The following is a 115,343-nucleotide window of genomic DNA, read 5'->3' as shown; positions in this document are numbered from 1 at the left end:
TCGGTGCATCCCGATTTTACGGCCTGGTTTCTGGAACAATTTCGCAATTCGAATCTAAAAAAAGGAGATACGATTGCGGTAGGAATGTCCGGCTCTTTTCCCGCTCTCAATATTTCGTTTTGGATCGCGGCCGATACGATGGGACTGAAGGTCGTTTCGATTGCAAGCGTCTCTTCCTCCCAGTACGGCTCAAATCGAATCGGATTTCTCTGGCCCGATCTGGAAAACGAACTCTATCAGAAAAACAGTATATTCCAAAAATCGATTTATATGTCGACGGGAGGAATTTCCGATTCGGGAATCGGAATCGGAAAAGAAGGGCGAGACTCGATTCTTTTTTCGATCCGCAAAAACGGATATTCGTATTTGTCCTCCGATTCCTTCCAGGATTCTCTCGACAAACGCATGAAAATCTACGGAAAATCGAACCCGGTATTGTATGTGAATATCGGAGGAGGGACCGTTTCCTCCGGAACCAGTCTCGGCAAAAAGAAAATTCCGAAAGGAATCGTGGTGAATGAAGAAGAAGTTTCGGAACTTCCCGATTCCGTTTTGAAACTTTTTTTGGAACGAAAGATTCCGGTGCTGCACGTCGGCGGGATTGAAAAGATTGCGAGTCAATCCAAGATGAAATACGAGCGCGGATCGATTCCGAAACCGGGAACTTCCGATCTTATCTTTCCGAAAAAATACGATCGGATCCGGGCGGGTTTTCTTTTGCTTTTTTTGTCGGCTTTGATCTGGAAAACTTCGACGTGGATTTCGCTTCCCGGCTCCAAAGAAGAGAATCAAATCTTTTTATAACGCTCCGTTCTCGATTTCGATCGGGAAATTTAGCCTCTGAAAGTGCAAAAAAACCAGGCGATGGTTTCGTCCCGTTTGAGATCGGGAGTAAGGATGGCTTCGTAATGATTTTTGTCCGGAAGGGTCAGAAAGACGGAGCATTTGAATTCTTTTTGAAAGACGGCGATCGCCGTATCCGGAAGGAGTTCGTCTCCTTTTTTGAAATTCGGTTTGCCCGCGCGAATCACGAGCACGGGAGAAACGATTTGAGAGTAGGGAAGCACTTTCGCTTTTTTGAATGTTCGAAAACTTGCGATCGGATTCTTGAATAAACGAATCGGAATTTCCCAGGGATTCATCGCGCCTCCCATACTGGAAAGTTCGGAATCGATCACATACTTCGGTATGCTGCATTGAAAACCGGATTGTCCGTTTCCGCTTCCGTTCACATCTTCCAATTCGTAGTTCAAAAAGGTTTCCACGTCCTCGTTCCAAGATCCCAAAATCGGAGATTTTTTTGCGAGTTGTAGATACGTTTCCCGTGACGGAAAGATTCTTCCGAGACGTTTTAGAGATTCCTGAATCATCAGAAGATTGGAAAGTTTTCGTTTTAAGGAAAGTTGTCCTCCTCCGTCGATCAGACAAAGTTTTCCGGTTCGATTCGGAAACTTCTTTCCGAAGGCAAGAGAAATCCAACAACCGAGCGAATGCGCGAGAAGATTGGCTTTTTCGATTTTTAAAAAATCCAACATCGACTTTAGATCGTCCGCATGCGATTCGTGAGAATATTGCGAACGAGGTTTGGAGGATTTTCCTCTTCCTTTCAAATCGTATGCGATTACGGTTAACCCTTGTTTGACGAGATCGCGTGCGAGAGGCGCGAAGTTTTTGAGATTTCCGGTCAACCCGTGAATGCAGATCACCGGTGCGGGAGAATTTTTGGGAAGAGGGAATTTGCCGTAAATTTCGGCTGCCAAGTGTTCTCCGTTTCCGATCGGGATTTGTAACGCTTTTGAAATCGATCGCTGATGGGAAGCGAATACGGAATTCTTCATTCGTCCGTTATTTCCGCTCCGAATCTTTCCATCAAGCTTCTTAACTCCGATTCGATTCCGGAACGAAACGCGATATGAGTGAACGCGATCTTCTCTTTGAGTTTGACCGCTTCGTAACCGGTTTGTGATTTTCGAACGGAATACCAGATCCGCGATTCTCCCAAACCCGCAAAACGGATCGTAAGTTTTTCCTCTTCGAGTTGAAAACTGACGATCTTACCGAGTTCCTTTCCACTGAGCGCCTTCTGAACTTTTTTCAAAAAGTGTTCGGGAGAATCTTCCGTCAATCGAATCGATTTCATATTCGTATCAGGAAATGTAGAGCATGTAAAGCCCTTGGATCAAACCGACCACTGCGCCTAACACCGATCCGATGAGGATAAGAACGTATTCGTCTTCTTGAAACGCGGAACGGAGAATCGGTTCGAATTCTTCCGGAGGAAGATCCTTCATTCGTTTGAACATATTGTTCTCGATGGACATCGCTCTTCCCATATACGTTTCGAGCTTGTTCGAACTATTCGCGAGAGTTTCGGAAATCTTCGCGATGACTTCCTTCTTTGTGGTTTCGAATTCGGAGTTCTCGTTGCTCGTTTCGGAATCCAATCCTCCGTTGAGATGAAGACGTTTTGCGGCTTCTTCCGTTTCGGTTTGGATGGTTTCGACGAGCGAACGCGCCGCACGTTTGTAAAGAATCTCTTCGAGGACGTTTCTCGCGGTCAACACTTGCGTCGCAAACACGTTCGAATATTTTTTGGAAACGTCTTCTTGTCGCTTTAAAAAGAGTCCTTGATACCGGATCGGTCCCATCTTCTTTTCATAGAGGGGGCGAAAGATCATCGTAAGAGCGACCCAGTTCGTGATGTAACCGACCACGACTCCCTGGATCGGCAAGGTCCACCAATACGGGAACAGATTCCAAGCGAGAGCCTGGAGAATTCCCATCGCACCTCCTAAATACCAGCCGCATTGTTCGATGAATTTGAATTCTTTCGAGCCGACTTCCTGAAAAATATCCACGATTCGTTTTACGTTCGGTCCGGTCAGTTTGCGCAGAACCAGGGAGCGGAAGTTGAAAACGCTCGAGACGTTCTCCTTTACCTGTATCATAATATTCTTAACCGTATGTTCGCTCTTTTTCTGAACACCGGAGATGATTCTCGCTTCTTCGTCCCCTTCCAATCGGGAACGCAGGGAAGGATTGATATGATGAACGATTTCGCGGGTCGCTTCGGGAACGAGCCCGTCGAGAACGGGTTGAAATTCCTTTTCCAACTGATCCGGATCGACCTTGGAAAAGAAGTCCTCGACCTTGATCAAACGTTCGGTCATGATATTGACCGATTTTAAGGCGAGTTTTTGGGACTTTTTAGGAACGATTCCCTGCCAACCCAAATACGGAGGAATGCCTACAAACTCCAACGGGTAAAAGGTCATTTTCAAAGCGACCACGTTCGTAAACCAGCCGACAAACCCGTAGGTAACGGGCATCATGAGAATCCCGATCAATTCCTTGTTTTCCGCTAAAAATTCCATAAAATTTCCTGTAGCAATCGCTATAATTTTTCAACTTCTTGCAAGTTCGGACCCGGCTTTCGGGAGAGCAAATCATTTTTTTTGAACGATTCAAATAAAATCCGAAAATAAGAACCTCATTCTAAAAGGGAATCTTGCGGTGAAATTTTTTGACAAAGCCGGATTCCTCCTTTCAAACACCGTAAATTTCATTTACAGTTTTGTAGATTTCGGCAATCCTATGGGTTCTGTTCATATGAATCCGCCAAACGCAAATTCTTCGCCGGAAGATTCCGATCCCCAAGTTACACAAAGATTGGAGGAACAATTCTTTCAGATCTTTCATAAGAATCTGGCGATCAAACTCATCATCGATGTGGAGACGGGAAGACTCGTGAACGTGAGCGATTCGGCTCTCGAATTTTACGGATATTCCCGCGAGGAATTTCTCAATCTAAAAATCAGCGACGTGAATATTCTCGGTCCGGAAGAAGTGAAAACGGAAATGCTCAAAGCCAGCTCCGAAAATCGATTGTATTTCAATTTCATTCATCGTTTAAAATCGGGGGAACTTCGCGACGTGGAAGTGTTTTCCGGACCGATTTCGATCAACGGAAGAATTCACTTGTATTCGATCATACACGACGTGACCGAAAGAAATCTCACTCAGAAACGCATGCAGGAATCCTTGAAGGAAAAGGAACTGATGCTGCAGGAGATTCATCATCGAGTCAAAAACAATCTTCAGATCGTTTCGAGTCTTCTGAGTCTTCATTCCGAATTTAAGGAGGACCCGTATCTGCAAAAGGTGCTCCGCGAATGCGAACTTCGAGTCAAGTCCATGGCCTTGGTTCACGAGGAACTTTACCGTTCGGATAATCTCGCAAAGGTGGATCTGAAGAGTTATTGTTTTTCTCTTTCCTCCAATCTTCTTTCCGTGTATGGGCAGGCCGGAAAAATCCGCTTCCACAACTTGGAAAATTCTTTCTATATCTCCATCGACCGTGCGATTCCGATCGGACTGATTCTCAACGAACTTCTTACCAATTCCTTAAAATACGCCTTCGGCGATCAGGAACGCGGAGAAATTTTTCTGGATCTGAAAAACTCGGACGGCTGCGTGGAATTGGAATACCGGGACACGGGAACCGGATTCAATCTGAATCAGGCGCAAAATAAACAAAGCGGGTTAGGACTCAAGCTCATCGACATGCTTTCCATGCAGCTTCACGCAAAACTTTTCTTTCAAGCGGAGAACGGATTTTTTCTCCGAATGCATTTTACAGGATGGAAGGACTAAGACATTTTTGAGAAGCGGATCATCCGATTTCGGAACCTGCTTGCATTATTTAAACTGAGATTTACACTCGCATTTCGGGAAATATTATGCAACATACAAAAGAAGAAATTTTAAAAGAGATCTATCTTTTTTCCAATTTTACGGAAGACGAATTAGCGGCGATCGCCGAAAAGACCGAATACAAAGTATACGAACAGGGAGACGCCATCTTCCACGAAGGCAACGAAGCGAAAGCCTTTTTCGTCGTCATTTACGGAACCTTAAAAGTGCTGACCTCCACCGAAAAGGGGGACGACGTCAACGTTACCACGATCGCAACCGGGGATCATTTCGGTGAACTTCCGTTTTTGGACCCGGGAAAACGTTCCGCGTCGGTCGAAGCGATGGAGCGTTCCGAGCTTTTGAGAATTCCATACGATCATCTCAAAGCGGTTTTTGAAAAAGATTCGAAAGCATCCTTGAAATTCTATCAGGCAATTTCCCATTTCTTGGCAAAACGCTTACGAATGCTGACTCACGATTTGACATACGCGAGAGAACTTAGAAAACGATTCACGATCTAAGTTCGATGCGGCCGGATCGAAAGGTCCGGCGTTTTCCCAATTCTCCCTAAGGAATTTGAAAATGAAATCGAAATTATCTTCTTTCTCTTTCTTGTTTTCCTTCCGATCCGCTCCTTCGTTTTTCGTACTTCTTTTTCTTCTTTCCTCTTGCACCAAACTCCTCGTAGGCGGCGGACTCTTTTACGAAAGAAATCAATCCGACGTTGAGAGAAAGGAAATTCAAGCCGCCGGTTATCACTGGACGTATTTGGAGGGAGGTCGAGGAGAAACGATCGTGCTCGTTCACGGATTCGGCGGGGATAAGGACAATTGGACTCGGTTTGTGAGAACCCTTACTCCTTCGTATCACGTGATTATCCCCGATCTTCCGGGTTTCGGAGAGAACGAAAGAAAACCCGAGGATGAGTATTCGATCCTAACTCAGGTTTCCCGTTTGAACGAATTCACGAAAGCGATCGGATTGGAAAAGTTTCATATCATCGGAAACTCGATGGGCGGTTCCATAAGCGGCGTGTTTTCCGCGACGTATCCGGAGCGTGTTCTTACTTTGGCGTTGGTCGATTCGGCCGGAGTCAAATCTCCGATCAGCAGCGAACTGGGAACGTATCTTGCGCAAGGGAAGAATCCTCTCGTTGCGAAAAACGAAGAAGATTTCGATTTTCTAATGAAGTTTATCTTCGTGAAACCGCCCTATATCCCCGGCTTTTTAAAAAGTTATTTTTCGGACAAGGCGATCGCCAACCGGGATTTTAATGCGAAAATTTATTCCGAAATCAAATCGCAGCCGAACGTTCTCGAAGAAAAGCTCGGGAGTATTCGAACGAGAACCTGGATCGTCTGGGGGGATACGGATCGTGTGATTCATATCAGCGCTTCCGACGTGATGCTCAAGGGAATCAAAAATGCGAAACGAACGATACTCAAAGACTGCGGTCATAGTCCTCAATTGGAACGCCCGACCGAAGTGGCGGAACTATATCAGAAATTTCTAAAGGAAGAATGATACTTTTTTAGGACTGAAAGAGTAGAACGATCGTGGATTCTATGTCTTGGATCTGGATCGGTTTCGGGATATAGGCGTCCATTCCGGCGCGGAGACATTTTTCCTTGTCTCCTTCCATCGCGTTAGCCGTCATTGCAACGATCACCGGTTTCGTTTCGGCAAAGTCCTTTCGGATATGGAGCGTAGCCTCGTAGCCGTCCATCTCCGGCATTTGAATATCCATAAAGATCAGATCGTAGTTTCGGTTTTTGAGGTTGTCGATCGCCTCGATGCCGTTTAACGCAGTGTCGACTTTGTATCCCAGTTTTCCCAAGAGACGAAGAGCGATCTTCTGATTGATAACGTTATCTTCCACCAAAAGGATTTTGAGAGGAATCCGTTCCGAAAGAGGTTTTTTATTTTCTCCCTGCGCTTCTTCCCTGCGGATCAAGGTTGGAAACGCTTTTTCGAAATTTTTGCCGAGCTCATCCAACAGGATGGGTTTGAACATCATAAAAATCTTAAAACCGGGCCGGTTGAACAGACGTTCCGTAACGAGATGATACGAATCCTTCAGTTCTTTTTCCATAAAAAGAATGATCGTAAGTTTGAGGGAAGGATTCTTATTTTTAAGTTCGTCCAAAACTTCCGGCAAGGTCATGTCCGGAAAATTCAAATCGGTGAGAAAGATTCCGATTCGTTCCTCTTCACCGATCGTCTTGATCGTTTCCTTGGCGGTCCTTGTGAGCCGAACGGAAAAGCCGTTTCTTTCGCAGAACTTTTTGATTTGTTCCCGAAGCGCGAAGTCCTGAATGGAAAGAATCGCGGTCGTCGCGAGGTTTTTGGAATGCAGCTCTTGAACTCCCATCGGAATTTTATAATCGAGTCTTTCCGTAATCAGCGAAAGGGAGAATTCGGAACCGCGTCCCACCTGACTCTTAACGATGATTTCGCCTTTCATCAACTCCGCTAATTTTTTACTGATGGTCAGGCCGAGACCGGAACCGCCGTATCTTCGAGTGGTGGAAGAATCCACTTGGCTGAAGGCTTTGAAAAGAAGTTCTAGTTTTTCTTCTTCGATCCCGATGCCCGTGTCCTGCACCCGGAAGATCAATCTGAGTTTGTCGTTCGGAAATTTTTCGGCTTCGACGTTCAGTTGGATTTTTCCTTTTTCGGTGAACTTGACGGAGTTGCCGAGCAGGTTCATCAAAATCTGTCTGAGTCGGTACGGATCGGAGATGATCCAGCTCGGAACCTGGGAAGAGATCCTCGATTCGATCACGAGGCCTTTTTCCTCCGCCATGGAACGGAATAGATTGCAAACGTCCGTGCTCAGTTTCTCGGGGGAAACCGGCTGCATCTCCAGTTTGAGCTGACCGGACTCGATGCGGGAAAGATCCAAAATGTCGTTTAACAAAATGAGAAGATTTTGGCCGCTGGATTTGATGATATCCAGATATTCCTTCTGTTCCGTGTTGAGGGAAGTGCCTTCCAATAGACTCACGGTTCCGATCACGCCGTTGAGAGGGGTCCGTATTTCGTGACTCATCATCGCCAAAAAGTCGGTCTTCGCTTTGGACGCGGCTTCGGCGATTTCTTTTGCGCGTTTTAGAGAATCCTCATATACTTTTCTTTCCGTAATTTCGTGCCAAACTGCGAGGAATACGCGCTTATGATTGATCATCATCGGAGTCAAAGTCACTTCGGCGGAAAATTCCTCCCCGTTGAAGCGTTTGTACACGCGTTCAAACGTATAAGAGCCCCGCTTTAAAGCGAGTGATTCGAATTCGTTCAGACGTTCCTTTTTGGATTCTCCCTGAACCTCTGCGGAAAAAAAGGCGGGATACTTTCCTAAGATGAGTTTTTTATCCGGACAACGCAGCATATTGAGCGTCGCGGGATTGCATTCGAAGATGCCCGAATCGTTGTAAAGAACGTGCGGTTCGCTGGAACGTTCAAATAGGAGTCTGAACTTTTCTTCCGCGAGTTTTTTGTCGGTGATATCGATTGAAATCGCGCTGACGCCCGTGATTTCGTCGTTTTGATTTCTGATCGGATAAAACGAAAGCTCGCTGAAAACGAAAGTTCCGTCCTGATTCGGTCTGGATCTTGTGACGCTGAAACGTTCTCCCGAAAGCGCTCGATCGTAAAAATTTTTCCAGTAGAGGACGATATCGGGCGGAACTTCCTCTTGAAAGATATTGAGCCCCGCCTCGATTTTCCCATGATAATAATCGCGCATCGACGTTTCGAATTGGGAATTGAATATTAGCAATTGATAATTCTTGTCGATGGACCATATCATCGCTTCCGAATTCTCTATGATCGCATTCAGATTCGCTTCGTGTTCCGAGATGATTCTGGACTGTTCCGCCAGCGATCTCCTCGCTTGGATTTTTTCCGTAATATCTTTGATCTGTACGAGAATGATTTCGTTCTGGTCCGAGGTCAAAATCCGAAACGAGGCGTTTCCCCAGAATTTGCGGTTTTGAAACGTTTTGAATTCCACTTCCCAAGAGGAAGGTTCGCCCGATAGGATCTTTCTTTTTCTGACCTCGTATTCTTCGGGAGAAAATCCTTCGTTCAGTAAATCGGAAAACAGAGAACCTACGATTTGGGACGCCGTTTTGATTTCGAAATACTGGAGCGCCGTTTGATTGACCTCCAGGATCGTGTCGTTCTGAGGGGCGACGAGAAGAATTGCATTGGCCGATTTTTGGAAAATCATCGATCTCAGTTCGGCGTCTTTTAAAAATAGGCTGGGCGGTTCGAGAGAAGAAGATGCAGAATCCGTAAAAAATAATATTAGAATGTGATTTTGTCCCGACGGAAGGATCCGAACCTCGATTTCGAAAGTTTCCTTTGCTGAATTTCCGTATACGATCTTGTAAAACGGCGCTTTTTCTTTGGAGGAGCGGGCTTCTTTCCAGAGTTTTTCCCAAGAACCGCTTTCCTTCCAGTTCCAAAGGGATGGGTGAATCTGATTTTCTAAATTCTGGGAGAAATCCTGAAACGGAGGATAAAAGCTCCAAGTTACAACTTTCCCCTCTGCATTCAAAATTAGAAAATTAGAATCAGATCTTAATGCGGTCATTTCTTCCTATAATCAAGACGAAGGGTTTTATAATTTCCTGTATTCAATTCTCAAACAAGCAAAATAAAAATCGAAAATAGCTTTGGAACGCAAAACTTTTGTAACAATCTCGTTCCCGCGAAGTAAACGATTTCGGGAAAAAAGGAGAGAGATCGGTTCTTTTTGATAAAACGCTAATTTGTCTTGAACCGGGTTTGATTGACTTTCCGATCCTACTCTTTAGGATGCCTTTATCAACGTATTGTTAAACGAATGGAACCGCTTCCCATTACAGAAGAACGTTATCGCCTGCTTTTCGATCTTTCGAGAGACGGAGTCGCCGTCCATTCGGAAGGGAAAATTCTCCGAGCCAACGATGCTTTGGTAAAGATGCTCGGCTATGATTCTTTGGAAGAGGTTCTCGGTAAACCCGTTCTTCAGTTCGTCCATCACCGTTCTCAAAATGTCGTAAAACAAAGAATCCAAAAGATGAATCAGGAGGGTGTGGGCGTCGGAGTTCTCGAAGAGGAGTTCATCCGAAAAGACGGCTCCACCTTGTTTGTCGAAGTCGTTGCGAGCGCGTTTTTCGAAGGAGAGCGTCAGTTCGTACAGGTCATCGTGCGAGACATCAATTCGCGTAAACGCGCCGAACTCGAATTGGAAAGACTTCGCTCCAAGCTGCAGATGACTCGGGAGCGTTTGCTCGGAGTCATCGAAGGAACCAAAGATTCGATCTGCGCGGTCGACATCAACTTTCGGGTAATCGCGTTTAATTCTTCCTTTGAGCTGAATTTCTGGAGACTTTATGGAAAAAAAATCGAGCCCGGAAATCTTCTACCGGATATGATTCAGGATCCGCTGGAACGGGCGGTCGTGATCGAGAACTGGAGCCGCGCTCTTCGCGGAGAAGTCTATACGATCGAAAGAACGATGCGCGGTTTTGTTCAGGATGTGGCGACGTTGGAGATCAGCTTTAGTTCGATTCGGGATTCTTCGCACAATCTAATCGGCGCGACGCAGATCATCCGAGACATCACCGAACGAAAACGGGCGGAAGAAAAACTCAAAAAAACTTTGGAAGAAAAGGAAGTGATGCTGAAGGAGATTCATCATCGCGTAAAAAACAATCTTCAGGTAGTCGCGAGCCTTTTGGGTTTGCAGGCGGAACATTCCGAGAACGATCAGATCTCTCAGATCCTCAAGGAATGCGAGCGAAGAATCCAATCGATGGCTCTCATTCACAAGGAACTCTATCAATCCGAGAATATTACAAAAATCGATTTTTATGATTATCTAAACACTCTTCTCGTGAGTCTTCTTCATTCTTTCGGTAAGGAAAAGAAAATCGAATTTCGGATTTCGTCCAAGCCGAATTTCGTTTCGATCGAAACCGCGATTCCTTTGGGATTGATCGTAAACGAACTCGTGACCAATTCCCTCAAATACGCGTTCCCGAACGAAGAGAAAGGCCTGATCTGCGTTAAACTCAGAAGCGACGTGGAAGAGTCCGTTCTGGAAGTAGGCGACAACGGAATCGGTATGCCGAACGGGTTCGATCTCGGCAAATCGGAATCCTTGGGACTGAGACTTGTCGAAATTCTTTCCAGACAATTGAGAGGGAAGTCTTCGTTCGTTCCGGCGGACGAGGGCAAAGGAACCAAATTCCAAGTTCGATTTAAAATTTAAAACACTTGTCCCCAGTCCTTTCGCTCGCGACCCTGCAACTGTCCTATGAATTTAATCTCCGTAGATAAGATCTCGAAAGAGATCGGCGCCAAAGTCCTATTGGGTCAAATCAGTTTCGGAATCAACGAAGGGGAAAAGATCGGAATTCTCGGAATCAACGGTTCCGGTAAAACGACCCTTTTGAAACTACTTGCGGGTTTGGACGTTCCAGACAGCGGACAAATTCTTAAAAATAAAATTCTTCAGATCGCCGTCTTATCGCAATCGCCTTCCTTCAATCCGGATCATACGATTCTCGAACATATCTTTTCCAGTCCGAGCCCGATTCTGAAAACGGTGCGCGCCTATGAGGCGGTTTGCGGCCGCCTCGATTCGGGGGACGCGAACGTCGAGGAAGAATACAATCGGCTTATGCAGGAGATGGATCGTCTCGGTGCATGGGAACTGGAATCCTGGTTTCGTTCCGTTTTAAAAGAATTGGAAATTCCCGATCTATCCTTAAAGATGAGTTCCCTTTCGGGCGGAATGCTCAAGAAAGTCGCCCTGGTTCAAACCCTCATCGAAGAATCCAATCTTCTGATTTTGGACGAACCCACCAACCATTTGGACGTGGATACGATCTTGTGGCTTCAGGATTATCTGATCGAAACGAAAAAAGCGGTCATCCTCGTAACGCATGATCGTTACTTTTTGGAAGAAGTCACGGATCGGATCATCGAATTGGAAAACGGAAATCTTTCCTCCTTTCCGGGAAACTTCGGATTTTATCTGGAAAAAAAAGCGGAACTGGAAGCCAATCGCGAACGGGCCGAACACAAGGAAAAACAATTTCTAAAGAAGGAATTGGAATGGCTGCGCAGACAACCGAAGGCCAGAGGAACCAAACAGAAGGGAAGAACCGATCGCGCACTCGAAGTGTTGAATCGAAAAAAAGCGGGAAAGGAAATCGTTTTGGATTTTTCCGTTTCGGGAAGAAAGCTCGGAAAGAAAATTCTGGAATTAAAAAATCTCACGAAGTCGTTTGGCAAACCGATTCTATCAGGTTTTTCTTATACGTTTAAGAACGGAGAACGAATCGGGATCGTAGGACCGAACGGCGCCGGGAAATCCACTCTGCTCAATTTGATCAGCGGCCGCGAAAAACCCGATTCGGGAGACGTGAGCGTCGGAATGAACACAAGTTTCGGTTACTTCGATCAAATCTCCAAGGAACTTCCGGGAGAAATGAGAGTGATCGATTATATCAAGAAAGAATGCGGAGTTTCCGTAAAGATGAGCGACGATCGCGTATTGAGCGCGGCGGATATGCTGGAACTCTTTTTGTTCGACGGACGTTTGCAAGCGGGCACTATCAAGAATTTATCGGGAGGAGAAAGAAGAAGACTCTATCTCGTCGCCATTCTGATGACCAATCCGAACTTTCTGATTTTGGACGAACCTACCAACGATCTCGACATCAAAACCCTTTCCGTTTTAGAGGAATTTCTCGCCGAATTCGGCGGATGTATTCTGGTCGTTTCCCACGATCGTTACTTTATGGATCGAACCGTGGATTATCTGTTCGTTTTCGAAGGGGACGGTGCGGTCGAAAAATTTCCGGGAAACTATTCCGAATATTTGGAATATAAGAATTATCTAAATAAACAGAAGGATAAAAAGCAGCCCGAAGTCAGACAAAAGGAAACCGACTCTTCTAAAAACAAGAAAGGACTGAACTTCAACCAGAAGAAGGAACTCGAAGCCTTGGAAGCGGAGATTTCCGAATTGGAGGACGAGGAACGCAAACTCACCGAACTTCTCCAGTCGGGAAGCGGAAAACCGGAGGAACTCGCGGTTTCGGGAAAACGTCTGACAGAAATTCATTCCCTTCTTCCCTTAAAAATGGAACGCTGGGAAGAACTGCAGAGTCTGCTTTAGAATAACAGAATTTTCTTATGGAACGCAGGACCCGTTGTGTTCCTTAACTCCGATCGAATATCCGAAGGAACCGGCCGGAACGGGAGCGGGGGCCACATCCGACGTTCTAGGATTTCCCAGAAAGTCGTTTTGATACAGGGTGATAAACCCTCCATAAGCCGGATCGACTCCTCCGTAGACCGTGCCGCATTTCGAAGTCGCTCCGATGAGATAATACGTGAGCGGACCCGTCGGCGGTAAGAATCCTGGATTGTGGCTGAAGTTCTGATTGTTGACCGTTGCAAGGTTCGTTAAACAAAGAACGTTGTTTCGTAGCGGTCCGGGGTTGCCCGCACAAAGTCCGAAACCGAAGACCGGTGTTTGTGCGAGGGTGGAACAGTTGAACAGATTGTTTCCTTTCACTTCCAGGTTTGCTCCGGGAGCGACCCCGAAGTTCAAACAGATCCGGCTCGCAGCCGTTCCGTTCGTAAATATCTGATTGTTCGCGATCTTACTTTCCACGCCGGAACCGACGGAATGAACTCCGAAGGATTCGGACGTTCCCACTCCGCCGAAGATCGTATTGTGGAGAAGATGAATGTTTGTGGAGTTCACGCTTTGGAAGCGCATTCCCGAAGTGTTCGCAGCGGTTACGACCGGGCTTCCGATTTGCTGATACGAGTTGACTACGTTATTCGATACGATGAGGTTTTGCGCCCCGGTTAGGTTTCGAACCAGAAGCGCCGTTGAAAAATCAGCCGCGGAAGAACCGACGTGAGAAGCTCCGTTCAACCAGTTGCTATAGATTACTCCCCAGCTTCCATTGTTATAAATCCCCGCGGAGATGCTGTTTCCGCTGCCCCCGACGATGTAATTGTAGGATATGTTTAGGTTCGGAGTGATTCCATACGCGGCCACTCCCGAGCGAATCGTTCCGGCCGTGTAGGCGCTGGCCGAATCCAATCCTTGAATGACGTTACCCGCAACGATCAACTGGGAAGCACCGGTTGCGATTCCGTTTAAAAACACACCCGTGGCCCAAGGGTTGTTCGGGTTGGTTTTGATCGTAAACATCGTGATTACCAAATTGCTCGTCATCGTTGCAAACGGAGGACCGGCAAAAATCGGAGCGCAGGTAACTCCTTCCGTCGCGCCGCAGTTTCCGGGAGGAGAAATATCTTCAATGATGGCGGGATGTGTCGTGGAATTTCTTTGCGTGAACGTGGAATCGAAACCGCCTAACAGATTCACTCCGTCCTTCAGATCGATTCTCTGAGTCGCGTTATCCGAAATCGAATAGGTTCCCTCGGAAACCAATACGAAACAAGGAACAGATGCACAAAGACTCACTGCGTATCGGATCGAAGCGCACGCGTTTGCGACGGTGTCACAGTTTCCAGCTCCCAAACCGCCGGGCCTTGTGTATTTCACTTCGTTCGCGATCGTATATGTGAATGTGAGCGGTAAACCGTTGTTATACGCTTTCCCCGTTCCCGGATCGGTGCATCCCGTTAAACGGACATACTGATTGACTCCCGTCGTCCAAGTGCCGCCCGAGTTGATTCTCACCGTATTTGCTGTCGGAAACGAAAGCGCGGAAGCCGGGTGACTCGACTTGAGGTTTCCCGCGGGAGTATTGACTGCGTCCAATACGCACGCCGTTACGTTTTTCGAAAACGTAAGAATGATATCCGATGCTGGAAGTAAAACGGTTTGATTCGGAGGATTGGCGTTCGTAACGCTCAAACAGTTGATCAAAATCGTGTTGGCGGAAGTCATCACACCCGTCGCGTTAGCCGGAACTTCGAATTGGCAGACGTGATCCTGAGGACTTGCAATAATTTGAATGGAATAATTCGATTGGTCCGGAATGGGAGAATTGAAAGCGTACGTTCCATCGGCGCCGATGTTGAGCAGATCGACTCCGCCGCTGCGTACTTGCAGGCTGCCGCTGACGCTGGAAGAAATTCCGAAGGCTTGTACGGAGAGAGGGTAGGATCTTGTGGAACAGGTCACTTCTACGTATGCGAAAAACGGAGATAGAATTCCGCTGGGATTGGAAATCGAACAATCGATGGCAGGGGTGGTCGAAGGCTGACTGTTTACCTTTACCTCGTAGGAAGAATACCGCGCTTTCTTTTCCGAAAAAGCGTAATCTCCGTTTGTGGAGATGGAAAGCGTTTCGTTGTCCTGATTGGCAAGGACGAGAACCCCGCCGGTCAATCCGGATACTTTCACGTTGAGCGGAATAGGGGTTTGGGAAAGGGAAACGAAATTTGCAAACGTAAAGGTGTCTAAAAAGGAAGTCCCGGAGGGCTTTGGGATACAATTAGAGAAGGAGATTCCTGCAAAAAACAGAATCAGGTACAAACGGAGGCTGGCTGACGGTCGCGTCGCTTTTTTCACGGAATGAATCCTTAACTATAAAGAACAACATAGTTTTATAGGAAAATTTTCATCCCAAATTCAAAAGAATTCGGAAAAAATTGACTGGAACTGCGACCTCCTTGCCCTGCATCGATTGTGCTTGTTTTGAAATAAGGAACATAGTTACGGTCCGATTCGGAAACCGTCGTTTTTGTCGTGGACGGACCGACAAATGCCGCATCTGACACATTTAACAAATAGAGAAGGGCGACAATCCCTAAAGAAATGTTGAACTGATTGTAATGCGAAACCGCGTTCGAGTAATCCGATTGAACCTGCATGTAATTGAAGGTTGCAAAAGGGAGTAACGCAGGGTTATCCATGAGCAAAAGACTCTGATTCAAGTTCTTGCTTTGATCGAGAGTCGCCAAACTCGAGTTATATTCTCCATATTGCTGCGCGGAATAGGCGACCGCACCCGCGATCAAAATCGGAAAAATCCAGCTTCGATATTTTTTGTCCTGGTTGGATTGTCCCCAGCCCGGTAAAACAGCGGATTGCATCGCCGGTCCCCATTGGATTCCCGGACTGGCGACTCTTTCTTCCTGTTCCCCTCGTTTCACGATTTCCGCAAGTTCTTGTTCGGTATCGGCCAAAACCAAAAATCCTTTTTTGGCGGTCTTTTTGTTTCTCGGGTTTTCCAAGGAAAGAGTATAACTTCCGTTTTTGAGATTCAAACCGTCGATCTTGATTTTGATTTCTTTCGAGTTGACGTATTCGAATTCGGGTTTGATCGTTTCTCCGGAAGGAAGAAGCAACGTAACGTTCATAGCTTCGGTGAAATTATCTCCTTTTACCGTGAGAACGGGCCCGAGTTTTTCTTTTACAAGTTTGACGTTCGAGTCCGGGTCCACAAAGGGCGCGCGGGAAAGAATCACCTCAAAGGCGATCCATTCCGAAAATACGGAAACTCTTCCGAATTTATTGAGAACTCCGATCCTATGATCGTAAACTCCCGGTGGAAGATTGACTTCGAAACGGGTGGACTTGGTTTTTTCTCTCGTGATTCTTCCGCTCGAATCCTTGATCTCTACGAGATAACCGCCCGCTTCGGGCACGGGCTTCCATTCCAAATACTGATTTTCTTCCTCGCCGAAAACGGGGAGTAGAAAAAGGAACGAAAGAATGAATATACTATGAATTCTATTCCACATAAATTTCCTTCGGCGAAAGAATTTCCGGAGGTCGGACCGTTTTACTCAGCTTGATCTCGAAATTTCTGGAAACCGGAATGGTGAACTTAGTCGCGCCGGTTTTATCCTTGTATTTCGCGGAGATTCTCCACTGAAACTTACCTTCTTCTAAGATTGCAAAATCCTTAAACGAATAAGAATCTCCTTTGAGTTCTCTTTTCCAGATCGACTTATTTCCTTTCGCTCTTAGCTCGAAAATTTCAAGAGTAACGGATTCCGTGTTTCCTTCGATTTCCCAACGGAAGTCGATGCTGTCCCGATTGGAAATATCGATCGTCTCTTCGGTAGCCGGGCTGTTCTGACTTAGGAAGGGCGCATTGTCCGAAGTCTTGAACGACTGAGTTTTACTCGTCAATAAATTCTCCCCGTTCGATCCGAGCAGAGAAACCTTCCAGAAGTATTCACCGACGGATGGAAGTTGGACGGTTCCGGAAGAAGCACGGAAATTCTCCCGAATCACGTTTCCGCTGAATTCGGAATTTTTGGCTACCTCTAACTTATATACACCTGCAGGCTCGGGTCTTTGCCAACGGAAAGTCAATTTTTGATTGGCCGGATGCCCCAATTCCTGTTCGTTTGAAGGGAAAAGTAAGTCGAGCGTTTCGAGCGCCTGGATCTTAAACTGACGACTCGGCGATAGGACCGGATCTCCCTCTTTTGCGGCGGCTCTGACTCTCCAGAAATAGGTTCCCGCGTTTGCGATCGGACTCGAGGTTAGGGAGAATGAGTTCGTTTTTTTGCTGAAAAGAAGATTCTTAAAGTCGCTGTCGTTTGCGATTTCGAGCGTGTATTCGCTCAGATCGGAGGAACCGGACCAAACGAAAAGGCTTCCTTCTTTGGAAAACTTGCGGAGGGAAATCTCCTCCTGATCGGAAGGTTTTTTCAAAATCGGAGGTTCGGCCTTTTCCAGTTTACGGATATGAAACGAAATCGCTTCGGAGGTCGACGTTTTCAAATCTTGCATCGAAGGTTTCGGGGTTACGCGCGCGTAATAGGTTCCTTCCTTCGTTTTTTCCCAGCGATACAACGTTCCCTGGATTTCCTGGGTAAGAATCGATTCCTTAAAATTCTTGTCCTTGGCGAGTTCGAGAATATAACTTTTACTCAGATCCACGGGCGTCCATTGAATGACGACGCTCGGGGGAGAAGAAGTGAACTTGAAATCTTCCGCTTTTGCCGGTGCAAAGACCGACGGTTGTAGATTTCCGAGAACGGTCAAGGAACGGGTCTCGCTGTATTCCGGTTTACCGGTTCCGGGATGGAGCGCGGTGACGCGCCAATAATGTGTTCCTTTTTCCAAAGACTTGTTTAGCGAAATGGAATTCGATTTCGAGCGGGAAACGTTTTTCGTAAAGCTTGGATGATTCGAAATTTCTAACGTATAATCCTTTACGCCTTCTACCTTGTTCCAACCGAATGCGATCGCCGCGGTATTCGACGGAGTTTGCACGAATTTTCGTTCCGTTGGAGTTGTGAGAGAGATCGACAAGGAGCGGATTTCCGATTTTCCGTTTTTCAGTTCGATGGCTTGGTTGTTCGTAACGTTCGATTCCTGATTTCCGGATTTGACCTTCGCGTTTCCTTTGGAAACTTCGAGATTCAACGCCTGGTCCTCGGACTTGGAAAGTTTCAGGTCGCCTTGGTTGACTTCGACGGTAGTTTCGCCGCTTTTGATTTTGAGTTCGGTGCCGCTGTCTTTGTTTGCGGAAACCGATCCGTAAGCGAAGTCGATGGATAAGTTCTTATCGGAGAAGTCGAGAAAGATCATGCTTTTTTGATCGAGTTTGATTTCGGTTCCGTCGTTCAAAACTAAAACCGCTTCGGCTCCGTCTTCCGTGCGGACCGTATCCCGGTTGCGGACTTTCATTTCGGTTTCGATTTCTTCCCACATGACTTCCGAATCGAACTTTCTCTGCGCTTTCCGGTTTTTGAATATGATTTTACCGATCTCCGGGTTGGTCCCTTTTTTGTGGCCCGAAGTGATATGAAGGTATAATAATATACTGAAAAGGATTACGAGTCCCGTAAGAAAGGTGACGACGTATTTTCCCTCAGTCAAGTATCTCATACTTAACTTCTTCTCCGGGCTCTCCGCCTTCCGATTTTTCCTTTTTAGGAGGTTCCCAGACGATACCGATTCGGTTTCTGAGTTCTTCTATGTTTTTAGGGCAGTTCGGATCGTCCTTTCGACCGAGAACCGCATAGATCACCTGAGGTTCGGATTTCCCCTTTACTTTGATGGACTGCATCTTTTCGACGTTGAACAGACCGGGAACATGATCCAAAAGATCCTGCGTGATGAGAATGTCCGTTCCGAACGGTTTATTCAGAGCTTCCACGCGGGACGCCAAGTTCACCGCGTCTCCGATCACGGTGTATTCCAGACGTTGTTCGGAGCCGATTTGACCCGCAATGACGGGGCCGTAGTTTAAACCGCAGCCGATTTTGATGATCGGTTTTTTATCGCCGCCTCTACCTTGGTTAAAACGAAGAAGCGCCTCTCTCATCATAAGCGCGCCGTTGACCGCGTTGACCGCGTCTTGATCCGAAGTTTTCGCAGCTCCCCAGGTCGCCATGATCGCATCTCCGATAAACTTGTCCACGATCCCGTGTGTTTCGTTCACACAATGAACCATCTCGGTCATGTACTCGTTTAAGAATTCGACGACTTCTTCCGGTTGAAGTTTTTCGGAAATCGCCGTAAAACTGCGTATATCGGAGAAGAAAATGGCGCACATCTTCCTTTCTCCGCCGAGGGTAAGTTCCTGTTTCAGAACCATTTCGGCGATTTCTTTATTTACGAAACGTCCGAGAGCGTCCTTTACCTTTTCCCGTTCTTCCAAACCCTTGCCCATGTCCACGAAGTAATCGGTGAGAAGGCCGACCTCGTCGCGGGTCGTGGAACTGATTCCGATCTTGAAGTTTCCGCGCGCGATTTCGGTTGTTGCGTGCAAAAGGTTTAACAGAGGTTTGGTGATCGTCTTCGCAAAGAAGAAAACGATGATCAGCGCCAAACAAAGGGCGATCCCCATGATGAGAAGATTGGTTCTTTGGATCCGATAAACCGCTTCAAACGCTTTTTCTTCGGCGACGATGGAAACGACAGCACCGCCTCCGAAACCCAGTTTTTGAAACGAACCGAACCAGGACTTTCCTTCCTTGTCCTTGTATTCGGATTGTTTCGTGTTTTCGGCGCTGTTGACCATGGATTCCACGATCGGAAGATTCATAAAGTTCGTGTTGGACTGGAGAAGTTTCGGATCGGAGTGTGCGATCAAATCTCCTTCTCCGTTCACGAGAAATACTTCGGAAATATCCTGTTTTTGGAATGCGTTTAGGAATTTTTCCAAACGTAGAATCAGGACGAGAACTTTCGGATTGGAACTGGAGGATGGGATCGCGATCGCGAAGATCGGCTCCTTGAATTCAGCGCTGAGATTCTCCATTCTGCCGCCGGTCAAAACGGACTTGGTGATCAATCCCGGACGGCCCGCGATCAGATCGGAAATTTCTTTCGGAGAAACCTTGACCTCGCTTAGATACGGTTCGTTGAAGAATTCGTTGATCGAAGAGGGCACGTTGTTCTCGATTTGAAACAAACCCGCATAAATAAAGTCCGGATCGTTTTGAAAGAAAATATCCGCGAACGAGAGCCCTGCTTTTCCCTGCGAGAGCGCGCCGACGATCTGTTTTCCGTTGGAAAGAATCTCGTTGATGTCGGTTTTGATCTTTAACCCGAGAATATTCACTAAATTTAAATTGTTTTGAAGAACCCGAACTTCCGAATCTCCCCGAAACGCGGAAGACGCGAAGAAAATGATCGTGGAAACCGTGATCGTCATCAAAAGAGAAATCACCGCCATCAACTTGATCTGAAGCGGAAGTTTCGTTTTAGTCGAACTTCCCGAAGTTTGTTTGTCGCTATCTTCGGTCGGACTTTTTGCAACGGGAGAATTTTGATTTTCCGAAGAAGCGGATTTCTTTTTTACGGAATCCGTTTCTTCGGCCGACCGTTGTGATGCGGCTTTGTTCTCTTTTGCGCTCGCCTCTTTAGAAGTTTCCGAAGGAACGATCGATTCTGCGGAAGCCGCGGAACCGTTCGCGGATTCGATTCCATTCGTTGTTGGCGCGGCGGAAACGGTTGCCGAAACGGTTTCGGTTTCCGTTGCCGGATTGGAATTCGAAACGGGAGGAGGCGAAATTTCCGTAGCTACGGAAGAAGAATGCGGGGGCGGATCGACGGGAATCTCTTTTAATTTTTGATCCTCATCCAGATCATCGATTTCGATCGCGTGGATCGGAGAAGATTGGAAACCGACCTTCTGAATTTTACGATCCTCTTCCGTAAGAGGAACCGCTTTGATCTTTGTAAGATTTTCAACGCCCGGCTCGTACTGAATCTTATACTTTAACGCGGACGGACGTCTTCCTTCTCGAACGAGATGGGAAGAAACAGAAAATTCTCCCGGAGGGATTTCATGAAAGGAATGCGGGTCCTTGTGTCTGGAAAGAAATTTCCGAAAAACCGCTTGGTCTCCGTCCGGAGCCGAATAACCGAAACGGGAAAGCCGACTTTCGAGTTCTGAATCGGAGAGGGAAGGATCGCTCGCGAGTAAAAGTTTGGATAGAAAAAGAGGAAATCTGGATTCGCAATCCGATTCGATCAGGAAAAGAAGGTTTCCTCTCTTCAAGAATTTTTGAATTTTCAAAAAGGTGCCGAACACCGAGTCGTTGGTTTCGGGGCCCGGAGGAATCTGAATCGAAAGAACCGTGACGAGCGGATCAATGGAGTCTAACGTTTCCGCATCGATCGAATGATCGTTTGAAATGACGCAGATCGTGCCGATTTCTTTCTTTGCGATTTCTTCGGAAAGAAGGGAAAGATCGGTCCGGGATTTGGAATTTGCCCCCGAAATAAATAGGAGAGCGCCCGAAGTTCCGAATGGAAGATAACGATGATTGATTTCTAACATGTACGAAGACTCTCTGATCCAGGAAAAAATAATTCCACCGTAAGGAATATTCTATTTTCTCCGGTCATTCACCTCTTTATAATATAATTAGTTGATTCGGCGTTTTTGTTTGTTTTTCGCAAGAAATCGCTTTCTGCTATACTCTAGTTTCGGAAAATGGGAACGAATTCTTAAAATAGAGGAAAACTCTCATGGCAACTGCGGTATTTAAGACAAATTATGGAAATTTTTCGGTCTATCTGGACGAGGAAAGGGCTCCAATCACTGCGGGAAATTTTATCAAATTAGCAAAAGACGGATTTTACAACGGCCTTACATTTCATAGGGTTATCAAAAATTTTATGATTCAGGGCGGTTGTCCGACAGGAAACGGAACCGGAGGTCCGGGGTACAAAATTCAGGACGAGTTTCACAAGGATCTAAAGAACGCGAAATACACTCTATCTATGGCAAACGCCGGGCCGAACACGGGTGGATCGCAATTTTTTATCAACGTAAGAGATAATTTCTATTTGGACAACCGTCATGCGGTGTTCGGCAAGGTAACCGAAGGAATGGACATCGTAGAAACGATTTCGGAAACCGAAACCGGTTTTCAAGATAAGCCCACCAAGTCGGTTGTGATCGAGTCGATCACCGTTTCGGAATAACAACCTGGCCCGGTCAACCGGGCCAGAAACTTGTCGCTCATTTTTTTAAAATAAGAAAAACTGAATCTTTCAAAAGCTATAACTTATTTCCCTCCTCACCCGGCCTCGGGAGCGTTCTGATTATAATCTGGCTCCTTTTGTGCACGAATCTATACTCCTTTTTTAGAATACTAATCATCGATGCGACCGCTATAAGTGATTGAATCTTTTTCGTTTTTTCGCTTCTTTTTGAAAGAAATTGATCGAAAATCCTTTTCTCTCGTTTTTGTCTTCAATGCTTTTCCCACGGGAACAAACCGAGTTTTGTCAATTCATTTTGTCATAAACTATACAATTAGGCAGTTTGGATTACTTCCAATGATTTAGAGGAAGGTAAATTCGAAAAAAAGAATATTCTGAAATTCGTAAAAAAGAAAGAAAACAAAAAACCAGGATTGACATTTTTATCGAAATATCTACTTTTTAACGTCAATAAAGATCGTGTTGGGAATTTTTTTGAATCGTAGTTTCCAAACATTGGAATTACACCGAGGGTTTGGCTTTTGAATGTGGGCGGAGTCTTTTTTAGGCGAAGAATTTCAGGAGTCCTTCTAAGTGACTGATTCTGAATATCAGTGGGTCGATCTTCTGCAAACGCCGATCGGTGTTTTGGATGAAGGGTTGCGAATTATAAAGTGCAATTCTTCTTTTGCAAATCGATGTTTGGGAATTTTTTCAGAAGTTGGGAAGAATCAAACTCTGGATCGAGTTTTGCAGTTTCAAAATCCTTCTCTTTTGGAAGAATTCAAAAATTCTAAATTAGAAAAACCGATATTTTTCCGGGAACAATTCCTGAATTCTTCGCAGGAAGAATTATACGTAAGGGGTTCTTTGACTCGGGTTCGATCCGGAAACGAAGACGTTTTATTCTTAGAGATTTCCGAATTTACGGAATCGACAAAATCGAATCTAAAGGAAAAGGAAATCGCCGCCTTGGTTTCCCGATTGTATCACGATCTACAAGAACCGATTCGAAATCACAATGCCTTTCTAAAATTGCTTTCCGATCGCTTTGTAAACGAATTGAATCCGAAAGGAAAGGAGTTTCTTCGGATCGCAAGAGAAGCCGGAGAGCGTCTCTGGAATCGGATCCAATCTCTTCTTTCGTTTTTACGAATCGAAAAAGAAAAGAACGTCTTTCGAACTCTTTCGTTGGAAGAAGTCTGGAGGGATTCTCTCGATCCCGTCAAAGACGATCTCAAAACGGCGAACGCGAACATATCCGTGGAAGGAATCTTTCCTCGGATCGTTGGCAACGGTTTTCTTTTACGGGAGCTTTTTACGCAGCTTCTTTCCAATTCGATTCGATTCAAACGACCGAAAGAGGCTTTGATTCTTTCCGTTTCTTGTTCTATGGACAACGGATGGAACAAGGTTCGCGTTCGAGACAACGGAATCGGGCTCGAACAAAAGTTGCAAAAAGCTTCCATCGACTTATTCAAAACATTTCATGAATCGAATGAGTCGGCCGGACAAGGAACCGGTTTGTTTTTTTGTAAAAGGATCGCGGAACTTCACGGAGGAAGTTTGGAAATCGAAACCGGTTTAGCGGAAGGTTTCGGAGTTTTGATTCGTTTTCCTAAAGAGTTTCAGTTAGAACAAATATAGATAGAGAGTTTCCTTTGTATGTTTAAAGATTCTTTTTCAGTTCTTTTGATCGAAGACTCGAATGCGGACTATCGCCTGATTCAGGAATATTTGGGCGAGTCTCAAAGTCCTTCGTTTCAAATCAGCCGTAGTGCGGATTTTTCCGGCGGTCTTTCCAGCATTTCCAAAGAAAGTCCCGATTTGGTTCTACTCGATCTTTCTCTTCCCGATCGAGCCGGTTTGGAGGCGTTATCCGAAATCAAACGAAAGTTTCCGCAGATTCCTGTCATCATCTGCAGCGGAGCGGAAGACAAAGAAATCACAGTCAACGCATTGCAGATAGGAGCGCAGGATTACGTTTACAAAGGAAAATTCGATTCTTACTCGTTGAGCCGTTCCTTGGTTTTTGCATACGAAAGAAATCGTCTCGCATTGGAACTCGAAAGGAAGAACGTCTTCGAACAGGAAAGCGAAGAACGATATCGTTTGTTTTTTCAATACAATCCGCATCCGGCTTTTTTATTCGAACACGATACGTTCGAGATTTTGGAAGTGAATCAGGCGGTTCTGGAAAAATACGGTTACGAAGAAAGGGATCTGATCGGAAGGAACGTGCTTCATATCTTCGATGAAAAAAACTTCGAAGCGGTAAGACGGGAAATTCTTTCCTTCCAATTCGGGGTCAACCGTGCCGCTTCGATAACCCATAAAAAGAAGAACGGGGAAGAATTGATCGCGGATACGACCGTGTATAAATTTCGTTATCGAAATCAGATTCTGGATCTGGCGGTGATTACCGACGTGACCGAGATGGTTCGCAATCGCGAATCGATTCTCGCGTCTTTGGCCGAAAAAGATACTCTGATTCAGGAGATTCATCACCGAGTCAAAAACAACATGCAAATCATGGTTTCTCTTTTGAATCTACAGGCGGACAACGCGATGTCGCGCGATCTTACTTCGAAAGAACTATACGGTTTGTTAAAGGACACGGAGAGTCGCGTATTTTCGATGTCCTTGGTCCACAACGAACTCTATAAATCCAGGGATCTTTCCCACGTCGATTTTGAGAGTTATCTGAATATGCTTCTGCAAAATTTATGGAATCTCTACGGTGTCGATCCCAAGATCAAACACTCCATCGACGCGAGAGGATTGATCCTCGGAATGGACGTAGCGATTTCCCTCGGTTTGATCGTATGCGAACTTGTGACGAACGCCATCAAACACGCGTTCTCCGAGAACCAGGAAGGCTCGTTGAAACTTACCGCTCGGTTGGAGGATGGAATGATTACCGTTGCGATCGAAGATAACGGAAAAGGAATTCCGGAAGAATTCTTGAATCCGGATCATGAAACCTTAGGATTGCAGCTCGTGACGATTCTTACAAAACAGATTCAGGGAAAACTCGAATTGGAAAAACTGCATCCGGGTACCCGATTTCAAATCCGTTTTCCGGAACACGAGCACAAGTAGAGAATCGGTTGCGGAGATTTCCGCAACCGATCAGTCGTTTAGATTTTTTTTCCGCAGCTCTTCATGGAAGGATCGTACGGGTTTTGTATCTTGTCTCCGGAAGCGATCCATTTCTTTTTGACCATGGGGCAATAAAAAACGTGCATTCCGGTGGATTCATCTTTTTGAATATACTCTTTTAACGCTTCCGAAAGTTCGGAATACGCTTCCAGTTTCGCTTTTTCTTCGGTCGCGCTTTTTAGTTTTTCAGCGGCTTTGAGCGCGGGGGTTAGGGAAGAATCGCGAGCCGCTTCTTGTTGCAGGACCGCGATCAGTTTATCCGCGACAACTTCCTTGCCGTTCAGAAAAGACTGATGGATCTGATTCAACTCGGCGAGAACGGTCGGTCTCGTGGGTAAAATCGACTTCGCATCCAAAAGAGCGACATTGAACAACAGGATCAGGGAGAAGAGGATTGTTTTCCGTTTCATTTAATTTCTTTCCTTACGCGACTTTTTTCAGTTCGGCGATACATTCTTTGCAGCTATCCGCACAGTTTTTGCAGATTTCATGATGGGATTCGTGGACCCTGCATTCTTTCTCGCAGGCTTCGCAAGCTTTGATACAGATCGCCGCGACTTCTTTCGTAAGCGCAGAATTGGAAGCCCCGAGACTTACGAATGCTTTGCAGAGAGCCAACGTGTCTTTTACGGTTTTGAGACAATCCGCGAGCATCGTATCGCCGGTGGAAAGATTCTCCTCGCAATGAGCGAGACAGATCTCCGCGTTTAAGATGCACTTGTTCGCGGCCTCCAAGGTCTTTCGATCGACCTTTTTAGAAGTCGGTTTGTCGTTCTTCTTTGCCGGAGCTTCGTGGTGTTTGTGACTGGATTCTTTCGCTAAAAGAGATCCGGCGGATGCGAACGCGAGAAGCGCCGCGGATTGTGTGATGAGTTCTTTTCTAGTTAACATATTGAATATTCCTTTTTTCTAAAATTTGAGTCGATTGTAAAACGAAGTCGGAAAGGGAAAAGAAGGATCAGATCAGAAGTCGTACCGAGGAAATCGAGATGAGAACGGATTTTTGGGAGTCGTATTTCGAGCTTCTCGAATCGGCCGTACGGAAAACGAGAAATTTTCCGAACGAAGGAGGGAACACGTTCCGGATCGAAGAAAGAACCGAGAAATAATTTCTATCCAATTCCGGGGATGGGAGATGGACGGATTCCTGCGAAACGACCAAGTCGCAGGAAGAGCAGGCAGGAACCGGATCTTTTGCCTTTTCCGCTTGATGACAAGGAGGAAGATCGTTTTGAACCGCCGGATTTGCGGACGCCCACGCAGGGCAGCGATTTCCGGAAAGCATCACGGTAAAACAAACCAACGCGACTGTCAAACCGGTCGCGCCGAAAAAAGCAGCCAAACGTTTCGCTTTTCGGTTCATTCCTCCCCTTAGACTTCTCCAACGGAAGCTTCCGGCAAGAAGTTTTTAAAAAATTCGTTTGATTTCATTGCGAATTCGACGGAGCTTTGATCCTTCCAGGCTCGGCTGATTTCGAAAAACCGAGGAGAAAAATCCGTGATGAATTCGATTCTGATTTTAGACGATGCTCAAGAGAATTGTATGCTGATGCAGGGAATTCTCCGCAAGTCCGGCTACAAGGATACGCAGACGAGTCAGTCTCCCGATGAAGTGATCGATTGGCTCAGTTTGAAAACCGATGATCCTCCTAAAAAAGAATTTTCCCTGATACTTTTGGACATCCTACTTCCCGGGATTACGGGGCTTGAAATTCTCAAGATGATCCGAGAAAAGGACGAACTCAAAGACATTCCCGTCATCATGATTACCGCTCTCAAAGAGGCGAACGTTCTTCAGGAAGCGTTCGATTCGGGCGCGATTGATTACGTGGTCAAGCCGTTTGACGGAACCGAACTTTTGGCTCGGGTTCGTTCCGCTCTTCGTTTGTTCGAAGAGATGACTCGCAGAAAGGAACGGGAGAAGGAGTTGGAAAAACTCACCGATCAGCTTCAGGAAGTGAACGCGTATCTCGTCGCGATTTCGAGAACGGATGCGTTGACCGGACTTTACAATCGAAGATACTTCGACGAGGTTCTCGCGACGGAATGGAAACGCTGTTGGAGAACGGGAACGAGCGTCGCGCTTTTGATGTTGGACATCGATCATTTCAAACTCTACAACGATACGTACGGTCACCAAGGCGGGGATCAGTGTTTGAAGCAGGTCGCAGCCGCGATCCGGGATTGTGCAAGAAGAGCGGGCGATGTCGCGGCCCGTTACGGGGGGGAAGAGTTTGCGATCATTCTTCCCGAAACGAGCGAATCCAACGCGGTCGTCGTCAGCCGGAACATCTTAGAAAAGGTGGAAAAACTCGCGATTCCGCACTCCGCTTCCAAAACCGATTCGATCGTAACGCTGAGCATCGGAATGGCGACGCTCAGCCCTAGCCCCGAAAACTCGATCGCGGAATTGATCGAGCGCGCGGACAAGGCCTTGTATCTCGCAAAGGAAGAGGGAAGAAATTGTCTTCGGTTTTATCCGCAAGGCGACTAACGTTTCTCGTTCGGAGTAATCCACAAAAATTGTATGTCGTTTACGTTGGTTCCCGTCGGGCCGGTAAACACCAAGGCTCCGGCCGACCGGAGCGCTTCATACGAATTATGATTTGGTAAAGCGGAATTCGGATCGTTCGTTTGTGAGATCCCGTTCCAAGTCGTTCCATCCACGATCGCACCGGCAGCATCGGTCGGTCCGTCGCTTCCGTCGGTCGCCAAGGAGAAGAGGGTGATTCCGGATTCTCCTGCGATTTGTTTGGCGAACGCGAGCGCGAGTTCCTGGTTTCTTCCGCCTTTACCTTTGCCGTCGTGTGTTACCGTCGTTTCCCCTCCGCAGAGAATCAAGAGCGGAGTTTTCGAATTGGAGACGGCTTCCTTCGCGATCGATCCCAAAAAGAATCCGGCTTCCTTCGCTTCGCAATCCAAGCAGGAAGTGAGAAATAAAATCGGAATATTCCGTTTTTTGCATTCGGTTTGTACCGATTCGAGCGCAAGTCGAATGTTTCCGATACAATGGACTGAATTACGTTTCGATTGCGATTCGGAGTCTTCGCTTGAAAAGGAAAAATCGCGGGGAGATGGATCGGGTTTCGGAGAATCTCTATCGGATTCAAAGGAGGAGATCGCCTTTGATTGCTGGATTTTTTTTTCAAGAAGCGATTTGATTTTCGAATCCGAAGGTAAATGATAGTGTTCGAATATTCTGAAAATGGAATTCGGATCGATTTTAGAAGGAATCGTGGGTCCGGACGCGACCTTGGATAAATCGTCTCCGAGTACGTCGGAAAGAATCAGAGTGATCGATTTTGCAGGAAGAATTTTGGAAAGAAGTCCGCCGCCTTTGATTTCCGAAAGAAGAATTCGAATCGAATTGATTTCGCGGATATCCGCACCGCTCTCCAGAAGGCGTTCGTTCCAAACGATTAGATCTTCCAAACTAAGTCCCGCAGCGGGGACTTCCAACAAGGCCGAACCTCCTCCGGATAAAAGAACGAGCGCCGTGTCCTCCGGTTGTAAGGATGCGCAGAGTTCTAAAATTCTTTTTCCGCCGGCGATGCTGTTTGCATCCGGGACGGGATGTCCCGCTTCGAGAATCTCCAGTTTAGGAAATTGATTTCCGGATAAATGTCCGTATTTGGTGAGAATCAATCCTCCGGAAATCTGAGATTCCAGAAGTTCGTAAGCGGCCGCCGCCATCGGTTCGGCGGCCTTGCCGATCGAAAAAAGAACGATTCTTCCCGAAGGCCGGTTGGATTCCAGAAAACGCCTCACCGCGGGACCGGGTAAAGAACTGCGGATCGCAATTCTTCCCAAATGAAACAAAACGGAACGGGGAGAATTCAAATCCAAGTTCGAAGTTTCGTTCCAAGAAAGAGCGGGCATACGATTTTCCAAGTTGAACCGATTTCCGAAAAAAGAAACATTTTTCCGATTCGGATGCGCCGACCGATTGAAGAAGCCGGTTCAACCTCGATACGCGGAATGCTCGTTCCCGAGCGGACAAAAACCGCAAAACGATTTCCGTTGACATCTGCTTTCAAAACCCGAATGTAGTCCCTCACGGAAACGTTAGACGCCGCGGTTCACAGCGCGAAACATCGAGGAATTTCATGTCGGAAATCGAAACATCTTCCCTAAAAAACGGAGAAAGAGAATACAAATATTTGAGTTTGGGGAAGGGAAAAAATCTGATCTTTTTCTTTCACGGATTTCCGGACGACGCCGGTTCCATGAAGGAACTGATGGAATTCTTTTCCAAAAAGGATTTTACCTGCGTCGCTCCGTATATGCGCGGTTATTCTCCCGGTTCCAGCGTTCCGTTTTCGACGACCGTAAGCATCGCGGAACTCGCGGGAGATTTGAAGTTCATCGTCGAATCGCTCAAGGCAAAACACAAACCCGGACAAACGATCGTGGTCGGTCACGATTGGGGCGCGATCGCTTCGTATGCGTTCGCCAATCTTTCTCCGGGATCGATCGACGCGTTAGTCGCTCTTTCTGTTCCTCCGCTTCCCACATATCTTAAAAATCTGGCGTCGTATCCTTCTCAGATCGTACGAAGCTGGTATATTCTGTTCTTCCAACTTCGCGCCGGTATTCCGGAATCCGCATTGTTGAAAAACGATCTCTTGCGCCGACTTTGGGAGGATTGGAGTCCGGGTTGGAAAATTCCGGAGGATCGGTTTCGGGAAGTTTCCGCGAATTTAAAGATTCCGGAACACCTGACGACCGCTCTCGGATATTACCGGGGACTTTTGACCCCGGGGAATTTCGGTCTTTGGAATTCGAGTCGAGAATTGGTGTTTCATAAAATTTCCGTTCCGACCTTGGTTCTCGCGGGAGAAAAAGACGAATGTATTTCTCCTTCGGTTTATAAAGGATTGGAATCGGAATTTTTTTCCCGTGTTTTATTTAAGACGATTCCGAAGGCGGGACATTTTCTTCCTTTGGAAGCGGCCGGAACGGTGGCTAACGAAATCGCCTCTTTTCTAAAATTATAAAAAACGAATATTCTAGAAACGGGAAACCGTCAGCGCTAGAAAACCCGTTCCGAAAAAGCGGATGAATTCTTCCGAAGCGGAAGTATATTTTATCGTAAATCGGCGATTTGTTCGGATCGTAAACGTAAAAAAGCCGCGCCTTTGCGGGTCGCGGCAAGATGTGTTTCGTAAGTTTGAGTCGGTTGAATGCGGTTTGTTTAACCTTCCGCCGGAGTTTCCGACCACTGAATCTTCGGATTGGACGTCGTTCCTTTTTCGGAACGTTTGTCCGCGAGCGATTCGAAGTAATCTTCGTAATACGGAAAGTTCGTTCCCATCACACGATCCCAAAAGTTGAAGTAAAGGCTGTAGTTTCCGTGAAACTTTTGGTGGTGGAGGTTGTGATGTGTGGAAGTGTTGATCCACTTTAAGATCGGATGTCTCGTCCAGTTTTTCGGAAAAAACTCGTATCCCAGATGCCACCAGATGTTTAGAATCATCGCGTAGAATGTGTGAAAGAGAAGGACGTGAAAGTGGATCGGAATGAAAAGAACAAAAAACACGATGTAAATTCCTTCCAAGAAAGCTTCCAGAAAATGAAAGTGATACGCTGCGATGGGAGAAGGGTTCACCGATTGGTGATGCACCGAATGAACCTTGGAATACACTTTTTTATGGTGCATAAACCGGTGCGCCCAGTAAAACCAGGTTTCGTGCCAGATCGTAATCAATACAAAGGAAAGAATCATATACGGAATTCCGCCGTGAGCCGAGTAGTCGCCGAAATACACGTTGTTCGGAATCAAACCCATTCTCGCGCTTACGATGTTCGTAGTCGCGATGATCGTGAAAACGAAAAGGGTAACCGCGGATTGTTTGAATTCGTTTTTGATCTTATCCATTTTCGGATAAACCGATTGGATTCGGAAACGGTGAAAGAAATCCTTCTTCCAAACGTAAAGGATCAAAAAGGCCAAACCCGCGATCGGGTAATAACGCACGACGTTCATTGAAAATTGAAAGAGTCCGATTTTTTGGACGCAATCTAAAACTAACTCACACTGAACTGGATTCATGAAAGAATCTCCTCGATTGACTTAGGATTAGTTTACGGTTTTTTTCGAATCAAATCGTCCGACTTGGTCGAAACGGTCGGAAAAAAACGACCTGACTTATCAATCAGGTCTTAGAATTTCCTTTTTTTCGAAATTCGGTCGGACTCAAACCGGATTCTTTGCGAAACGCGTCGTTGAACGAGGATTTGGACTGAAATCCGACCTGATACGCGATCGAAAGAACCGTATCTTTCGGGGAATGTAGGAGAAGGTGTTTCGCCTCCGCGATTCGATATCCGTTGACGAGTTGGAAAAAACTTCGTTTTAAGTGAAGATTCAAGTATTCCGAAAGCTGGTGGGAAGAAATTCCCAGTTCTTCGGCGAGCCTCGCGAGTCCGAGATTCTCTTCTTTGTAAATTTTTTTCTCCTCCATAAGAATGTTCAGATTCCGTTCCAAAGATTCCAGATCCACCGATCCGAGCTGCGTGGTTTTGTATTTCCGTTCTTCCTCGACGATCTTTTTAACCGCACTGAAAATTTCGGGATGGCTCTGGCGCATGATGTAGATTCCGCACAAAAGAATTCCGATCAAAATGGAGGAAATTTCCAAACGAACGACTCCGGTTTGCTGGATGCTCGTGGATAAACCCAATGCGGAGGAAGAAACCGCGACAGCGAGAATGAAAAGAATCAAACGGATTTCGGGACGAGTATAAAGAGTGGTCCAACGGATTCTTTGAATCAGATTCCAACTGATGTTCAAAAGATAACCGAGAAGGGTAATCGACATGATCGCGATTCCAAGGCGGATATCCCAGGAAAAATGGCCTTCCACGGATTGCCGCAAACACTCGAGTTTGTATTCTTCCGAAGAAAGATAAAACGGAGTCAAAAGAACGAGAATTCCTAAAAACGGAATCAGATCCATCCAACGAAAGAGGGGAATCGTATTCTCTTCTTCCCAAAGATTGGAAATGTAAGAACGCAAAAGCGGACCGAACAAAACCGCCAGAGGCAGATGAACCGCGTACAGATGCGGGACGAATCGGATGTTTTTGCTGATCAAAAGATACGCGTGCACTTGAAAGATGAACACGGCGCCGAATAAAATCAAAAGAATCCGGTTTCTTCTTCCTTTGAGAGCGAGAGGAATTTCACCCAACACGAACAGAAGAGAAAGCGCCGACGTAAAACCGACAAAGCCGGAAAGAACGGAATTGGTGTCTGGATCTCCGGGTAAAATAGCAAGCATGGATCTTTTTCGTAGGATAACTCAGGTATTTCCGATGGAAAGCAAAACTAATCGTTTCGGGCTATAAAAAGAGCGGTCGATTCGACCGACAATGGAACCGAACCGGTTTGGAACCGGATCGAAAGAAGTGTTCTACTTTGTTGGTTTTGGGTTCAAATCGATTAAGTTTAAAAAGAAGCGAAAGAATGAAAAAAAGAAAGAATTCAGTTGTTTTTGAAAGAATGGATCCGTTGGGAAATGCAATCGTTGGACAAACTTTATTTTATTGTTGCATCGCACAACGTCTAATAGGAAAAGATAATGGGACAAAATAATGTTCTCTTCTCCTTAGAAGGGAGGCGTCAAATGCTCGAAAAAATGATCGAAGATTTCAAGGATTCCGTAAAGGAATCGGTTAAATCCGTTCGCATCCCCTTGGAAGTTCATAGTAAAACCGGTAATTATTCCGCGGAAATCGGCGGCTGGGAAGGCACGTCCATGAGCCTCAATCTCGGACGTTTCAATCCCGACAGTGTCGGGGAATCCGCAACCTTAGAAGTAAGAATTCCTTTTTGGAAAGATCCGATTTTATTGCACGGGACGATTACCGAAAAGAAAATCGTCCGTTCCAAGTCTCAAGAAAGAATTACGGATAATGTGCTTTTGTTCGAATCGGATGCGATCGGACTGGTTAAAAAATTCTTACCGAAATTTCCCGTGGATCTCAAAGATTGGAAGATCGAGATCCCCGAGTTTCCCAAAAAAGCGGGATAAGCAAACGAGTCGAAAAAGGACGCAATCGGGCGTCCTTTTTTTTTCGATCGGCGACGAATCGGAAAAGGATTCAATTTTTTGAATTTTCGATGATCGTTATTAGATCGTCCTCGACTTGTTTTGCGGTTTCCGAAAGTTTCCGCGAATCCGAAAAAAGACCTAACAAAGAAGTCGGTTTGATCATTCCGATTTTTGTTTTTCCCCTTTCGGAATAAACGGAGATTCGACACGGAAGCACAAGATTCATTTCCATATCCTCGCTTAGAACCTGGTTCGCTTTGTGAGGATTGCAGACTTCCAAAATCCTGCATTCTTCCGCGAAATCCACTCCCTTCTTTTTCATCGTCTCCTTTAGATTGTGGATGTGGAGAACTCCGTATTTTCGTTCGATGACCTCTTTTTCCAAATCCCGAACGCATTCTTCTACGGACTTTTTTGATTCTACGATGTATTTCATTTTTTCCTCCGTTTCTTAGGATTCGAATATCAGAATTGCTGCATATCATTCTTCCGACTTGATTTTTTAGAGTTCGTTTCCTTGATAAATGTCAATTCGAGCCGAAGGGGTTTTGGCGATTTCGACATTGACATTCTTTCTTTTTCAAGGCATATTTAGGTTCCGTGCTTCCTCTCCGATCCTCCTTCTCACGACGTAACTCGTGAATCCATCTCGCGATTCGGAAACGTTTTGGGACGGACCGGAGGGGCGGGTGCGGGCTTCTTCCGGTTTTTCAATCCAACCTTTTTATCAGGAGAATCCTATGAAACGTTTTTTGATTTTGTGTTCGTTGCTTGTTGCGGTTTGGGGTCTTTCGGCCCAACGATCCGGGGGCGGCGGTCCGGGAATGGGTCAAAAAGGAAGTCCTTGTTTCGAGGATCGTGAAAAATTCTGTAAGGACGTCGATCGAAGAAGAGGGGCGGTGCGTGATTGTCTTCTCAAAAATGAAGCCCAACTTTCCGCCGGATGCAAAGATCATTTGAACCGCACGAAGGACCGTCCTCGTAGAAATAGATAGTGGAAGATCCGATCCGTTTTAAAAACCGGAGGGTGAGCTTTGTCGTACTGCTTCGATTTGTAGGAGTTCCCACGGCGTGCTTTCGTTCCGGGCATTTCCGAAATTTTCGGTTGTTGTGGTAGTTCCTACATTTCTGCGGACGGATCCGTTTTTTTTTCGTTTCGTATGAGTTCCCACGGCATTTTCAGTTTCGAATACTTCGGAAATTTTCGAATCTTGTGGTAGTTCCTACATTTTCCCAAATCGTTCGGATGATCCGCATGATTCAAAGGTTCCGACAAAATCCGCGGATTTCCCTTGACGACGCTCCAATCCTTTCCGTTAAAGCTGAATTTCGAATTCAAGAGGAGCGTGATCGGAAAGAGGTTTGTCCCTGTAGATGGAATGACTTTTGACGTTCTTTTTCAATTCTTCCGTAACAAAGAAATAGTCGATTCTCCATCCCTTGTTTTTGGCGCGGGCTCCGGCGCGAAACGTCCACCACGAATATTCCTGTTTGTCCGGATTCAAATAACGAAACGTATCCACCCAGCCTTGCTTTAAAAATCCGCTCAGCCATTCTCTTTCTTCGGGTAAGAACCCGCTGCTCTTCGCGTTGCCTTTCGGATCGTGAATGTCCTGCGGAGTATGGGCGATGTTCACGTCTCCGCAAACGATGATGTTCGGTTGTTTTTTTCTGCGTTTGGCGGCTTCTTTTTGAAAGAGGTCCAAGAATTTCATCTTCGCGTTTTGACGCACGTCACCCGTCGTTCCGGAAGGGAAGTATAAGTTCCACAAAGCGAAGTCCGGATATTCGAGATAGATGCTTCTTCCTTCTTTATCGAAAAAAGAATCCCCGATTCCGAGAGTGATCTTTTGCGGAGGTTTTTTAAAAAGAATCGCGACTCCGCTGTAACCTTTCTTTTCCGCGCTGTTAAAGACCGGAGTATAACCCAATTCTTCCCAAAAAGGGGAAACCTGTTCCTGCATGGCCTTCGTTTCTTGAAACGAGATGAAGTCGGGTTTTGTAGCTTGAATGTAATCGGCCAATCCTTTTTCCAAGGAAGAACGGATTCCGTTGCAATTGAGGGAGATGAGTTTCATAGGCAAATCGTAAACTGAACGAATTCTTCTGACGGGCAATTGTTTTTTCCAGAAATTTCAGATGCAGGAACAGTTCTTTCGGAAATCCTGGTTTTTGAGAGATGTCGATTCCAATTCTACAAGTCAGTTTAAAGGATCGTACGATTTTGGACCCGGTATTAAAACGGGCCCGAGAAGATCTGAGTTCCACGTTGAACCTCGTAAAACCGATCATCGAGGACGTCCAAAAACGAGGGGACGCGGCTCTTCGAGATTATACGCGTAAGTTCGACGGAACGGTTCCCGATTCTTTCGTTTTGGAACTCTCTTCCCTTCATCCTAAGATCGATTCCGATCTGGAGAATGCCCTTCAAAAGGCCGCTGAAAACATCCAGGCCTTTCATAAGATTCAAATTCCGGAAGACAAAGAAATCACGGTTCACGGCAATCGATTGGGAATTCGTCATACTCCCGTGGAATCGGTTTCCGTTTACGCTCCCGGCGGAAAGGCTTTGTATCCTTCCACGATTTTGATGGGAGTGATTCCCGCAAAACTCGCCGGCGTAAAAAACATTCAGATCGTTACTCCTCCGCAACAAGGCGGATTACCGGACGGACTGATCGCCGCGGCCAAGATCGCCGGCGCGGATCGAATCATCTTAGCGGGGGGCGCGCAAGGAATCGCGGCCGTCGCATACGGAACCGAAACGATTCCCGCTTCCGAGTTCGTCATCGGACCGGGAAGTAAGTTCGTGACTGCGGCGAAAGTTTTTTTAAGCGGACAAGGAGTGATCGGAATCGATTCTCCCGCAGGTCCGAGCGAAGTTTTAGTCATCGCGGACGATTCCGCAAATCCTACCTGGGTCGCCGCCGATCTTTTATCGCAAGCCGAACACGGAGAAGATTCTGTCGCGATTCTTTGCACCGATTCTTTATCTTTGGCGCAAAAAGTCGCCGAAGAAGTGGAGAAGGCCCTGCACGAACGTCCGAAACGCGGCGAAATGAAACGGAAGTCCATCGAAGACAACGGAAGAATATTCGTGTTTCCTAATTTAGAAGAATGTTTTTCGTTTTCCGATCTTTTTGCGCCCGAACACCTCGAAATCCAAACCAAGAATTACCGGGAGGATCTGAAAAAAATCCGTCACGCCGGTTCCGTCTTTTTGGGCAATTATTCTCCGGTGGCGATGGGGGATTATATCAGCGGAACCAATCACATCCTTCCGACCGCGGGTGCCGCGAGAATTTATTCCTCTCTCGGAGTTGCGACGTTTTTGAAACGCGTGACCTGGCAGGAAGTGTCGCGGGATTCTTTGAAGGATTTGTATCCGCACGTGAAGGTTCTTTCCGAGTTCGAAGGTTTGGACGAAGAACACGGAACCTCCGTAAAAATTAGAACTTGATTGTATTCAAAATTTATGATTCTCTGTAAAACCCCAGAAGAAGTTTCCGCACAAGTCCTCCGATGGAAGGCAGAAGGATTGACGGTCGGTTTCGTTCCCACGATGGGATTTCTCCACGAAGGACACGCGACCTTGTTCGACGAATCGGTTTCCAAAGCCGATAAAACCGTCGTTTCGATTTTCGTAAATCCCGCTCAGTTCAACGATCCCGAGGATTACGCGAAATATCCGATCAATACGGAAGGAGATCTCAAACTCTGCGAATCGAAAAAAGTGGATCTCGTGTTTTTGCCCGATCAGGAAACGATGTATCCCGGAGGAATTCCGGACGTACTCTTGCAGATTCCTCATTTGATGAAAAACTTATGCGCGGTTTCGAGGCCCGGCCATTTCGAAGGAGTTCTTCTCGTGATTTCGAGACTCTTTCATTTCGTGCAGCCGAACCTCGCGTTTTTCGGCAAAAAGGATTATCAGCAATATCTGCTCATCCGCGAGTTCTGCAAAACGCTCGCGTTCCCCGTCGAAGTGATCGGTTGCGACACAATCCGCTCGGACAAAGGTCTTGCGCTCAGTTCCCGAAACGCGCGGCTCAGCGAGGGAGAAAAGGAAGAATCCCTCTTGATTTCAAGGGCGTTGAAACTCGGTGAAACCCAGATTCTTTCCGGAATGAAAGATCCCGTTCTGGTGCGGGACATCATGAAGGACGTTTTGGATTCTTCCTCCAAGATCCGTTTGGATTATTTGGAAGTTTTGAATGCGGATACTCTGGAACCTTTGGAAACCTTGGAAGGAAATATTCTGCTCGCGGTTGCCGTGTTTCTCGGTCCCGTACGTTTGATCGACAACGTAACTCTGAGTGTCGCGTCCGCATGAAAGATCTTTTACGGATCATCGGGAAGGAATTATTTTCTCAGTTCGAACCTTCCGCGGGTTCGAAAACGAAAGTCGCGTCGAAGACGAAAGCAGGTTCTAAAAAGGAATCCGAAATTTCGGGAGTCGACGGTTCGGCTTCGGCAAAAAGCGCCTCCGTAAAAGCCCGATCTTCCGATACGGCGGAGAATTCTTCCGTGGATCTTTCGGTTGCGGGTAACGTGTATTCGGTCGTTGCGGGAAGTCATTCCATACTAGCTTCTTCCTTATTTCAAAAAATCCATCGTACGATCGTGGTCGTTTCCGAAAACAATACCGCCGCCGAGTTTTTATACAGGGAATCCTTGAGTTTTCTTCCCGCATCCGATCTGATTTATCTTCCGGGTCAGGAAGTCCTTCCGTACGAATATCTTCGTTATCCCGCCGAGATGAAACGAGAACGTATCAAAGCGATCGCCAAAATTTTGAGCGGAGAACCGGCGCTCATCTTTACTTCCGTAGCCGGTTTTTTAAAAACGCTTCCTCCCGTGCAAACGATGCAGGGAAGAGCGATTACTCTTGAGAAGGGAAAAGAGATCGATCTCGAAACTCTTCTCATCGGGCTTATCGATCTCGGTTATAAACGCGCGGACGTTTGTGAAACCTTCGGCGAGTTCAGTCTCAAAGGCGGTATTTTGGATATTTATTCTTCGTATTCGCAGGAACCCGTGCGAATCGATTTGTTCGGAGAGGAGATCGAATCGATTCGAACCTTCGATCCGGACACGCAGAGATCCGTCGCGGATCTGAACAAAGCGATCCTCCTTCCCGCGGACGAATATATTCTTTCGGACGGACAAAAAAAAGAATATCAGAATCTTCTAAAGTCCGCCGATCCGTCCCTGCATCTTCCCGAAATTCCGGAAGCCAACTACGGAATCTATTACGAAGAACTCGTCCCATTGGTACGGGAGAATCACGGAATTCTTTCCTACTTTCCCCAACCTCCTGTGATCCTCTTTCCGTCGCCGAACTCCGTGAAGGAAAGATTGCTTCACCTCGAACGGGAATACGTTTCCTTGTTCGAAAAACGTTCTAAGGAAATTCTTTGCGCGCCTCCCGAAAATCTTTTGTCCTTTGGAGAAGAACGCCGCGTTCTTTCGGAATCGATCGGTTTATCGTTCATCGGCCTTCCTCCTCGAAACGGAAACGATCTCGTTTCTCCTTTGAAGGAAGCTCCCGCGTTCAAAGGCAAGATCCGGGAAGTCCGCGAAAAGATCGCGGAACTCCGTAACGAAGGCGGTTGGAAGATCGTTTTGACCTCTTCCTTCGAAGCGCAGACAAAACGTCTTCAGGGTCTTTTCGAAAAGGAAGGGATCGTTTTGTTAAACGAAGACTCGACCGAACCAGTTCCGTTTCATCTGGAAAAACACAAGTCGGACGCGTTTCTCGTGTTGTCCGAACTCAGAAACGGGTTTCTATTCGAACATCAGAAAATTCTAATTCTTTCCGAAAACGACATTTTCGGCCGGGAATACAAACGTAAAACCCGTTTTAAAAAACAGAACAGCAAGGCTCTTCAGAGTTTTATCGACTTAAAGGAAGGGGATTACGTTGTTCATATCAACCACGGGGTCGGGAAGTTCTTAAAAATCGAGCGGACCAACGCGGGCGGTAAGGAAAGGGACTTTCTCAAACTGGAATACGCGGGCGGAGATTCTCTCTTCGTTCCCTTGGATCAGATTTCTTTGGTGCAACGTTATATCGGCGGAACGGAATCCCCGCGTCTCGACAGTCTCGGTAAAAGCACTTGGAAAAAAACCAAGGACCGGGTTCAAAAGGCTGTCGAGGCTCTTGCGGAAGATCTCGTGCAGATGTATTCCAATCGTTTGAAACTTCAGGGGTACGCATTTCCGCCCGACACGATTTATCAGGAAGAATTCGAAGCGGAGTTCGAATACGAGGAAACTCCCGATCAGATCGACGCGATCGAAGCGGTCAAACGGGATCTGGAATCTCCGAGGCCGATGGATCGTCTCGTATGCGGCGACGTTGGTTACGGAAAAACCGAGGTCGCGATCCGCGCGGCGTTCAAGGTCGCGATGGCGGGCCGTCAGATCATGATGCTCGCGCCCACCACGATTTTAGCATTACAACATTATAATACGTTCAAAAGCCGTTTCGAAAACTATCCCCTTCGCGTGGAACTCGTTTCCCGATTCAAAACCGCCGCCGAAACACGGGACATTCTTTCCGACTTCAGCCTCGGAAAAATCGATATGGTCATCGGAACACACGCCATTCTTTCCTCCAAACTCAAACCGAAAAATCTGGGTTTGCTCATCATCGACGAGGAACAAAGATTCGGGGTCAATCACAAGGAAGCGATCAAGAAGTTCAAAAACCTCGTCGACGTTTTGACTTTGACCGCGACTCCGATTCCCAGAACCCTCCACATGGCTTTGACGGGAATCCGCGAACTTTCCATCATCGCGACTCCGCCTAAGAACCGTCAGTCGGTCGAAACCTACGTTCTTGAAGAGGACGAGGATCTGATTGCGGACGCGATCCGAAACGAGATCCAAAGGGACGGTCAGGTTTTTTATCTCTACAACCGCGTCGAAACGATCGAACAGGAAACCAAATATCTGAACGAAATCGTTCCCGAGGTTTCGATCGGAGTTCTGCATGGACAAATGACGGAGGATGAAATCGAAGAAACCCTTCTCGATTTTTACAACCGCAAATACGACATTTTGGTTACGACGACGATCATCGAATCGGGAATCGATATGCCGAACGTGAATACTCTGTTCGTAAAACGCGCGGATCTCTTCGGTTTATCGCAGCTCTATCAGATTCGGGGAAGAGTGGGACGAAGCGACCGCAAAGCCTTCGCGTATATGCTTCTTCCCAAGGATCGAATCGTAACCGAACAAGCCGAAAAACGTCTGAACACGATCTACGAATATCAGGAGTTAGGTTCCGGCTTTAAGGTCGCTATGCGGGATCTCGAGATCCGAGGTGCGGGAAATCTTCTCGGAAAGGAACAATCCGGCGACATTATGGAAGTAGGATTCGATCTTTACGTTCGTATGCTCGAAGATGCGATCGCGAGAATCAAAGGAGAAGAAGTCGCCGTGGAAGTGCGGACGTCCGTGACGCTCAACACGAACTTCTTTCTTCCGGAAACATACATCGGCGATACAAGACAGAAGATCGAATTCTATAAAAAGTTCGAAGGCGCAAGGGACCTCGAAGAGATCGACGAAGTAACCGAAGAGATGACGGATCGTTTCGGCGAACCTCCCGAAGATGCAAAAACCTTTATCCTTTTGGAAAAGATCCGAACCCTCGCATCCAATTTGGGTTTCGAGTCCGTTACGGAGATGAAGGACGAAATTAAGATGAAGTCCGGTTCTTATTTCCGTGGAGATAACGTGAAAATCATCCAGTTGATTTCCGCGAGAACCGGTCTGACTCTGAATCCGAGAGAGCCGAACGTGCTGATTTTTCAGACTGGAAAAAAATCCGAAAAGGAAAAACTCGATACTTTGATCTTTCTCCTTTCGTCAATGCTTCCTTCCAAAAAAGTATAGACGATCCGACCCCGAATCCTATCCTTTGCACAGGAACCGAAAGTCCGATGAAAAAAAACATACTTCTTATTTTTATTACTCTTTTGACGGCCGCTTTTGCGGGCTGCGGAGACAACTCCGAAGTGATTGAAACACTCGACGGAAACAAAATCACCGTAAACAGTTTTGAAGATACTTACAACGTTGCCATCGACGCAATGAGCCGCGTGCAAAACATCGAGAAAGAAAATCTTCTCGAGTTCATCTCCAAGGACATCAACGAAGTTCCGGAGCAGATGAGGGCCCTGAACTATCAGTTCCAAAAAAAGAATTTTTACGATCAGTATAGAGATATGATGATCACAACGATCGCGGCCGAAAAAGACGGTTTTACCAAACGCGACGACATCAAAAAGATTCTCAAGTTTCAAGAGATGCAGATCGTTTCTCAATTGTATGTGATGCACCTCGTGGAAAGCAAAATCAAGATCTCCGAAGAAGAAGCGATGGAAGAATGTCAAAAACTCCGCGCGAAAGAACCGCAAATCGGTTCTCTTCCGATCGATCGTTGTATTCTTTTCGCAAGAGCGAAGTTGAAAAAAGACAAGTCTCAGGAAATTCTTCCTAAGGTTCTCGAAAGAATCAAAGAACAAGTTTCGATCAAACACAATGACAAGTTCGATCTGGAAGCGTTCTTAAAAAGAAAAATCGGAGCGAGCGCGACCGATAAGAAAGAAGAAGCTCCTGCTACCGGGACTGAAGCTCCGAAAACGGAAACTCCGAAAACGACCGGACAGTAAACTCCCTTGAATCATTATCTGAACGCCTTTCTGAGAAGCATCATTGAGGCGATCACCGAATTTCTACCGGTGTCCTCCACGGGACACCTGTTCTTATTCAGTTCCTTCTTTCCGTTTAGCGGAGAGCATTTCGGAATCGAGTTCGACGACCTTTTCGATATTTTCATCCAAAGCGGTGCGATTCTTTCGGTTCTGTTTTTGTATCGCGCCCGATTTTCCTCCCATATCGTTTCTTCGTTTCGTTATATTACGAAACAAGATTCCGATTCGGAAGGATTTCATTTCGTACTTCAGATTTTGATCGGTGCGTTTCCGATCATGGTCGCCGGTTTTGCCGCAAAGAAATTTCTGGATACGATCAAAGCGAGACCGGATCTTTTATCGATTCTCGCGGGAGCTTGGATCTTCGGAGGAATTTTGATTCTCGTGGCCGAATGGTTCTTTCACAAAAGACAAGGAAGCAGTGAGCGCAAACCGGTCGGTTTTAAGGATGCGATCCTGATCGGAATCTTTCAATGTATGGCTCTTGTTCCCGGGATGTCCCGTTCCGCGGCGACGATCATCACAGCGCGCTTTTTAGGAAAAGATACGAAGAGCAGCGCGGAGTTCTCCTTTTTTCTTGCGGTTCCCGTTTTGCTTGCCGCGGGAATTTATAAACTGTATAAGTACCGTTCCATCTTAAACGGAGATACGATTCCCGTTTTGGCGTTCGGTTTTCTAATTTCCTTTCTTCTTTGCACCTTGGTGATCCGTTGGTTTTTGCGTTATCTGCAAAAACATTCGTTTAGCGCTTTCGGGGTTTACAGAATTCTATTGGGGGTCGGCGTTCTCGTTTTCACTCAATTTATGAGATGAAAATTGAATTCACGAGAATAATCTGACACCGGTACTCGGAATGCGCCTCCGTATAACTCTAATTCTGTTTTTGATGTTGCTCGGGGCGCCGATCTTTGCGCAGACGGAAGAACAGATGCTCCGGTTTATCACGGGCGGGGCGGGAACTCCGGAACAAGGCCCTTCTTCTTCTCTCGGAGACGATAAGAAACTCGCGATCCTGAGAGCCAAGAACCGACTTCTCGGTAAGTCCATCGATACGCTTCCGGACAGGGAAGTGGACGATCTTTTATTATCCCTCGGTTTAACAAGAGACGGTTCGCTGTTCAGCAGAAGAAAACGTCTTCGCGCTGCTTTGGAAGAATCCCTTCCCGTTGCCGCGGATCCGTTGTCGGCGTTGCCTCAACAGAAAAAAGCGCTTCCGATTTCGATCGAAAACGCGTCCGAAGGGGAACTTCTCCAGGTGGATAAGAATAAGTCGGGCGTTCTTGTTTTACGAGGCCGAGTTCGTCTGAAACTCCGTTCCGGCTCGATCGAAGCCGAAACGATCACCGTGGACAGCGAACGTCAGGAGATCTACGCGGAAGGCGGAATTATCTACAAAGACGGTCGTGCGATCGTGGAAGGGGATAAGTTCATCTATGATTTCCGTTTGGAAAAAGGGGTCGTGTATAAAACGAAGGGAACGTTTGCGCCGGCTCACTTTATCGGAGAAAAACTGAAGAAGCTGGACGACAAACGTTACGCTTTGGAGATGGGATACTTTACGATTTGTAACGCGGAAAAACCCCATTATTCCTTTAAGGTAAACCGTCTTTATATCTACGACGACAAAACCGTAATGGCGACGAACGTGCGTTATCAGGTCGGAGGTACGACCGTTCTCTGGCTTCCTTTTCTTTACAACAGCAACTTAGGAAACGGATGGATCACCCAAGCCGGTAAGAACAATACGCAAGGTTTGTTCCTGCAGAACTCCTATCAGTGGTCCGTTATGCCTTCCTTTGCATTCGCACCGATGGGCTACAAGGTCCGGGCCGATTTTTACGAAAAGACCGGACAAGCGTTTCACTTGGAAATGTGGAAACAAAGTCCGGCGTTGAATTATTTGATCGATGTCGCTTATGCGAATCATAGAAATTATCAGATCTCCGGCGCGTACGAGGATCGGTTTCACAACTTCGGAATCGGAACGACGGCTGTCACCAATCAAGTGGACAAGGGGGCGTTGTTTCCTTACGATCCGAATAATCCTGCGCGTAAGACGGGCCAGGACGTTGAACCTTGGTGGAAAGGAAGAATCATGTTGAATTCCAAATTCCACAACACGGAAAAAGACGTTACGCGAAACCTCAGTTTTCAATACGAGAATTACTCCAACAGACTTTTTGAATACGAATACGGAAACCGATACGAACCCGCGAACACTCTTCAGTCGCTTTATACCGCGAGAAACGTTCGCCTCGGTTTTATCCGAAACACTCTCGAATGGAAGTTCGATTACACCGAAAACCGGGGCGATCTTTCCATTAACGTGGGAATGAAGCGGAACCTTCTGTATTACATTCTCAATCCGGCGGATAAGTCCGGATATTTTCCGACCGTGGACGTATTGCCTACGACTACGATCCGAAACTCTTCCGAAATCGGAAGGATTCCGTATTTCAACTCGGCCGTGTATTGGGACGTATATTTGAATAACATGATTCTCAGATATTACGGCGTTCCCACGCGCGAGAATCTGCAGATCCCGACTTTAGACGGTTCGTATCAGGATCCTTGGGGAAATTACAGGGAGAACGTTTTACGGACTCAATATTTCACGCAGGGTGAATCTGGTTTACGAACCACTCTCAACCTTGGAAGTTATCTTACCTTTACTCCGAACGCGTTTATCGGAGCGAAAAAACAATCCGCGACGAGCCGAAACAACGCGGCCGTCACGGGAGTTACGGATAATTCGTTCACTTCTCTCGAACGTTATCTCGCTCGCGAATCGTACGAATACGTACGAACTTCCTCCAACCTGCGGTTCGGGATTCCATTGATCTTTTTTAATGCGACGTACCGAAAACTCGAAGCGTATAAACCGGAACTGCAGGACCCGATTCTTGCCAAAACAAGGCAACACGAACTCGAACTTTCCTTGGAAAGTTACGCTCTGGAGAATTTCGAAATCTCGATCCGCACGATCCGCGACCTTCGGAACTTTTCTCCGGAATACAAACCGCAGCCTACGGACGCGGAACGCTGGTATTTTACGGTGGCGCGTTTTTCCGGTTACTTCGACTTCTTGGACGGGTTTCGACCGAAACGAGCCTCTCTCTTGGAAAAGAAAAGAAGCTTTTACTCGGGACTTTTCATCAACAACGACTACGTTCACCACAATCCGAAAGCGAAACCTCTTTCCAACAGCTTTACCGCTTCGTACAAGATGGGGGGATTTACGCTTCCGTTCATTCGTTTGATCCGGGAATTGGAACTCGGGGGAACCTGGTATCACGTGTACAACAGTCCCATTTTGGACGGTTATCGCGTGTTCGTTAAGGCGAATGTGGATTTTACCAGACATTTGGGAATCGAGGCGGAACTCGATTCGAGGGTCAGTCAGCCTTGGAGATATACGAATCAGGTTGGAAATACGTATGATACGTTCTATTATGGAAACGATCCGACTACTTCGGTCGCATCGATCAACTTGGATCGGACCAATTTGCAAAGGGATTTGATCGACGGAACCGGGGTCAACGGAAACGGAGCGAGACAGAACACGGCGCTCAATATCAACCGTTTTATGGGGACGATCAAATACAATCTTCATACGGCGAACTTCCGTCTCGGTTACAGCATGGATTTGCGTGCGGTTCCTGGAGGAAGAACGGACGGACTTGTTTCCTTTTACGATCAGTCCGTATTCTTTTCGATTTCGATCACCGACTTCTCTTTGGGTCAACAGGATTCTTCGGAGCTGACAAGAGTCCGTCTGTTCCGTTTCAGAAAACGTCCGTTCCAAGCCGGGGACCGCGCTGGAATCACATCGGAGAACCCTTGATATGTTGAAGGAAAGAAGCCAAACGTTCAAGCTGATCTTTACCGTATTAGATTTCGTGAATGCTCTTTTCAGTGGCGCGCTCGCGTTTTTGTTCCGGTTCTACTTTTTGGACGAACACGGACTGGATCGTCGATACGTGGACTTGGAAAGTTATATCTTTCTCTTCTTTTTATTGGCCTTCTTCCAGGTGATCGTGTTTATCGCGATCGATCTTTATCATCCTAGAAGAGGACTTTCGTTCGTCGACGAGTTTCTCACCATCGTTAGCGGAGTGTTTCTCAACCTCGTGCTCGTTCTGGCGGTGTTGTTCTTTTTTCGGGGAGATCTGGGGAGCGAACGTTTTTCACGTTATGTGATCCTTGCGTTCGCCACGATCAACACGTTGACGACGGGAGTTCTTCATTATTCGGCGAGAATTCTTCTTCAGAATCTCCGTAAACGGGGATATAATCTTAGAAGCGTTTTGGTCGTGGGAGTTTCCGAAACTTCCAAACGTTTCAACGACGCGGTCATCAAACACGGAATTTACGGTTATAAGATTTTAGGATTCGTTCAGACCAAAGGAGTCAAACCCGTTCGTAAGGACATGAAGGTGATCGGCAAGATCGAAAAGTTCGCGCAGGTTTTGGAAAAGGAAAGACCCGATCTCGTCGTTTATACGCTCGAACCTTCCGAGGGAGATTATCTGAAAGAGGTCCTCGACGCCTGCGATCACGAAGGAATCGATCTCAAGATCGTTCCCGGTTTTCAGGAATTCATCAAAGCCCGCGGAAGAGTGGAGGAGATGGAAGGTCTTCCCGTCATCTCGATCCGAAACATTCCGATCCGGCTCGGATACAACAAGTTCATCAAAAGAACGTTCGATCTCGCGTTTTCGATTTTATTCATTTTGTTTTTCTCTCCGTTCTATCTCATCATGGCCTTGCTCGTGAAACTGACTTCTTCCGGTCCCGTGTTTTACTATCAGGAACGCGTGGGTTTGGATAATAAGAAGTTCAACATGATCAAGTTTCGCACCATGGTGGTTCAGGCGAGGAGCCAATCCGAAACCACGTGGACGGTTCAGAACGACCCGAGGGTTACGAGCGTGGGGAGAATTCTCCGCAAACTTTCCTTGGACGAAACCCCTCAGTTCTTCAACGTGCTTTTCGGGGATATGTCCGTGGTCGGACCGAGACCGGAGCGTCCTCACTTTGTAGAGAAGTTCAAAAACGATCACAGACATTATATGAGAAGACACGCGGTTAAAGCGGGAATCACCGGACTCGCCCAGGTGAAAGGGCTACGCGGAGACACTTCGATCGACGATCGGATCGCCGCGGATATTTACTACATCGAAAATTGGTCTCTTTGGCTCGACCTCAAGATTATTCTACTGACTCCGTTTAAAGGAATCATGGACAAAAACGCCTACTAAAACACTCTGACCCTAAGGGGAGAATCATGAACCTGAACGAAGATTCTTTGCAGAAAATCGCGGACCTTTCCCGTTTGAAAATCCGTCCCGAGGAAAAACAATCCGCTCTTACGGATTTTAACAAGATCCTCGAATACGTCGACCAAGTCAAAGGCCTGGACGTAAGTTCGATCGGAGACGACGAAATTTATTTTCAGCACGAGAACGCGATCCGTCCAGACTTGATGGGAAAACATCTTTCCCGCGAAGAGATCGAAAAGTTCGCCCCGTCCTTTCAAAACGGATATTTCGTCGTTCCTAAGGTGATCGAAACATGAACGAAATATTAAAGAATTCTTATACGGATCTCAAAGCCTCCCTGAACTCGGGAAAAATCACCGCGACGGAACTCGCAAAAGCCTGCATCGATCGGATCAAAGAAGTGGACGGTTCCGTAAAGGCCTTTCTTTCCCTCGACGAAAAAAGAATTTTGGACGCCGCCGCGGAAAGCGACGCTCGTAGAAAAGCGGGAAAACCCCTTTCGGAATTCGACGGAATGCCGGTCGCGATCAAGGACAATATCTGTATTCAGGATACGATCACTTCTTGTTCCTCTAAAATATTAGAAAATTATAAATCACCGTTTCATGCGAACGCAGTGGAAAAACTTCTCGCGAAAGGATTCGTTCTGTTTCCAAGGACGAACATGGACGAGTTCGCGATGGGATCTTCCACGGAGAATTCGGCGTTTCAGACGACCCGCAATCCGTTCGACTTGGAAAGAATTCCCGGCGGTTCGAGCGGCGGTTCGGCTGCCGCAGTTGCGGCCTCCATGGTTCCGCTCGCATTGGGTTCGGACACGGGAGGATCGGTTCGTCAACCGGCTTCTCTTTGCGGTCTTTACGGACTCAAACCCACGTACGGAACCGTTTCGCGCTACGGGCTTGTCGCGTATGCATCCAGTCTGGATCAGATCGGACCTTTTTCTAAGGACGTGCAAGGTTGTATCGATTTGTATTCGGTGATTTCCGGAAAGGATGAAAGGGATTCGACTTCCATCAATCGTCCCGCGTTTTCCGCGAACGACGTTTCCGTTCCCGATCTGAAAGGATTGAAAGTCGGAGTCATCAAAATGACTCCCGAGATTCAACCGGAAGTCGCACAAGCTTACGAAAAACTTCTCTCTCAATTGAAGGAGAAGGGCGCGACGCTTGTGGAACTGGATTTTTCCAAATTCTCCTTTGCGATCCCGATCTATTATATCATCGCCACCGCGGAATGTTCTTCCAATCTTTCGCGTTTTGACGGGATTCGTTTCGGTTCCAGAAAGGACAATACCGGTAAGCTCGAAGATCTGTATGTCGATTCCAGAACGGAAGGCTTCGGACCCGAAGTGAAACGAAGAATTCTGCTCGGTACATTCTCCCTTTCCGCTGGATATTACGACGCGTATTACGGGACCGCGCAAAAGGCGAGAGTTCTGATCCGTAAAGAATACGAATCCTTCTTTCAGAAAGTGGATTTGATTCTGCAACCGACATCTCCTACGACCGCGTTTAAGGTCGGTGAAAAGACGAAGGATCCGGTGCAAATGTATAAAGCCGATATCTGGACGACGAGCGTGAATCTTGCGGGAGTTCCCGCGATCAGCGTTCCGATGGGAACCGACGCGAAAGGTCTTCCGATCGGATTGCAGATCACTGCTCCTCATTTTCAGGAAGGAAAATTGTTCGGAGCCGCTCAAGCGATTTCTAAATTAGAAGGTCTGAATATTCAATTTCCGGAAACGATCGGATGAGTAATTTAACGGCAAGGGTCATTCCCTGTCTGGACATCAAGGACGGACGAGTAGTCAAGGGAGTGAACTTTGTCAATCTTGTGGACGCGGGCGATCCGGTGGAATCCGCGGCGATCTACGAAGAGAACTTGGCGGACGAACTCTGCTTTTTGGACATCACGGCTTCCTCCGATCGAAGGGAAATCCTACTGCATCTCGTGGAAAGGATTGCTGAAAAAATTTTCATTCCTTTTACCGTAGGCGGCGGAATCAGAACCGTCACGGACGTCCGTGCCGTTTTGGAAAAGGGAGCCGATAAGGTTTCGATCAACACGGCTGCGTTTCAAAATCCCGAATTACTCCGAGAATCTTCCGAGATCTACGGATCGCAGTGTATCGTATGTGCGATCGACGTAAAGTTCCACAAAGAACGAGATCGTTACGAAATTTTCCTTCACGGCGGAAGAACGGAAACGGGAAGAGAGGCGCTTGACTGGGCGCAAGAAGCGGCAGCCAAAGGGGCGGGGGAAATTCTTCTTACCTCCATGGATCGGGACGGAACACGAAACGGATTCGATATCAATCTTTTAAAAACGTTTTCTTCCGCGTTGGAAATTCCGATCATCGCATCGGGCGGCGCCGGAAATCCGGAGCACATGGTGGAAGCGATTCTCCGCGGAAAAGCGGACGCGGTTCTTGCGGCTTCCATCTTTCATTTCGGAGAATATTCCATCCGCGAAACAAAAAGTGCAATGCAAGAAATGGGAATCGCCGTTCGGTTGGAATAAATCGATCCGGATCGTCAGCCGAATATCGGAATCGACTTCCGACCTTTTTTTAAAAAACGCCGATTGAAATTCTTTCAAATATTAAAATATAAAAAAACTCTTATATTCTCACGCAAAGAATCTTTTTTCGCTCGTTGCAATTCTCGGCAGTTTCGTGAAAGTTCGAATTCATGGAAAGTCCTATGTCGTCCCCATCGGAGGAAGTCCATCCGTTGCAGGTGCTTCCGCTGCTAAAAGTGGATTCGAACCCGGTCCAAAACACGGCCGGATTCGGGAGAATCTGCGGCGGTACGCTTGAAACCGAAGGAAGACCGAAGATTCCGCCGTTGTCTCCCACTCTGCTTTCAACTGCGGTCTGAAAGAAAAGCTGATAACGATTTACATCGTTGCTGTGAAAGTAATATCTTCGATTTTTTACGACCGGCCAATCGGCGCTTGCCGCGACCATATTTCCCGATTTTCGCTGCGGGGCGGCCATGGAAAACAATACCGCTTTGTATTCGGACGAACTTCCCGGTAGAAATTCGCTTTTCGAGGAAGCGCAAGTCTGATCGGCTCCGGCGATTCCGCCGAGATTTCCGGTAAAATCGTTTCCCCCGTTGTTCGCGAAAAAAAGACATTTGTCGATTTCGCGGATCGCAAGGTTTAACCTCCGGATCGTTCTCTTCTGCGAGTTTCGAATCAGAATGGATCGCTCCTCCTCCTCGCAGTTATCATCGGTATGAACGCTAATCGTAAATCGGATTTTGGACGAACTTTCGTCGACTTGACTCGGAAAGGAAGCGAATGGAGTCCCTGCATTCTCCGAAGTTAAATACAATGGTTCTCCCGGACTTACGGAAGTTACTTCGATTTCTAAATTCCTATTTTCTCCTTCGAGCACCTCTAACTGAGTCGTTGGGACCGATTCCGCAAGAATCCTGCCGTTTTCGGAAATCATAAGATTGAAGAAAAGACCGTTTTGGGAGGCGTCGAGCGAAAACGGTTTCGCTTCGGCGCATCGGAAGAGGAACGAAAAAACGAACCGTGGAAGGAGATAAAAAAGTTTTTGAAATTTTTGGAAACCAAATTCGAATCCGGACATAGATCCGAATATAAAAGATTTCCGTTCGAATTTCCTGTTACTCTATAATTTGGACGCGAAAACCTTATAAGATCACAAAGCGTTGATAACGGTTATTACTTGGTTGAAAAACGTATTTCTTGAAGTGTTATCCACGTGATTGCGGAAGGAAAGCTGCGCGTGATCGAAGTCTTTGGAAATCTGCTTTCCAGCGGCGATTTTATTGGACATCTTTGCGCTCGTCGAGGTCACGATCCCGTCGCTTTTGTTCGCAAAGCTCGGACTTCCGCCGGACAGAATGCTGCAAGCGATCGTGTAAACTGCTTCGGAACCCGGATGCCCGTTGCAAACGCTCATTTCACCGTAAAACGCGGTCACTCTTCCGTCCTTGGACGATTCTGCAAGTAACCGTTCTAAATACGCGTTTTGCGCGCCGCTGATCGCTTCACTCGGAGAAGGGACTTGATACGAAGTTCCTAATGCGTTCGTATAAGCGAGATCCTTTCCTCCATCCGTTCCGGTCATAAAGCCGATGAGCTCGCCGATTGCGCCGAAGTTTCCCTGATAACTGGACGAAGCGAAAGGAGAACCCATATAAGGAGTGCCTAACGTAACGATAAAATCGATTACGTCGTTCGTATTGTTCGCATGATAAAGCGCGGAACGGCTCACCAAACCTCCCATGGAATGAGCGAGAAGAATCACCTTGTCTTCCGAAGTGAAAACCGTGTTGAGCCGATCGATCAGTCTTTTTCCGTTGTTTTCCACATAATCGGATGTGCGATATGTGAACGTATACAATTCGTAAGACGATTGAACTCCGGAACGATTTTGGGAATACATTTCCAGAGCGTCGTCCCAAGTGCTTCTAAGATTGCTCACCTTCGTAAACTTATCGGTGGGCGGGTTGAAACTTTTTTCCTTAAAGTCCCAGCCGTGAATCAGAATGATTTTCGGTTTTCCCTCCTTGAGTTCGGGAGTCGCGACCGCGAACTGATCCGCTGTGATCTGCCCTTTGGTGACGATCAAAGAAACGGGAACGAATTTATAAAGTTCATGATTGAATTCTCCCCAGAATGCGAGCGTGAGTCCTTCGAGGATTTCCTCGGCCATACTTTTTTTTTTGGAGAGGTTCAGTTTCTCCTTCAACTTTTCCCAAGAGAGATTGGAACAGGAGGAAAGGATTGCGAAACAGAGAGAAAATGCGAGAAGTTTGAAGCTAGATTCGTATGATTTCATCATCTTCAAGTGAAAATAAAAAAGAGGAAATTGCAAGAGATAAATCGTAAAATCGGGGAGAGTCTTCGTATCGTAAGGCGATTGTAAACCGGGAGGCGAAAGGCCTACACTCGAAAAGAGAGCAAAGGAAAACGGGAGGTTTCATCTGAAAACGGGAACAACCGCGGCGGAAAAAGATTCGTTATTTAAGAAATTTGAATATTTTTGATACTTGTCTTCCGAACGAAACGGGTTTGTTTTCGTCCGATTCGGAAACGGAAAATGCGATTCGAATCGATTTCGCTTTTTCCCAAGAATGCAAATCGACGGGTGAATGCGACGATCCATCGCTTTCTTGAAATTACTTCCGGTTTACGATTCGATCGAGTACGACTCCCGTCGCAACCGTGACATTTAAGGAAGAAAGATTTCCGTGCATCGGAATCCGCAGAACGAAATCCGATTTTTCCATTAGAATTCGTTTGACTCCTTCTCCTTCGTTTCCCATGAGAATCGCGAGTTCCTGAAGATCGGGAAGCTTGGACCAATCCTCCGTGCCTCGGTCGCTCGTGGAAACGATCCAATATCCGTTCTCTTTCAAAAGTTCGAGCGTGTTCGCGAGATTCTTTACCGTAAAGATTTTAAGAAAGGATAACGCACCCGAAGAAACCTTTTCCACAACCGGAGTGATTCCGGCCGATTCGCGTTCGGGAAGAATGATATTCTTTACGCCGAAACATTCCGCGGTTCTTAAAATATTTCCGAGATTGCCCGGATCTTGGATTCGATCCAGAATCAGGAAGGCTCCGGGTTTTTCGATTAGGAATTCTTCGAGATTCTTTTTAGCCGCGGTCTGCCGCGCGGGAGCTTTCAGTGCGACGATTCCTTGGTGATTTCTTCCCGGAACGAGAGAATCCAATTTATTTCCGGAAACCTTATGGACTTTTACGAACGATGGAATTCGGTTGATGATCTTTTCGGTGATTTCCGTTCCCGGATTTTCCTTAACGAATAGCTCGATAAAAGGAAACGAATGTTCGTTCCCTTGATGCGCCTCGGTAAGTTCGATGAGCGTTCTCTTACCGAAGATGTAGTCCGGTCTGGCTATTTTCGCCTCCAGCGGATTCCGTCTTTCGTGTCCTCGATCAAAATACCTTGCGCCAAAAGCTGGTCGCGGATCGCGTCGGATCGCGCGAAGTCCTTGTTTTTTCTCGCGGTTTGTCTTTCCTCGATCAACGAATCGATTTCGGAATCGATGAGATCCGTTTTCGAAGAAAAATCGAGAACGCCGAAAATACGGTCATAATATGCAAAAAGTTGAATGTATTCGATTTTTTGCGGAGAATCCGCCTGGTTCGTATCGAGAAGAGAATTGATTTGCCGTACGGATTCGAAGACGACGGCGAGCGCCTTGGAAACGTTGAGATCGTCCGCGAGAGATTCTTCGAATTCCTTTTTCCATCCCTGCGTCACGGGCAAAACGAATGCGTATGAATCGGAGAGGGCCGTTTCTTTTTCCGAATCCAAAAGGCGATCCAGGCAGTTCTGAATTTTACGGATGTTTGCGGTCGCTTCCGCGATCCGGTCCGTGGAGAAGTTCAGTTTGGAACGATAGTGCGCGCCGATCAGAAGAAAACGGATCGCCTTCGGGTCCAATCCTTGTTGGACAAGATCGCGTAACGTGTAAAAGTTTCCCTTGCTTTTGGACATCTTTTGTCCGTCCACGAGAAGGTGTTCTGAATGAAGCCAGGTTCCCACGAACGTTTCTCCGGGAAACGCTCCTTCCGATTGTGCGATTTCATTTTCGTGGTGCGGAAACAATAGATCCACCCCGCCGGTATGAATGTCCACTCCGCTATGATACACCTTGCGGATCATTGCCGAACATTCCAGATGCCAACCCGGTCTTCCCGTGCCGACTAACGTCTCCCAGGAAGTTTCTCCTTCCAATTTGGGGCTTTTCCAAAGAACGAAATCGCGCACGTCTTCCTTTTCGTATTCGTCCGTGTCGTAACGGGTTCCGGTTTTCATACCGGAAACGTCGATCTTGCTCAGTTTTCCGTATCCGTTGAATTTTTGGATGGAAAAGTAAAGGCTATCGTCCTTTTCATAGACGAGACCCTTGGCCTGAAGCTTTTGTATGATATCGATCATCTCCGGAATCGACTCGGTGGCTTTCGGATAGTGTTCGAGCGTTTCCGCGGAAACCGTTTTTAAATCTTCGAAAAATGCCCGCGTCCAAGGAGCGGTGAATTCCTGAATGCTTTTTTTGGATGCAATCGAATCACGGATGATCTTGTCGTCTATGTCCGTGATGTTCATCGTCATTTCGACGCCGTATCCTAAAAGTTTGAGCGAACGGCGTAAAACGTCCACGAACAAAAACGCTCTAAGATTTCCGATATGCGCGAAGTTGTAAACCGTAGGGCCGCAGGAATAAACGGTCACCCGTTTGGGATCGGCGGGGGAGAATTTCTCTTTTTTACCCGAAAGGGAATTGTGAAAATAGACTTCGATCATTCGGGAAAGAAAATTTCCCTCACGAATTCGAGGTTGGCTCCGTTCTGTTTATCGCCTTTCAGACCGGCTTCGTTTCCTTCGGTAGGGTAGACCTGCATTCTTTTATCGTTGTTCAGATGATTGAAAAATGCGAACACCGATTTCGGATGCGAGATTTTGTCGTCCATTCCGACGGATACCAGCGTAGGAATCTTGATCTTCTTCGCAAAGTTTATACTATCATAATATGCTAAACTCTTTTTCATCGCGCTCTTTTTGGTCTTCGAGCTGTTCAGCTGAGCGTTGACTTCCTTCATCCAGCTTTTTTCGAGTTTGAGCTGGTTGTCGTCTATATGACAGAAGTTCGGAGTTTCTAAGATGAGTCCTTTGATCCGGTTCGTATAAGCGGCGCCGAATGCGGCGAGGGACGCTCCCAAAGATTTTCCGGCGAGGATGATCTTGTCGCCGTCGATTCCGTCCGTGAGTCGTAAAAATTCGACGGCGCGGATCACGTCGAGATAGAGACCTTTCATGAAGAAAGTATCTCTTCCATCAAGACCTTTGGAAAAATAGCCGGGCGTCCAATCGGGATCGGCGACTTCTCCCTCTTTCAATTGAGGGCGAACCAGTTGAGAACCGTGTCCGCGGAGATCGATGATGAGTTGTGCGACCCCGGTTTCGGTAAGTCCTTTGATGATTGCTGGTCTTTCTTTCCCGTAGTCGTGAAAATAAACCACAACAGGGAGATCTCCCCGTTTTCGAGGAATGACGAGGGTTCCGTTCAAGGTCGCGTTTTGCCAAGACTGAAAGGAAATGTCGTAGATCGTTTCCTTGATAATGGAACCTTTGAGAAGGGCCTTGGATTGTTTTTTAATCGGAAAGTTTTTTAAATCCCGGATCGCCTCGGCCCAAAATTCGTCGAGGTCGCTCGGGCTGTGAAGCTCCGGATAGGTTTGAAAACATTCGTCAAAACTGATCGCCATCTGGAAACATCGTTTTCACTTTACCGGTGGTGTAAAGTGTTCTTTTGCCGAATACAGCGTCTGCAGCAGGAGGACGGCGATCGTCATCGGGCCCACGCCGCCCGGAACGGGAGTGTAAAAGGAAGAATGGTCTTTCGCTTTTGAAATTTCGATATCGCCCACATTTCCCGGATTGTAACCCGCGTCCAATAGAACCGCTCCTTTGGAAATCCAATCCGCTTTGATGAATTCCGGTTTCCCGACCGCGCCGACGACGATATCCGCTTTGCGGACAATCTCGGGTAGGTTTCGAGTTTTAGAATGACAAAGCGTAACGGTCGCGTTCATCTCGGTGAGAAGCATCGCCATCGGCTTGCCGAGAATCGGAGAACGACCAACTACGACCGCGTTCTTCCCGGCGACCTCGATTCCGTATTCTTTCAGTAAAAGAACCATCCCGTACGGAGTACAAGGAAGATAGGTTTCCACACCCATCGAAAGTTTTCCGAAAGAAAGAGTAGTGACCCCGTCGACGTCCTTATGAAGAGCGATCCGATCAAAGGCGGCTCTTTCGTCGATTTGCGGAGGAGAAGGATGTTGGAGTAGGATTCCGTCCACGCTTTTGTCGGCGTTGAGTTTATCGATGACAGCGAGTAATTCTTCCGTTGTGGTCGTTTCTCCCAAACGAATCATCTCCGAACCCATTCCCACGGAATGACAGGCTTTGACCTTCATCGCAACGTAGGTTTCGGAAGCGGGGTTGTTTCCGACTAGGATCGTGGCGAGTTTTGGAATTCTAAGATTCTTCGCTTTTCGTTCGTCGATTGACGTACGAATTCCATCCCTGATTTTTTCGGAGAGTTTTTTACCATCTAAGAGAACCGGATTCATACTTCTCAGGATTTCGGAACGGGCTTCTCTGTCAGGTAAAAAATATCCTTTCCGAACCAGCCGAAACCGTAAAATGGGTTCATGTCTGAAACACCGATCGTCAGTAATCATGAATTAGAAACATACGTGGATCGTAAGGTAGTCGTCCAAGGTTGGGTTCACGGAATCCGGGGAAGCAACGCAAGACAGTTTATCTCTTTAAGAAACAGCGGAAGAATTCTCCAAGTGCTTGCCGAAAAAGAAATCCTCGGCGAAGAAATCTTTCAAACCGTAAAACATCTCCGTCAGGAAACTTCCGTAGCGGTTACGGGAAAACTCGTGCGAAACGAAAAATCTCCGATCGGTTTCGAACTCGTGATGGATTCGGTTCGGATCGTGGGCGAATCCGAAAATTATCCGATCACTCCGAAGGAACACGGGATCGATTTTTTGATTTCGCAACGCCATCTCTGGTTGCGTTCTTCCAAACAACTTGCGATCCTTCGAGTGAGAGACAATCTTTCGTTTGCGATCCGCAAATACTTTCATGAAAGACAATTTCTTTTGATCGATACTCCGATTCTCACCGGTTCCGTGGGCGAAAGCGCAGGCACTTTGTTTTCCACGTCCTACTTCGATTTGGGAAACGCATATCTCGCACAAACGGGACAGTTGTATTTGGAAACCGCGATCTTTGCGCACAACAAAGTTTTCTGTTACGGACCCACCTTCCGCGCGGAGAAGAGCAAGACCCGCAGGCACCTGACCGAGTTTTGGATGGTGGAAGCGGAAGTGGCGTTTGCGAACCATGCGGATAACTTGAAGTTGCAGGAAGATTTCGTAAAAACGATCATCAAAGAAACCGTTCAAAATTCTTTGCAGGACTTAAAGGTGTTGGAAAGAGATCCGGCTCCGCTCCTTGCATATCTTGAAAAAGATTTTCCGGTGATCGATTATACGAAGGCGCTCGAAATTCTTCAGTCGAAAGGAGAAGACATCGTATGGGGGGACGACATCAATTCTGAAAGAGAACAAATGCTTACGACGGAATTCGGCGGACCCATTTTCATACAGAAATATCCGAGAGAAGCGAAAGCCTTTTATATGAAGGTGAACCCCGAAGATCCGAAAACGGTTTTGAACGCAGACTTAATCGCGCCGGACGGAGTGGGTGAAATTATCGGAGGATCGGAACGGGAAGAAAATTACGAAAACATCGTTCATCGTCTCGAAGAAGAAAAACTTCCCGTGGAATCCTACGATTGGTATCTGGATCTGCGCAAATACGGATCGGTTCCACATTCCGGGTTCGGACTCGGTTCGGAACGAATGATCGCCTGGATCTGCGGACTATCACACGTTCGGGAATGTATTCCTTTCCCTAGGATGATGGAACGACTTTATCCATGAAACGCGTTCCGTAGAGAGCGTTTCGCTGAGTTACCGCGATCTGACTATCAACCTGGATGCCGATCCGTAGAAAGGCATCCACTGCGTTAACCGATTCACTTTTTTTTCAGGAGAAATTCCCCGACCCATCCGATAAGAAAAATAGAGGTATCGTATGGGTCAGAATTTAGCAGTATCCAATCCGTCTTCCATTGAAGAATCCGCTTGGGAATTATTCGAAACGGGTTCTTACGAAGAAGTGATCGAGATCGCAAAGAATAATCCGAATCACGTTTTTTTAAATCATCTAAGTGGAATTGCTGGCTTTGAATCCGGTTCCGATCACGGAATCAATTATTTCTTAAAAGGTTCCTCGGTTCTTTCCCCTCTTTTGGAAGCCTACGTTTTGAAGGAAGCCGGAAAGTTTCGCGAAGCGGCGAAGAAGTTTTACGCCTATTTTAAAACGACATCGGTTCCCGTTTCCTACGCGATCTTACGCACCGGAATTTTAACGAGCGAAGACGCGGTCGATTTCAAAACCGTCCTCGAATTGATTTCTCTTTACAAAGCCCGGTTTTCAAACGATTACTTCTGCAAGGCGGAATTCTTTTCCAACTATCATCTCCGAAACTACAAGGAATCGATTCAAGTATTTGCGGAGAATGCGAAACGTCTTACCGAAGAAAGGGACGTGATGGGTGCGCTCGGACTCGCACTCGTTCATCTCGGAAAATTCGACGAAGCGAAATCCGTGCTCGAAAAAATTCCCGGTTACGAAGAACTTCCGAGTTTTGACGATAAGAAGAAGGAATTTTCCGAAAAGATCGCGAGCATTCCGAAGATGGAAGCGAAACGCAAAAGCCTCACGGTTCCAGAACGGATCGAATTGGGATTCGCGTATTTGTTTTCCGAAAACTTCAAAAAGGCGGAAGAAATCTTCAGCGAATTAGTCGCGGCGCACGGTTAAGAACGGATTCGAGAATAAGATTCCATATAGAAACGTTTTTCTTTTTTGAATTTCACCGAAGGGGCCGAGTTTTATGAAACGAATTGGTTTTATACAAGCACGGTTCTTTTTTTTGATCCCGATCGTTTTCGGAATTTTAATCGTTCTTTTTTGGTTCGGCAAAGAATCGATCGAGGAGCGATCGGAAAAGAATTTCGTTTTTTCTTTTATCCGAGAACATCTGTCCTCCGAAACTCCTTTCATCAATAAAAACCCGAAAAGAACTTCCATACAATGGCCGAAAGATTGTGATTTTTACGCGCATCCTTCGGAGGAGAATTCTCGCGAAGAAAATTTTTCATACCCCGAAAACGAATGTGCGGAAGCCATGGAATCCTTAAAGGATCGTCTTCCAAAAGATTGTGATTACGATTCCATAGGATCGGGGACGGACGGAAAAATCGACTATCATGTATATGCGGAATTCTTAAAGTATTCTCCGATTCGTTTTTATTTTCTTTCCGACAGAAAGTTTTTGGGAGAATTGTTGTGCACTTCGTCCGCTTACAATCGTTATTACGTGTATTTTATCTACGAGGAAAGTGAGTTCCCCGCAAAAACGAAAGTTCTAAAGTTTAAGACGTTTCGTTTTGAGAAAAACGGTGAAATAGTCTCCAGAGAAAGTTTTGAAAGCGACCGTTTGATTCGTTTTTACAAACCGGAAACAAAGGACTTTGTGGCCTTTCACAAATACAGGGGGATGGGAGATTGTGGGGAATACTTTCGTTATACTCTTTCCGAATCGGATCGGCCGGTTTTACAAGAAATGCGGGCCAAGTTGGATTGCGACGGAACGGAAGCTTATTCCGCCGATAAAGTTCCGGTCTCTTGGACAAAATATGAGATTCCGTTCGATTTTTTACAATCTCTGAGGACGTTATAGGCGTTCTGCTGAGTTCGAAAAAACGATCGCCCTCGCCCGAAATGGGTGGCGGAGGCGGGCTTCGTGGGAAAATTTCGGCGTATTCCCAATATCAGAAAATCATACTATTTGCAAGAAGAATTCTTGAACTCGATCGTTGTAGGAACTCCTACATACCCGTCAAAAATCACTTGCAAATTTTGAAATCGCTCTGCTACCGGTCCCTCACTTGTCTTTCAGAATGATCACTTTACAATTCTTCAACGCCGCCTTGGTCTTCGGGGAAGCGAGCAGTTTTCTCGCATCTTCGCCCGCGATCACGGGATTGACGGGATAATGGCCTGTGACGCCTAACGCTGTAACGAAATACGGTTTGGTTCCTGCGATCGGAGAACGAAACGCCTCTTCGGGAGTTTTCATATAACTCACGTAACCGTTTCGCACGACGTTCTCTTTCGGAACGAAGTAGGGCGAATACAAACTGTTTCCTTCCTCGGAAAGAATCTCCGGAAACAGAGCAGTCTCGAGTTTCAAATGTCTCGCATCCACGATCAGAGACGTGAACTCGGCGTGGAGGGTGGGAGCAGGATATTCCGGAAAACTCTCGGTCTCATACGAAAGAAAAACGTAATTTAGAATCCCGCGTTTTCCTTTGAACCGAATGACTCCCTTTGCTACCGTTTGATTTTCGACAAAGTTAACCGTCGTAAAGATCGGTTCGATTTCGTAGATTTGATTGAAGACCTCTCGAAACATAGAGTCTTCTTTGATCTTTTCGCGTAGAGTGAATTCGGCGTCCAATTTGATCGTGTCGATCTTGCGGAAAAGAAATTTCTTGAGTTCCTCTTCGGCTTGTAGAGAAGCTTTCTTTCTCGCCTCGGTGAGATTTCTCGCCGTATTCTCCTTGCCCCAATCCGAATCTTCGACGGAGTAGGTCAACTTCGGAAGTTTAAAGGAAAGAATTTTCTGAATCTCGCCCTTCTTCCAATCGGTGACCGTGTCCGTAAAGTCCCTGCTTTCAAAGGAGAAGGAGGTATGAATCGGAAGGATTAAGGGAAGAAGGATCGGAATAAAACGGGTTAAAAAATTCTTCATCTGCCTACTCAAAAATAGAAAAGCGTCTTCTATCTATTTCGGCAGATTGGCGAATTCTCTGCTTAAATCTTCCCGATTCTGAACGAGTTTCGCGGGAGGAAGGGATTTCAAAAGATCCTTTCCATAGGTTTTTGTGAACATTCTCGGATCCAAAAGCGAAACGATTCCCGTATCGGTTCCGGAACGGATCAAACGGCCGAATCCTTGTTTCAAAACGGTGCAGGCATACGGAAGCTGCAGCTCGACGAACGGATTTCCGCCGGATTCCTTCAGCTTTTCGCTTTTGGTTTCGAGAACGGGATCGTTCGGAACCTGGAACGGAAGTTTAGCGATGACCACTGATCGGAGTTTGTCCCCCCGAATGTCGATTCCTTGCCAAAAGGTCGAAACTCCGAAAAGCACACTGTTCGGAGTTTCCAGATACATTTGTTTAGCCCCGTCCGGTCCGAGATCGGATTGAGAGAATAAGGGAAGATTCGTGTGCGGACGAATCGCCTCATACACTACCTTCAAGGATTTAAAGGAAGTGAAAAGAACGAACGTATTCCCTTGCGTCAACTCGATGAGCCAAAGAATTTGTTTGGCAAGGTCGGCGTGATACCCGTCCGGATCTCCGACGGGATCGCGGATTTCTCTCGGAACATACAAAAGTGCGTTTTTCTGATACGGAAAGGGAGAAGGAACCGTAATGTTCGCAGTGGGAAGATCCCCGATCTTCTTTTTGAAATATTTAAAATCGTTTCCGCTCGTGGAAAGCGTCGCCGACGTAAAAACGACCGATTGCATGCGGGAAGCGAACAAGTCCCGGATGATTTCGTCCGGACTCAAGGGTTCCATGCAAATTTTATAATAGATTTCCTTCGTGTTTTGATCGGGAGGTTCGATCCAATACACGAGGCTTGTATCGTCGAGGAGACGGAACGTTTCCAAACCGACCGCGATCTCTTCCATTCTACCGGCTAACATCTCTAAGACGAGAGCGGATTCCTTTTCGGTGACGTCGTCGCTGTCTTTGGAAAGTTTGGAAAGATGTTTCTGAAGAATTTCCGTAATCTCCGCGAGCACTGCGGCAAACGCGCCCCGGTCCAAACGAAGCGGACGTTTGATTCTCTGCGGGTTATAGAAGTTTAAAGGAACCTCTCCCGAAAGCGCGTTAAAGAAAGAAGTCAGGGCCTCACCGGCTTTCGCGACAAGATCCTTAAGCGCCGTCGAAGAAATAGAAACCGCGATCCCCGTGTTCTTATTCGGAAGCCATATCTGTTGAAGAAGTTTTTGAATTTCCTGAGAACGGATTTCCTGACGAAAAGAGGAACCGATAATGTCCGGAAAGTTATGCGCTTCGTCCAAAATCACCCTGCTGAATTCGGGAAGAATGTTGAAGTCGCTTGCGATATGCGCCGCGAGAAGGTGATGGTTGACGATCAGGATATTGCTTCGTTTCCACTTTTCCCGTTCCAAAAAATAATACGAATGGGAAAAGTTCGGACAGTTTCTTCCAAGACAGTTGTCCGCTTCTCGAGTGATCTTATTCCAAAAATCGTATGAAGCCGTTCCGGTAAATTCCTGTTTTCTTCCGGACTCGGTCGTTCGGATCCATTCGTTGAAAGCGCCTATATGAGGAATCATCTCGGGTCCGAACGTTCCGTCTCGAAGAACGTGATTCATCTTTCGTTTACAGACGTAGTTGGAAGCTCCCATCGCGACTTCGGCTCGGAGATCGGTCCCCAAGATTCGGGAAACCATCGGAATATCCTTTAACAAAAGCTGCTGTTGCAGGGATTTCGTTTCCGTAGAAATGACGACGGGCTCCTCGCGTTCGATCGACGCGAGCGCGGCAGGAATCAAATAGGCCAATGATTTTCCGACCCCGGTTCCCGCTTCCGCGATGAGATGGGTTCCGTTGAACAGGGATTCCTCGATTTTTTGAGAGAGTTGAATCTGCCCCTTTCTGGGTTCGAAATCGTCCCAGATTGCGGAAAGTTTATCAAAGTATGGCGTAGAACGGTTCAATGGTTTCGAGTTTTAAAAAGTTTGAATATGCAAAAAGCGGAAAGCGCCGTCACCAAAAACAGGGAAAGGACCATAATCGACATCCCCTGGCAATTTAGACCCTCCGTTTGCGCTAAGAACATCATTGCGTTTGTCCTCTCTTTTCTTTATATACCAACGCGTAGTGTACGAGAAGCACGATCAGACTGAAAACGATCAATATTCCGAAAAAAACGGATTTCGATATCAAGGCTCGCAACTTTACTGCTTCGGTCATTTCTTGCGTGAAACTTTGTCCTTTTGCAATTCCTTGCGCGATGATCGTATCCGCATTCATTCTGTCGAAATGGCCTGGCAGGTTTTGGAAGAGAAATGCTATAAAGATCACGAGCAAAAACGCGGGAGTTACGTATTGGATCACGAACCAGAAAAATTTCGGAAGTTCGAGATGAGATCCTTCATTTCCGTCTTCCAGACCTTTTTTAGCTCCGACTTTCCAACCGAAAATAAAGATCTGAATGCTCGCCAAGATAAAGATTAGAATCGTGCCGATCCAAAAGTCGGCGAGTTCCAACGCTTGGAAGTTTTCGTTGAAATACAAGATCGGAAAACAAAGACTTCCGGTGAATAAGAATAGGATCAAGGTGGAAGTATGTCTGCGTATACCGAAGGATTCTTCCAAAAAGATGATTCCGGGTTGGAGCATCGTGACGGAGGACGTGATCGCAGCGAGAAAAAGAACGAAGAACCAAATCGCTCCGAAAAATTCTCCGCCGGGCATAAGAGAAAATACGGAAGGAAGCGCGATAAAACCCATACCGAACATCCCGAATTGAGCGATCGATCCGCCTAAAAAAAGATAGGCGACCGGAATCGTAACCATCCCTCCGATTGCGACTTCCACGAATTCGTTTAACGATGCGGCCGACAAAGAGGAAAGCACCACGTCGTTGTCCCGCTTTAGATAACTCGAAAATACGAGAGCGATTCCGAAACCGGCGGAAAGGGTGAAAAAAATCTGACCCGCTGCGGCGATCCAGACTTCCGATTTCAAGAGAGCGGACCAATCCGGGTTCCACATTCTTCCCAAACCGAGGTCGATATCGTCTAACGTTAGAACTCGAACTAAAATCACCGCGGAACAAACGAGCATAAGCGGAACCGCGATTTTGGCGAATGTTTCGATTCCTTTGGATATGCCGCGGTAGACGAGGGCGAAGTTCAATACGAAGCAGGTTATCGTTGCGTAAAAAATTTTACCTGAAATCGCGTTTCCGTTCGCACGCGCTCCCGTGATATCCAGATAATAATTTCCCGCGGCTTGAATGATTTCGGCTTGAGGAACGTTTCCGCTTGTGTTGAATCGGATTTGTCCCGTTAAAAAATCGAAGGAGTAGGCGAGACACCAAGCTTCAATAAAAACGTAATATACGTAGATGAGAATCGGAACGGTTACGCCGATGGCTCCGACGATTCGAAGTGGAAAGCCGGAGAGGAAACTTTTGAAAAGGAAAGGCGCACTGTGACCGGTGCGGCCTCCCATTCTCCCCATAATCCATTCTGTGATGCAGACAGGGATTCCGACCAAAATGAAGCTGATGATGTAGGGGACCATAAAGGCCCCTCCGCCGTTTGCTACGGCTTGTCCGGGGAATCGAATAAAGTTACCGAGACCGATTGCTCCGCTTGCCACGGTGAGAATCAATCCGGTTCTGGATTTCCAGCTTTCTTTGGGGGGTTCCTTGCTCATACTGTCGGTTCTTGCAAAACGTACGCCAAACTCCTCTCTGTCAAAAGAAAAGCGGAACGATCCGCAAAAAACGGGACATAAAATGTAGGAACTCCACCGTTTTTCGAATTCGCAAACAGGATGAAGAAGGAAGTAGGAGTTCACACAGCGATTCAAGTCGTGAAAGCCCGTCCTGTACGGGACTGCTGGAGTTCCTACAGTTCAAGATCAGCTTGAGGAGCAAGAAAACTTTGACAAATGTCAATATGGCAGAAAAAAGAAGATTTTTTGACCGGACGAACGTCTAATTTCTAAATTGGATCGAAATCTTAGAAACGGAAAAGCATCGTATGAAACTCGATAAACTAACGGCAAAACTAAACGAAGCGCTTCACAACGCGCAATCCCTGGCCGAAACGTCGGGGAACCCGGAGATCTCCGAGGAACATATCGTTCGGGAAGTCCTGGATCAATCCGACGGACTTGCTCCTCTATTGCTGGCAAAACTCAATCTGAATGCGAAAACCTTTTTGGGAAGGACCGAAGAAGCACTGGGCAAACTTCCAAAAGTCGCGGGCTCTTCCGCGGAAGTCGGCTTTTCCCGTTCCGCGGTCGCGCTATTGAAGGCTGCGGATGAAATCAGAAAGGAACTCAAGGACGAATATTTATCCACGGATCATATTCTTCTCGGGTTGATGAAAAGCGGCACGGGTCCTCTCAAACAGGAATTCAACCGCTTAGGATTAGAATATTCTAAATTACTAAAAACTACTTTGGAAAATCGGAAAGGAAAAACGATTATGGACGATTCACCGGAAGGAAAAACGGACGCGCTCGCGAAATATGCGAAGAATTTAAACGAACTCGCAAAACAGGGAAAACTCGATCCGGTCATCGGAAGAGACGAGGAAATCCGCAGGACGATTCAGGTTCTTTCTAGAAGAACTAAAAACAATCCGGTTCTTATCGGAGAACCCGGCGTGGGTAAAACCGCGATCGTAGAAGGATTGGCCAATAAAATCGTTCAAGGAGAAGTCCCCGAAGGAATCAAAAATAAAACCTTGTATACGCTGGATCTCGGTTCTATGATCGCCGGGGCAAAATACAGAGGAGAATTTGAAGACCGATTGAAGGCCCTTCTCGACGAGGTAAAATCCAGCGACGGAGAAGTGATTCTTTTCATCGACGAAATTCATACTCTCGTAGGCGCGGGAGCCACCGAAGGTGCATTAGACGCTTCTAATATGCTTAAGCCTATGCTTGCCCGGGGAGAACTCCGTTGTATCGGTGCGACAACTCTGAAGGAATATCAGAAATACATCGAAAAGGACGCGGCCCTCGAACGAAGATTCCAACCCGTGTATGTCAAAGAACCTTCGGTCGAGGAAACGGTTACGATTCTTAGAGGACTCAAAGGTCGTTACGAACTGCATCATGGAATTCGAATATTGGATTCGGCATTGATCGCGGCTGCAACTCTATCGAACCGTTATATCGCGGATCGTTTTCTTCCCGATAAAGCGGTGGATTTGATCGACGAAGCATCTTCCAAGATGAGAATCGAGATCGACTCCATGCCGGAAGAATTGGATCGCTCGAGCAAACGAATTCAATCTTTGAAGATCGAACGGGAAGCCTTGAAAAAGGAACAGGATCCCGCGTCCAAAGAAAGATTGAAGACCTTGGAAAAGGATCTTGCAGAACAGGAACAAACCTTTCAGACATTGAAAGCGAGATGGGACTTGGAAAAATCGAAAATCTCCCGTTTGAAACAAATCAAGGAAGAAATCGAGAAATATAAGAATCTCGAAGCCGAAGCGGAACGGAGAGGGGAAATCAATCGAGTAGCGGAAATTCGATACGGAAAACTCGTCGATCTGCAAAAGGAAATGGAAGCCGCCAACGAAGAGTTGAAAAAGCAGGAAGGAACATCGCGGCTTTTAAAGGAAGAAGTCTCCGAAGAAGACATCGCGAATATAGTCTCTCGTTGGACCGGAATCCCGGTTTCCAAAATGTTGCAAGGAGAACGGGCCAAACTTCTTCTGATGGAAGACGCGTTGAAAACCAAAGTGATCGGACAGGATCACGCTTTGCGCCTCGTGTCCGAGGCGGTTCAAAGATCCCGCGCAGGAATTGCGGACCCGAACCGACCGATTGGAACCTTCTTGTTTTTGGGACCGACCGGAGTGGGAAAAACGGAAACGGCAAAGGCACTCGCCGAATTTCTGTTCGACGACGTGAACGCGATGCATCGGATCGATATGAGCGAATACATGGAAGCGCATTCTGTTGCGAGATTGATCGGAGCCCCTCCGGGTTACGTCGGTTACGACGAAGGCGGACAACTGACCGAAGCAGTTCGGAGAAGACCGTATTCTTTGATTCTTTTCGACGAAATCGAAAAGGCGAATCCGGACGTATTCAATATCTTTCTGCAGATTTTGGATGAAGGAAGGTTGACCGACGGTAAGGGAAGGAACGTGGACTTTAAGAACACTGTGATCATTCTTACTTCCAATATCGGATCGGATATCCTAGGATCCTCCGAATACAATTCGGAGGAAAAGGAAAGATTGGTAGAGCAGCGCTTGAAACAACACTTCAAACCGGAGTTTTTAAATCGGATCGACGAGGTGATTTTGTTTCATTCGATCACGGATTCGGTGATTCACAAGATTGCGGATATCCAGCTCGAAACGCTGCGTCAGAAAGCGAAGGAGAACGGATTGAACGTAACGTTTACGAACGGACTCAAGGATTACGTTGCCAGAGCCGGTTTCGACGCGGAATACGGTGCAAGACCTCTCAAACGTTTGATACAAAGAGAAGTGGGGAACGCCCTGAGCAGAACCATCTTAAACGGAAAATTTTCGGAAGGTCAAAACGTAACCGTGGATTACAAACAAGGAAAGGTGACCGTCGTTTAACAAACGACGGCTCCGTCTACGGATTGGGCGAATAGGGTAAGAATCCTAATCGTCGTTGGCCGCTTGCGCTCCGTACACAAAAAAGGGAAGCTCGGCGCTTCCCTTTCTCTTTAGGAATTTAACCCTTTTTTAATATTCGACTTTTTGAAGGAAAAGTTCTTCTTTTTTCATCTTTAATGCTTTGGACGCCAGCGTTTTAAAATCTTCGGGCGGCTCCAAAAGTCCGAGTTCCACTTTCGAAAGAAAGGGAGTGGATACCTTCAGTTTTTTTGCCATATCGTATTGTTTGATTCCCAACTCTCTGCGTTTTGCCCAGAGTCTGTTGGTAAGGCCTTCCGTAAATTCAGGATAAACATCCTCTACGGCCTGCTCGTTAAACAATTTTTCAAGAGTGGTTTTCAAATATTTTGCACAGGCTTGTTTGAACTTTTCTGTAGGGTCCTGGCTTCCCGTTTCGATCTTCGAAAGATAGCTTGGAGAAACTCCGAGCGCTCTCGCCATATCGTATTGTTTAATGCTTCGTTTTTTACGCAGCATGTAAATGTGGTTTTTCATTCAATTCCCCTCTCATCAACCAGGGTATTTTGAATAAGCGGAAATTCAAGAAAAAATTTCCAACACCCCCTCGATACAAAATTAGGATGTTATGATTAACTAATCCGAAAGGGTTATTGTCGATAAGTCGAACAATAAGCGTAAGTAGTTACTGAAGAAATTGCATTTGGAAATAAATTCTTTCGAATTTGAGAGAAAGAACGAGCAAAAAGCGATTGGTATTTAATGTTTTTTGAATGTATTTCGGAAGGTTCCCCCTAACTACGGTTAGTTTTTCCGAGAAAACGTCGAAAATAGAAAAGAAAAACCTCGGCATTGATCAAATGCCGAGGTTCGATATTTAGATTTGTCCCGCTTTTAAACTTTCGGAAGCGATTTTGAATTCGTTTTCCGACTTCAGTTTTGACAAATAGTCTTGAAAAATGGACTGTTTTCTGGACTCGACTAACTCTTGTTTGATTCTTTCCCTAACTTTGCCGAAATCCTCCGGAACTCTTTCGTTCGGATTGGAGGGGGACGGTTTGGAATACGCGTAGAGTTTGCCCGCTTCGTAGGTGTCTCTGATCTCTTTTTCGGTCACGTTCACTTCGCCGTCGGTCGAACGATTTCGAATTAACATGAACAGAACCGATCTTCCGAGAAGAGGAAGAGTCTTTTTGAATTCCTTCGTATCCTTTAGGGTCTGCACTTCTTTGGATTCGGCGGAGATTCGGATCGGAAGATAAATCTGAGTATAGAAAGAAAGTTGATCGTTCTTTTCTTCTTCCGGAGTCGCTTTGCGTTTTTGAAGGATTGGAGCGATCTTGTTGAATTCAACCAATAGATCTTTGAACGCGAATTTGGCGCCCGCTTTGTCCTCGAAAAGAATCGTGTCCGGTTTCAGGGATTGAATGAACTCGGGAGTCAAATCGGTGATTTTCAATCCGCTCTTTTCTCTCAGTGCGTCCATTTCCTTTTTCCAGGATTCTTTTAGGAAACGGTTTCCGTAGTGTTCCGCGGTTTGATTCGCTCTTTCATTCACGACCAAGTCGGAATAAAATTTGGCCGCGTTCTTTTCGTCTTCGGTGATTCCCTCTTTGGAAACGAATTTAACCGCGAGAGTTTTCAGTTTATCCAATTCGTTTTGGAAGAATTTATCGATCTTCTTAGGATAGATTCTTTCGATTCTTTCCACTCTGAGAATATAATAATTTCCTTGTGCTTCCTTGAGGATGAAATTTCCTTTTTGATCCGCAGCTTCCTTTAAGATCGCCGTAAAAGGATCGTCTCCGCAGTTGATACAATGCGGCTCGAGTCTTCCTCCGATCGCTTTTCTTTGCGCTTCATCCGTGTTTTTGGAAATGAATTCGGCGATTTCTTTGTCGGATTTGATTCCTTGAATTTGCTGAAGGAGGCCGTTCGCTTTTGCCGCCGCATCCGGAGTCGCCTTTACGAACAGAATTCTTCCGAACGCGAATTGAAGCATTCCGGAATTCATCAGTTTTTCGGAGAATTGTTTTCTATAATCGTTGAACAGAACCTGAGGTTCTACGAACGCCATGATTCTCGCGTATTCGTCTTTCGTAACGATATTTGAATTGTTGTTGTTCGCTTCGGCGATTTTTTGAATTCCGAGTTCTTCCACGATTTTGGCCTGAGTCGCGATCGAAGCGTTATTCGCATCGGGTTCGACTCCGCGGAGTTTGTAATACGCCCTGAGTTCCTCGCGGGTAACGGTTCCCGATTTGAAAGAAGCGAGAACGTCCGAATCTCTGCTGCAGCCGATCGCAAACAGTACGAGTAGGAAAAGAATGGTTAGAGATAGAGTCTTTTGTTTCATGGAAGTTGTCTTTGAATCTTAATATTTGTGAATTGTTTTACGGGTTGTCTGAGGTTTGGGATCCGGGATTTCGACGGAGATTTCCCGAGTCAGATTTTTTTCGCGGGAACTGTATAGATTTTTCATCTCGACAGGCGAAGATTTTCCGGAATTTTTCAAGAGTCCCGTCTTACCGGGTTCTTCTTTGATTTTTAGGGAAAGAATCTCGGCCTTTCCAGCTTCCAGGTTTTCCATTTCTTTTTGAATGGAATCCTTTAGAATTCCGGAATAATCCCGATCCGAGGAAATTCTTTCCTGGATTTTGCCCAGTTCGAGTATATCTCGGTCCACTTCTTCAATCTTACGAAAAAGATGGGCTACCTTTACCTTCATCCTTCAATTCCCAACGTTGATCTTTTTCGATTCTACGTCGGTTTGCAAGAATGAAAATAAATGAAAGTAGGAAAAATTCAGAATTCCCTGGGAAGGATGAACGAATAGTGCGCAGAGAACGAAAAACAGGAAGAACAGAGTTCTGAGACCGTTTTCGCCGGAACGAAAATGCAAAAACCCTAAAGCGCAGGTTAAAAGTCCCGCTTTGAGAAGATAGAGAACGCCGATTCCATCCCAAAAATCGAAGGTCCATTGATACCAGATTCGAAATCCGGCGATCAGAAAGAATAAAAGGAGAATTCCTTCCCGAAACAACATCGGGTCCTTGAGGAATCCTTCGGCGAAACGCGGCTTTCGTTCGGAAACTTCCGGTTTAAACGCTACGTCCCGTTTGAGAGCGAGAATTCCACAGCAGTGGATGCAGATCAGATCCAAAAGATCCCCCGGCGTGGAGCCGTCTAATCCGCCGATGGCGAGAAAAAGCACGGTAAGAATGGAAAGAGGCAGTTCAAGCTCCGATGTTTCGGAGTCGGTTGCTTTTTTACGGAAGAATAAGACGGAAAGACTTAAAACGACCGCCCCCGGAGATAGAAAGGAATAGGACCTTAAAATCAAAAATAGAACGGATAAGAAAAGAAAAACCATTTGTCTTACGGATGAAACGCTCATAGACTGTCTTTCCAAGCAGTATGATTCTGAACGAAATCATCATTTCTACGGAAAAAATAGACAACGTTCAAGTTATGAAGCTTCAGGGTTCGATCAACTCATTTACCGAAAAAAAATTCAGAGAACAGCTTTCTTTGTCGATTCGTTCCGGTCCGGTGATTCTGGATTTGGAAGAGGTGAGTTTGATCTCTTCGCGCGGGATTCAGTCTCTGAAGGAGATGAATCAGCTCAGCTTCACTTCGCGTAACAAATTGGTCTTGATCCATCCTACCGATTCGGTTAAGAATGCGATCAAGATGGCGGCGCTCAACGGACTTTTTTTAATCGCTCCGGACGAAGAGTCCGCTTTGAAAATGACGATGAAAAATAATAGGTAGGCAATCGTGACAAATTCGATTCGATTCAATTACGCTCGTAAACTTTGGCATCTTCTCGGGTTGATCGTTCCTGTCTGTTATTATCTGGACGTATTTCAAGGTGCATTCGGACTTTTGAATGCCACTCGCGCCGTCGTTTCGGTCGTTCTGGTTCTTTGTCTCGGAATCATTCTGATTCTGGAATATCTTCGGTTTCGTTTTCCCGGTTTCCAGGAATTCTTTTTGTCCATTGCCGGAATCCTAATGAAGGAAGAGGAGAAAACGAGGCTGAACGGAACCCTTCCGTATTTTCTTTCCTGCACGTTCGTAGTCTTTTTGTTTCCCCCGGAGATTTCCATTCTTTCCATGTTGTTTCTCGTGATCGGTGATCCGACCGCGGCTTGGGTGGGAACGTTTTACGGAAAACGAAGGTTTTCCAACGGTAAGTCCGTGGAAGGGATCGTGGCGTTTATCGTCGCTTGCGCGATCGTAGGATTCGTATTTATGTATCTTTCGGACACGTATGGAAAACAGAATTTTCTGAAAGCGGAAGGATTCGTATTTTATAATAATCTAATTTTCTTGGTTCCTGCGATTTTGATTTCGGCCGTAACCGAGCTTTATTGCGGAACGTATTGGAACGGGCTGATCGACGACAATCTTTTGATTCCGGCCGTTTCTTCGCTTGTTCTGGGTTTTACCGCGTGGCTTGTGTTGGGTGTGGAACCTTCGACGATCTTTTTAAACCCGGCCGAATTGTTTTTGAAAGTATAGAAAAGATCATCTTGTCGTAGGTCCGACGATTTTTCCGTGAAACTTTCAGCCCCACCCTGATTTAGGGTGGTGGGGTGAGGTGGCGGGAAGAAATTTCAGACGAATTTTCCTGTATCAGAAAAAGATACTTTCGTAAACTATAATCTTCGGGCGTAGTTTTGTGGGAACTCCCACAAAACGTTCGACTACTTCTCCGGAGGAAGCACCGTAAAACTCAGATTGATCTTCGTCTTTTCGCTGCCTTCAAACAGGGAAGAATTAAATCGAAATTCCACTTCGGCCGGAAAGATCGTGTTCGTATACGGGAACGAACCGAGACGATTTTCTTTTTTGAGTTTGTCCTTGATCATCGAACCTAAGTACTGGAACGAACCGACCCAATCTTCTCCCATCTCGAAACCTTCCATTCGTTCCACGGTTCCCGAAAGACTCATCGTCGCGTAATACGAATCCTTGATCGCTTTTGATTCGGAAGGAGTCAGCTTTCGATTGAAGCGAACGATAAACCCCGGGGTTTCCCTTGCGTGAAAATAGAGGTAGTTCGCGAACTTCTCCCAAGTATCGGGTTTTCTGTTGTTCGGAATTTCCACTTTGTAGTGATGATTCTTTTCGACCGGTTCGAGACATTCTCCCGTTCGATTGAAATGGTCGCAGAGAGTAATCGTCGTGATTTCGAGCGCGGAAGGGGCACAGGCTCCGATTGTTATCAGTGCGGAAACGAATGCAAAAAATAGAATATTAGTTTTTGTTGATGTTTTGGACATAGGATTCTCTTAGGCTTGTGAAAAAATAAACTGCTTCCGAAGTTTTGAAAAAGGAAGGCGCCGTTTCACGGGCGACCATCTTTTGTTTCTGGTAGTTGTAGATCGTTTCCGCATAAACTCCGTTGAACAGATAGATCCGATGAAAGTCGTCCTGGATGCTCGATAGAACTACGGAATGGTTGCAGAGATATCCGGGAAAGATCCGAACTCCGCTGTCTTTTTCCACCGCGGCGTTTTGGATCGCGAGACATTCCTTTTGAATCGAGGGAAGTTCCTCTCTGTGAATTCTTCGTTTAAACGAAAGAATCTTCGTGTTTCTTCCCGGAAACTGATTCCATAGGTCCGCGTCCGGATCTTGCCAGGTAGGCATCGGATTGCTTTCGTAAAGGGTCGCCGAAAATTTCTTTTCGGTTTTGGCTTTGATGGAATAAAACATCTCCGCGTCTTCGTAAGCGACCACGATAAAAAACGAAGCGCCGGGTGGACGCGTCAATTTTCCCTTTTGAGGCGGATTCTTTTTAGAGGAATTCATCGGGTTAAAAATCAGCTTCCAGGTTTCGCTTTCGAATCGAAATAATCCAGAATTATTTTATTCAACCATCTTCCGTCCGGGATTTCCGGAGTCGGGTCCGTTAGAAAGCCTACGTGCCCGCCTTTCGGGCTGAGAATGGTTTGAATATGCGGCAGTTTATCCCAAGGAATTTTTTCCCAATCGAACGGAGGAACGACCGGATCATCCTCGGAATGAATCACGATTCCGGGATGACGAATCTCGGGTATGAACTGGTTGCTGGAACAATCGCGATAGTATTCTTCCGCGCCCTTGTATCCGAAAAATGGAGCGGTCACTTGATCGTCGAACTCGTAAAAGGTCTTTGTCTGGAACGCGTTCCTTTCCAGTTCCGGAGGAAGCTGAATGACCTTGTTCTTGATCTTTTTGCGGAATTCGGAAACGAATCGATCCCGATAGAATCTTCCTTCGAGCGAATCGATGAATTCGCAACCTTTGAAAAGATCAAGAGGAGGGTTGGTGGACGAAAACGCCTCGACTTTGTGGTTTCTTCGTTCGCCCAAATACTTGAGCACTAAACTTGCGGAAAGAGAAAAACCGGAAAGGAAAATTCGATGCGAAAGTTTTTCCCACACGAAATCGATCACATCCTGAACGTCCTTCGTCTGACCGATGTTATACGTTCCTTTGGAAAAACCCTGACCGCGTCCGCAGTTTCTGAGATTCATCCGAATACATCCGTATCCTTTCAGGAGTGCGGTTTGTGCAAGGCTTACCAAATACGAACTGTCCGAAGTTCCTTCCATCCCGTGAATCATCACGATATAAATTCCGTTCCAGGCCGGACCGGAGGAAGAATAATTTGCGATCGGAGGATTGTGTTCCAGCCAGAGCGCATCCCCCGATCCGTCGGATAGCTGGAGCAGAATATCCTCCACGTAAAATTCGGTTCTGAGCCGGTTTACCGGTGGAAAGAAAGTGCTGTAAACGGTTTGAAGGTGTTTGCCTTTGAGGAAACGTTTCGGTTTGAAAGGGCGGGAGTTCATAAAAGGAAGACTAACGTGAAGTTTAGAGTTCCTTAAAGAATTCGTCCCAGTCTTCCATTTGTTCTCTGTTGATATGTGCCGTTTTTTTTGCGAACTTATGAAGTCTGCGTAAAAAATCGATTCCCCGTTTTACGATCGCAGGATCGTCCGGGTGCATGTCGGAAAGATAAAAATTCACAAACTCGTCCAGTTCGAAGGAGCCGATGTCCTTGATGAGAACTTCTTCCTTGGTCTCTTCTTCTCCTTCTAAAAATAAAAGGGAGGAGAATTCCAGGAAGAGGTTGCTCAGGTTTTGATCCTCTTCCGGATTTCTGCCCTTCGGTTGCGGAGAAACTAAAAATTCTTTTAAGAATTCCTCTAAGGAAATCGTCTTGGACAAGGGAAAACCGCTTAGTTGAATTCGATCTTGGTCGCGAGTTTATCCACGATTCCGTATTTGATCGCTTCTTCCGCGTCCATGTAGTAGTCGCGATCCGTATCTTCTTCCAATTTGGAAACGGGATGTCCGCAAGCGTCCGCGAGAATTTGATTCAACTTCGCTTTCGTCTTGAGAATTTCTTCCGCGTGGATTTTCAGATCGGTCGCGGGAGCGACGATTTGTCCGCCGATGCTCGGTTGGTGAATCATCACTTTTCCGTTCGGCCAAATGGAACGTTCTCCTTTTTTTCCCGCAGCGAGAAGAACCGATCCCATGGATGCGGCCATTCCCATACATACTGTGTGAACCGGAGAAGAAATCATCTTGATCGTATCGAATACGGTCATTCCGGAAGTTACGACACCGCCGGGGCTATTGATATAAAACGTGATCGGTTTACCCGGATCTTTCATTTCCAGGTAGAGAAGTTTTCCGACAAGGTCCTTGGACGATTCGTCGGTTACCGGACCCCAGAGAAAAATCTTTCTGTGGTCGAGGAAATTTTTGGAGATTTTACTTCCTGTGAGTTCTTCGAATACTTCCGTGATTTTTTCCGTTTCTGGCATTCCTGAACCTTTCCTTAGTAGTTGGTAAAGTCCAGTTTCTTCTTCCTCATTTTTATGAAAACTCCAATACAAGTAAAACTAGCGAAGATTGCGTAGAAAATCCGAATAAAATGGATGGGCGGAACCGGAAATTGTTTCCCGGGACGAAACGCGTTGAGCCGGGAAGCCAAGATCGGTTTGAGTTCGCTTGAGTTCGAGATTTCCCGAAATTTTACGATATGAGCGTTTTCACTCAGAAGATAAAAACGGCGCGCTTCCCGTTCAAGAGCGGCTTGATCGTTTTTTAAAATCTTCTGCTTCTCTTCCAACTGTCTATTCTCATAGGCAAGCCTTTCCACGTCCAACTGCAAGGACGCGAGCGTTTCTTCGAGTTGGGATCGCACGACGATTCCGGATTCTCCCAGGACGATGAAGTAAAACAATCCTGCGAGAAAACAAGAGAACCAAAAGACTTTTGTCGAAAGAGAAGTCATAAATTTTACCCGTTTACAGGTTGTAAAAAGTGTCCCTGCCTTTATAAACCGCGGACTTTCCGAGTTCTTCTTCGATACGGAGAAGCTCGTTGTATTTCGCGATTCGATCCGTTCTGGAAAGCGAACCCGTTTTGATCTGACCCGCGTTCGTCGCAACCGCGATATGAGAGATCGTAACGTCTTCGGTTTCTCCGCTTCGATGGCTCACGACGTTCGTGTACTTCGCTTTTTTCGCCATTTCGATGGAAGCGAGAGTTTCCGAAAGCGAACCGATCTGATTTACTTTGATCAAAATCGAATTTCCGACTCCGGAAGCAATTCCTTGGGAGAGTTTCTCGATGTTCGTCACAAAAAGATCGTCTCCTACCAGCTGAACTTTCTTACCGATCTTATCGGAAAGAAGTTTCCAACCTTCCCAATCGTTTTCATCCAAGCCGTCCTCGATGGTGATGATCGGATACTTGGAAACCAAGTTCGCATAATAATCCACGAGCTCCGCGCTGGAGAATTCCTTATTATTTTCGGCACCGAGTACGTATTTCTTTTTGCTTTTGTCGTAAAACTCGGAAGAAGCCGCGTCGAGTCCCAATAAAACGTCTTTTTCGGGCTTGTATCCGGCTTTTTCGATCGCTTGGAGAATGACTTCGATCGCTTCCACGTTGCTGGTTAGGTCCGGGGCAAATCCGCCTTCGTCGCCGACCGCGGTGTTTAAATTCTTACTTTTAAGAACCGCTTTCAAAGAATGGAATACTTCCGCTCCCATGCGGAGTCCTTCCCGGAAACTTTTCGCTCCCACGGGAAGAATCATAAATTCCTGAAAGTCCACGTTGTTGTCCGCGTGCGCCCCGCCGTTGATGATGTTCATCATCGGAACCGGAAGTTCACGGGCAAAGTTCCCGCCGATATAACGGTAAAGCGGAAGTTTGGAATGGGCCGCTGCCGCTCTGGCAACCGCGAGGGAAGTTCCGAGAATGGCATTGGCTCCGAGTTTTCCCTTGTTCTTCGTTCCGTCCGCGTCGAGCATGAGTTGGTCGATTCGATTTTGATCGAGTCCGTCTTCCCCCTTAAGTACTTCCTGAATTTTTATATTTACGTGTTCGACCGCTTTGAGAACGCCTTTTCCCAGATAACGGTGTTTGTCCCCGTCTCTGAGTTCCACAGCTTCGTATTCGCCGGTTGATGCGCCGGAAGGAACCGCGGCTCTACCAAAAGAACCGTCTGCAAGAGTTACATCCACCTCAACGGTCGGATTTCCACGGGAATCGATAATTTCCCGAGCGTGAATTTTCTGAATTTGAGAGTTATGAGACATTTTATTTCCTGAGATTCTATCTATGGTTTCCGTCTTAGAATCGCGGTTCGCGATTTCGATCGGAGTCAGGGTTATTAAACGGTCCGTATCTAAGAAATCAAGCGGGAAACGAAAAAATGGATTGCTCGCGATTTGTTGCTCGGTTTCCATTTTCTTTTCTTCGTGGATTTTTGAGTGATGTTTGTTGTGTTCGCTCTTCTTTACTTTCGCGAAGAATTAAAATAAATCTCAATCTTGCTCCCTACGGGTCGCAAGATGGGGATTGCAAGATAAGGATCGCTCTCTTTTTCGACGTTGTTGGAAGTAACTTACAAAACTCAATCTTGCTCCCTACGGGTCGCAAGATTGGTCACAAGATAAGGATCGGTCTCTTTTCCAACGTTGTTGGAAGCAACTCACGACGCTCCGCTGTTCGTTGGCTATCTCACTCTCTAAGGATCGCTCGATATATGAAACTTTCCGAAAAACACGCTCTTGTATTTCATATTCTATTTTTTGCACTTAGTATTCCCATCTTGTTCTTTCCCGGAAGCGTTTCCAGCGGTTGGAGAATGTTCGCGCTTGTTTTGGGCTACAACGTGGGAATCCTTTTGTTCGCGAGAATCTGGGCGCACGAACGTTGGACCGATCTTTGGTTATTTCTTTTTCCTTTGAGTTGTCTTCAGATTTTTCCGGATTGGTTTTTATCCCAGGTTCTCGGAGTCGTCGAATTTCCCGCGGATGGGTTTGCGAAAATCGGAACGGTTTCCGGTTATATGGCGGGGCTTTGGGTGATTCCGTTGTTCGTATCTACATTCGTTTCCGTTCGATTTCGCAAACGTTTTCCCGATGCACCGGCACTTCAAAGTTATCTGTTAGGCGGTTTGATCGCTTTCGTTGTCTTTTTAGTTTCGGAAGAAGTTTCGTATTTGATTCCGGTTTGGTTTGCGAAGAACGTTTGGATGGTCGATCACGTGGCGGTTTACGTTTTGGCGCCGGAATTCATTCTTGCGGTCTTCGCTTGTTATGCATATCACGTTTGCGCGTATTCTTCCTTACCCGAAAAAATCCTTTGGGCGTTTTTGACGATGTTCGTCTATCTAGGGGCTTTGGGATTTTTCTTTCTTTTATTCGAAGGGAGCACGAAGCTCGTTCCGGCCGGCGTTTGAGGAAGAACGGCGCGGGACTCCAACAAGGGATTTTTTCGGATGAATCCGTGGGAACTCCTGCGGCTCGTAAAAATGCAGCGCACTTGTGGGATCTCCAACCCGTTCCGATCTTAGGGCGTATGAGTTCCCACAAAACTTCGGTTTCGCTATAGGACGGTACTTTGGTTTTCGTGGTAGTTCCCACAAAATCGCTTTTATCACGGTGGATTTGTAAGAGTTCCAACATTTCTCCTTCCGTGGTAGTTCCCACAGATTTTCCCGATCACGGTAAATTCTTCTTAAAAAAGAATAAAAACCGATTCTCCCTCTAAAAACCGCGTAAGTATTTTGCTTTTCAGGGGAACCCTCCGTCGAAAATCATCGGATTGTACCCTCATGACTGATAAACAGAAATTCATCCGTAACTTTTCCATCATCGCGCATATCGACCACGGTAAGTCCACCTTGGCGGACAGACTTTTGGAGATCGGTCAAGTTACGAACGATCGAACCAAAAAAGATCAGATTTTGGATTCGATGGATATCGAGCGGGAGAGAGGGATCACGATCAAGGCCAACAACGCTACCTTTGATTATCTCGCCGACGACGGCAATACATACATCATGAATCTTCTGGATACTCCGGGGCACGTGGATTTCACATACGAAGTTTCACGTTCTCTCAAAGCCTGCGAGGGAGTTCTTCTGATTGTAGACGCGAGTCAAGGCGTGGAAGCCCAGACTTTGGCGAACCTTTATCTTGCCATGGAGCAGGATCTGGAAATTCTTCCGGTGATGAACAAGATCGATCTTCCTGCGGCGGATGTTGAAAAAACCAAGGTTCAAATCGAAGAGAGTTTGGGGCTCGACTCGGAAAAAGCCGTCGCGATTTCCGCAAAGACCGGTCTGAATGTGAAGGCGGTTTTAGAAGCGATCACAAAAGAAATTCCGGCTCCGAAAGGAGATCCAAACGGACCTCTCAAAGCTCTCGTTTATGATTCTTACTTTGATCCGTATATGGGAGTCGTGATTAAGATCCGCGTGTTTGACGGTTCGATCAAAAAGGGCGACCGGATTTTGATGATGAGCACGGGCAAAGACTTCACGGTAAACGAGGTCGGAATCAACAGAATCACCTTAACTCCGAAAGAAAGTTTGGGCGCGGGGGAAGTGGGATATATCATCGCCGGAATCAAAAAAGTTTCCGATGCAAAGACGGGTGATACCGTTACGTTATTTTCCAATCCGACGAAAGAATCCATTCCCGGTTATAAGGAAGCGAAGCCGATGGTATTCGCGGGATTGTTTCCGATCAACGGAGAACAATTCGACGAACTCGTGGACGCGATCGAAAAACTCAAGTTAAACGATGCGGCTCTCGTGTTTGAAAAAGAAAGTTCCGTCGCGCTCGGATTCGGCTTTCGCGTCGGCTACCTCGGACTTTTACACATGGAGATCGTGCAAGAACGATTGGAACGGGAATTCAATCTCGATCTCATCACGACCGCCCCTTCGGTAAAATACATCATTCGAAGCAAAAACGGAGAAGTGGAGGAGATCGACAACCCTTCCCGCTTTCCCGACCCGATCACGATCGAATCCACGGAAGAGCCGTATGTGAAAGCGACCGTCATCACCCCGAACGAATACGTGGGGAACATCATGGCTCTCGCGATGGATAAACGGGGGATTCAGTTGGATACGGTGTATCTGACACAGGATAAGGTTCAGCTTACGTACGAACTTCCTCTTGCCGAACTTATTTTCGAATTTTATGATAAGCTAAAGTCTTTTACGCGCGGCTACGCATCTCTCGACTACGAACCCTCCGGTTATAAGACGTCACAACTCGTGAAGATGGACATCCTCGTGAACGGAGAACCCGTCGACGCCCTTTCTATGATCGTTCACAGAACGAAGGCGGAACAAAGAGGAAGGGAAATTATCGAAAAACTGAAGGATCTGATTCCGAGACATCAGTTTATGATTCCGATCCAAGCGGCCGTGGGAGGAAAGATTCTCGCCCGAGAAAGCATTTCCGCGCTCCGTAAAAACGTAACAGCGAAGTGTTACGGTGGGGACATCACTCGTAAAAAGAAACTCTTAGAGAAACAGAAAGAAGGGAAAAAGCGGATGAAGCAGATCGGGAACGTGGAAATCCCGCAAGAAGCCTTTTTGGCGGTTTTGAAAACGGGGAACTGAGCGGATCCTTATTTATGTTCGAATTTGATATAAACTTTAATAGCCAAGATAAGATCTTACACTCCGTTCCTGTTTACGACGAAAATTGTAAGTTGTCGAGCCGGTCTTCTGCAAGGATTTGATTGTCGGGACATTCGGTCTTCGAGATAACTTTTGTTTGATTTCGAAAGTTTTGTGGGAACTCATACGGAAATTCCTAGAAAGGGCTGATCGCCGCTCCTTTTTCTGTGTGGGAACTCCCACGGTTCTTAAAACGAAGGCCTTGTCCTTCCGATTTTTCCGTCGAACCCGGATCACGGAGTAGCAGTTCCCACAATTTTTAGAAATGAACGGTCCAAAGCAGCGGCTGCAAAACGAATTCGTTGATCATCTTCTTTTACAAACTTCCTTGCCGATTCGGATTCAAAAAATTCCGATGGATGCGAATCCGTCCGCAACCTTATCCGTCCTTCGCGACGATCGCCTTGCATTCGGCATAGGAACAAAAGCCAGAAAGTTTCTTGGAATTCACGCGACTCTCCGAACCCAAAATATTCGATCGGTTTTGTTACAAGGGGAACTTCACGGCAACGCGTTGGCTGGGTTTGCGTTTCTATTCCTTAGCTTCGGATATCGGGTCCGGTCGATCGGCTACACGCGCGATCCGAAACGGGCGAGCGCCAATTCGATTTTGACAAAACGTCATTCTCATTCTTTGGAACTGTTTTCTTCGCGCACCGAATGGATGCAAAGAATTTCGCGGCTTTCAGAGGAAATGTCCGTCGTCACACTCGATTCCTATCGTTTTACGAATCACACATCCGTCAAAGATGGAATTCCTACGATCAATCCGGTTTCGGCGCAAGAATTTCCCGATCCCGATTTTTCGGGATCCATCCTCATCCCTGAATACGGATTGTGCCGCGCCGCTTTGGAAGGGATCGATTCCCTTTGGGAAAAAATTCAGATTTCTGAGTACGATCGAATTGTGATCGACGTCGGTTCCGGTTCGACGTATTTATCGGCGCTTCGGTTTTTTCAAAATCGAATTCCGGTCCACGGAATCGCCATCGGACTTCCTAAATCGAAGTTATTGTATTGGCTTGAGGAGAAAAAGAGGCTTCTCGGGTTGGAATGGTTACGAATTGACGACGAACGAATCTTGGAACCGGACGGAAGTTTGGGTTTTGGGGCAGAAGATATGCAAATTTTAGAATATTCTAAATCCTTTTACCAACGAACGGGTGTTCCCGTAGAACCGATTTATTCCGCGCGAACCCTGTCCGCGACCGAAACGAGAATCCGTTCGGGCGAGTGGAGCGGACGAACGCTTTATATTCACCAGGGCGGTCTTTTGAATTTTTTAGATCCGTTTGCCGAAACGTTTCGATTCGGATTTTCGCAATCGCAAAAATTTTCCGATCAGTAAGTTTATACGGCTTTTTTTCTTCGGACGAAATGATTTTCGTTTTTTATTTTGTGTTAGTGTTTTTCGTCCGTCGTCCGCCGATTTGAAACTTCCGAATCCGTCCTCGTTCTTTCCCTTTTAAACAAACGGCTCGAAACAATCGTAATTCTTCTGACGATAGATCTTATTCTCCTTAAATTCGAAAATCATACAGAAATATGCCTTTAGATTCTGATCCGTTTTGAATGGACCAAGGTCGGTCTTAACCGTTGCTTCCCATTCCGCTTCGACGACAACCGTATCTCCGTTTTCGAGATAACTCTGCATCCGAAAGACTTGCCGTTTTAACAGATTTTTTCCCGCGGGCATTCTTCGAAATATGTCCTCCCAGTTGCTGACTGTGACGGTCTTTGTGAGTGCGTTCGGATATTCGATTTGTTGAATTTCCGGATGGAGTATCGTTTTGAATTCTTCTTTTTCGACTACGAATTCGGATAACAGTTTTAAATACGTTTCTACGATTTGATTGTATTTGTTCATCTTGGACCTCAACCTCGAGAATATTCAAAATTCAGCAACTTCTTCTTAGGTCTTGAATCCGCAATTCTATAATTTGATGGCATGGGATAGAAAATTGCGATTCGAAAACGGAATCAGGATTTTGTTTTGATTTTGGATCGGTTTTTTTAAAAGAATGAACCGCGATTCTCGTCTTGAAATTAGGATTCGTTTTGTTTTCGAAAAATCCTATTTCCGTTCGGAATCGATCGATGCCTGCAAATCTTCTTTGCGTCTTTCCGGTTCGGACATAAAAAAGCCGCCCTGAGGGACGGCTTTTAAAAACGGTTTTGTTCAAAGAAACAAAATACTAACCCTGACGATCGGGTTCAAGCGGGACGGCGTTCTCTTATTGTAAAGAAGAAGGCCGCCGGCAGGTTGAACTTTTTAAGAAAGAATATAATCCCGATTCATCGTCCGGATAAAATCTCTCTTAATCGATTTCGGGCAAACCGCTTCGCACTCGTATTGGTTCGTGCAGTTTCCGAAACCTTCCGCATCCATCGCGTTGATCATTTTTTTCACGCGCTCTTTTTGTTCCACTTTTCCTTGCGGTAACAAGCCGAGGTGAGTGATCTTCGCGGAAACGAACAACATTGCGCTCGCGTTTTTGCAGGAAGCGACGCAGGCTCCGCAACCGATACAAGTCGCGGCGTCCATCGCAACGTCCGCATCCACTTTAGGAATCGGTAATGCGTTTGCGTCGGGAGCCCCGCCGGTGTTGATGCTGATAAATCCGCCGGATTGGATGATTCGATCAAACGCGCTTCTATCCACGACGAGATCCTTGATGACTGGGAAAGCCTTGGCTCTCCACGGTTCCACGTAAACGGTGTCACCGTCTTTGAAGGAACGCATGTGCAACTGGCAGGAAGTCACACCTTGGTGCGGTCCGTGCGCTTGTCCGTTGATCATCAGGTTGCAGGAACCGCAGATTCCCTCGCGACAATCGTGTTCGAAAGCGATCGGATCGTCTCCCTTTGTGATGAGTTCTTCGTTGACCACGTCGAGCATTTCCAAAAAGGACATGTTCGGGGAAATATCTTTTGCGTCGTAGTCTACGATCTTTCCCTTTTCTTCTCCGCTCTTTTGTCTCCAGACTTTGAGTTTCAGATCCATTATTTATAACTCCTTGTAGCGAGGTGAACGTTTTCGAACTCCAGTTTTTCCCTGTGTTCGGTTGGTTTTTTACCGACTCCGTTGAATTCCCAAGCGGTAGCGTGACAGAACTTATCGTCGTTTCGTTTCGCTTCTCCTTCTTCTTGGTATTCTTCGCGGAAGTGACCTCCGCAGGATTCTTCCCTTGTGAGTGCGTCGAGGCAGAGCAGTTCTCCGAATTCCAAGAAGTCAGCGACTCTTCCCGCTTTTTCAAGAGATTGGTTGAGTTCCGCGCCGCTTCCGGGAACGTTTACGTTCTGCCAGAATTCTTCACGGATCTTAGGAATTTCGGCTAACGCTTCTCTCAAACCTTTGTCGTTACGCGCCATTCCGCACTTGTCCCACATCAGTTTACCGAGTTGTCTATGGAAAGAATCCACGGTTCTTTTTCCGTTGATGGAAAGAAGTTTTTTCGTAGTTTCTTCCGCATCGGAAAGAGCCTTCTTCGCTTCCGGATGATCTTCGCTCGGACGAGAGTTGAACCCCGCTCCTGCGAGATAGTTTCCGATCGTATAAGGAAGAATGAAGTATCCGTCCGCAAGACCTTGCATCAGAGCCGAAGCTCCGAGACGGTTCGCTCCGTGATCGGAGAAGTTCGCTTCGCCGATTACGAAAAGACCGGGGAGGTTGCTCATCAGGTTGTAATCCACCCAAAGACCGCCCATGGTGTAGTGAACTGCAGGATAAATTCTCATCGGTTGTTTGTATGGGTTTTCACCGGTGATTTGCTCATACATCTGGAAGAGATTTTCGTAACGGTCGCGAATTTTCGGTTCGCCGAGACGACGAATCGCGTCCGCAAAGTCGAGATACACGCCCTGACCGGATTCTCCCACGCCCAGTCCCGCGTCGCAGGCTTCTTTTGCCGCGCGAGAAGCGATGTCGCGAGGAGAAAGGTTTCCGTAACTCGGATACTTTCTTTCGAGGTAGTAGTCTCTTTCACTTTCGGGAATGTCCGCGGGATTGCGTTTGTCGCCTTTGTTTTTGGGAACCCAGATTCTTCCGTCATTTCGGAGAGACTCGGACATCAGAGTGAGTTTGGATTGATGATCTCCCGAAACAGGAATACAAGTCGGGTGAATTTGCGTATAACAAGGGTTCGCGAAGAAGGCGCCTTTTTTGTGAGCCTTCCAAGTCGCTGTTACGTTACAACCTTTCGCGTTTGTGGAAAGGAAGAATACGTTTCCGTATCCGCCGGTTCCGAGAACGACCGCGTCGGCCATATGAGTGGAAAGTTTTCCCGTTACGAGATCGCGAACCACGATTCCTTTTGCGTGACCGTCTACTACGATCAATTCTACCATCTCGGTTCTTGGATACATCTTCACTGCGCCGAGTCCGATCTGACGGGAAAGCGCGGAATACGCTCCTAAAAGAAGTTGTTGTCCGGTTTGACCTTTTGCGTAGAAGGTTCTGGAAACTTGCGCCCCGCCGAAAGAACGGTTGGAAAGATGTCCTCCGTATTCTCTCGCGAAAGGAACTCCTTGCGCCACACACTGATCGATGATGTTTACGGAAACTTCCGCCAAACGGTGAACATTCGCTTCTCTTGCACGGAAGTCCCCGCCTTTTACTGTGTCGTAGAACAGACGATGAACGGAGTCCCCGTCGTTCTGATAATTCTTCGCCGCGTTGATCCCGCCCTGAGCCGCGATACTGTGCGCTCTACGAGGGCTGTCTTGAAAGCAGAAGGTTTTTACATTGTAACCGAGTTCTGCGAGTGTCGCGGAAGCGGAAGCTCCTGCGAGACCGGAACCGACTACGATGATGTTGAATTTTCTTTTGTTGGCCGGGTTTACCAGCTTGATGTCGGCCTTATGATTGGACCATTTTTTCTCAATCGGGCCGTTGGGAATTTTAGAATCTAAACTCATGAATGGTTCTCCAAAGAATTACGGGTGAACGTATCCCAGCAAAATCGAAAGCGGGATAGAAGTGTTTCCAATAAAGATGATTAAAGCGAAAAGGATCGCACCCGCTTTGATCTTGCCGCTCAATTCGGGAGTGCTCAAACCCAAGGTTTGAAACACGCTCGCGACACCGTGGCTGATATGGGAAGCGAGAAGCACCATCGCGAAGATGTAAGAACCCGCAACGATCGGATTTTGAAAGCCGAGAATTACCATCGTAAAAACGTCGTGTCTTCCTTTGGAATCGGTCATCGCGAAATGATCCGGATTGGTGACTCCGAGAGTAAAGTGGAGAAGGTGATACACGATGAAGGAAAAAATTAAAAGTCCCGTCAAAGCCATGGTTCTGGAAGCGAGAGACGCTTGAACCGTGTATTGTTTTGCATAAGCGATCGGGCGAGCTTGTTTGTTTTCGATTGAGAGTTTTATCGCGTAATAAACGTGTATGATAAAGCTAACGATCAGAATGATTCTGGCTACCCAGAGAAGGGGTTCGATGTCCCTAAGCGATTGGCCATATGCGTTGATTTTTTCTTGTCCTAGGAAGATCTGAAGATTTCCCAACATATGAACAACCACAAAGCCGAAATAAACGAGTCCGGTCGCTGCCACGAGAGTTTTTCTCCCGATGGAAGACCGGAGATATCCAGCCTTAAAATCCATTACATTTTCTCCTGTTTGTTTGGTGGAAAGAATTCATCGAAAAATTAAAATGATTCGAAAAGATGGGATTTGAAGCCCGCTTTCTTAAATTAGGGTAAAAAAGCGAGTTGGGACGAAAAGCATTTTTATTGGAAACTGAAAAAATTGATACCGGAATCGAAAGTTATTAAGATTCCTTCTCAATTAGAAACCAACTTGTGTCCCATTCACTTCCTTGAGAATTTTGTGCATCGCGTAACAAAGGAGTTTCGAGAGAATCGAAAGAAACGATCATGAACGCATCCGATCCATTCCAAACATTGTATCAAAAAGAAAAATTAAAAGGCGAGTCAAGCGCGCAAGCCACGAAAGAATTTGCGGAGCATTCTCCCCTTCGAAAAAAATATCCGGAAGATACGAAAACTTTAAATCCGTATTATACGTTTCGGGGACGAAAACTTTCCCGAATCGCGTTCGGATGTTATCGAGTCGGACTCGAATCTCCCGAACATGAATCCGCTTTGGAACTTTCGTTGGCTCGGGGATTCAACGTGATCGACACTTCCTCCAATTACGGAAACGGAGAAAGCGAAAGTTTAATCGGAAAGGTTCTCCATAAAAAAATAGGAAAGGGAGAATTGAAGCGCGAAGACGTTTTCCTCGTCACAAAGGCCGGTTATATCCAAGGAAGAAATCTACAAATCGTAACCGAACTGGAAAAACAAAACAAAGAATTTCCGGAGATCACCTATTACTCCGAAGGATGTTATCACTGCATTCATCCGGATTTTTTAGAGGATCAACTAGAACGTTCTTTGAAACGTCTCGGACTGGAAACCGTGGACGTGTTCCTGCTTCACAATCCCGAATACTTTTTGATGGATCGGGAGAAGCATAACGTTCCGAAAGAAAAGGCGATCGAACAATATTACGAAAGAATTAAGAACGCTTTCCGGTTCCTGGAACAAAAAAGAAAGGAAGGTAAAATTCTCTATTACGGAATTTCTTCCAATACGTTTCCGGAAGATCCGCAAAAATATACGGCGACTTCTTTGCAGCGAGTTTTACGGATCGCAAAGGAAGTGCAAAACGAACTCTCTCTTGAAGAATCCGGTTTTGCCGTCGTTCAGTTCCCGGCCAATCTTTTGGAAATCGGTTTTCTCGAACCGCAATTCGAGGGCAAAAGCCTTGTGGAAATCATTCGGGAAAACGGACTTCTTCCCTTGATCAATCGCCCCTTGAACGCGATTTCGAACGCGGGAAGTATATTCAGACTTTCTTATGATCCGAAAAAAAGCGGAGAGGGTATTCTCGCTCTTTTAAAAGAAGAGTTGAACGGAATTTATGCGCAGGAAGCGACGATTCTTTCCCTTCTTCCCGCGGGTTCGTACAAATACACGTTTCGTTCTGTTACGGAGCCGTATTTGGATCAGTTTCAAAATCAGGATCATCTGAGTCAATTTCTAGAGCGCACCGTGATTCCGATCGTGCAACAACTGATCTCTCAAGTGGAAACGATCGCAGGTCCGGAAAAACAAGGGGATTACATCGAGATCCTGAACAAGTCTCTTCCGATCCTGGAACAGTACGTGTTACAAAAGAACGCCGAGGATCGATCCTCCGTTTATGAGAAGATTCTAAAATACTATCCGCAGTATCGGGGTTGGAATCTTTCCGGAATCGCGTTGCATCTCCTGCATTCTTCTCTACGGGAAGGAACGGTGCTGCTCGGGATGAGAAAGAAAACGTATGTGGAGGACGCGGCTCTTTCGTTCGGGACCGCTCTTTCCGAGATTCGAATCGAGGATTGGAAACGTTTTGAAGTTTGATCCCGAAATCGTGGCTCTGTTCGAACATATCACTTCGACAAACGATCCCGAACTCACGATCGACTTCGCTTATCAAAATGCGGAACGATTGTTTCACGAAGGAAAGTATTTCGAGGCGCACGAGGTTTTGGAATTCCAATGGAAAAAGGATTTCGGACCTCGAAAGACTTTTTTGCAGGCGTTGATCCAGCTTTCCGTTTCGTTGCACAAGATTTATGTGAAACCCAACGGACGAGGCTCCCGTATGCAGGCGGAAAAGTCGAAGGAAAAATTGGAATCCGTCTTAAATTCCTCCGCGTTAAACGGACTTGGAAAAAAGGTAACGTTAGATTTGATTTCCGATCTGGAATCGATTTTGGGTCTGTACGACGGGGACGAACTTCACGCAGAAAGAGTTTCTGCTTTCAGGATTCCTCGGCTTCCGAAAGACTGGCGGGAATTATTCAGAGGCTGATATGGGTGAAATCGAAAGCGGCTTTTTTCAATCCGGCGGATACAATCTTTCCTATAAAATCCACAAGAACGAAAAGAACAACGCGATCCTTTTGTTTCACGGATTTCAGGACGCGTCCGATACCTTTCTCTACCAGTTCTCGTTCTTATCGCAACATTTCGATATATATCGATTTGATTATAGAGGTCACGGAGATTCCGATTGGCTCCGCGAAGGGAATTATCATTTCATTCAAACCCTCGTAGACGTGAAGACGTTCATCTCCCGATTTCTTCCCGAAAAATTCCACATTTTAGGTCATTCGATGGGAGGGGGAATCGGAGCGCGATTTGCGGGAATCTATCCGGAACGGGTTTTGAGCGTCGTTTGTCTGGAAGGGTTTATGTCGATTCAATCTCCCGAGTTCGAAAAAAAACGTCTAAAAGCCTGGCTCGACACGTTGGAAAACAACGAGGTCGGAACCAAGGAACGAAAGAATAAGAGTTTTTCAAGCGTGGACGAACTGACCCTTCGTTTAAAGCCAGTGTATCCGCGTTTGAGTTTGGAAAAGGTTCGCGATCTTGCGGTCTATCTTTCCAAAAAAACGGATTCAGGATATCAATGGAAAAACGATCCTTTGTACAAACGCGGGTTTCCCTTCGTATTTTCCCCGTATCTGACGAGACATCTCTGGGAATGTATCGATTCCCCGACCCTGATCATCTACGGAAAGGAAACTCATTTGATGCCGGAAAACCGCGAGGAGATTCTTTCGCATTTTAGACATCTTGAATATATCGAGATTGAAAACGCGGGTCACAATATGCATCACGACCAACCGGAAAAACTCGAATCGTTGTTAAGCGAATTCTATTCGAAACACGGCTTGATTGTGAAATCTTAAGGCCGCAATCAAGCGATCAGGTCGAGCGTAACCCGCAAACGAAATAAACGGAACCGCATAAAAAATTCCCGAAAATCCGACTCAATTAGCCTGAATTTTACGCAAGATGTCCGAGCGGGAGTAGTTTTTTTCCTGGGGTTTTTTCGTTTACGAATTTATTACGAAATCCAAAACCAAAAAGTTATTGATAACATGGTTCCGTCTACGTTAAGATCTTTTGGAAAAGAATTTCCAACGAGTTCTGTTTAGGACAGGGATTCTTTTTTAAAATTCCCGCGGAGTTTTTTTTGAAGCGCTTCACAACTTCTTCTTTTCGATCCATTCTTATTTTCTCTTTGTTTTTTTCGATGCCCCTATGGAGTGCGCAGACGATTCTTCTGAAAGATGGAACCTCTCTCAAAGGAGAAGTCACCGGTCAAAACGAAAAGGCAATCACCGTACGAACCGCAGACGGAGGGGTTCGGACGATTTCAAAGCGGAGCATTCTGAAAGTTATCTACAAAGAAGTAAACGAAGACGAGGCGAAACGAATCCGCCAAGAAGAAGAAACGAAAATTCGAGAAGCCAAATCTGCCGAAGAGAAAAAACGAATCGAGGAAGAAGCGGTCGTCATCAATCCGCCGGTGAAAACTTCAGGAACGAGAAGCCGTTGGAGTCTTGTTTGGAGATCCGCGGTTCTTCCTGGTTGGGGTCATTACAAGGCGGAGCGGAAAAAAACGGCGATCGTTTACGGCGCCTTATTTTGGACAGGAGCGGTTGCGACGGGACTTGCCGCAAAACAAATAGAAAGTAAAAAGGCGGCCTACGACGAGGCGTCTTTGTACGGACAGGCTTCCGGAAATTTATTGTTCGGAGAAGCCTACGTAGGCGATAAACGGGCCGCTTACAAAAAATCCATCCAAGACTATCAAAGCGTGGCGGCCGGGACCGCGCTGATTTATTTGATTCAGCTCACTCATGCTTATTTTACGGGTGTGGAATGGGAAAAGGAGGAAATCGCAGTAACTCCGGATGGCCTAATTCGAACAAAGGGGTTACAATTGGATTCGATGAGGGAAGTGAATCCGTTGAACGCTGGCTCCGGCAACGCTTTCGGTTGGAGAGCGGAAGCTCGGTACAACTGGTTTTTTTAAGGGGAATCGTATGAAAAAATATTATTCTATTCTAATGCTTTCTCTTCTTCTGAACTGCTATAAATTCGAAGAGAGTCAATTCGATCCTACGGGAGCTCTTAGTATTCTGCGGACTTTTTTTTCAGGTGCGACCGGTTACACGAACTTTATGATCAATCAGTATTCGGCGTTTCGGCCTGCGGGATTGGACGTCTACGTTTCGTATGTGCGTAGAAATTTCGGCTTGGATGATTCCAGAAACCGGATCGATCTGATCATCGCGAGTCAGAACGGAACGCTTATGATTCCGACGAACGTGCCTATGATCGGAGGACAAATTACCAGCATGGTAGGTTACGGATATACTGCAGGGAACACCGCGAACAAATACGCGATCCTGTTCGAGGTTCTGGAGACAACGGGCGTTTATAATTATTATTACTGGGTCGGTCTGAGTCTTCCGAGCGCGGGAACCAGAATGACCTTTACGCAGTTTACGCCCCCGGTTGCGGGCGCTCCGATTGTCGGGTTTGGACCGTTCAACGTCGGTGCGGTGGAAAAGCTCGTCTTTTGTCAAAAGTTGGGAAGTACGACCACCTGTTACAATACGAATAGCGATTTTACCAACCTGCAGACGATCGCAGGACCGGTTCCCACTTCCTGCACGAACGTTTACAACAACGGTTCCGTGGGTTGGTGTGCGGATTCGATCAGCGGTAATTCGTATCAGTTCTATTCCACCAACGGGGGTGTTGCGGCGTTCGGCGGACCGACTCCGATCACTCTAGTATCCAACTATAAAACCGGCGCTTATACGAATTCCGGTCCGAGCAGTTTCTTTCTTTCTCCGATCGGAACTCAATCGCATTATCTCGAACACGGCGCCGGTACTTTAAGAATTACTTCCACGTTTGGGGATTTGACTTCTATGGGGGGATTGACTTCTCCGGGAAACTCGTATCAACAAGTGATCGCGTTGTCCGCGCTATCCAGTACCGATTCCATCTATCCGGTTCGAGGTTTTGTAAACGGATCGTTTTCGTATCTCACGTTTATCGCCAACGCAGGTGGAAATTCAACGCCCTACGCATTTAAGAGTAACGATTTAGGTGCCACTTGGACGCAACTCAATCAGACGTCTTTAACGTTGCCGACGCCGGGTTATCCGTTTGACCCAGTTCCGAGTCAGACGGCCGCCCTTGGGTTTTACGCGACTACCACCGGAGGAGACAAGCTGCATAACTTTGTGAACATCGAAGGGGACGGTTTGAAACATTACGTTTCCACGAATGACGGGGCGACTTGGACCTTGCAGGAAACGATAACTTTAACGTCGGAATAAAAACGCTCACATAAAAAAATTTTGTCTCATTCGTAAAAAAAAGCTTGTACTTTCCTCCGTACTCCTAGAACATCCTTTCAACAATTTTTAAGGATATTTCCATGCAAGAACAGGGTGCAAAGTTTAAGAGTCAGTTAGAAAGATATATCAACTACCGCGGGATCGATATCGTCCTGCACCTTAAAGACGGTTCTCGTGTGGAATTGGATCGCAATCGTAAAATGGTCGGGGAACAAATCGTGTATTTCCCTTCCAAGAATTTGAGCAGCGCCGTGGAACTCGCAAGCATCAGCCGCGCCGAATTCTTTGTCGCTTAACAAACTCGAATCGAATCCGTCCGAATCGACGATTCCGACGGATTCAAAAATTCTAAATTAGAAAAATGGAAGAAGGACGCGAAGAATTTTCGTGTCCGAAAGAATCCGAGAAACGAAGAATCAATTTTCGAATTTAACGACCCAGACGGAATGAAGTTCCGCTACGGTTTCGTTTCGTTCGTTGAGGGATTTGGATAACAGTTTTACCACGGAGCCTTTGTGTTCGGTGATTTCGGTAACGATCTTTATCTTTTCGGATTTTACTCCTTTTAGATATTTGATCTCCGCGCTTGCGGTCGCCATAAACTTGAACGTTCGACCCGACGCTTTGATCCAGGCGGCAACCGCAGCTCCCGCCGAACTATCCATCGCCGAAAACAAAACTCCTCCGTGCACGGAACCGACCGGATTGAAAAAGGATTCGTCCGTTTCGATCTCGTATTCGCTTTTACCGGGACTGGCCGAAAGAGCTTTATAACCGACCTTTTGCGAGAATCGGTCCCGTGATCCGAAATACGTTGCAAATTCGGGAGAATCCGATTCCGGTAATTCTAAAAAGAATGCGTTCATATATCGTTAAATTCCGAAGGGGGCGATTTCTGTCAATGCGGAGCGGTTAAGGCGAAGCTTTTTCGGGAATGAACGATGAAGTTTCAATCCCGGACGAGAAAGTTTGATTCTAAACAAATGCGGTTCTTTTACGGTCGGGAGCTTTCAAAAGTCGATCAATTTTTGAAAGCGGTATTTGGTCCGACAAAGCACAACATCGTTCTGAAATTCGAAATTCGTATGAGTTCCTACATTTCATGAAAGCTGTACTTGGAAACTCTCCCTTTAAGAAAGATCGCGGATTAAATCTTCGATTTCTTGAACCTTGTTAAAATCCCGTTCCGTATAATTCAAATACAGATCGTATTCCGAACCGGAGATTTTCTCACAGCGAATCACTTTGACCGGGATTTGAATTCCGCCGGAAAGACTGATCGTTCCGAGTTTTAGTTCCAGAACCGTTCCCGGTTCGACCGGAGAATCGGTTCTGTGCAGCAGACCTTTCAGAATGTTATCAGCCAATCGCAGGCTCTGATCGGCTAATTCGTTCAGGTAGACGGTGATTGTGTTTGGAATTCTGTTATAGTGCATGGCACAATAATACGAATTCCGGCTCGATTCAATCAAGCAAAATTCAAAAAATTCTTTCTCAATGGAATGTTTTTTATATTACATTTCCATTATATTTGCTTTTCGGCAAATTGCTTTGCACAAAGGCAGAATGTTCAGTAAAGAATCCGAGTTTTGATCGAAAAAGGATGTTTTTCGATTTTTTCCTTGAGTTCGTCTCCGACGGACTTGTCGATCACCATGGATAAATATCCGATTTCAGCGCTCGTTCCCAAGTGTTGAGAGCTGATATTCGCTCCGATTTCGGAAACCATGGAGTTGATGTCCTTCAAAAAGCCGGGTTGATTTTTGTGTACGTTGAGAATTCTATACTGTCCCGTAGGTAACGGAGTGATTTCCAAGTTCGGAAAGTTTACGGAGAATGTCGTAGATCCGTTGTTTACGAACTTGAGAAGTTTGCTCGCAACCTCGGAACCGATGTTTCTCTGCGCTTCTTCCGTGCTTCCTCCGATATGCGGCGTTAGAATCACGTTAGGCAGGTTTTGCATCGGGGTTAAGAACGGATCGTTGTTCGACTCGGGTTCTTCCGGGAACACGTCGATTCCCGCGCCCGCGATATGACCGGCTTTGATAGCGGCGGCTAACGCTTCCAGATCGACCACCTTCCCACGGGAAAGATTGATCATATACGCGCCCTTTTTCGTGATCTCGATTTCCTGCTTACCGTAAAGATTCATGGTCTGCGGAGTTTCAGGAACGTGAAACGAGATAAAGTCTGAATTTCTCAAGAGCGCCTCGTAACTATCCGCGGGAGTTGCGTTGCCGAGAGGAAGAACGGTTTGCACATCGTAGTAGATGACTTTCATTCCCATCGCTTCGGCGAGTACGGAAACCTGACTTCCGATATGGCCGTAGCCGACGATTCCCAAAGTTTTACCGCGGACCTCGAAACAGTTTTTCGAAATTTTGTTCCAAATCCCGGAGTGAGTGTTTCGAATATGATCGGGAACTCTTCTGGCGAGCATGATGACTTCGGAGATGACGAGTTCCGCAACGGAACGCGTGTTGGAGTATGGCGCGTTAAAAACCGGAATTCCTTTTTTTTCGGCTCCGGCGAGATCCACTTGATTGGTTCCGATGCAGAAACAGCCGATCGTTAAAAGACGTTTCGCCTTTTCCAGAACCGGAGGGGTTACGTTTGTTTTGCTTCGAATTCCCAAAACGTGGATATTTTCGATTTCATTCAAAAGCTCTTTTTCCGAAAAAGCGGCGGGAAGAAGACGGACGTTGAAACCGTCTTTCTTAAATAGTTCGTGTGCGTCCTGATGGACGTTCTCAAGAAGGAGGACGTTGATCTTATCTTTTGGAAATGAAATCATAGGTAGTACCTAACCAGGGTTTCAAGTGTGCTCTTCCCTGAAAATTGAATTTTTCCCGCGGCGCAGCCGCGTGGTTGAAGAACGGAATTTTCTTTCAAATCTCCGGCAGGCCGGAAAAACTGGGGGAAAAATCACGGGAGATCCTTTTTGAAAATTTCAGTTTCCGCACTCATTCTTTCTTTCGCCGTAGTTTTGGGAATCACCTGTTCGAGCGAATCCATCCGTCAGACCCCCGAACCGGCCTTGGAACAGGTTCTCTTTCATTCCGATCCTTTCTGTCCCGGATTTCACGTTTTCTGCTCCCAAGGCGACACGAAGTCGTTGACGTTTCGGGGAGTTTATAAGAATCCGAACGGCGAAAAGACGGTTTATCTGGATTATTTCTTGAGTTCGTTCGAGGTGAGTTTTCCGATCGGGGTTTCCCTGAAACTCGACGGAACCTGGTTTAACTTGAGAAAGGTGGGAACCGACTATTCCGATTCCATGAGAATTTCTTCCTTGGTTCCTGCGGACGTCGCGGAGAGGATTCTCGTCGCAAAAGAAATCACGTTCAGCTTTTCGTCCCGGGAAAAAACCACGAACCAGCTTTTGAGCAAGGGAGAAATCGCAAGGTTCCAATCGCTTTTGAAGTCGCTGCGGGAGAGGTTGGAAACACAAGGAAAATTGAATATTCTGAATCTCTGATATAGGGCTTTTCAGTAAAACTTGGTCCCACCCTATGTGTCGCTTCCTAAGGGGCGCTCCACGGGGTGGGGGCGGCGGTGGAAAATTTTTCGTATCAAAGAATCATACTTCTTGCAAGTAAAAAGTATGATTTTTGTCGGAACATTTGAAAAATTCGTTGCTGATCCTTTTCTATTCCCGTGCTAACTTCTTTACGCTGTCGAGCGTAGGGGAAAGCCAGTCTTCGAGAAGAGGGTCTTGCCCGATCGCTTCTTTTTTAAACATTAAGTCCTTGTTCGACATCGCGATTTCGGAAACCTCGTTGATCTTTCTCGCAGTTTCGATCGCCTTCCAGTAATGTTTCAACGCTTCGGCGGTGTTTCCCTGTTTTTCATAAACCGCGCCGATGTTGTTGTAAGCGGCGACTAACGTCTGGTAGACTTCCTGGTGATACGGATCATCCGGTTTCGGAAGTCCCATATTCAACAATTTTTCTTCCATGTCGTCCTGAACCTTGAGATAATTCCCGAGGCTCGCTTTGTATTGACCCGTATAATAGAACGCGTTCGCTTTTCCCATCAAAAGAGTGGAATGATTGTATTCGTCCTCGTCTTCGAAACCGGACCATTCGTTGAGCGAAGCGGCAAAATCCCCGCTCATATAATCCACCCAACCTTTGAAGTAACGAAGTTCTCTTTGAATTCCGGCGGGAAGAGGAGTTCTCCATCTGCGTATGAGAGTGAATTCGTTTTCGTCGGTTTGAACCGCTTCCGCTTTGGAAAAACCGTCCAAAGAATTTTTAAGTTCCATGGATCTCGTTTTTGCGATCGCGTCCATCGCGGCTCTCGCGCGGAACGGATAGATTTTGCGGCCCGGAAATTCGGTGATCTTATCTTTTTCGTGGATTCCCGCCGCGGATAAGTATTGGATTCTCGCCTTGTCGAAATAAATACGGCCGACGTTTCCTTGGATCAATGTTTCGTCTTCTTCTCTTGCGCCGTAACTTTGTTTGTAATTCTCGAATCGTTTGAGGGATTCGTTTAACAATTTGTCGGCTTCGCCGAAGTTCGCGAGACGGATCGCGTTTTCGGCGAGTTCCGTAGATGCCAGATAATGCGCCGGATCGAGTGTCGCGGCCTTTTCGAAAAATCTTCTGGCCTGAATCGACTCCTTGATCGAAGCGAAGTATCTTCCTCTTTGATAATAACCTTCCGCGTAATCTGCGCCGTCGATTTCCACGCCGGTCACCGGATCTTCTTCCGTTTTATGATAGATCAGATCCAAAATTTCGAGGGCGTTGTCGTTGACTTCCATTCCGGAAACCTGATCCATCGGATTGATATTATAACGGATTCGTAATTCTTTCTTGTTTAGATCGGTGTAGAAGGAAGCGAGTTTGGAAAGAACGTGCAAAGAAAGTTTTTTCTCGATGTCCAAGTTGTTCTTGATCTGTCTGTGATGATTGATGACGAACTGAGGGTTTCCGTCTTCTTTCCACATCTCGATATACGTGGAGAGCAGGCCGCCTTGACCGACCGGACTGGACGGATCGATTTCCACGATCTTGTTGTAAAAGGACGCGGCCTTTCCGAATTCTCTCCGGTTGTAATAGATCTTCGCGATACCTGCGGTCGATTCTTCGTCATACGGTTCGTTTCCGTCCGTATAAACTTGTTTGAAAAAGTTGATCGCGAGTTGATCGTTCTTATACTTTCCGCCTCCGAGAGAAGACTCGGTGAACGAAGGCATAATGGAAGAATGAAATCTTCCCAAATTCTTATACGTAGGATTGTCGTGCGTTTGTTTTTCCAGACGCATCACGATGTAGGCTCCGGCCTTCATGATTTTTCTTTGAATTCCGTCTTGAGCGACGAGAATCATTCGGTTTTCGTTCCCGATTTTTCCGGCGATCGGAAGTTTTCCGTTGTCCCAAACCTGACCTTTTGCAAGCGTAATGATAGGGACTTTTTCGCGTTTGTCCCAAGCGTTGGAGGAAGGTTCTTCCCCGCCTGCGCCGAAATCGGGGCTGACCTTACCGAATAATTTTTCAAAAGCGCGGTCGTATTCTTCGACTCTCGTATATTCCACACCGTAGAGGTTTAAATACTTGAGGTGGTTCGGGAGAATATTTTCTCCTCTGGCAAAGGATTCTTCCGCTTCAAAGAATTTCTTTTTGCGGGACTCGCTGTTTTTCGGATAGGCTCCCGCTTCACGGATCAATGTCAGACCTTGTTCGTAATACTGAGCCGCCTGATTCGGGATGATGAAGTTTCTGTAAAATAACGTTCCGCCGACCACGAGAAAGATTCCCGCGGCGATCCCGATGATCGTTCTACGGATCGCCTTTCTTTGTCTTTGTAATCCTTCTTTTGTGTACAGAGGATCGGTGGAGATGATCGGAACCCCGTCTTTGGAGAAACCGCTCATTCTTTGGGAAACGGAAATCGTTTCTCCCAAAACTCCCGAGAGGAAGTCCGCGATTTCCTCCGGAGAACTTTCTATTTTAATGAGTTCTAATAAACCTTTTTGGTCTCTCGGAGTAAGTCGATCTTGAACGATCGCGTCGATGACCGCGCGGCGCAGAGTAGGCGGATAACGGAGAATTTCCTTCTGGATGATCGCGAGTTCTTCGTCTTTGAGGCCCTTGTCGATGTCCTGTTTTTCTTCGCTCGCAAGACCTTGTAAGTCCGCCTCGAGACCGAAGGAACTTCCGGAATCGAAATCGCCTCCGCCTACGTCGCTATCCAAATCGGGACTAAAGGATTCAAAGGAAGAATCTCCGCCGGCAGGAATGTCGGATAACGTGTCTTCTTCGGTGGAAGGAACGAAGTCCGCGAACGGATCTTCCGAAACCGTAGCGGAAGAAGCAAGATCCGAAAACGGATCTTGTCCCGCAGGTGCGCCCATATCGCCGAAGTCGGCAAACGGGTCCGATTCTCCGGGAGAAGGACCGGAGTCCGCCGAAGAGCTGAAAAAATCATCGTCACCGCCGCCGGATGGAGTCGGAGAAGAAGATAGGAAGTCGTCGAAAGAATCTCCGCCTCCGGAGGGTTCCGAAGCGGAGAGGCCGAAGTCGTCGTCACCGCCGCCTTGTGTTTCAAGGCCGCCCATTCCTGCAAACGGATCGGCGCTCGGTTCCGGCGTGGAAGTAAAAGAATCCATATCTCCGAACGGGTCCGCATCGGAGCTGGAAGGTGTAGAACCAAAGTCGTCCATCGGGGTTGAACCGAAATCGGAACCACCGAACGGATCTGAATCCGCCGAAGTCGTATCTCCCATTCCGGCGAACGGATCGTCGGAGGAAGGAGTTCCTCCGGTCATTTCATCTAAGCCCGCAAACGGATCGCCCGCGTCCGCAGAAGGAGAAGGGCTTTCGTCTCCGAAAGAAAAATCATCGGAAGGAGTGGAACTTGGTTCTTCGGAAAGTCCGAAATCACCGAACGCGTCGGAATCCTCCGAAGCGGTAGGAGCGGGTTCCGCGTCCATTCCGAAGTCGCCAAATGGATCGCCGGCATCTGCGGACGGAGCAGGAGATTCTTCTTCAAATGAAAAATCATCGGCGGGAGCCGGTGTTTTCGGTTCCGCCAAGAGTTCGTCTAAATCGATATCGTCGTCTTCGAATACTTTTGTGGGAGGCTTTTGCGGTCTTTGCGGTTCTTCAAAATCCTCGTCCGATTCTTCTTCGTCTCCGGCGGTCGGAGTCGTATCTTCGGTTTCTTCTTCCTCGTCTGAAGAAGGCATTTGCGATCCGTATCCCATCTTCTGACGGAAAACGGAAAGCATCGGATTGAGTTCTTCCGAAATATCCGGGTTTTTGGAAAGAGGCTCTAGAATAGAACGGACTTGTTCTAATTCCGCTTCGCTCAATGGGGTAGAATTCGCCTCTGCCATGATATCCTGATAAATTATATCGGAATGCTTCTCGATTCTCCAAGGAAAAAACTCATCCCGAATCCTCTCAAAAACGCCCCGAATCGAAAAAAAATTTTATGTCCTATAACACGGCCAGTTCGGTTTCTTTGGAAGTGATTTTCCGGATTTGCCTTATGCTTTTTCGAAAACTGATCGAACTTTTATTCAGAATGAAATCGATCCCTACGACAAAAGTTTTACTCGCACTTCTATTGACCATCACCGTTGCCATCGGAGCCGACGACGCAGGAAATTGGATCGGTTCCTTTTCGTCCGAAGACTACGAGGATTTCTTGGAGCCGGTGGAAAAGGAAAAGATCTACTACTATTGGCAAATGGAGAAGTTGAAACGGGCCGTGGCTCCGAGATACATCCGTTACATCGATTCTTCCTTATCCTTGGAAACGGGAAAACTTCTCAATCGTGGAATTCTATTTACTTTCGAAGGAATCGAAAACGAAGACGTTTCCGTCTGCGGAAATTTTTCGCTTTGGAGATGTATTCCGCTGAAGAAGAACGATCACGGAGTTTTTTACACGGTCTACAATCCGGAAAGCAGGGACACGATTCGCGAAGAATTGAAAATCTTAGAATACAAGTTCCGAGTCGACGGTTTGTTTACGCACGACCCGTCTAACTCGGATTCGGTGGAAGACGGGGACGGTTCCTTGGTTTCACGACTCGTCGCGATTCCATCCGGCCCGGACAAACACGTGACCACAAGGATCTTGGAAGATTCTCCCTATGAAGAATTGGAATACAGAACCGTCGAGTTTCGAATTTATGCGCCGGACGCGGAGATGATTACGTTGGTCGGGGACTTCAATCACTGGGACCCGGAAGAGGACGTTTTGAAAAAAGAAAAGGACGTGTTCACTCTTATCAAGAAGATGAAACCGGGAACGTATCTCTATAACTTCGTTCGAGACGGAAAAATCATCTTGGACACGTTCAATCAAAACACAAGACTTCGGGAAGATACGGGAGAAATTTCTTCCTATCTTACGGTTCCCGAACGTTCGTACGCTTTGGAAGCGAAATAAGAGAATCTTTTTTTCATTGACCGGGACTTTTCCCGGGCTTTTTTCTACACATCATGGAAAAAGTCCGCTTGGGAGTGTATGCGTTCGGGATCATCATAGTCGGGATTCTCGTGTTCACTCTCTCTAAAAGCTGGTTCATATTGGATCGCGGGGTCGAGTTGGTGGAACCCGGTTCCTCGAAAGAAGAACCTTTGACACCCGCGGACCGAAGCGGAGATCTACTCAATCATTCCGTGGTTCTTTGGGAACGTTACCTTTTTTATCCGTTTGAACTTTCCAGGGAAACCGTGGCCGGTCCCAGAAAGACTTTGAACCACGCGCGAAATCTCACCGTAATCGATCTTGAATCCGGCATTCCGCGCAAACTCTTCAACCGCAACGTTTATATCTGGGATTATTTCACCGGAACGGACAAGGAAAAAGAGGTCGGCGTAGGAGAATCCACAGAAGAATCCGAATCGGATTCGGTTCTTGCGCACGGAATTTCCACAGGCAAAAATCTGATTCTAATCGGTATGACCGAGGATACGAACAAGGACGGATTTTTAAATCAAAGAGACCGCAAACAGGTTTTCGTTTACAATCCGATCGCGGCCACTTTGGTCGGAGTTCTTCCCAGAAAGTATTCCTTGGAGAAAATTCTTCCTTCTTCCGGCAAAGAAAGACTGGTGATGATCGTTTCCCTTGAAGAGGAAAAAGAGGAACCGAAAAAGAAAAAACCGTCCACGGCTCCGAAACTTCCGGAAATCACATTCTATATTTATGATATTCGAAACGGAAGAGGAATGTTGGTCGATCGGCCTTGAGGCGAGAAACGTTTTTCGTAATTCCCTAATAAAACATCAATTTACGTTTTAAAGTTTCGAATTTCCTCTCTTATTGGCTTTTCATTCCTGTTTTTATGCCCTTAATCAATTTTGCGTATATTTTACGCACTCATTGCAGAATTCGTAAATGATCTCGATTAAAGTTAAATATTATTGGAATAAATGACACATAGATACTAATTGATTTTATTTTGACTCTAAAGTATTATTATTTTTAAAAATTTACAACTATAAACTTAGTTGAGCTATATTGACGTCTTGAATGTTGTGGATTTGTGTTTAAATGCATTAAATATACGATATTTTTATTTACGTTAGTCTTCTTGAGTTATTGTGATTTGTCTACTCCAACAGGGAAACTATTGCTTCCATTAGTTACTAATTCGCAAACAAGGTATCCGGCGATCGTCATCTCGCAGGATTTTATTCCCTCTCCATTGCTAACAACGGAAGTTCAAGCGATCGGCGCGGTTATGAATTCTCAAATACGAAAGGGACAAAATTTACAAGAAAGTAAATTGATCCAATTGGAAGGGCTTCGGGATCTGAATCAGTTGTTTCAAAATCCAAATTCTTCGGACAATCTTGCGTTTGTCGGTGATATTCCGGGATACGCTCCCGGTATGACCTTGCTCGAATATTCCGACCAAGTAATTCAGAGTATGCTCGTTGATGCGGAAAGTTTTCCCATCGAAGTTTTAAAGGAATTTAGGATTGAGATTACGGTTTGGATCTATTCATTGCAAATGCTCTTAAAAGTTTGTTCTCCTGTCGATGCGGACGAATGTAAAATTCTTTCTTCTCTTTCAGACAAATATTTATATATGCGAGAAGAGATAATTAAAACGACGCAAAAAAAGATGAAAGCGGAATTAGGAATTTCGAATGAATAAAAGAGCAGTTGTATTAATTTCATTTTTTTTCGGACTTCGTTTTTGCAAGCGAGTGCGGTAAGTGAATGGTATGGAAAATTGAATAGTGCGCTTACCGGCGTTCCGACGAATGCACAGTTATTGGAAGAATTTAGAGAGGCCCTTTTTGCTCGGAATGCTTTACGACAAGCTTTCGAAAGAAATCTAGAAAATAGATGCAAAGCGAAAAACTTTACTACTTCAGAACCAAGAGGTCCTATTTCCCAAAACGATGTACTTACGAACAATCAAAGGCATATTATTTTTTGGGGCGACTCTATGACGGATTGGATAGATCGAATCCCAATGAAATTTGATATACCTGGACAAGGGCCAGTAGGGAATGATATACCGGTAGATCCAAAATTTTATTACGGCAATAATTGGAATGTAATTGATAAGCAAGCAATTGGAGGTTCAACGTCAGAAGATTTACGTTATCATTTCGATTTGAAAGGTGGAAGTGATCCTTCCAAATTTTATCCAAATCCGATGCCCGGTTATGATACTCATATCAACTTGGAAAACCGTCGGGCGGTGATTCTTTACGGCGGTAACGATATTTTACGATATGAGGTAATCTTAAAAGCTGTTCCCTGGTTGAGTATCTTCCGACAAAATGCAGTGATTAACAATTTGAACCGCTTGGTTACTTATCACCAAGCGCAAGGAGCCCAAGTGTTGATTGTTAGTCATACGCCTCGTCCCGCTCTTCCTCAGTTCAATTTCTTCGGTGATCTTGGTGTCCTCGGAAATTTTTACAATCAAATGTTTCAATTTGCGTTGAATGCTTTGGCGACTGCAATTACTACTGCTGGGCCGGTTTATAACGACGTAAGGGAATGTATTGCAGCAGGAAACTGTACGGCACCGCAAACCACCAAAGAATTAGCGGCAGCTTCCATTTATTCGGGTTCGAAGGAAAGAGAAGTCGAAAATTTTCTTGCGAAAGCTTTGAACTATTCGGGAAGTAAAAGAACGGATACGAGCTGGCTTTCACAACAATTAGGTTATCTTACTTTATATACAAAGAATCTAGTCGTAATGCAAAGGAATATCGAATATCTCGACGAATGGTTTGCGTTTTCCGATCCAGGTGCGTTAGCTGCAGGTCGTTGGTGGGAAGGGAACCCGAATTTGTATGGAGGTGATTCGATCCATTTCTCGCATCCGTTTGGTCATACGTTACACGCTTCTAATGTAAGTAATAAGATCAGTGAATTGGGCTGGTGGACAAATCCGACTCCGCAGCAAGGAGATCGATGTAATTTTACGAATACTGCCACGTTTCCCACATCACAACCCGCAGGTTGGACCCCCGAACCTCCACCGCTTCCGGAAGCAAACTAGGATGCCATGTTATTGATTATACTATGTTTTTATTTTGGGATCTGTACATTCTAATGAGAAAAAAAATATTACTGATTGCTGTTATTCTTTTTCTTTGTTTCTGCAATAAGGACGGGGAATGGGAAGATCCAACTAAACCTAAAAAAGGCACTAGTGGCGAACAATGTACGTTATTTTATCTTTATTGTTTTGAACAGGATAAAGCCTGCGTAGAGGATGCAACAGGCAAAAAATGCGGGACTCAATTGGCAAATTGTTCAAGCTTAGTCAGTGAGTGTGTAAGAAATGAAAAGTAGAAAATATATGCATCGAAATCTTTGGATTGTTTAATTGCTGCCTAAGTTCTTTGTTCGATGACGTCTGTTTGGCGCCTCATTTTGGCCTTGAGAGTTGTAATTTTTCTGAAATTTACCTTATGAAACGAAGGATTCTAATTTTTGCAATGATTGCGTTTGTCTCGTTTTCTTGTAACGATAAAGGCGATATTGTTAGTCCATTCAGCAATTATGATAAGACAAGCGCACTTGAATGCGTTAGCGCGTATTTATATTGTGACGAACAGAAACGTATCTGTTCTCAAAACAGCGAAGGTATGGAGTCAGCAAATTGCGGAAGTCAATACCATATTTGTGTGACAAATTTTGTGATGCGTTGTTTGGATGATATGAATCCAGACGATAAAAATTCGCCAATCATCTAATGGAAGAACCGAAGCTCCAAACCTTAGGTTTAACAAATTATGATCTATAAGTGCTTTATCTCGATGATCTTGATTTTTTTATTTGTTGCATGTGGCAAAGAAAAAGAGAAAGAAACTCCGCGAAATACATCGCCTGACGAAGGTTCGAAACATAAAATGGAGTCTTGTCCGCACGAACTGATGCAAGTTCGAATCCTACCGCATCCACCGAACTTTTTGAAAATGAAAGATGTCCAGTATTGTTTTTATAAAAGAGAAAAGAACAAATATTCATTTTACCGTACATTATTTCCAGGTGAAAAACCGCTTACGATTGTCGATAAGGATTCGATTGTATGGTAAATAAATTCAGGTTTTTCATATTTTTGACTATAGCGCTTTGTTCAAATCTTGAAGCTGATTCTGTTTGGAAAAAAGGATTCATAATAACCAAATCAGGGCACGCGCTATTCGGGGATTATCAAGAGTTGGAATCTGGTTATTTTTTAAGACAGGGAAAGATTGGGAATCTTTTGCCGAAAGAATCGATTCAATCCGTTGTAGACGAAAAGTATAGGGAGAAAATACTCAAAAGTAGTCCTTTGAAGGCTTCTTTTGAAAGTTTGATCTATCTTAGAAGCGGTTCGGAATATCGTTCTATTGAGGAAGAGAATATAAGAAAGAGAAATTATCTCGCGTTCGGCTTGAAGTTTCTATCTTTAGGATCCGCTCTTTATTTTTTAAATGAGACCGTTATAAATCAACGTAGGACTGCAGATTCAATTCAATTCGTTAATTATGAGGAGAGGACGGCTGAATTTTTACGTTCAAGAGAAAATTTCTATTTCTCGGCAACCCTCTTTTTGTTCGTTTCATTGTATTATTTTGTTGAGGCTTACAGGTATTACGATACAGACGCTGTGGGCGAGAAAACCGGCGCATATAAGGCAAAAGAAATACCGCTGGAGGAATATCTCAGAATAATATCTTCCAATCAATCTCACTTATTTCAGAGTCCGTCGCCTTTCGCGAGTAGTTACGGTTTTTATTATGAAAAAAGTTTTGCACATAACTTTTAAAATAGCGTTTTCGATTCTCTTTTGGGGCTGTTTATATGTGCCGAGACCAGACGAAGCTAAATTCGCATTTTATTTTTCCACTTTGTATCTATCTCAATCGGGATGTAGCTTCTATCTACAAAATATTCAAAATCCGAATCTTTTCTACAGAGGATGTGTAAATTATCTATTTAGCGAATGTTCATTACCAAAAATAAATGAATCGAATTCTCGCAGATTTGAAACGCTTAGGAATGGTTTACTTAAAATTGCATCTGAGGTTAATAATTGCATAATCGAAGTCTATGGGGAAATTCAAACTTTAGATTCGATGCTAAAAAATGCGGATCCATATATGTATAAGGCAAATCGGATTTTGAAAATTGAACAAACGGATTTCGAGGCGAATTGTAACTCATTTGCGGATCGGGAAAAACTATTGCAAGCGTACGAACTTCCCAATATGTATGATCCCTCAATCTATTTGGCAATTCAAACAACGGATAATCAGTGCAGGCAATCCATTCCGCTTACTCAGTCAGAAAGGGATTTCGTTTTAGCTGTGATAACAAATAAAAAATTATATTATTTAGAGTATTGATCAAAAATCCAATTCGACAAAAAAAGGGACCGCGCGGTCCCCTTATCCATTAGAATTCTCTAAAATTCTTATTCTTCTCTGGATTCGAGCCAGCGCTCCGCTTCGAGCGCGGCCATACAGCCGGAGCCCGCGGCGGTGATCGCTTGACGATACACTTTGTCCTGAACGTCTCCGGCCGCAAACACGCCTTCTACGCTTGTTTGGGTCGTGCCCGGAACTGTTTTGATATAACCGGTTTCGTCCAGATCCAAAATTCCCTCAAAGATATCCGTGTTCGGTTTGTGACCGATCGCATAAAAGAGACCGCCCACGGCGAGTTCTTTCTTTTGACCGTTGACCGTGTCTTGCAGGGTGAGTGCGGTCAGATTTTTACCGTCGCCTTTTGCCTCCTGAACTTGGGAGTTCCAGATGATTTCGATTTTAGGATGAGTGGTCGCACGCTTCTGCATGATCTTGGAAGCACGTAACGAATCTCTTCTATGGACGAGATACACTTTCGACGCGAACTTTGTAAGGTGAGACGCTTCTTCCACGGCGGAATCGCCGCCGCCGACGACGGCGAGTTCTTTGTTACGGTAAATGGGGAGTGCGCCGTCGCAGACGGCGCACGCGGAAATGCCCCGTTGCCAGTATGTGTCTTCACCACTTACGTGCATTCGTTTGGCGGTTGCGCCGGTCGCAATGATAACGGCTTCGGCTTCGATGAGTTCGTCGTCGGACCAAAGTTTAAACGGACGGGAAGAAAAATCGACCTTGGTGATGGTCTGCGTATGAATCGTAGTTCCGTATTTGATCGATTGTTCGCGGAAAAGCTGGGTCAACTGTGTTCCGTCGATTCCTGCTGGAAAACCGGGAAAGTTTTCTACCTCGGTGGTGGTGGTAAGTTGGCCGCCCGCAGCGATTCCACCGGCCATAAAGCCTTCGTACAGAACAGGGTTCAAATTTGCACGTGCAGCATAAATCGCCGCGGTATGTCCGGCGGGTCCGGAACCGATAATGACTATTTTGTGGGCCATTGTATCCTCGAATTAGAATGATTCTAAACTTGATTTACTTTTAGACTCAACCGTTGTAAAGACGATCCTTTTTTCGAGAAAGAAATTTAAAAGTTTTTATAAAAAGACCGTCTTGAATGGAAGCGTTTTTGAGTTTGTCGGGCGCCTCCTTTCGATCTTCGATCGAAAGGACCGAGCTTTTCGCGACTTCGCTTCGCTCCGGTCACGATGTGACCGCGTTCCGCGTCGCTCCCATCTCTGGCGCATCGTAAACCGGATCTCTGGGTAAAACCGGAGAATTCGCTTGCCACACGAGCCTTCTATTCCAACCTTTCCTGTATCCATGAAAGGATTCTTCATCCGAGCAGGGCAAGTCCTTGCCTTCTTCGTCCTAGTATTCTTAGGAACGGAAATACTTCTCAATCTTCTCAAAGCGCCTTCTCTGCAGTTTTACAGAGATCAGAAGATTCTCCATCGATACAATCCGATCTACTACGTCGATTTAGCGCCCAATCAAGATATTTATATCCGTCATTTTGCGGGAAAGTGGGAAGGAAGATTCAGGACGAATTCCTTAGGAATGCGCGGTTTGGAAGAAGCCGATCCCGAAAAACCGAAGCTTGCTTGTTTGGGAGACAGTCTCGTGATGGGATTCGGAGTTTCGGATGAGGACACGTTCTGTCATCAGCTCAACGGAATCGAGTTGAAGGGAGGACGCAGACAGGCTCTGAACCTCGCCGTAGACGCCTACGGATCGTTAGGTGCGGTTCGCAGACTGAAAGACATGGCTCCCAAACTGAAGAATCTAAAAGAGGTTTTGTTTTTCGTTTCGGGCAACGACTTTACGATCCCGGACGAATTAAGAGCCAAAGGAATGCTTTCGGACGACGAGGTGGATGAAATTCGAGACAAGGATCCTTCGTTCAACAGAAACTTTCAGATACAATTCGAGTTGTCCCGAGCTTCTTACACGCTGCAGGCTTTGAAGTTGGCGCTCGAGCAGTTGAAGGTTCAATACGCGTTTACCAAGTTTCGATTGCAGACCGAATGGGATTCGACCGGACTTTCGGCGAGTTCGAACGCGGAACAAACTCCCACAAAGTATATGAAGGATTCATTTTTTCGAACTCCCGAAACGAAGTGTGATCCGCATACGAAAACTACATTCGAAAAAGAGAATGTAACTTCGATATCGACATCAAAGTCCGATACGGCTGTAATTCCGACTCCTGACAACATGACCCGGGAAGAATATAAAAAACAATATTGCCCGGAACCGATTCCCGATTATTTTTCGTGCGTGGACAAGGAGCCGAACCTTGCTTCTCTCGAACCGCTTCCACAGATTACGCAAAAAGCGTATAACGAAATGGTTGAATATTCCCGATCAAACGGAATCCGATTGATCGTCGTTTTAATGCCGATTCAAGTGGAAGAGATTTTTTGCAGAAACCGAGGACTCTATCATCCTCTCGAAAATTACGCGCTTCGCGCTGCCGCTTATTTCGAAAAGAAGGGCGTTCCCGTTTTAAAACTCAGAAAACAAACCGAGGAAATGTGCGGGGAAGTGATCGATACTCCCAAAGGAAAAAAATTCTCGGGGATTCGAGATTACTTTATTCCGGAAGACGGGCATTTGACGGTTCCTGGAAACCGTTGGGCGAAACGTTCGGTGGAAAAACAGCTCAAGGAATTGGAAAAGAATGCTTTTTAATTCGGTTCAGTATCTTATCTTTGCGCCCGTAGTCATTCTCGTATATTTTTGGATTCCCGCAAGATTTCAGAGGTTGTGGCTTCTTCTGGCGAGTTTGTATTTTTACGCCATATTCAAAATTCCTTTTATTCTTCTTTTGATCTATTCGATCGTTTTGACCTATTATGCGGTCAAGGGAATGGAAGCGGCACATTCCAAATTTCTAAAGTTGCTTTGTCTGAACGCGGCGGTCTGGGGAAATTTGCTTCTTCTTTATGTATTCAAATACATGGACTTTTCGATCCAGGCGTGGAATGTCTTTACGAATTCCGCTCCCTGCGATCCTTCCTATGTTCCGCTCACGGGCGCTTTGTTGCCGATGGGGATTTCCTTTTTCACCTTGCAGGCGATTTCATACGCGGTGGACGTATATCGCGGAACCGTTCCGCAGGCGAAGAGTTTGTTTCAGTTCGGATTATTCTTGTCCTTCTTTCCTCAGTTGGTTGCGGGGCCGATTATCCGTGCTCAGGATATGCTCCATCAGTTTCTGGAGAATTACGCTTACAGGAAGGAAAATCTTCTTCCAGGAATTCGTCAGCTCGCGTGGGGGCTTTTTAAAAAGACATTCGTGGCCGATCCGATATCGATGACTGTCGATCCGGTTTTTGCAAATCCGGGAGCTTATGATTCTTGGTCTTTGCTCGTGACTTCTTTTTTGTTTTCGTTTCAGATCTATTGCGACTTTTCCGGGTATTCGGATGTTGCGATCGGAACCGGAAGAATCATGGGATATTCGATTCCGGAAAACTTTGTGCGTCCGTTTTTATCTCAGACCGTAACCGAGTTCTGGAGAAGATGGCATATCTCCTTCTCCTCTTGGCTTCGGGACTACATTTATATTTCTCTCGGTGGAAATCGAGTGAGCATTCCCCGAGCTTACTTCAACGTCTTTTTTACGACGTTTATCAGCGGGCTCTGGCATGGAGCCGATTGGAATTTTATCATTTGGGGAGCATGTCACGCTTCCGTGATGGTGTTTGAACGCTTTATCTTTTCTTTTTCGATCTTGAAACGGGGCTGGGACAAAATTCCGGAATGGATCAAATACGTTTATCCGTTTTTCGTATTTTCCTTTTCGATGTTTTTCTTTCGTGCAAAACCTTCTCTCGAATACGGATATGAAACGAGTTTAGACTTGGCGTTTGCGATTGTTAAGCGAAGTTTTTCGTTTGAAAGCGGCCAAGGTCTTGCGGTTCCGTTTTCCGTTCTGTTTGCAGTAATCGTTTTGTTCGGCGCTGACTTTTTACAAGAGAAGAAATCGAATTGGATGGAAAATCTCCAAAGTAAACCTTGGGTTGTTTATCCCCTTGCGGGTATGATGATTCTGGTGGGATTTATTTTATACAGCGTAACCGTTAGTCAGCCGTTCCTGTATTTTCAATTTTGAAAGCTTGAAAGTTTTTTTTGACGCTGTTTGCCGTTCGATCGTTCAGGAATCGAACCAGTCTCGGTAATCTAAAACGTAAAAGGAGTTTTCGGGAATGCATTGTAGTGTTCTCGTGATTCTGTTGTTTAATAGGTCGAGGTGGAGGATATAACTGTAATTCCTGTGGAATGTAGGACCTCCTTCATTCATCGTATTCACGATAGAATATCCGACTCCGGCGCGATCTAATTCCAAAAGAAAATTAAAAAGAAAACAACGAGAAACTCCGTGAGCCTGGGCAAGAGTTCCGAACAAAGCCCAACTTCCCGTGCTCAGACGGACATTGATCCGTTTCATTTTTTTCGGACCGGGACTATTTTGATACAGCGTTTTTCCCGGTTTTTGACCCAACCGAGGAATTGCCGTCAAATATTTCGAATATCTTTTTAAAAGCTCGGGGATTCGTTTGGCGAGATGTCGCCGTTCTGACTCTGAATAAAGAGATAAGGTCGCCTCCGAGACAATCAGAGTTACAACGTTCGTTCTATTATCCTGAAGAACGCCATCAAGCTTGTGATCGGAATTGAGAAGTAGCACGCCCATATCGGAAGCGGTTCCGCGGGGATACAAAATGGGACATTGTTAATTCGGATTTTCAAAGAAAAATAAACAACCATGTACCAGATATTGAAATTCCAAAAAACGAAGAGTATGATCGCAAGTCGAGAGTAAGAATCTCGAAATTTCAACCTACAAAAAAATCAGACAACCGACGAGCAAACAATGTTTCCGTCGCAGACTCAGTCAATCTATCTACCGACCAGCAGCAATCGGAATAGGAATTCTCTCTAAGATTCGCTTAGAAATCAATTGAGCCGAAGTCGGATTCGGATGCCCATCATTCTGAAGATAAAAATCCGTTCGATTCTTCTCGTATTCGCTCAGAAAATCCGGTCTCGTATCCAAAACGGGAATCCCTTTCTGCTGAGCAATCACGGCCACCAAATCCAGCAAAGGCGTCGATGGAAGAGGAGTCAAATCATGTGTGCCATTCGGATACAAAACAACCGTCAATGGAATCTTCAATTCTTTGCAAACGTCGAAAAACCGTTTCATCTCTTGGAACGATGGATGATCGTGCGGATGATTGGAAAGAGTTTCGGGAATGATTTCGGGACCGTTCTCGCGGAGCTTTTCTAAACGCCGCATCTCGCTTCGAATTTTAGAATAGTTGTAAAGAGCGCTGTATCTGGATAAAAAAACCGAACCTCGAAAGAGCCATCTTCCATAAACCGAATTTCTCAAATAGAATTCCCTATGAACGTCCTGTAAATCCGAAGGATGATAGATCCAAAAAACCGCTTTCGGTAAAATACAATTCTTCCGTTGATCGTCATCGCAAATCAGAGCGCGTTCCATTCTTCTTTGAATGCCGCCTGTCCCGAGAGAATCCACGCCCAAATTGCGAACCTGAATTCCCGATGGCCGCAGCGCTTCCTGCATTTTCCAGGCGATCGTATCCTCGTCATTCTGACCGAAACCGTAAGCGATCGAATCGCCCATCAACCAGACTTCGGGTTTACTGCCAGGAAGAACCGGTTCCTCTGAAACGATTCTTTCCGCGCGCCGATCGACGCGCACTCGAAACGTAAAACCCGCCGGATGAGGAAGAACCGTATCCGAATTCGGACAAAGCATAATCTCGGGAATTTCCCGTTCTTCGATACAATGAACTTGTTTGTCTCGCAGCTTATAGATCAATCCTACAGGCGGAAGAATTCTTAAAAACAATTCACCTAATACCGCAAAGACGATTAAAACAAGAAAGGAACGGAAAAGAATCTTGCGGGTAAAAGACGATTTCATGAAGCGGGCGGCGCGTACAAGGAAAGTTCGCATTTTAAAAACATACGTCGAGCGGGCGGGAGAAGGGCGGGAATCTCGCTCGTTTTAAAACGGCTGAATTCGGAATTGTTTTTCTTTTTTTCCAAAAGGCAATCCTTTAGAAAAACCGCATAACTTTCCGTTTCCTTCTCCTTTCCTTTGGAGAATTTTTCCAGAATTAGCTTGGTCTTGTCCTTGTCTTTTTCTTGTAAATGAATTTCAAGAAGATAGAGTAAAACTGCGGGGTCGCCGGGAACGGAAGTTTCGGCGCGTTCGAGATAAAACGCCGCGGAGTTTAACGCAAGTCCGCTGTCCGCGAGAATCATTCCGAGGGTTCGATTTGCTTCGAGATGCGTCGGATTTTTTTTCAGAATCAATTCATAAAGACGCATCGCTTCCGCCGTGTTTCCTATCGAAAGGGAATCCCGCGCGTCCCAGATCATTTCCTCATTGGAGGAACAGGAAAAACAAAAGAACAGAAAAAATGAGAAGGAAACGTATCGGATATTTAGTCTCATAAATACAGAAGTTTTTGCTCTCAACATTCGAAAAAAAACCGAGGTAGACCGGGATTTGTCCGAGGTTTCGTTTAGAATTTTCCCATAAAGCCTTAAGGCAACATAAAAAAGTTTAATTCTCCTGAGAGGAAACGTCCGAAGGATTTAGTACTTGTTAAACATTTCAGACGGGACTAAAACAGTGACATCTTCACATAACAACCTACTTCAAAATTTCCAGGAATATCTCTCCGTAGAAAAGGGATTAAGCGACAACTCGATTTACTCCTACGGTTACGATTTGAATAAGTTTAAGAACTTTCTGGAAAAGGAACATATCGATTTCCTAGAAGTTCAGGCGAACGATATCATGCGTTTTTTGAACGAGGAGAAGGATCGAAAGATCAGCTCCAAAACCATCGCGAGGGAAGTCGTCGCGATCCGACAGTTTTACAAGTTTCTAAAGGACGAGAAAAAGCTCGATACCAACCCGACTGAAAAGATCGAAACTCCCGAGGTAATGCGGAGCATTCCCGATTATTTGACTCAGGAAGAAATCGAAGAATTATTCGCAAGCATTCGCGAAGACAACCTCTATGAACTCAGAGACAAGTGCATCTTCGAATTGTTATATTCTTCCGGTTTGAGAATTTCCGAAGCCTGCAATCTGAGATTAAGCGACATGGATCTGGAAGGAATGACTCTTACCGTGGAAGGAAAGGGCGGTCGCCAAAGGCTCGTTCCGTTCGGCGAAAAATCCTTGGACATTCTCAATCGTTATCTGAAACAAAGCAGACCTTTTATTCTCAAAGCGAGAAACTGCGAATACCTTTTCGTTTCCAAAAAAGGATCTTATATCAATCGCAAATCCGTCTGGAGACTTTTGAATCACTACATCAAACGGACTTCCATCTCGAAAAAAGTGACTCCGCATACGCTCCGTCACTCCTTTGCGACGCACTTGCTGGAGAATCACGCGGATCTCAAATCGGTTCAGGAACTTTTGGGTCACATCGATATTTCCACGACGCAGATTTACACGCACATGGCTAATAAGACTCTTAAGGAAGTTCATAAGAAGTTTCATCCGAGAGGATAATCGCAAAACTTATCTAAGGAAAGTATTTTTCGGAAGGATTCGAAACCTCGCAAATCCTTTCCTTAGTGTGAACGATTTACCTCGTTGATTCAATTAGAAGCCTTGCAATAAACTCGAAATGGATTCCGGTAAAAAGAAGAACTTTGAAAATCTGTTCCGATTGCAGATTCCTTCTCATCCCCGTTACTTGTCGATCATCCGGAGCCTCGTTTATAACTTAGCGTTCGAGAACGGATTTACAACGAGCGATTCGGCAGACTTAAAACTCGCAGTCGGGGAATGCCTCCAAAACGTCATTAAACATTCCTACGGCGGGAAACGAAATTTACCGATTTTTCTCGAAATCAATCTTTACGACAACCGGATGGAAATTCGAATTCGCGACTTCGGAAGTCAGAAAAATCTTTCCGAAATCCGAGGATATGAACCCAATGATTATCGGGAGGAAGGAATCGGTCTGTATCTCGTGAAAAAACTCACGGATCATTTTTATCTCGACCAATCCCTGCCGGAAGGGAACCGACTGATTCTCACAAAACTGAAATGAACCTGTTTCAAAAAAATAAATTCGGTTTTCTTATATTAGCGATTTCTATTGTTTCCGCTCCGAATTGCAGAAAAGGTCCTTCCATTTCCAGAGAGGAAGTTCAGAAGCTGAGTAAGGATTATTTTACGCGCCTTTGCACAAAAACCGCCGAATGTGCGAGCCGTTATCTCGAAACTCTTCCCGCCTCCGAAAAAACTTCCGAGAACGCTGCGTATTCCGTGGATCAATGTATGGAAGAACAAAAAGATCAGAACATTCTTCCCGACGAATATGAAAAGGTTACGGACGCGCAGATCGCCAAGGTCAAAGTCTGCATGGAAGATCTTTTGAAAGTTCCTTGCGAGGAAATGGAAGGAGGTGGAATTCCTTCCTGCCAAGAGTTGTTTCAGTCCTCCAAAGACGAATAGGCGAACGAGAATTTTTCTATTTTCCGATCACCCATTCGTTCGGCTCATTCAAAGAATTTCAAATCCAATGACGATCTTCCGGTCCGATATAGATCGCATCGGGTCTCAAGATTCTTTCCTTTTTTTGTTCCAGACAATGCGCCATCCATCCCGCCGCGCGTCCGATCGCAAATACGGGAGTGAACAACTCCGTGGGTAATCCAAGTCCATGGAGTAAAAGAGCCGTATAAAATTCCACGTTTGTGTGGAGAATCCGATCCGGTTTGAATTCTTTTAATAAGCGAAGCGCCGTTTTTTCCACGAATAGGGAGAGCTCATACAATTCCTTCAGTTCCGGAAGTTCGTATAAATCCTTTGCGGCTCTTGCAAGAACGTCCGCTCTCGGATCACGAACCTTGTAGATTCGATGACCGAATCCCATCAATCGTTCGCCTTGAATCAATTTATTTCTTAGATAACCCTCGGCGTTTTCTTTTTTTCCGATTTCAAAAACCATGTCGAGCGCAGGACCGGGAGCTCCCCCGTGCAACGGACCTTTGAGCGCGCCTACCGCTCCGGTCGCCGCCGAAATCAAATCGGATTGTGTGGACGCGATGACCCGCGCGGTAAAGGTAGAAGCGTTTAATCCGTGATCGGCGACCGTGTTCCAATATGCGTTTAAAGCGGCTTCTTTTTTCGGATCGGGATCGATTCCGAGCATATTCAAAAAGTTTGCCGCGTGTGTAAGATTGTAATCGGGTAGAATCGGAACGAGACCTTTTTTCAATCGATACACCCAGGCTACAATCAAAGGAAACGTCGCTACCACCGTCATACTTTCCTCTTCGGGAGAGGAAAATTTATTTCCAAGTGAAAGCGCCGCCGCGCCGATCCGCAGACATTCGATGACGGAAGCCCTTTCCGCGGCGGCGGCTTCGAGAATCGTTCGATGTATTTTTGAAAAACGGCGCGCGGCGATTAGATCCCTCGTGATCGACCTTCTCTGTTTCTGATCCGGAAGCCTATCTTCGAGAAGCAGATAAAACGTTTCCTCGAAACTCACTTTATTTGCGAACTCTTCGATCGGATAACCGGCGACGGTGAGTTTGCCGTTGATTCCGTCCACTTTTGAAATCCTCGTTTTAACTGCGGGAATTCCTTCCAGACCGGGACTGTATTTTCTCTCTTCAATCGGATTGATTGTCGTGTTCATATTGATTTCCTTGTTCGGCTTTAGTTTACAAGATTGACAAAAATGAA

General features: G+C 46.1%; 96 protein-coding genes and 3 pseudogenes (1 of these 99 cut by a window edge). 49 read left to right on the top strand and 50 right to left on the bottom strand.

From position 1 onward, the window contains the following. A protein-coding gene (gene pgsW, locus LFX25_RS10715) for a poly-gamma-glutamate system protein (RefSeq protein ID WP_238730231.1) crosses the window boundary here: on the top strand, positions 1-804 show its 3' portion. The gene continues 312 nt to the left of window position 1, outside the view; the window shows 804 of its 1,116 coding nt (coding positions 313-1,116); the start codon falls outside the window, past its left edge; the stop codon is at positions 802-804. A 29-nt stretch (positions 805-833) separates the two neighbouring features. Here the strand turns inward: pgsW and LFX25_RS10710 are convergent, their stop codons facing one another. From LFX25_RS10710 to LFX25_RS10700, 3 genes are read right to left on the bottom strand one after another with little or no spacing between them, the layout of a single operon-like run. Next, entirely contained in the window at positions 834-1,838 is a 1,005-nt protein-coding gene (locus LFX25_RS10710) for an alpha/beta fold hydrolase (RefSeq protein WP_238730230.1), read from the bottom strand. Beyond that, positions 1,835-2,140, bottom strand: a complete 306-nt coding sequence (locus LFX25_RS10705) for a hypothetical protein (protein ID WP_238730229.1) — start codon at positions 2,138-2,140, stop codon at positions 1,835-1,837. The genes LFX25_RS10710 and LFX25_RS10705 overlap by 4 nt, the downstream gene beginning before the upstream one ends. A gap of 7 nt (positions 2,141-2,147) precedes the next feature. After that, positions 2,148-3,374: a DUF445 domain-containing protein gene (locus LFX25_RS10700; RefSeq protein WP_238730228.1), complete on the bottom strand. Its 1,227-nt coding sequence runs from the start codon at positions 3,372-3,374 to the stop codon at positions 2,148-2,150. 220 nt (positions 3,375-3,594) lie between these two features. Here LFX25_RS10700 and LFX25_RS10695 point away from each other — a divergent pair, with 220 nt between their 5' ends. The 3 genes from LFX25_RS10695 to LFX25_RS10685 all read left to right on the top strand — a co-directional run bounded on the left by LFX25_RS10695 (position 3,595) and on the right by LFX25_RS10685 (position 6,219). Then, positions 3,595-4,653, top strand: coding sequence for a sensor histidine kinase (locus tag LFX25_RS10695; protein ID WP_238730227.1), 1,059 nt, complete (start codon positions 3,595-3,597; stop codon positions 4,651-4,653). A gap of 86 nt (positions 4,654-4,739) precedes the next feature. Continuing rightward, complete coding sequence (locus tag LFX25_RS10690; protein WP_118955856.1) at positions 4,740-5,216, top strand: Crp/Fnr family transcriptional regulator; 477 nt, start codon at positions 4,740-4,742, stop codon at positions 5,214-5,216. 61 nt (positions 5,217-5,277) lie between these two features. Then, positions 5,278-6,219, top strand: a complete 942-nt coding sequence (locus tag LFX25_RS10685; RefSeq protein WP_238730226.1) for an alpha/beta fold hydrolase — start codon at positions 5,278-5,280, stop codon at positions 6,217-6,219. 7 nt (positions 6,220-6,226) lie between these two features. Here LFX25_RS10685 and LFX25_RS10680 read toward each other — a convergent pair whose 3' ends face one another. Beyond that, the gene (locus tag LFX25_RS10680) at positions 6,227-9,292 is read right to left on the bottom strand and encodes a PAS domain-containing hybrid sensor histidine kinase/response regulator (RefSeq protein WP_238730225.1); all 3,066 of its coding nucleotides are present in this window, start codon (positions 9,290-9,292) and stop codon (positions 6,227-6,229) included. A gap of 252 nt (positions 9,293-9,544) precedes the next feature. Between LFX25_RS10680 and LFX25_RS10675 the strand changes: the two genes are divergently transcribed. Continuing rightward, positions 9,545-10,957, top strand: coding sequence for a sensor histidine kinase (locus LFX25_RS10675; RefSeq protein ID WP_238730224.1), 1,413 nt, complete (start codon positions 9,545-9,547; stop codon positions 10,955-10,957). Between the two features lie 45 nt (positions 10,958-11,002). Beyond that, a complete protein-coding gene (locus LFX25_RS10670) occupies positions 11,003-12,874 on the top strand; it encodes an ABC-F family ATP-binding cassette domain-containing protein (protein ID WP_238730223.1) in 1,872 nt (623 codons plus the stop codon). Positions 12,875-12,889: 15 nt separating this feature from the next. On the opposite strand, the gene LFX25_RS10665 is transcribed toward LFX25_RS10670, so the two are convergent. The 5 genes and pseudogenes from LFX25_RS10665 to LFX25_RS20945 form a co-directional block, all read right to left on the bottom strand. Beyond that, complete coding sequence (locus LFX25_RS10665) at positions 12,890-15,091, bottom strand: hypothetical protein (RefSeq protein ID WP_238730222.1); 2,202 nt, start codon at positions 15,089-15,091, stop codon at positions 12,890-12,892. A 203-nt stretch (positions 15,092-15,294) separates the two neighbouring features. Then, positions 15,295-16,434 carry an LIC11435 family protein gene (locus LFX25_RS10660; RefSeq protein ID WP_238730221.1) on the bottom strand — a complete coding sequence of 380 codons (1,140 nt, stop codon included), beginning with the start codon at positions 16,432-16,434 and terminating at the stop codon, positions 15,295-15,297. Next, positions 16,424-18,541, bottom strand: coding sequence for a FecR family protein (locus LFX25_RS10655; protein ID WP_238730220.1), 2,118 nt, complete (start codon positions 18,539-18,541; stop codon positions 16,424-16,426). Before LFX25_RS10655 ends, LFX25_RS10660 begins: the two co-directional genes overlap by 11 nt. After that, positions 18,525-20,375: pseudogene (locus LFX25_RS20950) on the bottom strand (adenylate/guanylate cyclase domain-containing protein); the annotation flags it as partial. The pseudogene LFX25_RS20950 and the gene LFX25_RS10655, both read right to left, overlap by 17 nt. A 336-nt stretch (positions 20,376-20,711) precedes the next feature. Then, positions 20,712-21,446 (bottom strand): annotated as a pseudogene (locus tag LFX25_RS20945) (adenylate/guanylate cyclase domain-containing protein); the annotation flags it as partial. 191 nt (positions 21,447-21,637) lie between these two features. Between LFX25_RS20945 and LFX25_RS10645 the strand changes: the two are divergent. The 3 genes from LFX25_RS10645 (at position 21,638) to LFX25_RS10635 (ending at position 25,198) form a co-directional block, all read left to right on the top strand. Continuing rightward, positions 21,638-22,096, top strand: coding sequence for a peptidylprolyl isomerase (locus LFX25_RS10645; RefSeq protein WP_135575012.1), 459 nt, complete (start codon positions 21,638-21,640; stop codon positions 22,094-22,096). A 594-nt stretch (positions 22,097-22,690) separates the two neighbouring features. Beyond that, positions 22,691-23,743 (top strand): sensor histidine kinase, encoded by a 1,053-nt coding sequence (locus tag LFX25_RS10640; protein ID WP_238730218.1) that lies wholly within the window; start codon positions 22,691-22,693, stop codon positions 23,741-23,743. A gap of 18 nt (positions 23,744-23,761) precedes the next feature. Further along, positions 23,762-25,198: a histidine kinase dimerization/phosphoacceptor domain -containing protein gene (locus LFX25_RS10635; protein WP_238730217.1), complete on the top strand. Its 1,437-nt coding sequence runs from the start codon at positions 23,762-23,764 to the stop codon at positions 25,196-25,198. A 38-nt stretch (positions 25,199-25,236) separates the two neighbouring features. Here the strand turns inward: LFX25_RS10635 and LFX25_RS10630 are convergent, their stop codons facing one another. The 3 genes from LFX25_RS10630 to LFX25_RS10620 all read right to left on the bottom strand — a co-directional run bounded on the left by LFX25_RS10630 (position 25,237) and on the right by LFX25_RS10620 (position 26,621). After that, entirely contained in the window at positions 25,237-25,668 is a 432-nt protein-coding gene (locus tag LFX25_RS10630) for an LIC13259 family plasminogen/vitronectin/complement-binding protein (protein WP_238730216.1), read from the bottom strand. 13 nt (positions 25,669-25,681) lie between these two features. Beyond that, positions 25,682-26,149 (bottom strand): four-helix bundle copper-binding protein, encoded by a 468-nt coding sequence (locus tag LFX25_RS10625; RefSeq protein WP_238730215.1) that lies wholly within the window; start codon positions 26,147-26,149, stop codon positions 25,682-25,684. Positions 26,150-26,216: 67 nt separating this feature from the next. Next, positions 26,217-26,621 carry a hypothetical protein gene (locus LFX25_RS10620; RefSeq protein WP_238730214.1) on the bottom strand — a complete coding sequence of 135 codons (405 nt, stop codon included), beginning with the start codon at positions 26,619-26,621 and terminating at the stop codon, positions 26,217-26,219. A gap of 138 nt (positions 26,622-26,759) precedes the next feature. Here LFX25_RS10620 and LFX25_RS10615 point away from each other — a divergent pair, with 138 nt between their 5' ends. Further along, positions 26,760-27,752: a GGDEF domain-containing response regulator gene (locus LFX25_RS10615; protein WP_238730213.1), complete on the top strand. Its 993-nt coding sequence runs from the start codon at positions 26,760-26,762 to the stop codon at positions 27,750-27,752. Here LFX25_RS10615 and LFX25_RS10610 read toward each other — a convergent pair. Then, positions 27,749-29,137 (bottom strand): glycerate kinase type-2 family protein, encoded by a 1,389-nt coding sequence (locus tag LFX25_RS10610; protein ID WP_238730212.1) that lies wholly within the window; start codon positions 29,135-29,137, stop codon positions 27,749-27,751. The two genes, LFX25_RS10615 and LFX25_RS10610, sit on opposite strands and share 4 nt — an antisense overlap. Before the next feature lie 227 nt (positions 29,138-29,364). Between LFX25_RS10610 and LFX25_RS10605 the strand changes: the two genes are divergently transcribed. Continuing rightward, positions 29,365-30,255: an alpha/beta fold hydrolase gene (locus LFX25_RS10605; RefSeq protein WP_238730211.1), complete on the top strand. Its 891-nt coding sequence runs from the start codon at positions 29,365-29,367 to the stop codon at positions 30,253-30,255. A gap of 197 nt (positions 30,256-30,452) precedes the next feature. On the opposite strand, the gene LFX25_RS10600 is transcribed toward LFX25_RS10605, so the two are convergent. Next, positions 30,453-31,310 carry a sterol desaturase family protein gene (locus LFX25_RS10600; RefSeq protein ID WP_238730210.1) on the bottom strand — a complete coding sequence of 286 codons (858 nt, stop codon included), beginning with the start codon at positions 31,308-31,310 and terminating at the stop codon, positions 30,453-30,455. Positions 31,311-31,413: 103 nt separating this feature from the next. Beyond that, positions 31,414-32,541, bottom strand: coding sequence for an AraC family transcriptional regulator (locus tag LFX25_RS10595; RefSeq protein WP_238730209.1), 1,128 nt, complete (start codon positions 32,539-32,541; stop codon positions 31,414-31,416). Positions 32,542-32,841: 300 nt separating this feature from the next. On the opposite strand from LFX25_RS10595, the gene LFX25_RS10590 reads away from it, so the two are divergent. After that, the gene (locus LFX25_RS10590; protein WP_238730208.1) at positions 32,842-33,294 is read left to right on the top strand and encodes a hypothetical protein; all 453 of its coding nucleotides are present in this window, start codon (positions 32,842-32,844) and stop codon (positions 33,292-33,294) included. A gap of 70 nt (positions 33,295-33,364) precedes the next feature. Here the strand turns inward: LFX25_RS10590 and LFX25_RS10585 are convergent, their stop codons facing one another. Next, the gene (locus LFX25_RS10585; protein ID WP_238730207.1) at positions 33,365-33,751 is read right to left on the bottom strand and encodes a DUF302 domain-containing protein; all 387 of its coding nucleotides are present in this window, start codon (positions 33,749-33,751) and stop codon (positions 33,365-33,367) included. 304 nt (positions 33,752-34,055) lie between these two features. Between LFX25_RS10585 and LFX25_RS10580 the strand changes: the two genes are divergently transcribed. Continuing rightward, the gene (locus LFX25_RS10580) at positions 34,056-34,310 is read left to right on the top strand and encodes a hypothetical protein (protein WP_238730206.1); all 255 of its coding nucleotides are present in this window, start codon (positions 34,056-34,058) and stop codon (positions 34,308-34,310) included. A 321-nt stretch (positions 34,311-34,631) separates the two neighbouring features. Here LFX25_RS10580 and LFX25_RS10575 read toward each other — a convergent pair whose 3' ends face one another. Continuing rightward, the gene (locus LFX25_RS10575; protein ID WP_238730205.1) at positions 34,632-35,393 is read right to left on the bottom strand and encodes an exodeoxyribonuclease III; all 762 of its coding nucleotides are present in this window, start codon (positions 35,391-35,393) and stop codon (positions 34,632-34,634) included. 101 nt (positions 35,394-35,494) lie between these two features. On the opposite strand from LFX25_RS10575, the gene hisD reads away from it, so the two are divergent. Genes hisD through hisF form a run of 10 tightly spaced genes read left to right on the top strand, consistent with a single transcriptional unit; the run spans position 35,495 to position 49,849 of the window. Further along, positions 35,495-36,775, top strand: coding sequence for a histidinol dehydrogenase (gene hisD / locus LFX25_RS10570; protein ID WP_238730204.1), 1,281 nt, complete (start codon positions 35,495-35,497; stop codon positions 36,773-36,775). 15 nt (positions 36,776-36,790) lie between these two features. Further along, positions 36,791-37,648, top strand: a complete 858-nt coding sequence (panC, locus tag LFX25_RS10565) for a pantoate--beta-alanine ligase (RefSeq protein WP_238730203.1) — start codon at positions 36,791-36,793, stop codon at positions 37,646-37,648. After that, positions 37,645-41,223: a transcription-repair coupling factor gene (mfd, locus tag LFX25_RS10560; protein ID WP_238730202.1), complete on the top strand. Its 3,579-nt coding sequence runs from the start codon at positions 37,645-37,647 to the stop codon at positions 41,221-41,223. The genes panC and mfd overlap by 4 nt, the downstream gene beginning before the upstream one ends. 47 nt (positions 41,224-41,270) lie before the next feature. Further along, entirely contained in the window at positions 41,271-42,002 is a 732-nt protein-coding gene (locus LFX25_RS10555) for a lipoprotein LipL31 (RefSeq protein WP_118955832.1), read from the top strand. A gap of 6 nt (positions 42,003-42,008) precedes the next feature. Then, positions 42,009-42,857, top strand: coding sequence for an undecaprenyl-diphosphate phosphatase (locus LFX25_RS10550; protein WP_238730201.1), 849 nt, complete (start codon positions 42,009-42,011; stop codon positions 42,855-42,857). 40 nt (positions 42,858-42,897) lie between these two features. Continuing rightward, complete coding sequence (locus LFX25_RS10545) at positions 42,898-45,888, top strand: LPS-assembly protein LptD (RefSeq protein ID WP_238730200.1); 2,991 nt, start codon at positions 42,898-42,900, stop codon at positions 45,886-45,888. Position 45,889: 1 nt separating this feature from the next. Continuing rightward, a complete protein-coding gene (locus LFX25_RS10540; protein ID WP_238730199.1) occupies positions 45,890-47,305 on the top strand; it encodes an undecaprenyl-phosphate glucose phosphotransferase in 1,416 nt (471 codons plus the stop codon). Positions 47,306-47,331: 26 nt separating this feature from the next. Beyond that, positions 47,332-47,622 (top strand): Asp-tRNA(Asn)/Glu-tRNA(Gln) amidotransferase subunit GatC, encoded by a 291-nt coding sequence (gene gatC / locus LFX25_RS10535; protein ID WP_238730198.1) that lies wholly within the window; start codon positions 47,332-47,334, stop codon positions 47,620-47,622. Next, positions 47,619-49,082 carry an Asp-tRNA(Asn)/Glu-tRNA(Gln) amidotransferase subunit GatA gene (gatA, locus tag LFX25_RS10530; RefSeq protein ID WP_238730197.1) on the top strand — a complete coding sequence of 488 codons (1,464 nt, stop codon included), beginning with the start codon at positions 47,619-47,621 and terminating at the stop codon, positions 49,080-49,082. The genes gatC and gatA overlap by 4 nt, the downstream gene beginning before the upstream one ends. Continuing rightward, a complete protein-coding gene (gene hisF / locus LFX25_RS10525; protein ID WP_238730196.1) occupies positions 49,079-49,849 on the top strand; it encodes an imidazole glycerol phosphate synthase subunit HisF in 771 nt (256 codons plus the stop codon). The genes gatA and hisF overlap by 4 nt, the downstream gene beginning before the upstream one ends. 100 nt (positions 49,850-49,949) lie before the next feature. Here hisF and LFX25_RS10520 read toward each other — a convergent pair whose 3' ends face one another. The 6 genes from LFX25_RS10520 to folD all read right to left on the bottom strand — a co-directional run bounded on the left by LFX25_RS10520 (position 49,950) and on the right by folD (position 56,482). After that, complete coding sequence (locus LFX25_RS10520) at positions 49,950-50,789, bottom strand: DUF1554 domain-containing protein (protein WP_238730195.1); 840 nt, start codon at positions 50,787-50,789, stop codon at positions 49,950-49,952. Between the two features lie 216 nt (positions 50,790-51,005). Then, entirely contained in the window at positions 51,006-52,151 is a 1,146-nt protein-coding gene (locus LFX25_RS10515) for an esterase/lipase family protein (RefSeq protein ID WP_238731571.1), read from the bottom strand. 340 nt (positions 52,152-52,491) lie between these two features. Next, positions 52,492-53,220, bottom strand: coding sequence for a 23S rRNA (guanosine(2251)-2'-O)-methyltransferase RlmB (rlmB, locus tag LFX25_RS10510; protein WP_319937440.1), 729 nt, complete (start codon positions 53,218-53,220; stop codon positions 52,492-52,494). A 14-nt stretch (positions 53,221-53,234) separates the two neighbouring features. Then, a complete protein-coding gene (gene cysS / locus LFX25_RS10505) occupies positions 53,235-54,650 on the bottom strand; it encodes a cysteine--tRNA ligase (protein ID WP_238730194.1) in 1,416 nt (471 codons plus the stop codon). After that, positions 54,647-55,612 (bottom strand): acetylxylan esterase, encoded by a 966-nt coding sequence (locus LFX25_RS10500; protein ID WP_238730193.1) that lies wholly within the window; start codon positions 55,610-55,612, stop codon positions 54,647-54,649. The genes cysS and LFX25_RS10500 overlap by 4 nt, the downstream gene beginning before the upstream one ends. A gap of 15 nt (positions 55,613-55,627) precedes the next feature. Then, positions 55,628-56,482: a bifunctional methylenetetrahydrofolate dehydrogenase/methenyltetrahydrofolate cyclohydrolase FolD gene (gene folD / locus LFX25_RS10495; protein WP_238730192.1), complete on the bottom strand. Its 855-nt coding sequence runs from the start codon at positions 56,480-56,482 to the stop codon at positions 55,628-55,630. A gap of 81 nt (positions 56,483-56,563) precedes the next feature. Here folD and asnS point away from each other — a divergent pair, with 81 nt between their 5' ends. The 3 genes from asnS (at position 56,564) to LFX25_RS10480 (ending at position 59,739) form a co-directional block, all read left to right on the top strand. Next, on the top strand, positions 56,564-57,871 hold the full coding sequence (gene asnS / locus LFX25_RS10490; protein WP_238730191.1) for an asparagine--tRNA ligase: 1,308 nt from the start codon (positions 56,564-56,566) through the stop codon (positions 57,869-57,871). Between the two features lie 154 nt (positions 57,872-58,025). Beyond that, positions 58,026-58,817: a tetratricopeptide repeat protein gene (locus LFX25_RS10485; protein ID WP_238730190.1), complete on the top strand. Its 792-nt coding sequence runs from the start codon at positions 58,026-58,028 to the stop codon at positions 58,815-58,817. A gap of 73 nt (positions 58,818-58,890) precedes the next feature. Next, positions 58,891-59,739 (top strand): DUF1176 domain-containing protein, encoded by an 849-nt coding sequence (locus tag LFX25_RS10480; RefSeq protein ID WP_238730189.1) that lies wholly within the window; start codon positions 58,891-58,893, stop codon positions 59,737-59,739. 204 nt (positions 59,740-59,943) lie between these two features. On the opposite strand, the gene LFX25_RS10475 is transcribed toward LFX25_RS10480, so the two are convergent. The 3 genes from LFX25_RS10475 to LFX25_RS10465 all read right to left on the bottom strand — a co-directional run bounded on the left by LFX25_RS10475 (position 59,944) and on the right by LFX25_RS10465 (position 64,552). After that, a complete protein-coding gene (locus tag LFX25_RS10475; RefSeq protein WP_238730188.1) occupies positions 59,944-60,813 on the bottom strand; it encodes a hypothetical protein in 870 nt (289 codons plus the stop codon). Between the two features lie 33 nt (positions 60,814-60,846). Beyond that, the gene (locus LFX25_RS10470) at positions 60,847-62,823 is read right to left on the bottom strand and encodes an ATP-dependent DNA helicase (protein ID WP_238730187.1); all 1,977 of its coding nucleotides are present in this window, start codon (positions 62,821-62,823) and stop codon (positions 60,847-60,849) included. A 121-nt stretch (positions 62,824-62,944) separates the two neighbouring features. Beyond that, a complete protein-coding gene (locus LFX25_RS10465) occupies positions 62,945-64,552 on the bottom strand; it encodes a sodium-dependent transporter (RefSeq protein WP_238730186.1) in 1,608 nt (535 codons plus the stop codon). 329 nt (positions 64,553-64,881) lie between these two features. On the opposite strand from LFX25_RS10465, the gene clpB reads away from it, so the two are divergent. Next, positions 64,882-67,458, top strand: a complete 2,577-nt coding sequence (clpB, locus tag LFX25_RS10460; RefSeq protein WP_238730185.1) for an ATP-dependent chaperone ClpB — start codon at positions 64,882-64,884, stop codon at positions 67,456-67,458. A gap of 129 nt (positions 67,459-67,587) precedes the next feature. Here clpB and LFX25_RS10455 read toward each other — a convergent pair whose 3' ends face one another. From LFX25_RS10455 to LFX25_RS10440, 4 genes are all read right to left on the bottom strand, one after another. Further along, positions 67,588-67,995, bottom strand: a complete 408-nt coding sequence (locus LFX25_RS10455; RefSeq protein ID WP_118956062.1) for a helix-turn-helix domain-containing protein — start codon at positions 67,993-67,995, stop codon at positions 67,588-67,590. A 358-nt stretch (positions 67,996-68,353) separates the two neighbouring features. Further along, positions 68,354-69,832 (bottom strand): LIC12015 family putative lipoprotein, encoded by a 1,479-nt coding sequence (locus tag LFX25_RS10450; protein ID WP_238730184.1) that lies wholly within the window; start codon positions 69,830-69,832, stop codon positions 68,354-68,356. Between the two features lie 18 nt (positions 69,833-69,850). Further along, positions 69,851-70,204 carry a hypothetical protein gene (locus LFX25_RS10445; RefSeq protein WP_238730183.1) on the bottom strand — a complete coding sequence of 118 codons (354 nt, stop codon included), beginning with the start codon at positions 70,202-70,204 and terminating at the stop codon, positions 69,851-69,853. 3 nt (positions 70,205-70,207) lie between these two features. After that, complete coding sequence (locus LFX25_RS10440) at positions 70,208-70,849, bottom strand: hypothetical protein (RefSeq protein ID WP_238731569.1); 642 nt, start codon at positions 70,847-70,849, stop codon at positions 70,208-70,210. Between the two features lie 44 nt (positions 70,850-70,893). Here LFX25_RS10440 and LFX25_RS10435 point away from each other — a divergent pair, with 44 nt between their 5' ends. After that, positions 70,894-71,250: an STAS domain-containing protein gene (locus LFX25_RS10435; protein ID WP_118955809.1), complete on the top strand. Its 357-nt coding sequence runs from the start codon at positions 70,894-70,896 to the stop codon at positions 71,248-71,250. A 6-nt stretch (positions 71,251-71,256) separates the two neighbouring features. Beyond that, complete coding sequence (locus LFX25_RS10430; RefSeq protein WP_238730182.1) at positions 71,257-72,003, top strand: diacylglycerol/polyprenol kinase family protein; 747 nt, start codon at positions 71,257-71,259, stop codon at positions 72,001-72,003. 185 nt (positions 72,004-72,188) lie between these two features. On the opposite strand, the gene lcpA is transcribed toward LFX25_RS10430, so the two are convergent. Genes lcpA through eno form a run of 7 tightly spaced genes read right to left on the bottom strand, consistent with a single transcriptional unit; the run spans position 72,189 to position 77,093 of the window. Then, entirely contained in the window at positions 72,189-72,767 is a 579-nt protein-coding gene (lcpA, locus tag LFX25_RS10425) for a complement regulator-acquiring protein LcpA (protein ID WP_238730181.1), read from the bottom strand. Continuing rightward, positions 72,742-73,299: a DUF4416 family protein gene (locus tag LFX25_RS10420; protein ID WP_238730180.1), complete on the bottom strand. Its 558-nt coding sequence runs from the start codon at positions 73,297-73,299 to the stop codon at positions 72,742-72,744. The genes lcpA and LFX25_RS10420 overlap by 26 nt, the downstream gene beginning before the upstream one ends. Before the next feature lie 11 nt (positions 73,300-73,310). Further along, positions 73,311-74,324, bottom strand: a complete 1,014-nt coding sequence (locus LFX25_RS10415) for a YheT family hydrolase (protein ID WP_238730179.1) — start codon at positions 74,322-74,324, stop codon at positions 73,311-73,313. Between the two features lie 22 nt (positions 74,325-74,346). Beyond that, positions 74,347-74,703, bottom strand: coding sequence for a hypothetical protein (locus LFX25_RS10410; RefSeq protein ID WP_238730178.1), 357 nt, complete (start codon positions 74,701-74,703; stop codon positions 74,347-74,349). 11 nt (positions 74,704-74,714) lie between these two features. Beyond that, positions 74,715-75,308, bottom strand: coding sequence for an ATP-dependent Clp protease proteolytic subunit (locus LFX25_RS10405; RefSeq protein WP_238730177.1), 594 nt, complete (start codon positions 75,306-75,308; stop codon positions 74,715-74,717). A 14-nt stretch (positions 75,309-75,322) separates the two neighbouring features. After that, entirely contained in the window at positions 75,323-75,781 is a 459-nt protein-coding gene (locus LFX25_RS10400; protein ID WP_118955802.1) for a septum formation initiator family protein, read from the bottom strand. Positions 75,782-75,794: 13 nt separating this feature from the next. After that, positions 75,795-77,093, bottom strand: coding sequence for a phosphopyruvate hydratase (gene eno / locus LFX25_RS10395; RefSeq protein WP_135595747.1), 1,299 nt, complete (start codon positions 77,091-77,093; stop codon positions 75,795-75,797). Positions 77,094-77,542: 449 nt separating this feature from the next. Here eno and LFX25_RS10390 point away from each other — a divergent pair, with 449 nt between their 5' ends. The 3 genes from LFX25_RS10390 to LFX25_RS10380 all read left to right on the top strand — a co-directional run bounded on the left by LFX25_RS10390 (position 77,543) and on the right by LFX25_RS10380 (position 81,830). Beyond that, positions 77,543-78,241, top strand: a complete 699-nt coding sequence (locus LFX25_RS10390; protein WP_238730176.1) for a DUF6989 domain-containing protein — start codon at positions 77,543-77,545, stop codon at positions 78,239-78,241. 375 nt (positions 78,242-78,616) lie between these two features. Continuing rightward, a complete protein-coding gene (gene lepA / locus LFX25_RS10385; protein WP_238730175.1) occupies positions 78,617-80,422 on the top strand; it encodes a translation elongation factor 4 in 1,806 nt (601 codons plus the stop codon). A gap of 415 nt (positions 80,423-80,837) precedes the next feature. Next, positions 80,838-81,830: a 1-aminocyclopropane-1-carboxylate deaminase gene (locus LFX25_RS10380; RefSeq protein WP_406600526.1), complete on the top strand. Its 993-nt coding sequence runs from the start codon at positions 80,838-80,840 to the stop codon at positions 81,828-81,830. A gap of 117 nt (positions 81,831-81,947) precedes the next feature. Here LFX25_RS10380 and LFX25_RS10375 read toward each other — a convergent pair whose 3' ends face one another. From LFX25_RS10375 to LFX25_RS10360, 4 genes are all read right to left on the bottom strand, one after another. Then, the gene (locus LFX25_RS10375) at positions 81,948-82,349 is read right to left on the bottom strand and encodes a nuclear transport factor 2 family protein (RefSeq protein ID WP_238730173.1); all 402 of its coding nucleotides are present in this window, start codon (positions 82,347-82,349) and stop codon (positions 81,948-81,950) included. Between the two features lie 405 nt (positions 82,350-82,754). Beyond that, positions 82,755-83,486: a succinate dehydrogenase/fumarate reductase iron-sulfur subunit gene (locus LFX25_RS10370; RefSeq protein WP_100736761.1), complete on the bottom strand. Its 732-nt coding sequence runs from the start codon at positions 83,484-83,486 to the stop codon at positions 82,755-82,757. Beyond that, the gene (locus LFX25_RS10365) at positions 83,486-85,399 is read right to left on the bottom strand and encodes a fumarate reductase/succinate dehydrogenase flavoprotein subunit (protein WP_238730172.1); all 1,914 of its coding nucleotides are present in this window, start codon (positions 85,397-85,399) and stop codon (positions 83,486-83,488) included. The genes LFX25_RS10370 and LFX25_RS10365 overlap by 1 nt, the downstream gene beginning before the upstream one ends. Positions 85,400-85,417: 18 nt before the next feature. Next, entirely contained in the window at positions 85,418-86,098 is a 681-nt protein-coding gene (locus LFX25_RS10360) for a succinate:quinone oxidoreductase (protein WP_238730171.1), read from the bottom strand. A 272-nt stretch (positions 86,099-86,370) separates the two neighbouring features. Here LFX25_RS10360 and LFX25_RS10355 point away from each other — a divergent pair, with 272 nt between their 5' ends. The 6 genes from LFX25_RS10355 (at position 86,371) to LFX25_RS10330 (ending at position 92,014) form a co-directional block, all read left to right on the top strand. Then, on the top strand, positions 86,371-87,906 hold the full coding sequence (locus tag LFX25_RS10355; protein WP_238730170.1) for an aldo/keto reductase: 1,536 nt from the start codon (positions 86,371-86,373) through the stop codon (positions 87,904-87,906). Next, positions 87,896-88,360, top strand: a complete 465-nt coding sequence (locus tag LFX25_RS10350; protein WP_238730169.1) for a DUF309 domain-containing protein — start codon at positions 87,896-87,898, stop codon at positions 88,358-88,360. Before LFX25_RS10355 ends, LFX25_RS10350 begins: the two co-directional genes overlap by 11 nt. A gap of 1 nt (position 88,361) precedes the next feature. Continuing rightward, on the top strand, positions 88,362-89,243 hold the full coding sequence (locus LFX25_RS10345; RefSeq protein WP_238730168.1) for an alpha/beta fold hydrolase: 882 nt from the start codon (positions 88,362-88,364) through the stop codon (positions 89,241-89,243). A 287-nt stretch (positions 89,244-89,530) separates the two neighbouring features. Further along, entirely contained in the window at positions 89,531-90,376 is an 846-nt protein-coding gene (locus LFX25_RS10340) for an LA_0442/LA_0875 N-terminal domain-containing protein (RefSeq protein WP_406600491.1), read from the top strand. Between the two features lie 10 nt (positions 90,377-90,386). Continuing rightward, positions 90,387-91,697: an LIC11996 family lipoprotein gene (locus LFX25_RS10335; RefSeq protein WP_238730167.1), complete on the top strand. Its 1,311-nt coding sequence runs from the start codon at positions 90,387-90,389 to the stop codon at positions 91,695-91,697. A 101-nt stretch (positions 91,698-91,798) separates the two neighbouring features. Then, positions 91,799-92,014 (top strand): hypothetical protein, encoded by a 216-nt coding sequence (locus tag LFX25_RS10330; protein ID WP_010574598.1) that lies wholly within the window; start codon positions 91,799-91,801, stop codon positions 92,012-92,014. Between the two features lie 120 nt (positions 92,015-92,134). Here LFX25_RS10330 and LFX25_RS10325 read toward each other — a convergent pair whose 3' ends face one another. The 3 genes from LFX25_RS10325 to serA all read right to left on the bottom strand — a co-directional run bounded on the left by LFX25_RS10325 (position 92,135) and on the right by serA (position 94,512). Beyond that, a complete protein-coding gene (locus tag LFX25_RS10325; RefSeq protein ID WP_238730166.1) occupies positions 92,135-92,584 on the bottom strand; it encodes a PaaI family thioesterase in 450 nt (149 codons plus the stop codon). Between the two features lie 264 nt (positions 92,585-92,848). Beyond that, on the bottom strand, positions 92,849-93,154 hold the full coding sequence (locus LFX25_RS10320; protein ID WP_118955787.1) for a PilZ domain-containing protein: 306 nt from the start codon (positions 93,152-93,154) through the stop codon (positions 92,849-92,851). A 134-nt stretch (positions 93,155-93,288) separates the two neighbouring features. After that, a complete protein-coding gene (gene serA, locus LFX25_RS10315; RefSeq protein ID WP_238730165.1) occupies positions 93,289-94,512 on the bottom strand; it encodes a phosphoglycerate dehydrogenase in 1,224 nt (407 codons plus the stop codon). A gap of 147 nt (positions 94,513-94,659) precedes the next feature. Between serA and LFX25_RS10310 the strand changes: the two genes are divergently transcribed. Further along, on the top strand, positions 94,660-95,196 hold the full coding sequence (locus LFX25_RS10310; RefSeq protein ID WP_238730164.1) for a hypothetical protein: 537 nt from the start codon (positions 94,660-94,662) through the stop codon (positions 95,194-95,196). Positions 95,197-95,367: 171 nt separating this feature from the next. Here the strand turns inward: LFX25_RS10310 and LFX25_RS10305 are convergent, their stop codons facing one another. Beyond that, positions 95,368-99,066: a tetratricopeptide repeat protein gene (locus tag LFX25_RS10305; protein WP_238730163.1), complete on the bottom strand. Its 3,699-nt coding sequence runs from the start codon at positions 99,064-99,066 to the stop codon at positions 95,368-95,370. A gap of 155 nt (positions 99,067-99,221) precedes the next feature. On the opposite strand from LFX25_RS10305, the gene LFX25_RS10300 reads away from it, so the two are divergent. The 5 genes from LFX25_RS10300 to LFX25_RS10280 all read left to right on the top strand — a co-directional run bounded on the left by LFX25_RS10300 (position 99,222) and on the right by LFX25_RS10280 (position 104,976). Then, positions 99,222-100,130, top strand: a complete 909-nt coding sequence (locus tag LFX25_RS10300) for a carbohydrate-binding module 48 (protein WP_238730162.1) — start codon at positions 99,222-99,224, stop codon at positions 100,128-100,130. A 53-nt stretch (positions 100,131-100,183) separates the two neighbouring features. Beyond that, on the top strand, positions 100,184-100,936 hold the full coding sequence (locus tag LFX25_RS10295; RefSeq protein ID WP_238730161.1) for a hypothetical protein: 753 nt from the start codon (positions 100,184-100,186) through the stop codon (positions 100,934-100,936). Between the two features lie 539 nt (positions 100,937-101,475). Beyond that, entirely contained in the window at positions 101,476-101,850 is a 375-nt protein-coding gene (locus LFX25_RS10290) for a hypothetical protein (protein WP_238730160.1), read from the top strand. Between the two features lie 42 nt (positions 101,851-101,892). Further along, a complete protein-coding gene (locus LFX25_RS10285) occupies positions 101,893-103,218 on the top strand; it encodes a hypothetical protein (RefSeq protein ID WP_238730159.1) in 1,326 nt (441 codons plus the stop codon). 1,035 nt (positions 103,219-104,253) lie between these two features. Continuing rightward, positions 104,254-104,976, top strand: a complete 723-nt coding sequence (locus tag LFX25_RS10280; protein ID WP_238730158.1) for a hypothetical protein — start codon at positions 104,254-104,256, stop codon at positions 104,974-104,976. A 648-nt stretch (positions 104,977-105,624) separates the two neighbouring features. Here the strand turns inward: LFX25_RS10280 and trxB are convergent. Next, complete coding sequence (trxB, locus tag LFX25_RS10275) at positions 105,625-106,572, bottom strand: thioredoxin-disulfide reductase (RefSeq protein WP_238730157.1); 948 nt, start codon at positions 106,570-106,572, stop codon at positions 105,625-105,627. A gap of 322 nt (positions 106,573-106,894) precedes the next feature. Here trxB and LFX25_RS10270 point away from each other — a divergent pair, with 322 nt between their 5' ends. Together LFX25_RS10270 and LFX25_RS10265 are read left to right on the top strand one after the other, a co-directional pair. Next, complete coding sequence (locus LFX25_RS10270; RefSeq protein ID WP_238730156.1) at positions 106,895-108,265, top strand: LA_2490 family SGNH/GDSL-type esterase; 1,371 nt, start codon at positions 106,895-106,897, stop codon at positions 108,263-108,265. Beyond that, positions 108,255-109,691 (top strand): MBOAT family O-acyltransferase, encoded by a 1,437-nt coding sequence (locus tag LFX25_RS10265; RefSeq protein ID WP_238730155.1) that lies wholly within the window; start codon positions 108,255-108,257, stop codon positions 109,689-109,691. The genes LFX25_RS10270 and LFX25_RS10265 overlap by 11 nt, the downstream gene beginning before the upstream one ends. A gap of 42 nt (positions 109,692-109,733) precedes the next feature. On the opposite strand, the gene LFX25_RS10260 is transcribed toward LFX25_RS10265, so the two are convergent. The 3 genes and pseudogenes from LFX25_RS10260 to LFX25_RS10250 form a co-directional block, all read right to left on the bottom strand. Next, complete coding sequence (locus LFX25_RS10260) at positions 109,734-110,273, bottom strand: DUF1564 domain-containing protein (RefSeq protein WP_238730154.1); 540 nt, start codon at positions 110,271-110,273, stop codon at positions 109,734-109,736. A gap of 210 nt (positions 110,274-110,483) precedes the next feature. Continuing rightward, positions 110,484-111,536: an LA_2486 family SGNH/GDSL-type esterase gene (locus LFX25_RS10255; RefSeq protein WP_238730153.1), complete on the bottom strand. Its 1,053-nt coding sequence runs from the start codon at positions 111,534-111,536 to the stop codon at positions 110,484-110,486. An 11-nt stretch (positions 111,537-111,547) separates the two neighbouring features. Then, a pseudogene (locus LFX25_RS10250) lies at positions 111,548-112,127 on the bottom strand (tetratricopeptide repeat protein); the annotation flags it as partial. A 126-nt stretch (positions 112,128-112,253) separates the two neighbouring features. On the opposite strand from LFX25_RS10250, the gene xerD reads away from it, so the two are divergent. From xerD to LFX25_RS10235, 3 genes are all read left to right on the top strand, one after another. Next, positions 112,254-113,150, top strand: a complete 897-nt coding sequence (xerD, locus tag LFX25_RS10245; protein WP_118955771.1) for a site-specific tyrosine recombinase XerD — start codon at positions 112,254-112,256, stop codon at positions 113,148-113,150. A 118-nt stretch (positions 113,151-113,268) separates the two neighbouring features. Beyond that, positions 113,269-113,697, top strand: a complete 429-nt coding sequence (locus LFX25_RS10240) for an ATP-binding protein (protein ID WP_238730152.1) — start codon at positions 113,269-113,271, stop codon at positions 113,695-113,697. Continuing rightward, entirely contained in the window at positions 113,694-114,104 is a 411-nt protein-coding gene (locus LFX25_RS10235) for an LA_2478/LA_2722/LA_4182 family protein (protein ID WP_238730151.1), read from the top strand. The genes LFX25_RS10240 and LFX25_RS10235 overlap by 4 nt, the downstream gene beginning before the upstream one ends. 58 nt (positions 114,105-114,162) lie before the next feature. On the opposite strand, the gene LFX25_RS10230 is transcribed toward LFX25_RS10235, so the two are convergent. Further along, positions 114,163-115,296 (bottom strand): citrate synthase/methylcitrate synthase, encoded by a 1,134-nt coding sequence (locus LFX25_RS10230; RefSeq protein WP_238730150.1) that lies wholly within the window; start codon positions 115,294-115,296, stop codon positions 114,163-114,165. Positions 115,297-115,343: the final 47 nt, after the last annotated feature.

The organism is Leptospira sanjuanensis (assembly GCF_022267325.1).
GTDB classification, from domain to species: Bacteria; Spirochaetota; Leptospiria; order Leptospirales; family Leptospiraceae; genus Leptospira; species Leptospira sanjuanensis.
Note: the sequence above shows the minus strand (reverse complement) of the source record. Positions and strands in the feature narration are given on the sequence as shown.

Bases quoted from the DNA above. Each gene is read 5' to 3' on its own strand.
- LFX25_RS10710 (WP_238730230.1), bottom strand. From the start codon at position 1,838: ATGAAGAATTCCGTATTCGCTTCCCATCAGCGATCGATTTCAAAAGCG.
- LFX25_RS10705 (WP_238730229.1), bottom strand. From the start codon at position 2,140: ATGAAATCGATTCGATTGACGGAAGATTCTCCCGAACACTTTTTGAAA.
- LFX25_RS10700 (WP_238730228.1), bottom strand. From the start codon at position 3,374: ATGGAATTTTTAGCGGAAAACAAGGAATTGATCGGGATTCTCATGATG.
- LFX25_RS10695 (WP_238730227.1), top strand. From the start codon at position 3,595: ATGGGTTCTGTTCATATGAATCCGCCAAACGCAAATTCTTCGCCGGAA.
- LFX25_RS10690 (WP_118955856.1), top strand. From the start codon at position 4,740: ATGCAACATACAAAAGAAGAAATTTTAAAAGAGATCTATCTTTTTTCC.
- LFX25_RS10685 (WP_238730226.1), top strand. From the start codon at position 5,278: ATGAAATCGAAATTATCTTCTTTCTCTTTCTTGTTTTCCTTCCGATCC.
- LFX25_RS10680 (WP_238730225.1), bottom strand. From the start codon at position 9,292: ATGACCGCATTAAGATCTGATTCTAATTTTCTAATTTTGAATGCAGAG.
- LFX25_RS10675 (WP_238730224.1), top strand. From the start codon at position 9,545: ATGGAACCGCTTCCCATTACAGAAGAACGTTATCGCCTGCTTTTCGAT.
- LFX25_RS10670 (WP_238730223.1), top strand. From the start codon at position 11,003: ATGAATTTAATCTCCGTAGATAAGATCTCGAAAGAGATCGGCGCCAAA.
- LFX25_RS10660 (WP_238730221.1), bottom strand. From the start codon at position 16,434: ATGTGGAATAGAATTCATAGTATATTCATTCTTTCGTTCCTTTTTCTA.
- LFX25_RS10655 (WP_238730220.1), bottom strand. From the start codon at position 18,541: ATGAGATACTTGACTGAGGGAAAATACGTCGTCACCTTTCTTACGGGA.
- LFX25_RS10645 (WP_135575012.1), top strand. From the start codon at position 21,638: ATGGCAACTGCGGTATTTAAGACAAATTATGGAAATTTTTCGGTCTAT.
- LFX25_RS10635 (WP_238730217.1), top strand. From the start codon at position 23,762: ATGTTTAAAGATTCTTTTTCAGTTCTTTTGATCGAAGACTCGAATGCG.
- LFX25_RS10630 (WP_238730216.1), bottom strand. From the start codon at position 25,668: ATGAAACGGAAAACAATCCTCTTCTCCCTGATCCTGTTGTTCAATGTC.
- LFX25_RS10625 (WP_238730215.1), bottom strand. From the start codon at position 26,149: ATGTTAACTAGAAAAGAACTCATCACACAATCCGCGGCGCTTCTCGCG.
- LFX25_RS10620 (WP_238730214.1), bottom strand. From the start codon at position 26,621: ATGAACCGAAAAGCGAAACGTTTGGCTGCTTTTTTCGGCGCGACCGGT.
- LFX25_RS10615 (WP_238730213.1), top strand. From the start codon at position 26,760: ATGAATTCGATTCTGATTTTAGACGATGCTCAAGAGAATTGTATGCTG.
- LFX25_RS10610 (WP_238730212.1), bottom strand. From the start codon at position 29,137: ATGCCCGCTCTTTCTTGGAACGAAACTTCGAACTTGGATTTGAATTCT.
- LFX25_RS10605 (WP_238730211.1), top strand. From the start codon at position 29,365: ATGTCGGAAATCGAAACATCTTCCCTAAAAAACGGAGAAAGAGAATAC.
- LFX25_RS10600 (WP_238730210.1), bottom strand. From the start codon at position 31,310: ATGAATCCAGTTCAGTGTGAGTTAGTTTTAGATTGCGTCCAAAAAATC.
- LFX25_RS10595 (WP_238730209.1), bottom strand. From the start codon at position 32,541: ATGCTTGCTATTTTACCCGGAGATCCAGACACCAATTCCGTTCTTTCC.
- LFX25_RS10590 (WP_238730208.1), top strand. From the start codon at position 32,842: ATGGGACAAAATAATGTTCTCTTCTCCTTAGAAGGGAGGCGTCAAATG.
- LFX25_RS10585 (WP_238730207.1), bottom strand. From the start codon at position 33,751: ATGAAATACATCGTAGAATCAAAAAAGTCCGTAGAAGAATGCGTTCGG.
- LFX25_RS10580 (WP_238730206.1), top strand. From the start codon at position 34,056: ATGAAACGTTTTTTGATTTTGTGTTCGTTGCTTGTTGCGGTTTGGGGT.
- LFX25_RS10575 (WP_238730205.1), bottom strand. From the start codon at position 35,393: ATGAAACTCATCTCCCTCAATTGCAACGGAATCCGTTCTTCCTTGGAA.
- hisD (WP_238730204.1), top strand. From the start codon at position 35,495: ATGTCGATTCCAATTCTACAAGTCAGTTTAAAGGATCGTACGATTTTG.
- panC (WP_238730203.1), top strand. From the start codon at position 36,791: ATGATTCTCTGTAAAACCCCAGAAGAAGTTTCCGCACAAGTCCTCCGA.
- mfd (WP_238730202.1), top strand. From the start codon at position 37,645: ATGAAAGATCTTTTACGGATCATCGGGAAGGAATTATTTTCTCAGTTC.
- LFX25_RS10555 (WP_118955832.1), top strand. From the start codon at position 41,271: ATGAAAAAAAACATACTTCTTATTTTTATTACTCTTTTGACGGCCGCT.
- LFX25_RS10545 (WP_238730200.1), top strand. From the start codon at position 42,898: ATGCGCCTCCGTATAACTCTAATTCTGTTTTTGATGTTGCTCGGGGCG.
- LFX25_RS10540 (WP_238730199.1), top strand. From the start codon at position 45,890: ATGTTGAAGGAAAGAAGCCAAACGTTCAAGCTGATCTTTACCGTATTA.
- gatC (WP_238730198.1), top strand. From the start codon at position 47,332: ATGAACCTGAACGAAGATTCTTTGCAGAAAATCGCGGACCTTTCCCGT.
- gatA (WP_238730197.1), top strand. From the start codon at position 47,619: ATGAACGAAATATTAAAGAATTCTTATACGGATCTCAAAGCCTCCCTG.
- hisF (WP_238730196.1), top strand. From the start codon at position 49,079: ATGAGTAATTTAACGGCAAGGGTCATTCCCTGTCTGGACATCAAGGAC.
- LFX25_RS10520 (WP_238730195.1), bottom strand. From the start codon at position 50,789: ATGATTTCCGAAAACGGCAGGATTCTTGCGGAATCGGTCCCAACGACT.
- LFX25_RS10515 (WP_238731571.1), bottom strand. From the start codon at position 52,151: ATGAAATCATACGAATCTAGCTTCAAACTTCTCGCATTTTCTCTCTGT.
- cysS (WP_238730194.1), bottom strand. From the start codon at position 54,650: ATGATCGAAGTCTATTTTCACAATTCCCTTTCGGGTAAAAAAGAGAAA.
- LFX25_RS10500 (WP_238730193.1), bottom strand. From the start codon at position 55,612: ATGGCGATCAGTTTTGACGAATGTTTTCAAACCTATCCGGAGCTTCAC.
- folD (WP_238730192.1), bottom strand. From the start codon at position 56,482: ATGAATCCGGTTCTCTTAGATGGTAAAAAACTCTCCGAAAAAATCAGG.
- asnS (WP_238730191.1), top strand. From the start codon at position 56,564: ATGTCTGAAACACCGATCGTCAGTAATCATGAATTAGAAACATACGTG.
- LFX25_RS10485 (WP_238730190.1), top strand. From the start codon at position 58,026: ATGGGTCAGAATTTAGCAGTATCCAATCCGTCTTCCATTGAAGAATCC.
- LFX25_RS10480 (WP_238730189.1), top strand. From the start codon at position 58,891: ATGAAACGAATTGGTTTTATACAAGCACGGTTCTTTTTTTTGATCCCG.
- LFX25_RS10475 (WP_238730188.1), bottom strand. From the start codon at position 60,813: ATGAAGAATTTTTTAACCCGTTTTATTCCGATCCTTCTTCCCTTAATC.
- LFX25_RS10465 (WP_238730186.1), bottom strand. From the start codon at position 64,552: ATGAGCAAGGAACCCCCCAAAGAAAGCTGGAAATCCAGAACCGGATTG.
- clpB (WP_238730185.1), top strand. From the start codon at position 64,882: ATGAAACTCGATAAACTAACGGCAAAACTAAACGAAGCGCTTCACAAC.
- LFX25_RS10455 (WP_118956062.1), bottom strand. From the start codon at position 67,995: ATGCTGCGTAAAAAACGAAGCATTAAACAATACGATATGGCGAGAGCG.
- LFX25_RS10450 (WP_238730184.1), bottom strand. From the start codon at position 69,832: ATGAAACAAAAGACTCTATCTCTAACCATTCTTTTCCTACTCGTACTG.
- LFX25_RS10445 (WP_238730183.1), bottom strand. From the start codon at position 70,204: ATGAAGGTAAAGGTAGCCCATCTTTTTCGTAAGATTGAAGAAGTGGAC.
- LFX25_RS10440 (WP_238731569.1), bottom strand. From the start codon at position 70,849: ATGGTTTTTCTTTTCTTATCCGTTCTATTTTTGATTTTAAGGTCCTAT.
- LFX25_RS10435 (WP_118955809.1), top strand. From the start codon at position 70,894: ATGATTCTGAACGAAATCATCATTTCTACGGAAAAAATAGACAACGTT.
- lcpA (WP_238730181.1), bottom strand. From the start codon at position 72,767: ATGTCCAAAACATCAACAAAAACTAATATTCTATTTTTTGCATTCGTT.
- LFX25_RS10420 (WP_238730180.1), bottom strand. From the start codon at position 73,299: ATGAATTCCTCTAAAAAGAATCCGCCTCAAAAGGGAAAATTGACGCGT.
- LFX25_RS10415 (WP_238730179.1), bottom strand. From the start codon at position 74,324: ATGAACTCCCGCCCTTTCAAACCGAAACGTTTCCTCAAAGGCAAACAC.
- LFX25_RS10405 (WP_238730177.1), bottom strand. From the start codon at position 75,308: ATGCCAGAAACGGAAAAAATCACGGAAGTATTCGAAGAACTCACAGGA.
- LFX25_RS10400 (WP_118955802.1), bottom strand. From the start codon at position 75,781: ATGACTTCTCTTTCGACAAAAGTCTTTTGGTTCTCTTGTTTTCTCGCA.
- eno (WP_135595747.1), bottom strand. From the start codon at position 77,093: ATGTCTCATAACTCTCAAATTCAGAAAATTCACGCTCGGGAAATTATC.
- LFX25_RS10390 (WP_238730176.1), top strand. From the start codon at position 77,543: ATGAAACTTTCCGAAAAACACGCTCTTGTATTTCATATTCTATTTTTT.
- lepA (WP_238730175.1), top strand. From the start codon at position 78,617: ATGACTGATAAACAGAAATTCATCCGTAACTTTTCCATCATCGCGCAT.
- LFX25_RS10380 (WP_406600526.1), top strand. From the start codon at position 80,838: ATGGATGCGAATCCGTCCGCAACCTTATCCGTCCTTCGCGACGATCGC.
- LFX25_RS10375 (WP_238730173.1), bottom strand. From the start codon at position 82,349: ATGAACAAATACAATCAAATCGTAGAAACGTATTTAAAACTGTTATCC.
- LFX25_RS10370 (WP_100736761.1), bottom strand. From the start codon at position 83,486: ATGGATCTGAAACTCAAAGTCTGGAGACAAAAGAGCGGAGAAGAAAAG.
- LFX25_RS10365 (WP_238730172.1), bottom strand. From the start codon at position 85,399: ATGAGTTTAGATTCTAAAATTCCCAACGGCCCGATTGAGAAAAAATGG.
- LFX25_RS10360 (WP_238730171.1), bottom strand. From the start codon at position 86,098: ATGGATTTTAAGGCTGGATATCTCCGGTCTTCCATCGGGAGAAAAACT.
- LFX25_RS10355 (WP_238730170.1), top strand. From the start codon at position 86,371: ATGAACGCATCCGATCCATTCCAAACATTGTATCAAAAAGAAAAATTA.
- LFX25_RS10345 (WP_238730168.1), top strand. From the start codon at position 88,362: ATGGGTGAAATCGAAAGCGGCTTTTTTCAATCCGGCGGATACAATCTT.
- LFX25_RS10335 (WP_238730167.1), top strand. From the start codon at position 90,387: ATGAAAAAATATTATTCTATTCTAATGCTTTCTCTTCTTCTGAACTGC.
- LFX25_RS10330 (WP_010574598.1), top strand. From the start codon at position 91,799: ATGCAAGAACAGGGTGCAAAGTTTAAGAGTCAGTTAGAAAGATATATC.
- LFX25_RS10325 (WP_238730166.1), bottom strand. From the start codon at position 92,584: ATGAACGCATTCTTTTTAGAATTACCGGAATCGGATTCTCCCGAATTT.
- LFX25_RS10320 (WP_118955787.1), bottom strand. From the start codon at position 93,154: ATGCACTATAACAGAATTCCAAACACAATCACCGTCTACCTGAACGAA.
- serA (WP_238730165.1), bottom strand. From the start codon at position 94,512: ATGATTTCATTTCCAAAAGATAAGATCAACGTCCTCCTTCTTGAGAAC.
- LFX25_RS10305 (WP_238730163.1), bottom strand. From the start codon at position 99,066: ATGGCAGAGGCGAATTCTACCCCATTGAGCGAAGCGGAATTAGAACAA.
- LFX25_RS10300 (WP_238730162.1), top strand. From the start codon at position 99,222: ATGCTTTTTCGAAAACTGATCGAACTTTTATTCAGAATGAAATCGATC.
- LFX25_RS10295 (WP_238730161.1), top strand. From the start codon at position 100,184: ATGGAAAAAGTCCGCTTGGGAGTGTATGCGTTCGGGATCATCATAGTC.
- LFX25_RS10280 (WP_238730158.1), top strand. From the start codon at position 104,254: ATGGTAAATAAATTCAGGTTTTTCATATTTTTGACTATAGCGCTTTGT.
- trxB (WP_238730157.1), bottom strand. From the start codon at position 106,572: ATGGCCCACAAAATAGTCATTATCGGTTCCGGACCCGCCGGACATACC.
- LFX25_RS10270 (WP_238730156.1), top strand. From the start codon at position 106,895: ATGAAAGGATTCTTCATCCGAGCAGGGCAAGTCCTTGCCTTCTTCGTC.
- LFX25_RS10265 (WP_238730155.1), top strand. From the start codon at position 108,255: ATGCTTTTTAATTCGGTTCAGTATCTTATCTTTGCGCCCGTAGTCATT.
- LFX25_RS10260 (WP_238730154.1), bottom strand. From the start codon at position 110,273: ATGGGCGTGCTACTTCTCAATTCCGATCACAAGCTTGATGGCGTTCTT.
- LFX25_RS10255 (WP_238730153.1), bottom strand. From the start codon at position 111,536: ATGAAATCGTCTTTTACCCGCAAGATTCTTTTCCGTTCCTTTCTTGTT.
- LFX25_RS10240 (WP_238730152.1), top strand. From the start codon at position 113,269: ATGGATTCCGGTAAAAAGAAGAACTTTGAAAATCTGTTCCGATTGCAG.
- LFX25_RS10235 (WP_238730151.1), top strand. From the start codon at position 113,694: ATGAACCTGTTTCAAAAAAATAAATTCGGTTTTCTTATATTAGCGATT.
- LFX25_RS10230 (WP_238730150.1), bottom strand. From the start codon at position 115,296: ATGAACACGACAATCAATCCGATTGAAGAGAGAAAATACAGTCCCGGT.